This is a genomic window from Catalinimonas alkaloidigena (genome assembly GCF_900100765.1).
In the GTDB taxonomy this organism is placed as follows: Bacteria; Bacteroidota; Bacteroidia; order Cytophagales; family Flexibacteraceae; genus Mooreia; species Mooreia alkaloidigena.
Map to the genome: position 1 here is coordinate 346030 of NZ_FNFO01000001.1, position 115343 is coordinate 461372.

The window sequence follows — 115343 nt, forward strand, 5'->3', positions numbered from 1 at the left end:
CCTTACGCCGCATCTGCGTAACTTCTTGCGTCAGCATAGGTATATACACAGCGTGTGCTTGGCTGCGTTATATTGCAGCTACATTCACCTTGTACTAATCGTTCATCCTCTGATTTTTTTGCCGTTCCGGCAGAGGAAATGCCTCCTTCCGGAATAACCTTGGCGGAATTCTCATCACCATGCGCATTCTCTACATTTTTCCTCATCCCGACGACGAGTCGTTTGGCCCGGCGGCTTCCATGTATCTACAACTAAAAGCCGGACACGAAGTTTTTCTCTACACTCTGACGAAAGGCGGCGCGACCAAAGTGCGTCACGAATTGGGACTGAGCATCGAAGCGATGGGGGAGGTGCGTTATCAGGAAATGGTGGCAGTGGAGAACGTGCTGGGCCTGACGGGCATGCGGGTCGACGATTTTCCCGATGGTCAGCTGGCCTACATGGACCCGCGGGTGCTGGAACAAGCCATTCAGGCGCACATCGAGGCCTTGCAGCCGCAGGTGGTGGTGACCTATCCGGTGTACGGCATCAGCGGATTTCACGACCATCTGGTGGCCCATGCGGTTATCAAGCGCGTGTACCTGGAACTGCGCGACCGGCAGGTGCCGTACCTCAAGCGGTTGGCGTTCCTGGCCCTGCCCGACAACGGCGAAAGTCCTTTCATGGGCAATAATTTCCGCATCAAGCAATCGCCTCCGGGTCACATCGACTGTTCGATGCCGCTTTCCGACGAAGCCAGAAACGCGATGCGCGAAGCCCTCAACTGTTACAAGACGTATCAGAAAACCATCGCCGAGTCGCAGGTAGTCGAAAAGGTAGGCGACACCAACCACTTCGAATTTTTCGGAGAATCGTTTGATCCGCCCGTGACGTGCATGACGCACGGCCTGACGGACCCTGCCTGATGCAACCCGCGCAACTTCGTGCTGTGCTCGGCGACATCGAACCGTTCTGGCTTCAAGTGCTTTTGCAGGAACAGGTCCGTCCGGGCTTGCGTGTGCTGGACGCCGGGTGTGGCATGGGGCGCAACCTGTGGTACCCGCTGCGCATCGGCGTGCTCATGTACGGCATCGATACGTCGGCCGAAGACATTGCCTTTGTCCAGCGGCAGGCAGGTGCTTTGGGTACGCCGACGGACCATTTTAGTGTCGCGTCTGTTGCCGCACTGCCCTTTCCCGATCGGTTTTTCGACGCGGTGCTGTGTTGTGATGTGCTCCATTTTGCTGAGGACGAAGCTCATTTTTGTCGTATGGTGGGCGAACTCCACCGCGTGTTGAGGCCGGAGGGGATCGCCTACACCCGTTTGTTCACACATGTAGGATTGGCCACTTCCGCTCCGCAACACGCTCCTTTTCAGGCCGATGAGGCACTTCTCCACGAGCTGACTCAGCAACAGCGACTCACGTTGCTGGCCCCGGTGCATACCTTACTGTCGCCGGGTGTACGCAGCCAGACGTACTGGCACTGGCGGAAATAGTCCCGGCCCTGAATCGAAATTCGCCCAAAAATCACAGATGCGTAAGAATGCCCGGCGATCAGGCATTTGCAGACACGATTTTATCCACCTGGGCCTCACGCTAATCCGTACCATCCGGCTTATTTCGATAAAATGGCGATTTGTTTATAGGAAGAAGGCGTCCTATGAAGAAATGTATTTGGAAGCCAGCGGTGCCTTCGCTCGGTGACTTCTGTGCAGGAAGGGTGTACTCCCCTCACTTTGATTTCCCCGCCCCGGAAACCTTACTTTCTTAAAAATCACTGCGTTACGCGAACTCCCTTTAATTGATTTATTTCAAGGTAAATCATGAGAAAATCGCCCATGCCCCCAAACGCAAGCGCTGCTGGCAGGTGCATGGAACATTGACTACACAAGCGCGATGCGAAAAGCGACGTTCGGGCTAAGCGTATGGCTATTGCTAGGATGCGGCGGGTGGTTGCAGGCGCAACATCTGTCGGAGCGGAAGCGTATGCGCGAAGCCGAAAAAAGCTGGCAACTGGAACGGTACGCCGACGCTGATGTGCAGTACACGCTTCTGAAGGGCATGCACCCCGACGATGTGGCGTTGCGCTTCCGGGTGGCCGAGTGCAAGCGTCGTCAGGGGCTGTATGCCGAAGCCGAACGGGCGTATCAGGAAGTGCTGACGCTCGACAGTCTGCCCGAAGCGCATTTCTACCTCGGGTTGATGTACAAAATCAACGGACGGCTGGAGCTGGCCTGGCAGACGTTTAACGAGGTCTGGCACCGGCAGGACTTGCCTCAGACCCTGGCCTGGCGGCTGGAACGCGAAATGGCGGGTTGCCGGCTGGTTATGTGGCAGGATTTGGTGCCTCAGCCGCATTTTGACTTCCGGCGGTTGCCTGCCCCGTTGAGCGGTCCCCGGCATCAGTATGCCCCGGCAGTGAAAGCCGATACGCTTGTGGCACCCTGGGTAGACCTGGCGCACAGCACCCTGGCCGATACTTCACGGCGGGGCCTTTCGCGCTTTACGCTCCTGACGCCCGCTGCGTTTCTGGGAATCAAACGCCAGCACGTACCTGCCTCCCACGGAAATTGGCGTGAGGGCGGCGGCGTTTTTCATCCTACACGTCCCGAATACTACTTTACCCGGTGTGAGGCCAACGCCCCTGCCTGCCGGATCTACGTCACGACCTGGAAAAAGGGACGGTGGAGCCGGCCGCGACCGTTGCCGGGGGTAATCAACCGGACGGGCTATCGCACGCGCCATCCGGCCTTTTCGCCCGGGGGCGATACGTTGTTCTTTGCTTCTGACCGGCCGGGCGGTCGGGGAGGCGACGACCTGTGGTTCAGCCTTCATAAAGGCGCACACGGATGGGCCGCTCCCCAGAATATGGGCGACTTCATTAACACGCCCCTCGACGAACTGGCTCCTTTCATCGACCCGAGCGATGGTCGCCTGATTTTCGCTTCGGAGGGGCACGCCGGTATGGGTGGGTTCGACCTGTTTTCGGCGCACAAGTGGTTCCGAAAACAACCCCGGGTCATCAACCTGGGCGCGCCTTTCAACTCGTCGGCCGACGACGTGTTTTACACCGTACAGGCCGACCGAGGCTGGCTGTCGTCAAACCGGGCGGGTACCTTCGACGTCTACACTTTCTATTCGCACAGCGATACGGCCGTCATGTCGACGTTGGCTACCCTCACGTCGGGGTTTCACTTCGAAAAGCTTTCGGTGGAAGAGAAGCGGCATCTGTCTCGCTTGCAAACGCGCCTGCAGGTAGGGCGAGCGTTGCACAACGATGTGCCCCTGCGGAGCGACGAATGGAACGTGCTGCAAAAGCTGGCTACTGTCGAAAAAAGCTCGCTTCGCAAATACCTGAGCGAAGGTTTGGAACCCCAGGCACTGGCAACCCAGGCCGACGAATCCCTGCGGCTGGAAGCCTTGCCATTGGAAGAACAGGAGCGTATTGAGCGCATCGCGCACGCGTACCGGCGGGCCTTGGACGAAGGAGCGCCCCTGGCCCTGAGCCAGGAAGACGAGCAGTACTACCGTCAGCTTCCTGAAGAGGACTGGCTGCGGCTGGAGCGCATCATCGTGCAGCGTACCGCCGAACTGGCGGTTCACGAAATGCCCGAAGACGGAGAGTTGGACTACGCCAAACTGCCGATGGAAGAGCGGGCGCTGGCCGATGTACTTCCGGGCGCGCGTCGGATCGTAAGTCGGAAAATTCCGCTGGAGCCCGATTCGTCCGGTGGCTTTACTTATGCACAGTTGCCGCTGCGGTCAGCTGAGTACCTAGTCGACATGGCCACCGGCCAGACGCGGCATTTGGCCGAGACGGAAATGCGCTCGGAAACCTTCTCCTACGAATTTTTGCCCGAGTTGCACCAGCTCCGTTTGACGCGCCACCGCGCGGACCGGACCGCCCGCCGCATCCACGTAACGGGACGCTTGATGGACGCCGGAACGGGCGAAGCGGCCGCGGGCGTGACCATCGCGCTGGCCGACGAGCGCGGCGAAGTGGTGGGCATGACCCTGACGGGACCGCAGGGCGAGTTTCAATACGAGAGTCCTGAAGAAAACCAACCCCAAAAACTTCTGGTGAACGTGCCGGAACGGCGACCGGCCGAAGGCAAACCCTACTACCTCGATCACCTGACCGTCCACGAGGTGACCGGTACCTTATTGGCTGGAGAGGCTTCAGAACGGGTGGCTACGTTTGAGACCATCTTCTTCGATTACAACAGCGCTGACCTGCGTCAGGAAGCCCTTGGCGTGCTGGACGAGCTGGCCGCTTTCTGCCGTCGTTACCCGGAAGCCCGGATCGATTTGCACGCGCATACCGACGACGTGGGCTCAAAAGAATTTAACCGGCGGTTGAGCTGGCAACGGGGGGAAACCGTACGCGATTACCTCATTACGGAAGGTGTAGCTCCCGAAGCGCTGGTCATCTGGGCGCACGGTCGGCCGCAATCGCTCGCGGGCGAAACGAACGAAATCAGCCGGCAATCGAACCGGCGGGTGGAATTCGAAGTGCGCAACAGTCCGGTGATGTTTGAGTCCCAGACCTTTACCGGAATCCTTCTAAAAGAAACTTCGGTGGAAACGCTGGCGCAGCATTATGGCATGGACCCGGAGGAGTTCCGGCGGCTCAACGGCATCACCGGCGAAAACCTGGAGCGGGGCCAGCCGGTCCGCTTGCGCAAACTCAACGAGACGCTTTCGAACGAATACGTGCTGCCGCGTTAGGCACCACGCGATCGTGCGAAGCAGGAACTGACTGACACGTGAAACACAAGGTACGAAACTGGTTCTGGCTTTTGATGTGGCTTCCGCTGGCGGTGGCTGGTCAGGAGCACCGTCTCAGTTTCCGGCACCTGACCACTACTCAGGGCATTCCGCACGACTACGTTACCAGTGTGTTGCAGGACCGGAAAGGCTACATCTGGATCGGTACGAAAGACGGTCTCTGCCGGTACGACGGCTCCACGGTCGAAGTGTTCCGGCATGACCCGGACGATTCGACCAGCCTCAGCAGCAACTACATCCAGTCACTGTTGGAAGACCGCGACGGAAATCTGTGGATCGGCACCTACGATAGCGGGCTGAATCGGTTCGATCCCCGCACCGGCACAGCCCGCCACTACCGGCACGATCCGGCGCAGCCGGGCAGCCTGGGCGGCAACAACGTCGTCTCGCTTTTCGAAGACCGGGAGGGAACCCTCTGGATCGGTACCTACGGGGGCGGCCTGAGCCAGTTTGTTCCGGAACAGCAGCGCTTCGTTAGCTATGCCAACGGACAGGGCGGGCTGGAAACCAACACGGTCTTTTCTATCTGCCAGGACCGGGAGGGCAGTCTCTGGCTCGGGACGTTCGGCAGCGGGCTCTACCACTTTAACCCGCACGTATCGCCGGCTACTTTCCGACCGTTCCGGCGAGATTCCATGCTGGCGACCAGCGATGTCTTTGTGGTGCACGAAGACCAGGCGGGCAACCTGTGGGCCGGCACCTACGGACAAGGTTTGTTTCGCATCAGCGCCCGCCGCAACACCGTTACCCGTTTTCAGCATCAGTCCCAACAGCCCGGCAGCTTGTCGAACGATTATGTGTTGTCGGTAACGGAAGATCTGTACGGAAATCTATGGCTGGCGACGCGGGGCGGGGGGCTCAACCACCTGAACCGGGAAACCGGTTTGTTCCATGCCTACCAGCACGACCCGACTGACCCGACCAGTCTGCGTGACAACAAGCTTAACCAATTGTACCTCGATCCGTCCGGACTGCTGTGGGTGGCTACAGAAAGCGGGGGCGTCAGCCGTTTTGAAACGCAGAGCACCATCTTTACGGTATTCCCCACGCAGCAACAGGGCTTTCAGGCAGGCTCGGTGGTATCCTGTTACGAAGACGAGCGCGACCAGCTGTGGATTGGCACGTTTGGCGATGGCCTCTACCGCTACCAGCGCAAAACACAACAGTTTCAGTCGTTTCGCTACGACCCGAATCAGACACGCAGCCTGAACGAAGATTACGTGACGGCCCTGGCCGAAGACCGCAACGGCAACCTCTGGGTCGGAACCGCCGACGAAGGACTGGCGCAGCTTCAGGCCGACGGCACGTTTCAGCGCGTTTACCACCAACCGGACGATTCTACCAGTCTGGCGAGCAACGCCATCGAAACGTTGTACCGGGACCGGAGAGGACAATTGTGGGTGGGAACCTACGGTGGGGGGCTGAGCCGCCTGCGGGGGCAGGAGCGGGGACGCTATCGTTTTCAGAACTACCAACACCATCCCGACGACGCCGGGAGCCTGCCCGGAAATACGGTCAAGGTGCTCTACGAAGATCGCATGGGTAGGCTCTGGGTGGGTACCCGCGAAGCCGGACTGGCTCGCTATGATGCAGGTCGCGATGCGTTTGTGACCTACAAACATCAACCCGGCGATGTCCACAGCCTGCCGGGCAATACCGTGACCGCCGTCGCCGAAGACGTACGCGGGCGCATCTGGGTCGGCACGCTCGACGGTGGGCTGTGCATGTTTGAAGCCAACCGCAACCGCTTCCGGCGGGTGAACGATGCGCAGTTGCCGGACGAAATTCGCAGCATGGTGGCCGATCAGGCCGGGAATCTATGGCTGACTACGGCAGCGGGCCTCTCGCGCTTCGATCCCGCGACGTCGCAGTTCCGGCATTTTACCACCATCGACGGACTCTACAACCACGAGTTTGTGCAGTGGGCCGCGTCTGCCGGGCAAAATGGGCGTCTTTATTTCGGCGGGAACGACCACCTGCTGATGGCCGAGCCACAAAAGCTGTTTCCGAAAGAGTGGGTGCCCCCGCTCTACCTGCGCAGTTTTTCGCTGCTGGGCGAAAAGCAGCAACTGGCCCAACCGCTGGACGAAACCGCACAGATTGAACTGCGGCACGACGACAACTTCTTCACGCTCGAATTTGCGTTTCTCAACTACCTCGATCCGGAAAACAACCGGTATCAGTACTGGATGGAAGGATTCGACAAAAAATGGGTCGACTCTGAAAATCGTCGGCAGGCACCGTATACCAACCTGGATGCGGGGCAGTACGTCTTTCACGTGCGGGCCACCGACCGGAACGGCGTCTGGAACGAACAGAAAACTTCCATTCGGATTCTGATTCATCCGGCGTGGTGGGAGCGACTCTGGTTCCGCATTGCGCTGGGCCTCGTGCTGGTGGGGAGTGTGCTGCTCTACTACCGGCAGCGCATCCGGGGCATGCAGCGGCAGAAGCTGGCCCTCGAAGCGCTGGTCGAAGAACGAACGGCACAACTGCGGCAGCGCACCGAAGAGATCGAGCGGCAGAAACACAAAATCGAAGAAAAAAACATTCACCTGCTGCAGGCCAAATCGATCATCGAAGATCAAAACATGCGCCTGTTGTCGGTCAACGACGAACTGGAAAGCCGCGTGGCCGAACGTACCCGCGACCTCCAGCGCGTGAACGAAGAACTGCGGCGCAGCGGCCAGCAGTTCGACACGTTTGTGTACCGTGCCTCGCACGACATCCGCGGACCGGTGGCGCGCATTCTGGGGCTCTGCAAAGTAGCCGCCCTGGACGTGGAAGATGCCAAAGCCCTCGACTACATTCGGATGCTGGACGACGCCTGCGAGCTGGCGAACGTAACCCTGAATCGGGTACTGTTCATCTACCAGATGCGCAACCTGCAGGTGGTGCCGGAGACCATCGAACTGCGCCAGACGCTGGAAAGCATCCGCTACTCGCTGGCGTCGGTGCCGGGCTACACGGAGGTGGAATTTGAGTGGTCGGGACTGTCCACCATTCCGGTGTACACCGACGAGAAAATGCTGGAAACGTTGTTTGCCAACTTATTCGAAAATGCCTTGCGCTACCGCCGCCCCGAAGCCCCGGTGTGTCAGGTCAAAATAACGATTACGCTGCAGGAAGGACAGGTCCGGGTCCGGGTGGCCGACAACGGCATGGGCATCAGCGAAGAACAGCGCCCCCGCTTGTTCACGATGTTCTATCGGGGCTCAACGGCCAGCCAGGGAACGGGGCTGGGCCTGTTTTTGGCACGGATGGCCGTCGAAAAGATTGGAGGAACGGTGGAGTTTCTTCCCATCGAAAACTGGACAATGTTCGAAGTCCAGTTTCCGCAGCACCTGGACGTAGAATCTGCCACGGACGATGAAACCGCTTCGGTCCCTTCTTCAAAAGATATCAAGACCTACTGAGCGCGTCCCAAAAGAAATCAGGGGATGTACGACACTTCGACGAGAAACCGCCGGTTGCCCGCCTGCAGTCGCTCAAACGCTTTTTTCGAGATGCGTACGATCACCTTATCATTGTTGCCGGTATCGGGCAGACGACCGATGACGCGCACAAACACGCTGTTGCCGTTCATCTCGTTTTTAATCTGCAGGATGGTGCCGTTCGGCGCCGTCCGGTGCAGGGCCAAGTACTTGGAGGTTTCCGGTACGTTGTCGATCACTTCGGCCAGGCCGGTTTCAACCACTTTGTCATACCCGGTAATGTTCACAGTGCGCGACGTCGGTTCGCCCGTATAGGTAGGGTCCGGCGTTGTTTTCGGCAGAGGACCGGAGACTGTCGCAGTCCCCTCTTCGGTGGTGACGGGCGTCGCGGGCGCTTCGTCCGGTGTCACGATTTCCGGCGTTTCCGCAGTAGCTTCGGTCCCGTTCGAGACGATGAGGCGTTGGCCGACCGATAGTTCGTTGCCCGTCAACTGGTTCCAGGCCTTCAGGTCCTGTACCGATATGCCGTACGCACGCGCGATGGAATACAGCGTCTCCGAGGGTTTTACTTCGTGCTGTCCGGCGGGTAAAGGCTCGTCCGGCAGTTCTTCCGGCTGCGGCATGGAAGAGGGCGGCGGTGTAAGGGCGGCCGTTTCCGGGGGCTCGACGATCAGTTGCTGACCGACCGACAACTCGTTGGACGTCAGGTTATTCCATTTCTTGATCTCTTCTACCGTCACGTTGTACATCCGCGAAATGGCAAACAACGTTTGCGAGGCTTCGACCGTATGCGTTTTGATGTTGGCGGGCAGGGCCTGGCGGTTGACCGGCTCCGGAATGGGCACCCGCAGCACCTGTCCCGGGCTAAGCACCTCGGTCTGGCCGGGGTTGGCATCACGGATGTCGGCAACGTTGGCGTTGTACCGCCGGGCAATGGCGTAGAGCGTTTCTTTAGGTTCGACCCGGTGCAGCACCAGCAGCTTCCCGCCCTTGCGCTCCGTACCGATGGAGTCCTTCGGCGCCACCGAAGCCTGTGCGGGAGGCAGGTAGGCGCAGAGGGCAATCAACAATACAAAAAGGGAGTGACGATAACGGAAAAAGCGCATATTCACGAGCTCGCGTGTTCGGATAAAAGAAGTTTGACGTGTAATCAACTTATGCGACCGATCAACCCGGCAGAGTTGGGCTCGGTCTAATAAGGTTACAAAGTGAGTGGTTTGCGTTGTATAATGCAACGGAAGAAGGGGATTTTTATTTCGTCCGCTTTGCGTATCGGATGGCCTAAAACCAGTAACTTCCTTACGCGAAGGGCCGATTTGTCTCTTCTGCACCACCACCTTTGTTTGCAAACGCTATGAAAAAGATACTGAGTTTTTGCTTGCTTCTCTGCGCCTTGGTTGTTCACGGCGCGGGGGCCGTCAACGTGTTTGTGCTGGAGATCCGAAGCGACATTGACCCGCGCATGAGCCGCTACGTAGAGCTGGCCCTGGCGCAGGCAACCGAGCAAAATGCGGACTACGTCATCATCGACATGGATACCTACGGCGGCGCGCTGAACGACGCCGACGACATCCGTACGCGCATTCTGGAATATCCGAAACCCGTCTGGGTGTTCATCAACAAAGATGCGGCCTCGGCAGGGGCGCTGATTTCCATCGCCTGCGACAGCATTTACATGGCACCCGGCGCCAGCATCGGTGCCGCGACGGTGGTAACGGGCGATGGCGCGGCCGCTCCCGACAAGTACCAGTCGTACATGCGGTCGATGATGCGCACCACCGCCGAGTCGAACGGGCGCGATCCGCGCGTGGCCGAAGCGATGGTCGACGAGCGGATGCACGTCGAAGGCGTGATCGACACGGGACAGGTGCTGACCCTGACGGCCGACGAAGCGCTCAAACTGGGGTACTGTGAAGCCAAGGTCAGCAGCATCGACGAAATTCTGGCCCGCAACGGACTGGCCGACGCCCACGTGGATCGGTACGAACTCAGCGTGGTGGAGCGCATCATTGCCATCTTCCTGAATCCGTTCATCAGCGGCATCCTGATTCTGGTCATCATCGGCGGCATTTACTTCGAGTTGCAATCGCCGGGCATTGGGTTTCCGCTGCTGGCCGCCATTGTCGCCGCCGTACTCTACTTCGTGCCGTATTACCTGAACGGACTGGCCGCCAACTGGGAACTGCTGGCGTTTGTGATCGGCCTGGGGCTGATCGCCGTGGAAGTCTTCGTCATTCCCGGATTCGGGGTGGCGGGCATCGCAGGCATCGTGCTGACGTTCGGGAGTCTGCTGCTCATGATGATCGGCAACGACTACTTCGATTTCGGTCTGGTGCCGGTCGCGGCGCTACAGCGGGCGGGGCTGGCGGTCGTCATCGGCCTGTTCGGTTCGCTTGGGCTTCTGGTGCTGGGGGGCTTTCGGCTGGCGCACAGTCGTGCAATCCAGCGCATCGCGTTGCAGGATACGTTCAAGCGGGCCGAAGGCTATACGTCTAGTTTCTATGACCGTTCGCTGGTCGGAAAAGTCGGCGAGGCGCATACCGTCCTGCGGCCCAGCGGCAAAATCCGGATCGACGGCAACCTGTACGACGCTTACACGCGCGGCGAGTACATCGACCGCGATCAACCCATTGTGGTCATTTCCGACGAAGGCACCAGCCTGCGTGTGCGTATGGCTGCGGCTCCTCCCGCGGAGGCGTAGGGGGGAGGGCATTTTGTGTGGTAAGTTGACAAGGCGTGAAATCGTCCGTAGTTTGGAGCAAACAACTTACCACACCTCCGCATGACCCCATCGTACGTGTTGGCCCTCGATCAGGGCACCACCAGTTCCCGCGCCGTGCTGTTCGATCATCAGGGCCGTCTCTGCCGCATTGCGCAGCAGGAATTCACCCAACATTACCCAAAACCCGGTTGGGTCGAACACGACGCCAACGAAATCTGGACAACCCAGAAGCAGGTGACCGAACAGGTGTTGCGCGACCACGGGGTATCGGCCCGCCAGGTCGTCGCCATCGGCATTACGAACCAGCGCGAAACAACCGTCATCTGGGACCGTACAACGGGCGAGCCCATCGCCAATGCCCTGGTCTGGCAGGATAAACGGACGGCCCCTCTCTGTGAAGAATTGCGCGAACGGGGACTCGAAGATCAGGTGCGGGAAAAAACCGGCCTCGTGATCGATTCATACTTCTCGGCCACCAAAATCAGGTGGATGCTCGACCATATCGACCGGGCGCGCGAACGTGCCGAGCGGGGCGAGCTGCTGTTCGGCACCATGGATACGTGGCTGATGTGGAAGGCGACGGGCGGCCAGCGACACGTTACGGACTACACCAACGCGGGACGCACCATGTTGTTCGATATCCGTGAACTGGCGTGGGACGAAGAACTGCTGCGCGAACTAGACATTCCGGCCGCCATGTTGCCCGACGTGCTGCCGTGTAGCGCCGATTTCGGGACTTGGACCATCGACGGCGTAGACATTCCCATTGCGGGGGTCGCGGGCGATCAGCACGCGGCGCTGTTCGGGCAGGCGTGTTTCGAGCCGGGCACGGCCAAAAATACCTACGGAACGGGCTGTTTCATGCTGATGAACACCGGCGAAGAACTGTGTTACTCGAAAAACGGTCTGATTTCTACGTTGGCTTGGGGACCGGACGGAAAAGTGAACTACGCCCTGGAAGGCAGTATTTTCATTGCCGGGGCGGCGGTGCAATGGCTGCGCGACGGGCTGAAACTGATCCAGTCGGCGAGCGAAACCGAGGCGCTGGCCCGGCAGGCGGGCGAGGCGCAAGAGGTGTATGTCGTGCCGGCGTTCGTAGGGTTGGGCGCACCCTATTGGGACATGTACGCTCGCGGGGCCATTTTTGGCCTGACCCGCGATACAGGAGCCCCTGAGTTGGTGCGCGCCACATTGCAGTCGCTGGCGTACCAGACGCGCGACGTGCTGGAAGCCATGCAGGAAGATTCAGGTCTGACGCTTCAGACCCTGAAAGTGGATGGAGGAGCCGTGGCCAACAATTACCTGATGCAGTTTCAGGCCGATATTCTGGGGGTGGAAGTCGAACGCCCCGAGGTGATTGAGTCGACGGCGTGGGGCGCCGCCTGTCTGGCAGGAATGCACGTGGGCATCTGGTCGCTTGAGACCATCGCCGAAGTACGTCGGGTGGAAAAGCGGTTTGCTCCGCACATGGACGACACGGCGCGGGCCAGTTTGTACGCCGGGTGGCAAAAAGCCGTGAAACGTACGCTCGGCTGGCTCCACGAGTAGCCTTTCTAGCGCAGGTCCACCACAATGCGGCCGCGCGTTTTGCCCTGTAACATCAGGTCGATGTACCCGTTCAGGTGATCGAGCGAGCACAGGTGTGCAATCTGCGAAAGATGGTCGATGCGCCAGGTGGTCGCCAGTTTCTGCCAGATTTGCAGCCGGAGCGGCATGGGGCACTCGGCCGACTCGACGCCCAGCAGGTTGACACCCCGGATGATGAACGGAAAGACCGTTACGGACAGATTCGGAGACCCCACCAGGCCGCAGGTCGCTACGTTTCCGTTGGGGGCACACGCCCGAATGGCCGTACCCAGCGTCGACCCTCCCACACTGTCGATGGCTCCGGCCCACCGGCTGCTCAGCATCGGCTTGCGGAGCGGCTCGTCGACCGCTTCCCGCGAAATAATTTCGGTGGCTCCTAAAGCCTCCAGGTAGGCGTGAAGGTCCTGTTTCCCGGTCGAAGCAATCGGCTGATACCCCGCTTTGGCCAGCAGCGCCACCGCCGAACTGCCCACGCCTCCGGTCGCTCCCGTAACCAGCACGGGCCCCTGGTCCGGATGCTGGCCATTCTGTTCCATCTTGTGCAGGGCCAGTGCCGCGGTGAAACCTGCCGTCCCCAGAATCATACTCTCGTAGAGACTCAGGCCTTGCGGGCGCGGCACCACCCAGTCGGCCGGCACGCGGATGTATTGCCCGAAACCGCCCGGTGTGTTCATGCCCAGGTCGTACGAAGTCACAATCACCTCATCGCCACGTTGGTAGCGTGCGTCGCTGCTCTCTTCCACCACACCGGCCGCGTCGATGCCCGGTGTGTGCGGATAATGACGCGTCACCCCCCGGTTTCCGGTTGCCGAAAGCGCGTCCTTGTAGTTGAGCGACGAATAGTGCACACGCACCAGCACTTCGCCCGGGGGCAGGTCGTCGAGCGTACATGAGGTGATGGAGCGCTCCACCTGATTTTCGGAGATTTCGTGAACGCGCAGGGCTTTGTAGGTAAACGAGGGCATAACGAACAGCTAAAGGTTACGGAAGCGCGCAGTGCAGTGCGGCCGCAGGAAAGCTAGGAAAAATGGAGCAATCGCAGCCAGGAAAGCGCGAAAGTCTTACACCGATGGGTAGAAAATCCCGCTGGGTTGTATGACAAAAAGCCGTTTTAAATAGCGTAGGAATGGAAAAATGCTACCTTTGGATTTACAGTGCCAACCGGGCGTCAGACCTACTTTTTGCGAGCGCGGGCCTTATTGTCAGTACCTGGGGCGTATCCCCTACGAAATTATGCTTTCATGAATATTATTTCCATGACATCGGGTGAAATCAGCCACCCGGTTCCCGAAGCGGTGTTGCAGGCAGGCCTCGAGGCCATCAACCAAAATCTGGCCTACTACCCGATCGGGGAAGGAATTTATTCACTCCGAGAGCAAATCGCACGACACTACCAGGCGACGCAGGCCGACATCATGCCCGAAAACGTACTGATTACGGCCGGTGCACGCCATGCCATGTACAGCGTGCTGATGAAACTGCTGTGCCAGACCACCGGCAAAAACGAGGTAATCGTTCCGGCACCGTACTGGTTTTCGCTGCCCGATCTGATCCGCCAGGCCGGGGGAAAGCTGGTGCCGTTGCCCACCGATCCGGAAGACGATTACCGCATCGATCCCAAGCGGCTGGAGGCGTTGATTACGCCGCAGACACGGCTGTTTGTGCTGGTAAATCCCTGCAACCCGTCCGGGAAAATTTATTCGGTCGACGAGATTGAAGCGATTGTGGGCGTGCTCGAAAAGCATCCGCACGTGCACATTCTGGCCGACGAGATTTACGAATTTATCTGTTTCGAAGGGCACGAGTTTCATGCGCATCAGACGGGGGAAACGGCCTCGTGCGTGGCCCACATCGGCAGTTGGCAGTCGGTGGCCGATCGGGTCACGACCGTCAGCGGGTTCTCTAAAAGCTTTTCGATGGCGGGCTGGCGTGTGGGCTACATAGTGGCGTCGGAAAGCTTGATTCAGCGCTACCGCGAGTACCAGGACCTGACCCACGCCGGGGTGCCGATCTATACCCAGAAAGCGGCCGAGGTAGCCTGGCAGGAACGGTACCGCTACCTGCCCGACGTGCTGTCGCAACTCGATGAAAAACGACGACAGGGCTTGGCCATTTTCAAAGCCATCGAAGGCATAAAATGTGTTCGCCCGCAGGGGACGTACTATTTCTTTCCGGATGTGTCGGCGTTCTACGGCAGTCTGGATCATCAGGGAAATCCCATCACCAATTCCGTCGACATGGCGCGGTACCTCTTTACCGACGCCCGGGTGCGCGTGCTGCCCGGCGAAATGTTCGGCAACACCAACCACCTGCGCATTTCGTTCGGAATGCCGCGTCCCCAGATGATCGAGGGGTTGCAACGGGTAACGGTAAGCTTGCGTAAACTGTCCAAGACGGACCGTCCGTCGCAAGTAACCGTTCCTACCCACAATGCAAACTCTCATGAAGAATAAGATATGCCTGGTAACAGGCGCGAACTCGGGCATCGGGAAAGTCACCACGCGTGAATTGTACCGGCAAGGTGCTCAGGTGATTATGGTGTGCCGAAACCAGGAAAAAGCCCTGCAAGTCAAGATGGACCTGGAGGCACAGTACCCCAAAACCGGCGGCAAGCTCGACATCGTGTTGGGTGATTTGTCGCGGCAGGACGAGGTGGTGAAAATTGCCCGTGACGTGCGGCAGCGTTACCGTCACCTGGATGTGCTGATCAACAACGCCGGGCTGGTGGTACAGGAAAAGCAAATGACCGAAGACGGCATCGAGTACACATTTGCCGTAAATCACCTGGCACCGTTTCTGTTGACGTCTTTGTTGCTGGATTTGCTGCGCCAAAGTGACGAGCCGCGCATCATCAACCTCTCGTCCGAAGCGCACCGCATGGCTCGCTTTCAGGTCAGCCAACTGGCCAATCCGAAGAAGTACAACGTTATGCGGGCTTACGGCAACTCCAAGTTGTGTAACATCCTGTTTACGCGCCAGTTGGCCCAACGCCTGCAACCGGAAGGCATCACCGTCAACAGCGTGCATCCCGGGTTTGTCAACTCAAATTTCGGAGCGGGGTTTTCGGGAATCTACAAAGTGATCATGACGCTGTCGGCTCCCTTCTCCATCTCTTCGGAAGCCGGCGCACAAACCAGTCTGTACCTGGCGACGTCGCCCAACGTCAAAGGCATTACCGGCAAGTACTTTGTGGAGAAGAAAGTGCGAAAACCTTCGGAGGCCGCGCTAAGCGACTACTACGCCGATCAGCTCTGGCAACTTTCTGAGCAACTCACGCAACCCGACGCCAAACTCCGCCACTTAAAGGAACGTGAGGCGCAACCGCTCGCGGAGTAGCAAACTTCCGAACGCGAGGACACGTATGTCCAAAAGAGGGGAGCGGTGGACGCGATGTCGTGGCTTCTCCCTCATTTTACTCACGCTAGACCCTGAACCGATGAGAATTCAGCGAAACCCTGTATATAAACCGACCCTGCCGCCTTTCATGATCCGCAAACCGATCTGGTACCTGGGAGAGAAGGAAAATGAAGCGAAAAACGAGTGGTACGAAGACAACCGCGACGAAAAAGGCGAAACGGTAAAGCCGGACGATACGGCCGAGGAAATTAACCGGAAAACGGGCAATAAGCCCAAAAACGACGTGTACCGGAAGTCGGACCGAGCCGAATCGAGCGATGCCGATGAGCCTTACGAGACCAACAAGGATCTTGAGCCCTACGAAACCGACGACTCCAGCAAAGCCGCGCGCAAAGACGAAACGGAGCCGGATAAAAAGCCTGCGGGGTTGAAATACCGGTCGAAAGATATGCACTGAGTGCGACCCGCTATGTCGCTGGTCCATTTTTAGAAGCTCCCTGCCCCACGAAGGGACGGGGAGCTTTCTTGTGAATTGCTCCCTCATCGCCTATGCTTCGTTTTTCCTCTTTTCTCCGCTGCCTTGCGTTCGCCACGACGGCCGTGTTTTGCACGAGCGGCTGGCTACACGCCCAGGACTACCGCACCAGAAGCCGTTCGAAAACGCCCCGGGAGGCCAAACAAGCCGCCGAAGCCGCTATGCCTGTGGGGCAGGACTATCTGAAAGGGCGTTACCTGACCGTAGGGTTGCAGTTGGGTGCGGTGCAGTACCGTGGCGATCTGGCTCCCCGCTTGTTTGCGTCCGCAAAAAAGCCCTTGTGGGGCAGCACGTCAGGCCTGCAGGTGACCAAACGGGTCCATCCCTATGTCACTCTTCGGGCCGATCTGAGTTGGGCACGTCTGCGTGGTGACGATTATTTCAAAGCCAATCCGTTCGATGCGGAGGAGCGGCGACGGTACCTGCGCAACGCCAATTTCAGAAATTCCCTGAAAGAACTTGCGGTAACCGCCGCGATCGACGTACTCCCGGTCGACGATTGGCTGATGCGCCCGCTGCTGATGCCTTATGCACTGATCGGGGTAGGCGTGTTTCACCACAACCCGCGGGTTTGGCTGGACGGCGAGTGGGTAAACGCTGCACCGCTCGGAACCGAAGGGCAACACGCCGACAATGCTGCGGAGAAGGGATACCCCACGCCCTACAAGCGGGTGCAGGTGTCCGTGCCGTTAGGCCTCGGCGTGCGCTATCGACTGACTCCGCAATTGGAACTGAGTGGCGAGGCTACCTATCGTTTTACCACGACGGATTATCTGGACGACGTAAGCGGCACGTTTGCCGATCCGCGGGATTTGTCGCCGGAAGCGCGGCGGCTGGTCAATCGGTCGGCGGCGCGTTCGGCGAGCGGTGCAAGCCGGGGACTGGCGACGCTGTTGGGCAACGACCAGCAGATCCAACAGATGACTCTCGACGGAGAAACGTACGACTACGTGCCCACTTTTTTTCAGCGCGGCAATGCGCGTGGCACCACTTCGGGCAACGATGGGTACGTCGCGTTTCTGATTCGGCTGAGTTACGTTCTCTTTTCTGACTGATGCTAGACCCAGGCCGCCTGGGCGGGCTGCGCGACGTGCGTTTCCAGAAACTGAAGTGCGCGTTGCTCGGACCAGTAGTTGCCCTGGAGGTGATCCAGGCAAAAGCCGCAGTGCCCCCCGGTATTGGGAATTTCTAAAAAGACGTACGGGTGATTTTTGGCTTCTTCGGTGGGGTAGCACTCCAACGAAAGGAACGGGTCGTTTTTGGCGTTGACGATGAGGGTCGGGATGCGAATGCCACCCAGATAATGCCGCGAGCTGCACTTTTGGTAATAGTCGCGGGCACTCCGGAAGCCGTGAAGCGGTGCCGTGTATTTGTCGTCGAACTCCTCCAGCGTACGGATGTCGCGCAGGTGCGTCGGACTGAGCTTGCCGGGCTGCTGCTGCGATTTGTTGTCGATCTTCTGGCGCAGGCTGGACAAAAAGCGCGACATGTACACGTAATTGTCGCGGCGCGCAATTTGCCGGGCGCTGGCCCCCAGATCACAGGGTACGGAAAAGACCATCGCGCGTTCTACGGCGGTCGGCAGATGGTCGCCGCGTTCGCCGACGTACTTCAACACCAGATTTCCCCCCAGACTGAACCCCACCAGCACGACACGTTCGTAAGCATTCTCCGTTAGAGCATGTTGCACCACGTGGTCCAGGTCGTGCGTGGCCCCGCTGTGGTAAAAACAGGGGAGGTGGTTCATCTCCTCACTGCAACTGCGGAAATTCCACGCCAGTGCGTCCCAACCCTGTTGGTTAAAAGCCCGCACCATGCCCAGCATGTAGGGCCGGGTCGAGTTGCCTTCCAGGCCGTGGCACAAAATGGCCAGCGATCGGGCGCGTTTGCCGGGCGTCGCCAGCGACCAGTCCAGGTCCAGAAAATCCTGGTCGGGCGTGGTGATGCGTTCGCGCTCGTACTGCACGTCCGCTACCCGCCGAAACAGGGCCGGCAGAATCGTCTGAAGGTGACCGTTAAAAAGAAAAGCTGGTGAACGATAGTCGGAGAGAGAAACAATCGGCATACATTACCCTTTTTTCGGGCGCTTGAGTTCAAGTCCGGTGAACATCAATGTTAGAAGCTATGTTACAATTTTGTCTTTAATCAACTAAAAAATCTTTACGAAATGAAATTCTTTATAGGATTTCGAAAAGAACGGCGCTGAGAAGGAGCGCATTACTGGCGCCGCCCGGCAGATTTCGGCTGCGGTGCCTTTCCCACATTTGCGTAATTTTGTACGTAGACCTTGTCTACAGAGACCCGAATCAGATCCTATTTCCGGAAATTGAAAGCGTATGTTTGATAGCCTTAGTACGAAACTGGATTATGCCATTAAATCGCTGAAGGGCGAAGGCAAAATCACCGAGATTAACGTTGCCACGACCGTAAAGGAAATCCGCCGCGCGCTGGTGGATGCGGACGTAAACTATAAGGTGGCCAAATCGGTCACCGACAAAATCAAAGACGAAGCCCTGGGGCAGGATGTGCTGATCGCGGTCAAGCCGGGACAGCTGATGGTCAAGATCGTAGCCGACGAACTCACCAACCTGATGGGCGGCACCAAAGTCGACATCAACCTGACAGGCGAGCCCGCCGTGGTGTTGGTGGCAGGGTTGCAGGGATCGGGGAAGACCACTTTCTCCGGCAAGCTGGGCTACCTGCTGAAAAAACAAAACCGCAACGTGCTGTTGGTGGCGTGCGACATTTACCGTCCGGCAGCCATCGATCAGCTCAAAGTTCTGGGCGAACAGGCGGGCGTTGAAGTGTATGCCGAACCGGAGAACCGGAACGCCGTTGAGATTGCGCGCAATGCCATCGCGTACGCCAAAGAACAGCGCAAGAAGGTAGTTATTGTCGATACGGCCGGGCGTCTGGCCATCGATGAGCAGATGATGCGCGAAATTGCCGAGGTGAAAAAAGCCATCCAGCCGACCGAGACGCTGTTTGTTGTCGACTCCATGACCGGGCAGGACGCCGTCAATACGGCGAAAGCCTTTAACGAGCGCCTGAACTTCGACGGCGTTGTGCTCACCAAACTCGACGGTGACTCGCGTGGTGGGGCGGCCCTTTCGATTCGGACGGTGGTGGAGAAACCGATCAAGTACATCGGGACGGGCGAAAAGCTCGACGCCATCGACGTGTTCCACCCCGACCGGATGGCGCAGCGGATTCTGGGCATGGGCGACGTTATCTCGCTGGTAGAACGCGCGCAACAAAACTTCGACGAAGAAGAGGCCCGTCGCCTGCAAAAGAAGATCCGGAAGAACCAGTTTGACTTCAACGATTTCTTGTCGCAACTGGAGCAGATCAAAAAAATGGGTTCGCTAAAAGACCTGGTCGGCATGATTCCCGGTGTAGGAAAAATGGTGAAAGACATGGACATCAGCGACGATGCCTTCAAGCCCATCGAAGCGATCATCCGGTCCATGACTCCCTACGAACGGGCCAATCCAGTCGTACTGAACGGCAGCCGGCGTCGACGGATCGCCGACGGGAGCGGCACGTCGATTCAGGAGGTAAACAACCTTCTGAAGCAGTTTGAAGAGATGCGTAAGATGATGAAGGCCATGAACAACATGGGCGGCAAAGGCGGAATGCCCGTGCCCAATGCCATGCGCCGGTAAGATCGAGTTTTTAGTGTTGCTAGAACAGAAAGGCCCCTTGCGGGCCTTTTTTTATGGCGTCGTGTAAAGGAGGCAGAAAAATTATTTATGTAATATTTTTAGAAAAATTTGATAATTGCCTCGCTCTTGTAGTATATTTGATGTTGAGATGCAACTACAAGAAACTTTCCCAACCCTGCTTCTTGAAATCGTGCCAAAAAAGTTATATTTTTTCGCACGATTTAGTAATATTTTATAACATTGTATATTAATAACAATTTATATAAGATTAGCCACCCTTTTTGCATAGAGTCACGTTACCATACGTTGTGATTCCGTTTAGGGCCTTCTGGCGCATTCTGATATTTAGTTTCGGTCGATTTCGGGCACTGATCAGCCTTCTGTCAAGGACTGTCTCATGCGTTCCATAAACTTCTGTGTCCTTCATGTCTAACCCATCAATCATCACAGCCGATGATCTACAAATTGAAATTGAAAAACTCCGATAAAAGCGTGTTGCTGTCGGCGGAGGCTTACGATTACATTGCCAATCATTTGTATCTGCGTGAGCTTAACTTCCTTCAAAACCTTCGCCTCCATTCCAACGGCTACGCTTTTTTCCAGAAGAACCATCCTACCAAAGACGGTGGCTATCGCAACGAGACCATCTACCTGCACCGCTTCATCGCCGAGAAGTTTGTCGAAAAGCCCGAATCTGACTCCCGCCTATTTGTGAAGATCAAGAACGGTAATCCACTCGATTGTCGGCTGTCAAATCTGGAGTGGGTGCCTTTCTCGCGCGTAATCCGCGGCACCAGCAAAACCCGCAGCAAAACGGGCTACCGGGGCGTGCACAAAGAGCACAACCGCTACCGGGCCGTCTTGTACGATCACGGCACTCGTTACGATCTGGGGTATTTCGACTCGGCCGAAGAAGCCGCCGAAGCCTACAATAAAAAGTCGGAGGAGCTGTTTGGGAAAACCCGCAGTCTGAACAAAATCAAGCGCGTTCCTAGCGAGAAATAAATTACTCCCTCGGTTTACAGACCTTTTTGAGCCTTTCCCCGGGTCATGTGTTTACACTCGGAGAAAGGCTTTGTACGTTTGTGCCGCTTCGGTGCAGCTGCCTCAAGGGCTAGGCACCGCGCCTTTTCTGCCTATATTTGCCCACTGCAATGCAAAAACGATTGATTCTCGATCAGCACCGGCTGCAAATCACCATCAGCCGTCTGTGTCAGCAGCTGGTAGAAGAACACGGTGATTTTTCCAATTCGGTGCTGCTGGGCATGCAACCCCGGGGCATTTTCCTGGCGGAGCGGCTGGCGCGTCGGTTGCGCGAAATGCTGCAACGCGAGGTGCTGCTGGGCCACCTGGATGCCACTTTTCATCGCGACGACTTCCGGCGGCGCGATTCGCCGTTGCGTCCCAACGCCACGCGTGTTCCCTTTGTCATCGAAAGCAAGAAGGTCGTTCTGGTCGACGACGTGCTGTTTACCGGCCGGACCGTACGCGCTGCCCTCGACGCGATGATGGCCTTTGGCCGTCCGCAGAAAGTAGAGCTGCTGGTGCTGATTGACCGGAAATACGGTCGTGACCTGCCCATCGAAGCAAATTATGTGGGCCTCTCGGTCAACTCTCTGCAAAGCCAGCGTGTGCAGGTGGAGTGGGGAACGCCCGGAGCGGAAGAAGACCACGTCTGGTTAGTCGATCAATAAACCTATCGCGCAACGTAACTTATGTCGCAACTCAGTGTCCCGCACCTGCTTGGCATCAAAAACATCACCCCGGAGGATATTCACCTGATTTTTGAGACGGCCGATAATTTCAAGGAAGTGCTGAACCGGCCGATCCGAAAAGTGCCTTCGCTTCGCGATATCACCATCGCCAACGTCTTCTTCGAAAATTCGACCCGCACGCGTCTTTCGTTCGAACTGGCCGAGAAGCGCCTTTCGGCCGATACCATCAACTTCGCCTCTTCATCCAGTTCGGTCAAAAAAGGCGAAACGCTGCTCGATACGGTCAACAACATTCTGGCCATGAAGGTCGACATGATTGTGATGCGGCACAGCAGCCCGGGAGCGCCTCATTTTTTGGCGCGTCACATCAAAGCCAACATCATCAACGCCGGCGACGGCACGCACGAGCACCCCACACAGGCCTTGCTCGATGCCTACTCGATTCGCGAGCGGCTGGGAGACGTGGCCGGGAAGAAAGTTGTGATTGTCGGCGACATTCTGCATTCGCGCGTGGCGCTGTCCAACATCTTTGCGTTGAAAAAGCTGGGAGCGGACGTGATGGTCTGCGGCCCGCCTACCCTGATGCCCCGCTTCATCGGCGAACTAGGCGTGCGGGTGGAGTCCGATCTGCTGACGGCCCTGCGCTGGTGCGATGTCGCCAACATTTTGCGAATCCAGCTGGAACGGCAGCAGATGCACTATTTCCCCTCACTGCGCGAATACGCCATGTACTACGGCGTCAACCGCCACGTGCTGCGGCAACTGGACAAGGAAATTACGATCATGCACCCGGGACCGATTAACCGGGGGGTAGAACTGAGTAGCGACGTGGCCGACTCGGAGCATGCCATCATTCTGGGGCAGGTCGAAAACGGCGTGGCCATCCGGATGGCCGTCCTCTATTTGTTGGCAGGCAATGCGTAAGCGCTCGCGTGCGACCGGTCGTGCCTGCAAGGGAAGAAAGCCGGAACGCGCCGCGGGGAACCGATAGCATAAATTCTGCATTCTGTTCGTTGGCACGATAGAAACTAGAGAAAGATCGGTGATAAGATTTTTGATAAAAACGGCGCTGCTGTGTGCGTTGGGATTGGCCCAGGTGGCGCACGCGCAGGTGTACGAGTGCGAAGAACTACTTTTTCCGCGGCAGGCCGGCAACCGTCTCTACGGCTACATCAACCTGCTGGGCGAGTGGCGGGTCGATCCCGTTTTTGTGAAGGCGGGCGCTTTTCAGGGACGCTATGCGGTGGTGATGCAGGGCAAGCGCTACGGCGTATTGAATTGCGACGGCATTTTGGTAGTGCCGGCCGACTTTGACGAAATCTTGAATTTTTCGGAAGGAGCGGGGTGGGTCCGGCGCGATAAGCTGTGGGGCCTGGTCGACGACCGGGGGCGCATGCTGGTGCCGTTGGCCTTCAGCGAGGTCAAACCGGTGGCGCCGCTGCATCCGTTGCACTGGGTCAAGCGTGACGACAAATGGGGGCTGTTCGACAAGGTACAGCGGAAATTTATCGTACAACCCAAGTACGCCGCCGTGCAGGTGCTCTCGGACGAATCGTCGTTGGTGCGACTCGAAAACGACTTTGGACTGCTGCACCACAACGGCAGTTTCATTCTGCCTTTCGGCATTCGGGAAGTGAGCCGGATCGAGCAAAACGTGTTTTCGTTTCGGGAGGGCGACCACTATGGTGCTTTCGATGTGCTGGGGAACGTTATTCTGTTACCCGACTACGATACCATCGCGATGCGCGACGTCAACATTCTTTTCAAGCAAAAGGGGCTGTACGGCATGACGACCTACCGCGGACAGAAAATTGTTCCGGCAGAATACCAGGCCATCGGCGACTACCACAATGGCCTCGCCCCCGTCCAAAAAGGAGGGAAGTGGGGATACCTGACCACGGCGGGCAAGTTGGTCGTACCGTTGCAGTACGAGGCCGTCCAGCCCTTCTGGAACGGCAACATGGTAGTAAAGGAAAAAGGCAAATGGGGCATCCTCCGTCCAAACGGCAAGTGGCAGGTCGAGCCTGTTTACGATACCATCGCCCGAAATTATCCGCAGCATAACTTTTACGCGGCCCGGCGGAGCGGTACCTGGCAACTACTTGATCTACAAGGCCGACTTCTCAGTGACGAGAAGTTCGTGGCGATCGAGCTTTCCGATCCGGCCAATTTTCTGCGTGTGCGGCAAGGGCAACAGTGGGCGTTCTTCAACAAAGAAACGCATCGTTACATCGGGTCCGAACGCTACGAACAGGTTCGTGCGCTGCAACACGGTGCTGCCTTCGCGCGCCAGCGGGGCAAGTGGGGCGCGGTCGATACGCTGGGCCGGTGGGCGGTGCCGCCGCAGTACGACAGCCTTCGGTACGTGGTGTTTCCGGCACGTACACTGTTCCAGGTCCAGAAGGGCAAGGAGTGGGGCGTGGTAGAGGCCGGGGGAAATGCCGTAGTGCCCGTGGCGTACGAGCGCATCGTGCCCGTAGAAGAAGACTTGCTGTTGAAAGTGAAACAAGCGGGCGCGTGGGGGGTGCTTCGGGCGCATGGCGAGCCGGTACTTCCTCCGGCGTACGCATTTATGAGCAACGGAGAAGATCAGCCGACGTGGCCCGCCTGGCCGGCCGTGGTCGCACGCAAAGAGAAGTGGGGATTGTTGAGCGAACAGGGTACGGAAGTAGTCAAGCCTAAATACGGACCCATTCAGGCGCTCGGGGAAGGGTGGTACGCCTGGGAAGAGAAAGGCAAGTTAGGCCTTCTGTCGGCCAAAGGCGAAGAAGCACTGCCGCCGACTTACCTGGAAATTCGCCATTTTGAACACAATTGGGCCGCCGCCAAACGTCCCGAAGGGTGGGGCTTTATCAACCAGCGGGGTAATCCGGCCACCGAATTCGTCTACGAGGAAGTGACAGATTTCAACGGCACCTCGGCGTACGTCAAACGCAATGGCAAGTGGGGGGCCATCAACCGGCAGGGAAAATACCTGCTGCCGCTGGAGTACAGCGGCTACCACATTTTGCCGGACGGCACCCGCCGGTTGTACAAGTAAGGCATTCCTCATCAGGCGACTGGGGCGCACCGAAAACTGCTGGCGCGTGTTCTGATCTTGAAACGCGCTCGTCTCCCTTGCGGCCTTTTTCTGTACTTTTGTTTTAACCAACCATTGCTTTCCAGCCATGTATTATAATTCCATCGTTGAGACCATCGGCAACACACCGCTGGTGAAACTCAACAAGTTAAACCGGGGCATTGCCGGAACCATCCTCGTAAAAGTAGAATACTTCAACCCCGGCAATTCGGTGAAAGACCGGATGGCGCTGAAAATGATTGAAGATGCCGAAAAAGCGGGCATCCTGAAACCGGGGGGCACCATCATCGAAGGCACGTCTGGTAATACGGGCATGGGCCTCGCCCTGACGGCCATTGCCAAAGGGTATCGCTGCATCTTCACGATGTCCGACAAACAATCGCAGGAGAAAATCAACATTCTGCGGGCCGTAGGGGCAGAAGTCGTGGTATGTCCAACGAATGTGGCCCCCGACGATCCGCGGTCCTATTATTCCGTGGCGCGGAAACTGAATCAGGACATTCCCAATTCGTTCTACCCCAATCAGTACGACAACATGTCGAACTCGGCGGCGCACTACGAAACCACTGGCCCGGAAATCTGGTCGCAGACCGAAGGGCGCATCACGCACTTCGCGGCGGGAGTGGGCACTGGCGGCACCATGTGTGGCGTGGCCAAATACCTGAAAGAGCAAAATCCTGAGGTATTTACCCTGGGCATCGATACCTACGGCTCGGTGTTCAAGAAATACAAGGAGACGAATGTGTTCGACGAGAACGAAGTGTACCCCTACATGACGGAGGGCATCGGGGAAGACATTCTGCCGAAAAACGTGGATTTCAGCCTGATCGACGAGTTTGTGAAGGTGACCGACAAAGACGGCGCGGTAATGACCCGTCGGCTGGCGCGCGAAGAGGGGCTGTTTGTGGGGTGGTCGTGTGGTTCGGCGGTGCACGGTGCGCTGGAGTGGGCGCAGGATCATCTGAAAGAGGGCGACACCATGGTCATTATTCTGCCTGACCACGGTACGCGTTACCTCAACAAGATCTACAACGACAACTGGATGAAGGACCACGGTTTTCTGGAAGCGCGTGAGTTTTCCACGGCCAAGGACATCATCCGTCACCGCAATGGCGACAGCCGCCTGATGACGGTACCGGCTTCCGGGAAGGTGCTGGAGGCCATTCGGTTGTTAAACAAAGAGGGCATTTCGCAGATTCCGGTCATGGACGAGCAGCAGCACATTGTGGGCAGCCTAACCGATAGCAAGGTGCTGCATCACCTTATCGAAAATCCGGAAATCAAAGACCGGGAAGTGCGCGAAATTATGGACCCGCCGTTCAAGTTTGTTGCCCTGGACAGCACGGTCGATGTGCTTTCGTCGTTGATCGACAAGGAAAACAAAGCCCTGTTGGTGCGCGACGAAGTCAACCGGATTCACATCATCACCCAGGCAGATCTGTTGCTGGCTGCCACGAACTGATAAGTAAGCAAAGCAAAAGCATAAAAAAGGCGCCGCTCTACAGCGGCGCCTTTTTTATGTCTTAATCGGAGCTCTTTACTTGCCGCTCTTCTCCGCAGCACGCTTCCGGCTCTTCTTTTGTTTGGTAGGGGTCGCGCTCTTTTCGATCTGGATGGGCTCGTTTGTCATCGACGACTCGATGCGATTTCCCTCCATGTCGAGTTCTACCACCTCGTAGCCGAGTTTTTCCAGGCCGGCTTTGACGTTCTGTTTGTCGCCTACCACCAGGATGTTCATCTTCTCAGGTTGTAGGTGTTTTTTCGCCAGGGCATCGATTTCGGCTTTGGTGATGCTTTGCAGGATTTTCGCCTGTTCTTTCACGTAATCCTTATCGAGGTTGTACTTGATGATCCGCCCCAGAAAACCAGCCTTTTGGTAAGGCGTTTCGTAATCCAGTGCGTCACGCTGTCCGATGGAACTTTTCATGAAGGCCAGTTCCTCGGGCGTAATGCCGTTGGTGTGGTAATCCTTGATCTCCTTCATAAATTCTACCACCGAGCTATCCGTCGCATCGGCGCGCACTCCGGCCGAAGCGGTGAAAGGCCCCTGCAATTCCGACCCGCTGAAGTACGAACGCGCTCCGTAGGTCCAGCCTTTGTCTTCGCGCAGGTTCAAGTTGATACGGCTGTTAAAAGCTCCTCCGAGTGGGTAGTTCATCAACGTAGCTTTGTAATACTCGCCGGTAGCGTCGTAGGGAAGGGCCAGGTAGCCCATCCGGATTTGCGACTGCGGTGCCTGTTCTTTGTCTACCAGATAGATGCGTGTTTTGTCGATGGCCGGCGTCTCGCTGAACGTGACGGCAGGCACCGGCTTGGCGGCCCAGGATTCCAGAAACGCCATGGCCGGTTTGGCTTCGCTTTCGGTCAGATCACCCACCACCACGGCATAGCTGTTGGCGGCTGAGAAGTACTGGTTGTAAAACGCTTTGACGTCGTCGAGTGTGATGTTTTCTACCGTTTCGGTAGTGCCGATGGCCGGAATGGACCGAATGCTACGCTCGCCGAACAGCAATCGGTCGTACACCTTGCTGGCAATCACTTCGGGTTGATTGTTCTGAAACGCAATGGCCTCGATCTGCTGCTTTTTCAGGCGGGCAAAATCGTCGGCATCGAAGCGAGGATGGAACATGCGCTCGGCTGCCAGCGCTAACGTGGGCTGCAGGTTTTTCTTGAGCGATTGGATGTAGACGGTCATGGCTTCGTCGCCGGCATTGACGCTGACGCTGCTGCCCAGTTTTTCCAGTTCGGAGGCAAACGCTTCGGCGGTGTATTTTTCCGACCCTTCGTTCATCATGTCAGCCGTCAGGGCGGCAATACCGGCTTTGCCGGGATCGGACGCCGACAGGTAGTGCCCACCCGGAATGGTGATGGCGATGGTTACGGTCGGAATCTCGTTGTTTTCCGTACCGATCACCTTGATATCATTCCGGAGCTTGGCATTCCAGATGTCCGGCACTTTGACCAGCGGATTCGGGCCGGGCTTAGGGCGCATGGCCCGATCGAACGAATCTTTGGCCTTGTTGTACGTCAGCCCATCGTATCCGTAATCGGGAGCCTGGTAACCCTTTTCCGATACCGTATAATTGTCAGCCTGCGCAATAGACGCCGTATCGCCTTTGGGCACCACACTCAGAATCACGGCATGTTTGCCCTTTACGTACTGGTTGTAGACGCGCATGACGTCGGCCGTGGTAACAGCCGTGTAGGCTTTCAACTCGTCGGCGATGTAGTTCGGATCATCCTGAAAAGTTTGATACGCCGCCAGTTGTGAGACTTTGCCTCGGACACTGGCCAGCCCGTTGATCAGGCGTGCTTCCGCCTGGGCTACAAAACGCTGGACGTCTTCTTCCGTAGGACCGCGTTGCTCAAACTCCTTCAGCGATTCGCGCACGATGGCTTCCGCGCTGGAAAGCGGTACGCCGGGGAAACTGATGACCGTCAGGTCCAGTTCGCCGCCGAGTTCCGAAGTGGGATGGCTGGCGTTGGCCTGCAGCGCTTTCTGAGGCTTTTCCAGGTTCTTATAGAAAAGCGAATTCTTGCCACCGCCCAGAATATCGGCGAGGCAGTCGAGGGCTGGTTCGTCGGGGTGATGACGCGGTACCGTGGGGAAGACTATTTGCAACAGCGGAAAACGCACGTTGTCTTCGTACGACACGTACCGGTCTTTTTCCAGAACAGGTGCGGGCAGGGTAACCGCTTCTACCTCAGGCCCAGCGGGAATCGAACCGAAATATTTCTCGGCCAGCGTCACGACTTGTTTTGGCTCTACATCGCCGCCGACGGTTAACGTGGCGTTGTTAGGGCCGTACCAACGCAGGAAGAAGTTTTTCAGGTCGTTTACGTCGCTGCGGTCCAGGTCTTCCAGGTAACCGATGGTCAGCCAGGAATAAGGGTGTCCGTAAGGATACAGGGCGCGTGCAACGTATTCGCGTACTAGCCCGTAGGGGCGGTTGTCGTAATTTTGGCCGCGTTCGTTTTTCACCGTAGCGCGCTGAATCTCAAACTTTTTCTGCGTGACAGCGTCCAGCAGAAAACCCATGCGGTCGGCTTCGAGCCAAAGCGCGGTTTCCAGTTGGTTAGTCGGGACCGTCTCGAAATAGTTGGTGCGGTCGCGGTTGGTGGACCCGTTCAGGGTGCCTCCCGATTCAGTCACGATTTTGAAATGTTCTTCGTCGGCCACGTGGTCGGAGCCCTGAAACATCATGTGCTCAAAAAAGTGGGCAAAGCCGGATTTGCCGATCTCTTCGCGCGCCGAACCTACGTGATACGTGACGTCCACATGAACAACAGGGTCGGAATGATCTTCGTGAACGATGAGCGTCAGTCCGTTGGATAGTTTGTACTTTTCAAACGGAATAACCAATTCATCGCCCTGCCTGGTTACCTTTTCAACCAACTTCGCCTGGCCGAAAGAGGATGCACTGGCCAAGAGGGCGAGGGCAAACACTGCGAGGGTTCGTTTAAGCATAGGAGTAGGAGATGGTGAAATAAATCAGATAAAAACAACAATAGCCTAACAACCCAAATTAGGACAAAAAAGATTGAGAGCGGATGATTTTTTTGACGAGCGGCCGGGGAGCAGGATTGGCCAGGTGCCATGCACTATAAAACAAAACCCCGCGATGCTCGGGCACCGCGGGGTAGAAATTGTTGCAGACTACGGGGTTGTTTAGAGGACGCTCAACAGGCGGATCTCTACTTTTCGATCCTTCTGTTTGTCCTGATCGTTCTTATAAAGTGCTTCCTGCGAAGTCTGTCCGTAGCCTTTGGCCACGATGCGTCGCCGCGGAATACCCCGGTCGTTGAAGTATTTCAGTACCGCACGGGCCCGCTCGTTAGAAAGGCGCAGGTTGTGCTCACGGTCTCCGGTCGCATCGGCATATCCCGAAATTTCGATCTTCAGGCTCGGGTTTTTCTTGAGTTGTGCCACCAGTGGATCGAGCTGCTTGGCAAATTCGGCTTGCAGGTCAGATTTGTTAACGGCAAAGTAAACCTTCGTGACGTCTACCTGCACCGGTTTCGGGTCGGAAGAAGCGGTTACCGGCTTCGGCGAAGACTTGGTCGCGTCGAGGGCTAGCGGCTTGCCGCTTTTAGCATCTTCGTAATAGAATTCGCCTGAAGCCACCTGAATCTCCGGCGCGTTTTCCATCGGTACCTCGCCGGTCGGGTTGGTCGCCAACATCAACTCCATCAGGTAATTGTACGCCTCGGCATCTTCCGACGCAATGATGTTGTCCATCAGTTCATACAAATCGAGGCTGTCTTTAACCAGGCTGACTTCTTTGGCGAAGCGCGAATCGACCGCTACCTTCTGCTGAGGACGTTCGGTATCGTAAAAGGCGTTTTTCACGGAGACCTCCTGGCCCACAATTTCGTCGAACTGCCGGATGGGCTTCAGGTGGATTTCCTGATAGAGTTCATAGAAATAGTCCTGGTGGGGAATTTTGATGGTGACCAACTGCGGTTGGTATCCTTCGGCTTCCACCACGAGGTCATACTCTTTGCCGGGAGGGAAAATGATCAGGTAATTGCCCGTTACCGCGTTGGACGAATACACATTCTGAATGGGTTCGCTGGTCTCCCGGTTGATCACTTTGATGGTCGTAGGGATCGGCGTGCGCTCTTCGCCCGAAACAACGCGGCCTTTCAACATGGTCAGGGGAATCATGTTCAGTTCCGCCGGAATGCCGAGGAAATAGATGTCCATGCTCCCGAAACCGCCCGGGCGGTTGGATGCAAAGTAGCCTTTTGTGCCGTCGGGGCTCATCACAAAGTAGCCGTCGTTGTGTACCGTATTGATCGGGTACCCGGCGTTGCGGGCATCGTGCCATTCGCCGCGAATGCGCATGGCTTTCATCACGTCGAGGCCGCCAATGCTACGTGGTCCGTCGGTATGGAAAAACAGCGTTTTGCCATCCGGATGAATAAAAGGGGCTTCTTCGTTGGCATCGGTGTTGATGGAAGGCCCCAGGTTGACGGCACGTCCCCATTGGCCTCGTTCGTCTTTTTCCATCATCCAGATGTCCATGCCGCCAAAGCCGCCGGGGCGGTTGCTGGCAAAATAGATGGCAGTACCGTCTGCTGACATGCTCGCACCGTTTTCCAGGTGGTTGCTGTTGACGGGCGCATCGACTGGGGAAGGCCCCTGCCAGTTTTTGCCATGAAGTTTGGCTTGGTACAGATTGCCGTTACCGTCGGCTGTACCCGTATAGAGGAGCATCTGCTGGCCGTCGGGCGAAAGTGCGACGGCGCCGGTGTTTTGGGCTTGGGTGCTGAGTTCGACGCGTGCCGGAGTGTTCCATTGGCCGTTCTGCCCTTTGGCCTGGTAGATGGATTCCATCGGGCGGCCTCCTTTTACTTTGTCGTCGGCACGTACGGCGGTATACACCAGCATCGTTTCGTCGGCATTGACCAGCGGCGAAAATTCCGAGAAGCTACTGTTGATAGTAGGCCCCACGTTCATCAGGACCACAGGCAGTTCGTTTGCCATGAGCCATTGGCCGTTGCGTGCCTGCGCTTTCACCATGCGTGCTTTGGCAATAAGCGGGTCGTTTTTAGGAGCGGTTTGCTCGAATTTGTCGACCTGCGCCATAGCGTCAGTGAAGCGCTGCGCCTGGTGGTAGGCCAATGCCAGGTGGTAATGGACATAATTGGGAACGGCTTCACCTTTGTTGTTAGCGGCAACCTCAAGAGGCTCAAGCGCTTTGGCCTGTACCGTAGGGTCTGGAGAAGCCAGATAAGACACACCCAATCCGTAGTTGACAGCCGGGTCGTTTGGGGCCGAACTTTTCAGTTTTTCGAAAAGCGGAAGCGCCTCCTCGTAGTTCTGAAGATTGAAAACGCGCATCGCTTTCTCAAGCGCGCGGTGGTCGGCTTGTTGTGACCAGGCAAGGCCCGGCCATAGTAGGTTGGGAAGTAAAAGAAGCCATCCCCATTGACTCCACCGGATCAACCGGCGTACATACTTCGTCGTCATGAAATATTTTCCTTAATGGACTAATAATTGCAGAAGCGTTCAAAAATAACTGCCTGAACTACAACATCCTTATGGGGCAATTCTGGGCTAGCGCTTTATGCGTACCATTTACGCAGACGAGGGGGAGGGGAGGGATGGTACTTTTCAACAAATACATAACAAATCCTACACAGCGTGAGAATTGTTTAATGGCCGAGTCAAATTGAAAATTCGCCGAGAAATTGGGGTATTCCGTAAAATAACGTAATTTAAAAGAGATAGTGTTGGGTGTATAATGTTATATTTGCATTGAATCTAATACGGAAACTTACCTGATACCGAAGGCCATGAAGATCGTAAACATAATCCTCCTCTTTGTTGTAAACCTGATGATGGTTATGCCTGCTCAGGCACAACTTTCGCGCAAGACTACCGAGCCTGAGTTCAAGGTAACTTACGAAGGCTATGAAATTGACACCCGGGAGGGGCTCTACATCCCGAAAGAGGGGTTCTTCCAGATCGATCTGGCCAATCAGCAAGAATTATACGCTTCGCTGCCCGACGACGCCTACATCAGCTTCATTTCTTCCGAAGCACGCTTGATCAGCCCGCAGGATGGCACGGTGGTCAGCATGACGCAGGATCACGAGTTTCTGGACAACGATCTGGACCTGATTCCAATTATGCGTCAGGCCGCGGCACACGACAAGCTGGAGCTGGAAGTGAAATACGTGTACGTGGCACGCAAAGGAAATGGTAAAACCAAGGTATTGAAAGAAGGCTCTAAAGTGCTGTCCGTACCGCTCAAGTAACACGAGCGGACTTTTTGCCCTCCTTTTCCGTAAAAAAGCCCTGCATCATTCCGATGCAGGGCTTTTTTTGTAGGGGCACAAGCGGATTAAACAACAATGTTGATGATCCGCTGAGGCACGATGATGACCTTTTTCGGTGGTTTGCCTTCTGTCCATTTCTGGACGGTTTCCGAAGCCAGCACTTCCCGTTCCATCTCAGCTTTCGGCATGTCGAGGGCAAAGGCCATGCGGGTGCGCATCTTGCCGTTGATCGAAACGGGATATTCAAAGCTATCTTCGCGCAGGTACTTCTCTTCCCACTGCGGCCAGGGCGCACGCGTGACGCTGTTGCGATGCTCGGCGGGCAGGGCCTGCGGCCAGTTCTCGCTGAGTTGCGCCCACAGTTCCTCGGCCAGGTGAGGCGCATACGGGGAGAGCATCACCAGCAACTCCTGCAAGATGGCCCGCTTGTGGCAGTTCAGCGAAGTCAGTTCGTTCACGCAGATCATCATCGTACTAACGGGCGTATTGAACGAGTCGCGTTCGATGTCCTGTTCCACCTTTTTCAGCGTTTGGTGCAGCACCTTAAGTTCGGCCGGGGTGGGTGCCTCGTCGGTGACCAGCAGCTTGCCCTCTTCGTCATAAAAGAGACGCCATACTTTCCGCAGAAATTTGAAGGCTCCGTCGATGCCGTTTGTGTTCCAGGGTTTCGACTGTTCCAGCGGGCCCAGAAACATCTCGTACAGCCGTAGGGTATCGGCACCGTAGCGCGCGACAATATCGTCCGGATTCACTACGTTGAACCACCGCTTCGACATTTTCTCTACGGCATAGCCGCACCGGTACTGACCCGCTTCCAGGATGAATTCGGCCTCGGCGTTTTCGGGTCGCCACTGGCGGAAGGCTTCTACGTTCAATACGTCGTTTTCGACCAGATTCACGTCCACGTGCTGCTCGATGACGTCGTACTGATCTTTGAGTCCCATCGAAACAAAAACCGGCTTACCCGACTTGCCCTCTGGCGATTTGACCAGGTATACCAAATTGGAGCGCCCCTGAATCATACCCTGGTTGATCAACTTCTGGAACGGTTCCTCGTGGAAAATGTAGCCACGGTCGTACAGAAACAAGTTCCAGAAACGGGAATAGAGTAGGTGACCGGTGGCGTGCTCGGTGCCCCCGATGTACAGGTCCACCTGATTCCAGTACTTCACAGCCTCTTCACTGACGAACTGCTGGTCGTTTTGCGGGTCCATGTAGCGCAGGAAGTACCAGCTCGAACCGGCCCAGCCGGGCATGGTGGTCAGTTCATAGTCGTATTTTCCATGGTATTGCCAGCCTTCGGCCCGCGCCAACGGCGGTTCGCCGGTCTCAGTCGGCTTATACTGGTCGATTTCCGGCAGAACCAGCGGCAGTTCGGCGTCGTCCACCAGTTGCGGCAGACCGTCTTTGAAATAGATCGGCACCGGCTCGCCCCAGTAACGCTGCCGGCTGAAAATAGCGTCGCGCATCCGGAAGTTCACCTTAGCTTTGCCCAGACCCAATTCCTCGGCTTTAGCAATGGCCGCGTCGATGGCTTCGCGGCAGGTCATGCCGTTCAGAAAACCGGAATTGATCATGACGCCCTCTTTGGTGGGATTGGCCCCCGCCTCCGGATCGGTACCTTCGATGACCGGACGGATCTCCAGACCGAAATGCTTTGCGAAGCGATAGTCGCGTTCGTCGGAAGCCGGTACGGCCATCACCACGCCCGTGCCGTAGCCGGCCAGCACGTAGTCGGCAATCCACAGCGGAATCTCTTCGTCGCTCAGCGGATTCTTGACATAACTGCCTGTGAATACGCCCGAAACGGTTTTGACGTCGCTCATGCGGTCCAGTTCCGAACGGCTCTTGGTTTCGTCCAGATAGGCTTCGACGGCCGCTTTCTGTTCGGGAGTAGTCAGGTCGGGGACCAGTTCGTGTTCGGGCGCGACCACCACGTACGTGACGCCGAAAATGGTGTCGGCGCGTGTGGTAAACGCGGTCAGCGTGATGTCTTTGCCCACCACGGGGAAGTTCAGTTCCGCGCCGTTCGATTTGCCGATCCAGTTGCGTTGCATGTCGACCATGGCGTCCGACCACGCCAGCGTATCCAGGTTGCGCAGCAGGCGGTCTGCATAGGCGGTGATGCGGAGCATCCACTGTTGCATTTTCCGACGTTCGACTGGATAGCCCCCCCGTTCCGACACGCCGTCTTTCACTTCGTCGTTGGCCAACACAGTTCCCAGCGCCGGGCACCAGTTCACGGTGGCTTCTGTCAGGTAGGCCAGCCGGTACTTGAGCAGCAGCGTTTGCTGTTCCTGCTCCGACATTTTCTGCCACGTCTCGGCCGAGAAGCGAGGCGTATCCTCATCGCTCACGGCCTGCACGTCCAAGTTGCCGTTGTGCGCGAAAGCATCGATCAGCGTAGCGATGGGCTCGGCCCGGTCGGTAGTCTGGTTGTACCAGGAATCGAACAACTGGCTGAAGATCCATTGCGTCCAGCGGTAAAACGAAGGATCAGACGTCTGCACCTCGCGATCCCAGTCGTACGAAAACCCGATGTTTTGTAGCTGTTCTTTGTAGCGACGGATGTTGTTTTCGGTCGTTATGGCCGGATGTTGCCCCGTTTCGATGGCGTATTGCTCAGCCGGCAGCCCAAACGCATCGAAACCCATCGGATGGAGTACGTTAAATCCTTTGTGGCGTTTGTAGCGCGCCACCACATCGGAGGCAATGTAACCCAGCGGGTGGCCGACGTGTAGCCCCGCGCCAGAAGGGTAGGGGAACATGTCGAGCACGTAAAACTTCGGTCGCGTAGGGTCGATCTCTGTCCGGTACGTGTGCTCGTTTCGCCAGTGTTGCTGCCATTTTTGTTCGATCGCTCGAAAATCGTATTCCATGAGTCGGGAGGAAAATTGGATAGAAAGGCTGCAAAAGTAGCGGAATTCGCCCGGAGGTCAAGAAGGCCCGGTGGGTTGGCAGGCATCCGGCCACAAAAGCGTGTTCAGACGCGACCTCCGGTCCACTCCTGTTTCAGGAGGCTGTAGACTTCCAGGTCGTGGAAGTGGTCGTGCAGCCACTCGCCAGCACGCTCGACGCCCTCCAGCCGAAAGCCCAGCCGACGGGGAAGGGCGGCACTGCGGTGGTTGCCCACGCCGCAGCGAATGCGGATGCTGTTGAGCTCGGTTTGGGTAAACAGGTGGTGGATGAGGGCGGTGCAGGCGCGCCGAATCAGGCCCTGGCCTTCGTGCGACTGGGCGATCCAGTATCCGATTTCGGTTTTCTGATTTGTGCGGTCGGTGTCGCGGGTGCCGATCAAGCCAACGTATGTGCGCTGGTAGAAAATCAGCATGACACATTCGCGTTGCTGGGGTGGCGTCAGCAGAACGGCCTGGATGAACCGTGCCGCGTCTTCTGCCCGTTGCATGTGCTCGACGAACGGCAACCACGGGTGCAGATGCGCGCGATTCTGATCGATCAGATGAAACAGCACCGAGGCGTGTCCCGGCCGTAGCGGATCAAGGCGAAGTTCATGGTCAATGGCGATGGAATGCACAACAGAACGAGCAGCGGGAAACGAACCCGGTGGATGGAAGAACAAGGCACTAAGCTAAGCACGAGCACGGGAATCCGCTAACAGAGGCCGTGTATTCACGAGGATTTGTGGGTGCGGTCGTAGATGATATAACCCGCCAGCACGACCAGACTGGCCACCGAAACCCACAACAGCCCGGTGGTCAGCCGGTTGAAGTCGGCACCCAGCCAAGCAATCAGAACCGTCAGGGGCGTGATGCCCGCCAATGTAGCACCGGTAAACTTCCAGAAGCCCATGCCCATCAGACCAGCCACGAAGCTAATGGCGTCGTTGGAAAGAAACGGCGAGATGCGCGCAACAATGACGGCCCAGAAACCATACTCGCCCACGTACTTCTCTACTTTCTTTTCGGTTTTGCCTCCAATCAGCCGCTCGACTGTGTGGGCACCCAGCGCCCGCCCGAGCCAGTAGCCGAACGTTGCCGCCGTCGCCACCGCGGCGATGCACAGCAGCCCGCCCCACCACGGACCGTACGCCAGTACGGAGACGATCATGAGCAGGGGCGATGGGATTACGAGGAGAAACATCTGCGCGACCATCGCGGCCACGATCGCAAACGGGCCCCAGAAACCCAGCTGGCTTACCCAGCTCGAAATGCGTTGTCGGTCATCGCTGGTCAGCACGTCCCACGCTTCCTGCAAAAATTCCCGCACGGACGGGACCAAAAAGTAACAGCCCACGAGCCCCACCACTAGCAGCCCCGAGATGAGCAGCGGCAATTTGCTTTGGGAGGAGGCTTCGACTTGCGGAGCCGTAGCGGGTTGTGAACGGGATGTTTTGGTTTTTTCCTGGAGATCAGCCATGCGTAAAAAAGATACTTCTACCTTTTTACGTACGGTGATCTACCCGTAAGGATTAGCGGTTACGCCTGAATGCCGTAGATCTCCTGGTTAACGCGCCGGATGATGGCATCCCAGGCAAACTCTTGTTCGACCATTTGTTTGGCGGCCGTTTGCATTTGTTTGTAACGCGGCGTTTCCAGGAGGGCATCAAACTCCAGCATGCCTTTGGCGATGGCCTCCGGTGTGTTTTCCGGCAGCATCAGGCCGCATGCGTACTGGTCGATGTAGGGCTCCATGCCCGTTTCGCGGCTCACCAGCAACGGGACTTCCACGCTGGCGGCTTCCAGAATGGCGCGCGACAGACCTTCCCAGCGGGAGGTGTGCATAAACACATCCATGGCCTGGATCTGCGTCATCTTGGCGTCGCCGTACATGGCCCCCAAAAAATGGACGCGGTCGCCGATGCCCAGCCGCTGGGCTTCTTTTTCTACCTCCGGGCGGTCGCCCCCATCCCCAATAAAGTACAGGTCGCCTTTCCCGCCCTGTTTGCAATATTGCGCCACGCCTTCCATCATCAGGTCCAGCCCCTTCTGGTAGATCGACACACGGCCACAGAACCCGAAAATGGGCTTGCTCTTCATCGGGAAGGTCACCTTGTCTTGCAACGTGAAATTGAAATCCTGCCCGTTGGGAATAAAGAGCACCCGCTGTTTCGGGAACAGCGCCGCCAGGTCTTCTTCCTCCAGTGGACCCACCGCGTGCAACAACTCGGCGTCTTCGACCAGACGCGATTCGAAAAAGCGGATGTATACTTTTTTGAAGCGTGGGTTCTTTTTCAGGCTGACCGGATTGTAGCCGCTCCGGGGTGTCAGCGCATAAGGAATGTGCTTTTCTTTCAGAATCAGGCTGATCGCGTAGTACTCCGGGATAAAAACCGAATGAAAGTGAAAAAACGCGTTTTCCGGCAACGCGTAGAGGGCGTTGATCAGTTCTTTCGAAAGTTTGAACCGCAATTTCGTCGTGTCGAACAACCGCAGCGGGAACGTCGGGTTGCTCGTGTTCTGCTTTTCGGCCAGGGGCACAGCGCCCCACACTTCCACGTCCAGACCGCGCGCGTACTGGTACGTGGCCAGGTTAAAGACAGATTTGTTGACGCCGTTCATCGTGTTGGGATCGGCGTTTCCCAGGACGAAATGGATGATCTTCATCGGTGATTAAACGGCCTTTGACTGATACAGGTGATTTTTCTGGTGATACCAGTCGATAAATTTCTGTAAGCCTTCGCGTAGCGACGTGCTGGGTTCGTAGCCCAGTAGCTCCTTCGCTTTTTCGGTCGACGCGCAGGTAATCGAAACGTCGCCGGGCTGCATGGGCAACTGTTGGATGTTCGGCTCGCGGCCCAGCAGTTCGTACAGCGTATGAATCAGTTCAGACAGTTGGGTCGGCTTGTGGTTCCCCAGGTTGAACGTCTCGAACACCTTGGGCTGAGCTTGCACGTACTCGATGGCGCGGCAAATGCCATCCACCGTATCTTCCACAAACGTGTAGTCGCGGGCGGTGCTGCCGTCGCCGAACATGGTCAGGGGCTGGCCGTTCAGAATCTGCCGAACAAATTTATTGATGGCGAGATCGGGGCGTTGCCGTGGCCCAAATACGGTGAAGAACCGCAGGTTTACGGTATTGATGCCGTAGAGGTGATGGTACGTATGGTTCAGCAGCTCGCAGGCTTTCTTCGAAAACGCGTAGGGCGAAATGGGGTAATCCACGTTATCGGTCTCCCGAAACGGAATTTCTTTCCGGTTGCCGTAGACGGACGACGACGATGCGAAAACAAAGTTGCGCACCTGCTTTTCTTTCATCCACTCCAGCAGATAGTTCGTGGCCGACACGTTGTAGTCGAGGTACGAAAGCGGATTTTCGATGGAGGGACGTACGCCGGCTTTGGCCGCCAAGTGCATCACGACGTCGATCGGTTCGGTTACCTGCGCCAGCCCATTGGGTTGCGTCAGGTCCAGTTCCCGGAACGTGAAGTGGGGATGATCGCGTAAAGCGCTAAGGTTGTCTTCTTTGACCGCACGTGGGTAAAAAGGATCAAAATTATCGACGCCCGTGACGGCATAGCCGTCGCGGAGAAGGCGTTCGGCGAGGTGAGATCCAATAAATCCGGCGGAACCGGTTAACAGAATACGTTTCATCCGATAAACATTTTGGGGCAAGTTAGTAATTCTGTGACGATTCGTGTCAGGACCACCAGGCCAGTAACGTAAGATCAGCCACAAAACCCAGTCGTTTCCAGGCGTTAACACGAAATGCACTTGAGTGCATGAACTTCGTAAAAACCGGTTCTGTCGCCATCGCGGAACGAACGAAGCAGCATGTGGTGCACATTTCTTACGAAGGGAATGAGCGGTCGTAGTTCCTGGCACCGCCACCTATGCGTCATACAAACCTTTGTCTTGGAACCCCTCCCGTTCGGGGCGGGAAGCCCCGTCCAGGCCGTTTTCGGTGCCTGTTTCCTATCAATAAGCAAGTGCTTCTTCACTTCGCAAATCCGTAACAACGAAGCAGATGATGACGAAGGTAGTTTTAAAACATCAAATAAACTTTATCGCACGGGGATCTTTTCTACTTTCGTCCGGTAACTTTCTGGTACGCTATGCGCGCTTTGTTGATCGACTGCACCCTGGCTCAGCCAGCCTCGTCCGAAACGGAACACTTAATGGCACATGCCAAAGAAGCGTTCCGGCATCGGGGGTTGGCGATGCGGTCCGTACGACTGGCCGACTACACGGCGCTTCCTGGCAAGAGTCAGGCGTTTTTGCAATACTTGCGGCAGAGCGAGATTTTGCTGTTGGGCGTTTCGCCGCAGCACGATTCCTACCTGCATGATCTGCAGCGCGCGTTGGACCGCCTGCAACAACATAGCCAGCGGCAGCAGCGCAATCCTTTTGCGGGTAAAGTGGCGGGCGGCATGTTGATGAACGCCACCCCGCTGGGGCCTGAAATTATTCAGGAGGTGATGGCGCGCCTGACGTTGCTGGGCTGTACCGCGACTTCAGTCAACGATCTGCTGCTGGCCGACGGATTTCCGGCCGAAGCGCTTTCGCCGCGTCCGCATCCGGATCGGTATCCGGAAATTGACTACCTGGTGAGTAACCTGATTTATTTCGCCGGCCTGATGCGCCCCGAACCGGTACTGGTCAGGAGGGGATAGCCGCAGGAACCTTCTGCCAGACGGCGCTGTGCAGCAGACCGCGTTGCACCGAAGCCCGGCATTGCAGCGGCAGCGCTTCGAAGGCTGCGCGATAGGGCGGCAGTTGTCGGGCACAGACCTCACTCACCACGCCGAAAAAGCGATACATCCCCCAGATCAATCCCTGTTCCCACCAGAACGCCGGGCGACGTTCCGGCCAATCGAAGTCCGTGAAGAGCCAGTGTCCGCCGGGTCGGAGCGCCTGGTAGAGGCGCAACATGGCTGTTGGAAGGGCCTGGTTAGTGAACAAATCCAGCACAAAAAAAGTCAGTACAACGTCGAACGTCTCTTGTGGATGCAGGTCCGTTTCGGTACCCTGCCGGAACTCCACGCGTTGGTGCGCCAGCGGTTGGGTGCGCTGACGCGCGGCTTCCAGCATGGCGTGCGAGGCTTCCAGGTACACCACCGAAACCGCGGGATGCAGGCGCAGGACTTGCTCCAGCAACCAGCCCGAACCGCCCCCCAGCACCAGCACGCGACTGTGCGGAGGAATGTAGTGAAGAAACTGGGCCTGCGCACGGCGAAGGCGATTGCCAAACACAAGCGCGGCGAGGCCATCGTACCAGGGCGCAATCCGATCGAAGTTTCCGGTCATAGGTCGGGGGCTAAATTCGGCAGGAAGGTTGAATATTGCCGACGGTTTGCCTTACTTTTGATGATCGTTATTCCCATCTCCTTGCTATGCAGCCCTACTTACAACTACTTCAACGCCTGATCGACGAAGGAACGGTGAAAGAAGACCGGACCGGTACCGGCACGCTGAGCCTGTTCGGCTACCAGATGCGCTTCGATTTGTCAGAAGGCTTTCCGTTGGTGACCACCAAAAAAATTCACCTCAAGTCGGTGATTCACGAATTGTTGTGGTTCCTGAAAGGCGATACCAACATCGCCTACCTGAAAGAGCATGGCGTTCGGATCTGGGACGAATGGGCCGACGAACACGGCAACCTGGGACCGGTGTACGGCAAACAGTGGCGGAGTTGGGAAGCCCCCGACGGGCGTGTGATCGATCAGATCGGTCAGGTGGTGGAGAGCATTCGCCGGAATCCTGACTCGCGTCGCCTCATCGTTTCTGCGTGGAATCCTGCCGACATCGAGCAGATGAAGTTGCCGCCGTGCCACGCGCTTTTCCAGTTCTACGTCGCCAACGGCAAACTGTCGTGTCAGTTGTACCAGCGCTCGGCCGACGTGTTTCTCGGGGTGCCGTTCAACATCGCGTCGTATGCGCTGCTGACGATGATGATTGCGCAGGTGACTGACCTGGGCCTGGGCGAATTTATCTGGACGGGGGGCGACACGCATTTGTACCGCAACCACCTGGAGCAAGCTCAGCTGCAACTGAGTCGGGAGCCGCGTCCGCTGCCCCACATGCACCTGAACCCGGAGGTCAAAGACCTGTTTGGGTTCCGCTACGAAGATTTCCGGCTGGAGAATTACGATCCGCATCCGACCATCAAAGCGCCGGTAGCCGTCTAACTTATTTCTACTTATGAGAATCGTCAGAATCGTTCTGTTCAGCCTGTTGGCGATCGGTTTGCTGGTGGGCGCCTACGCGCTGTTCGGGAATTACAGTTCCGGAAGCCGGGCGGGCACGGTGGCCAAATTCAGTAGCCGGGGCGTCGTATTCAAAACCCTGGAAGGCCAGTTGAATGTCGGCGCGTTTTCGAATCAGGAGGGCACCTACGCACCCGAAATCTGGAATTTCTCCGTACACCGGGGGCAGGACGAAGTCATCGCGCAGCTGGAGGACGCACTGCTGGAAGGCTACCGCGTCAAGCTCTATTACCACGAAAAATTCTTTCGCTTCTTCTGGCAAGGCGACAGCAAATACTACGTCTACAAAGTAGAACAAGTCAAGAAACCCACTGCCGCTCCGGTCGCGGAATAACCGCTACGCCATTAGGCCTGAAACCAAAAAATCCCTCTCGGAAGCTTCAACACCGAGAGGGATTTTCGTAAGGACTCGCGCCGGACTATACGTGATCGACCGCCACGTGGTAGGTCGGATCTTCAATGATGTTCACTTCCACCAGTTTCTCGGCATCTTTCAGCAGCTTCCGGCAATCGGGGCTCAAGTGCTTCAGGTGAAGCGTTTTTCCGGCCTTCTGGTATCGTTCGGTGATGCGGTTCAACGCCTCCAGGCCCGACATGTCCACCACCCGGCTTTCACTGAAATCGATGACGACTTCGGACGGATCGCCCGGCACGTCGAACTTCTCCGTAAAAGCCGCTACGGAACCAAAAAACAGCGGTCCGTACATTTCATAATGTTTCACGCCCTGCGCATCGACGTACTTGCGCGCCCGGATGCGCTTGGCGTTTTCCCAGGCAAATACCAGGGCCGAGATGATCACGCCGATCAGCACCGCCAGCGCCAGGTTGTGCAGGAAGACGGTCACGGCTGCGACCACCACCATCACCAGCACGTCGTGCAGCGGCATCCGCCCGAAGGTTTTGAGGCTGGCCCATTCGAAGGTGCCGATGGCGACCATGATCATGACGCCGGTCAGGGCCGCCATGGGCAATTGCTCGATCAGGGGTGCCCCAAACATGATAAACAGCAGCAGCATAACCGCCGCAAAGACACCCGATAGCCGCGCCCGCGCGCCCGACGAGATGTTGATCAGACTCTGGCCGATCATGGCACACCCCCCCATACCCGAGAAGAGACCTGAGGTGAGGTTGGCGAGGCCTTGCGCCACGCACTCTTTGTTGCCGCGCCCCCGCGTCTCGGTAATCTCGTCGATCAGGTTGAGCGTCAGCAGACTTTCGATCAAGCCCACGCCCGCCACAATGGCCGCGTACGGCAGCACGATCCAGAGCGACTCCAGGGTGAACGGAATGGCCGGCAGGTGAAACGGCGGAAATCCACCCTGAATGGAGGCTATGTCGCCCACCGTGCGGGTGTTGATGCCCAACCCAATGGCAATTGCCGATACGACCAGAATGGCCGCCAGCGACGCCGGAAAGGCTTTGGTCAGGCGGGGTAACCCCCAGATAATCAGCATGGTCAGGCCGACCAGCCCGAGCATGATCCAGAGGTCCGGACCGCTCATCCAACGGAGTTCGCCGCTAGCATCTACGGTCTTGAACTGAACCAGCTGCGCCAGGAAAATCACGATGGCGAGTCCGTTGACGAACCCGAACATGACCGAGTGCGGTACCAGCCGGATGAACTTGCCCAGCCGCAGCAAACCCGCTGCGATCTGCAGCAGACCCGCCAGAATCACCGTGGCGAAGACGTACTCCACACCGTGGTCTTTCACCAGACTGATCAGCACGACGGCAACGGCCCCGGTGGCTCCGGAAATCATGCCGGGGCGTCCGCCCAGCACAGACGTGACCAGTCCCATGACAAAGGCCGCATACAGTCCCACCAGCGGCGATACGCCCGCAATCAAGGCGAATGCCACCGCTTCGGGCACCAGGGCCAGGGCGACGGTAAGTCCCGAGAGAATTTCGGTCTTGTAGTTGACAGGCTGACGGAGGTCAAACAAGCGAAGGTATTGCTTCATAACGTAAAACAGACAAAGGACGGCCCTGACTGCAGAACAGCCCCAAGCAGCGGGATTGGTTTAGGATAAAAAGCGATCACCCGGGTGGGTGGAAAACGTAGGTGTATCGCCGTTAAAATTTTGCCGCAAAAGTAACCCAATCTTGCCGGAAATGGTGCTCTGATGTAGGAATATGCCCAACCCCTAGGAACAACATCGCCCGAAAACTTACACGGACCGAATCCTCTCCGAAAGAACAGAGAACCTCATGCTCAGAAGGTTAGAATGACTTCGACGCGAAAAACGTTCAATCGGGCAGGAGGGAAGCCGGCAGTGCGGCAGAATACGAGGCGCCCGCAAACGCCAGCAGTGGTACGACACCCGAGGCATTGGTGCTGAACACGTGCGTTGCTTTCTGCAACTCATCGGGACGGAACCGCCCTTCGCGAATGGTCCACCCCTGAGCACGCGCCCGTTGCAGTACCTGACGGCGCATCACGCCCGCAATGCAGCCAGTGTCGAGCGAGGGAGTGTAGAGTTGCTCTTCGATGATCCAGAACAGGTTGGCCATCGTGCATTCGGACAGGTACCCGCCGTGGTCAAGCAGCAGCAACTCGTCCAGCCCCCGGCGTGCGCGTTCCAGACCCACCATGACGTAGGGCAGGGCGTTGCCGGTTTTAAAACGCGACCACGGCGAAGCCATCAACTGCACCGTTTCGCTGAGGGCTACGTGCTGTTTCGGAAGCGGCGGTGTCGTAGGGGCGGCGGCCGTTTCGACCCAAAAATCGATATCCCGGTGGGTGGGCGTATACAAACCGCCGGGCTTGCGCACGACGCGCAGACGGATGCGCGCCCGTTTGGACGCGAGTTGGTTGTGCTGTAGTAAGGTCTGAATGAACGTATGGACACGCGTGGCGGTAAAGCCCGCCGGGGCTTCCATGTAAAGCGCCTCTATGCCCTGTGTCAGCCGTTCCCAGTGATCGTCCCAGAAGCGGACCTCGCCCTTCCGAAAAATCATGGTTTCGAACAACGAGTCGCCGTAGGCAAACGCACGGTTGTCGGGGCCTAACCGGAGTTGATCCGGGGTCAGTACGTCGAAATTGTAACCCACCGCGTTCATCGCAGGTAGTTCTTGAGCAGCGTGACTTCCAGGTTTGGCGACACCCGGTCGTACAGAATGCGGTAGACCGCCTGCGTGATGGGCATCACCAGCCGGTGGCGTTTGATCAACTCGTGGATGCTTTTGACGGCGTAGTAGCCTTCCGCCACCATGTCCATTTCGAACTGCGCCGATTTCACGCTGTAGCCGCGACCGATCATGTTCCCGAACGTGCGGTTCCGGCTGAATTGCGAATAGGCCGTCACCAGTAGGTCGCCGACGTAGGCCGATTCGTTCAGATTGCGATGCGTCGGGCAGACGGCGTCCAGAAACGTCCCGATTTCGCGCAACGCGTTGGCGACCAGAATGGCCTGAAAATTATCGCCGTAGCCCAGGCCGTGGCAAATCCCGCAGGCAATGGCGTACACATTTTTCAGCACCGCGGCGTATTCGATGCCCCGCAGGTCGGGCGAGGTGGCCGTCGAAACGTAGCGGCACCGCATCAGGTCGGCCATCCGGTGCGCCTGCGCTTCGTCAGGTCCCGCCAGGGTCAGGTACGATTGCCGCTCCAGCGCTACCTCTTCCGCGTGGCACGGCCCCGCAATGATGCACAGGTCGCGTTCCGCCACACCATAGCGGTCTTCCAGCAAATCGGTCACGAGGCAGTGGCTTTCGGGAATCATCCCCTTGATGGCCGATACCACCAGTTTCCCTCGGAAATCGGCCGGACCAAGCCCCGCCAGGGCATCTTCCACAAAAGCTGCCGGGACGGCCAGTACCACGATGTCGGCATCCGACAGCGCCTCCTTCAGATCGGTCGTCGGGGTAATCTTCGTGCGATCCAGGCTAACGTCGCTCAGGTAGCGCGGATTGTGCGCATACTGCTGGACGTGGGCTACGGTTTTCGGATCGCGCAACCACCACCGGATGCGCACCGACTGTTCCGAAAGAATTTTCAGGATGGCAGTGGCCCAGCTTCCACCACCGATCATGGCCATTGAAACGGGTGAATCAGGCAAAACTCAGGTTACATTGATGAGGCCGCATAGTACCCAAAAACCAGCAGGAGGGCAAAGCCCACGGCCGGTGGCGCAGTGATTTCCACCGTCTTAAAAGACTAGCGAGCGGTTCTCTAACTCACTGCTTTGGCGGGTTGCGGCTTTTTTTCGTCCGGAAGCGGTGCCCCTTTCACGGGATGGCGTCGCCAGTAGTTCGCCAGGATGGAACCGGAGATGTTCATCCAGGGACTGAACACCGCCGCGGCCAGGCCGACGGTGCCGAGTTTGCCCATCGCCCCGGCCAAGCCGGAGGCCATGCCACCGTTTTGCAATCCCACTTCCAGCGCCATTGAGCGGGCTGAGTTTCGGTCCAGCCCCAGGGCGCGGCTCAGCCAGTACCCCAGCACGTACCCGGCGGCGTTGTGCAAGACCGCCGCCAGAAAGAGGATGAAGCCCACCTGCAAGAGGTTTTCGCGACCGGCGGCCGTAGTAACCGTCGTGAAATAGACAATGCCGAACATCGAGAGATAAGGCATCCACCGATCGAGCTGCGGCAGACGTTGGGTCAGGTAATGGTAACCGCCCCCCACCGCCACTGCACCGGCAAAGAAGCCCAGAATTTCGACTGATTGCAAAACCGCCGCGGGCAGATGCGCCTGCAGCCATGCCCAAGTGCCCATGGGAAGCAGGATGAGCCAGACCAGACAGGCCGCCGTGATAATCAGCACCCGGCGTTCTCCTTGTCGGGAAGCGGTTTTGAGGTAATCGTGCAACAGGGCCGCCCCGATGGGAACGAGCACGATTTTGACGATCTGCATCATCATGTCCAGCAAACGCACCTCGACGAGCGTGCCCGCCAGCAGTTTCATCATCAGCGGCGTCATCAGCGGAGCCGCCAGCGTTGCCATTGCCGTGACGGTCACCGACAACACCAGATTGGCTCGTGCCAGGTAAACCATCACGTTGGACGCCAGTCCGCTGGAGCACGCCCCGATCAGCACCACCCCGGCGGCAATTTCCGGCTCGAACTGAAACACCTTCGTCAGCAGGAAACCGACCACCGGCATGATCGAAAACTGACAGAGCAGTCCTACCAGCACGCCGCGCCCGGTCGTCGCCAGCCCGGCAAAATCGCGGAGGCTCATCTGGATGCCCATTCCGAACATGACCAGTTGGACGACCAGCAAAATCAGCCACGGGTTGCGCAGGTCGAAGTCGCCCCAGTGCAAAAAAGCCGCCGGGTAGAGCATGCCCGCCACCACGGCCGTGATGATCCAGGCGGTGTACTGATAGCCCTGCAACGCCGGAATCGCTCCGAGCCCGACCGACAGGCCGACAGACAACGCCACCGCCGCCGGTTGCCACAGCGCAGGCTGAGCCATGAACAACCCCACTACCAACAGCAGCAATGCCGCAGCGGCAAGACCCAGGCAGATTTTCCGGAACAGGATCATGAGAGCACCGTCGCCAGGTGTTTGATCGCCTGCGGCGGACTGGCCAGAATCGGTACGCGCTTGTCGGCTTCGGCAAGCGTGTCGACGACCCGTGCCATGGACGCCTGCGCCAGCAGAATGACGTCCACTTCCTGCGCCAGTTCCCGCAGGGCATCGCCTACCATTTGGTCGTGTTTCGCCGCGTCGCCGCTCATCAGCGCCTCGAAGGCCCCTTCACAAAGGCGGGAAGTGAGTTCAATCGCTTTACCGGCCACGGCAGCCCGCCGCCGCACCAGATCGCTGGTCGGCTCCAGGGTGGTCGGCAGGGTTGCGATGACGCCGATTTTGCTACCGGTCTGTACCGCCAGATCGACCATGGGCTGGTCGACGCGCAGCACCGGAACGCCGGAAAGACCCGCCGCCGTTTCGACTGCCGCCCCGATGGACGAGCAGGTGACCAGAATCTGATCGGCTCCGGCCGCTTCGGCCGAACCGACGTAGTCGACCACGCGCCGGGCGGTCGCCGCCGTAAGCGTGCCCTTCGCGATTACATCTTTGATCAGGCTGTCGTCTACGATGTTGAAGACCTTGACGTCGGGCAACCATTCCTGGCAGAGCTGTTGAAATACCGGAACCAGCGTCGCGGATGTATGAATCAAACCTAGGGTTTTGGACATGATGGAATAACGAGTTAGTAAGAAGGTTAAAGATGAATGGGTGGGTCTCAATCAGGTAGCTTGAGTCCAAAGTCGAAGCGCTCGTGGACGATGCGTTTCAGCAGCCCAAGCTGTCCGCAGTGCCACATGGTGTGGCTGATATTCCAGTTGAGGGCTTCGAACTTGGTTTTTGCAATGGGATGGGGCACCTGCGTAGGTTCCAGGGGGCGTTGCAGGTCGTCGGGCGTTAGCCCGTTGATGACGCGAAGCGACGTTTGCTCGACGAGTTGAAGCTGCGTCTGCAACGTTTCCGGCTTGGTTTTGCCTAGGGACTGTTGCGGCGGGGCGCTGGTAAAAAGAGCAGCGTAGTCGCGCAACGGAACCTGCTGGTGCACGCCCGCAGGGTGTCCCGTGATGGTGATGATCGAATGGAAGAAAATGCTCATGATCAGATGCCCCGCCTGCCAGGTCACGCTGGTGTCCACCACGGACGGAATCTGGTCCCAGGTTTCGTACGGAATGCTGTGGAGCAGCGTGTTGGTCCAGGCATAAGCCTCTTCCGTTTGCTTGGCAAGTACTTCGACTTCGTTCATGGCACTTCTGGAATACGATCTATCAGAATAATGACTTATGAATGTGTAGGGTGCAGCGCCGGTTGTTTGCCCTCCAGCACCGTTCCGAAGTAGTCTTCCCGGCCGACCTGACCGCCTTTGAAGTTGACTTCCCGTCCGTCGACCGGCGAGTTGGGCGCGTACGCACGACACAGCGGAGCGCCGGGCGAAAGCGGCGCGATCATTTCGACGGCTTCGATGCCTAGCGCGCGGGCCGCAAAGCTGGACGTATCGCCCCCGGCCACCACCAGGCGTTGCACTCCGGTTCGGGCAACCACGTTCCGCAGGATGGTGCCGAGCGCGGTCCCGTATAACTGGGCGGTGCGTTCGCGAAGGGCACTGGCGTCGAGGCCCTGTTGGGCAAAGATTTCGTTGGTCGCGGAGGCGTTTTCGCCGCCGTTCGTATGCAGAATCACATGGCGTCCGTCGTTGACCTGTTCAGTGATAGTCGATGCATAACCGTCCAGAAGGGCTGCATCGTCGGGACGGGCGGCCAGCGCAGCAGTGTCCAGCACCACTTCCCGAAACCCCTGCGACAAGGCCCAGGCGATCTGCCCGGACGTGACCGGCGAGCAGCTTCCCGACGCGACCAGCAACGGCTCTGCCCGGCCGGGATCGGCCCATGCGGTCTGCGGTTGAAGTTGTTCGGCCTGTTGCCAGTGGGCACCCAACGCCATTTCGATGCCGGAAGAGCCAACCGAAAACAGCGGTGCTTGCGGTGAAGCGTAGCGGTCAATCAGACGACCGATGCCCGCCAGTTGAGACGCGTACATGGCATCGAACAAGACCACCTCAGCCCCTTGTTGCATCAGCTGGTCGAGTGCTGATCGGGCTTCTGGTTCGGGTAGCGCGATGTGTAACAGGTCAAAAAGGCCAATGCATTTGTCGGTCTGTCGGCCCAGGTGCAGCCGCAGGTCACTTTCGTCGGCGGGTGTAACCGGATGCTTACGCATCGACGGATGGCGGTCGAGCCGGTGAATGGTACCCGTACTGCCGATGCCCATGCGGGCAAACAGGTTGCCAAACGCACAATACCGACCCAGCGGCGGTGCGGCTACCAGCAGCGGAACAAACGGAGCCTGAAAGACGTCCGCGCCCACGTCGATGGCTCGCCCGATACTGCCGATGGTCGGCGAGGAGTCAAACGTGGAGCATACTTTATAATGCACGTGCGGAGCCCCCAACTGCCGCAACTGCCTGAACGCCGGACGCAACGTCGCTTCCATTTGGGCAGGGGCCAGTGAGCGAGTCATGCCCGCCACCCCGATGGCCCGCAGGCCGTCGTAGCGCGCCAGTTGCTCGGGCGTGGGCGGCTCAATGAAGAGCGCGGTTTTCGCTCCGGCCCGGCTCAGAAACTCCAATGCGTCGGTCGAACCGGTGAAGTCGTCGCCGTAAAAGGCCAGCAGTAAATTGTGGGGCCGTTCGCTCATTTCTTCTTTCCGAATTTGGCGACAGATTTGGCGAAAACGGGCGAGCGTTTCGCCGCTTCTTCAACCGAAAGCCCCTCTACGGCGGCTTCCCACGCATCGCGCAGCGCCGCTACGCCTCCGGCGGGTCCATCGGGATGGGCCATGATGCCGCCACCCGCCATGTATAAGAGATCAGTAGTTTGCGTACGGCGGTAGGTTTCCGGAGCCTGCCCGCCCCATTGACCCGACGAAACCACGGGCAGAATGGAGTAGCCGCCGAGGAATGGTTGCAGACCCGCCTGGATGGAGCGCACGACCGAGTCGTCCGATTCCCAGAATTTATTCTGGATGCCGTTCACGTGAATTTGATCGACCCCGGCCAGTCGCCAGAGCTTCTGGTAGGCCGGAAACTCGATGCCCAGCAGCGGATGCCGGTTCAGCATGCCCCAGCCGTTCCGGTGGCCGTGGATGGCCAGTTGTCCCTGGTCGCAGATTTTCTTGACGCCCGCAAGCCCCACGCTGTTCAGGCTGATCATGGCGCAGGTGCCGCCCGATGCCACAATCTTTTCGTAGCGCCGCAACATCGAATCGATTTCGTCGCTGAGGTTGAAAGCGTACATCACCTTCTTTCCCGTGCGGTCGGCGTGGTCGTTAATCACACGCATGATGGTGTCGACCCGCGCTTCGAACGGCGAGTTGGCCGACGCCGACAGCAGTTCGTCGTCTTTAATAAAGTCGATGCCCGCTTCGGCCAGCGTTTTCACGAGGTCGGCGGTTTGAGCAGGCGTCATGCCGATGCTGGGTTTGATGATCGTCCCGATCAGCGGCCGGTTCTGCACGTCGGTCAGCCGACGACACCCCTCGATGCCGAACTGCGGTCCCCGAAAATGATCGGCGAACGAGCGTGGCACCTCCAGGTCCATCAGCTTCAGGCCGGTAAATTGCGTGATTTCGTACAAATTGCCCTGTAACGTGGACACCATCGTCGGCAGGTTGTAGCCGAAGTTCTCGATCGACCAGGAAACCTCGACGTAGGCCTGATGGTAGGTACCGGTTTCGGAGGTCGCGCCGGGAATGGCCGGGGTGGTCACGGTCGCGACGGGCGTAATCGCTTCGACGCGGGCGGCAAAGCGTTCTTTCAGTTCCTCGGTTTCGCCGGGCACGGCCACGAACGTACCGGACGATTGCTCGCCGGCCAGTACCTGGGCGGCCTTCTCGACGGCGTACGGCGTTTCAATAAAATAACGGGCGGTAATTCTTTCCATAAAAGCGAATGATCAGCGCCGACAGCGGGCGAATGGCGCTACCGGGGTTGAAGCTGTTGTCGCCAGGAAAGAGGCCGAACGGCGGGGGATATACCCTGCGTGCGATCAGAGATGCTTGCGGGCGCGTTACCGATGGCGGCGCGCGATGCGCTCGTAGTTGCGGTACGCAAACAGGCGTTTGCCCGTAGCCTGTTCTATCTGGTGCAACAGCCGGTCTTTCAGCGACATGGTAGAGCGACTGGGGTCGTACGTGAAATCCCAGTTTTTCTGACGGATGGTGTCTGCCATCACCGCCGGATGCGATCCTTCAAAACGCTCCAGTAGGTCGACGTCGTTGTAATCGAAATCCTGTTCAGACGCGGCGTGTTGTTTGAGCCACTGGTCCGCGTGCCAGAAGCGGTGGAAGAAATTCCCTTTTTTGCGCATCAATTGCGGGTCGCGCACATACGAGTAGTGGTAAATCGGCACGTCGATCTCGACGACTTTAAGCTTGGTGCCTTTCTCTCCGGCATCGTAGGCGGCTACCGACGGGTACTTCCGAAACCCCTGCGAGTCCCGGTACGAGCGGATGCCCAGCCCGGTTTTGAAGGCCCGGATTTCGAAAGGATGGGTGCGGCGGGTGCGGCGGATGTAGTGGTAATCGCCCCAGAAATGGTAAAACGGAAACAGTAGTCCCTCTACGTCCGGGCGGTCGGCAAAGTAGGTCAGGTGGTCGCGAAGGGCGGGAAGGTCGTTTTCGTGCAACACCTCATCGGCCTGTAGGTGGAAGGCCCAGCCTTCGGTGATCTGATCCAGGCCCAGGTTCGACTGCTGGGCGAAAATTTTGCCCCCTTCCCGCAGTTGCATGTCCCACTGCGTGTCGATGATGCGAACCTTGGGCGAATCCAGGGCTACGATGGCCTCGCGCGTACCGTCCTGCGAATCGCCCACCACCACAATGTGCTCGTCGACCACAGGCAGGATCGACTTGATCGAAGCCAAAAAAGGGTAGCCGTAAGTCAATCCGTTGCGGACGTAGGTGAAGCCGGTTACTTTCATCAGAAAGGGGTTTGGAGCAGAAAAGAAAAGCCGGGCATGTTGCGATGCCCGGCCTCAAAAATGGAGAAAAATTAGGTTACTGGCGTGCGGCCACCTGGTCTGGCGAAGCGTCCGATCCTTCTTTTTTCTCTTCGATGCGCACGTCATCGCCGTCTTTCAGCTTCTGAGAAACGGTGCGGAACGGACCCGACACCACCACTTCGCCTTCCTGCAAACCCGACAGAATCTCGATGTTGTCGAAGTCGCTGATGCCAGTTTTCACGGGGCGGCGCTCGGCTTTGCCGTCTTTCACCACGAACACTACTTCGATGGGCTCGGCTCCGGGGCGAGTCTCCTGGGTGTTAGACGAGGCGTTCGGTCCCTCGTTGTTCTCACCCGGTTTTTTGTCGTCGTTCGGGCTGCGGGTCGTAACGGCCGCCAGCGGAACCGACAGCACATCCTGCCGGCGATCGGTGATGATTTCGACGGAGGCGGTCATGCCGGGACGGAACGGCGACACGGTTTTGATGCCTTCGGCCAGGTCTTCGTACGATTCGTTCAGGATGCGCACCTTCACTTCAAATTCGGTAACGGCGTCGGTAGTCAGGGCCTCGTTCGCGGTGTTGGCGATGGACGTCACAATGCCTTTGAATTCCTTGTCCAGGTACGAGTACGAGTCGACGTCGATGCGGGCCGTGTCGCCCACCTGCACCCGGATGATGTCGTTTTCGTTCACGTCGACCGCCACTTCCATATTATTGAGGTTGGCAATGCGCAGCATTTCCGTCCCGGCCATTTGCGACGTACCGACCACGCGTTCGCCCAGTTCGACGTCGAGCTTGGAGACCGTGCCGCTCATGGGCGCCAGAATGGACGTGCGGCGCAGGTTCTCCTGGGCTTCGTCGACGCCGGCCTGTGCGCTCGATACGTTGTAGCGGGCGGCCTGCGCATTTTGCCGGGCCGATTCTACCTCTTTCTGCGCCACTTCGTAGTCGGTCTTGATCTGTTCCCAGTCGGCTGCCGAAATCACTTTCTGTTCGAAGAGCGACTTGTTCCGCTCGTAGTTGGCCTTTGCCTGGGCAAAGCGTGCTTCGGACTGCGCCACGGCGGCAGTAGCCTGCGAAAGGTTGGCGCGGTTGGTATTCAGGTTGGCCACGGCCCGGTCGACCAGTGACACGTAGTTGTCGGGGCGGATCTTCAGCAGCAGCTGTCCTTCTTTTACCGAGTCGCCTTCTTTGATGAGTAGTTCCACGATTTCGCCCGAAACGTCCGGCGAGATTTTGACTTCTACCTCGGGTTGTACTTTGCCGGAAGCGCTCACCATTTCGGTGATGTTGACCCGCTTGACGGGCGCGGTAGAGACCTGTTCGCCATTGGGTTCGCCCACCCAGCCCTGGCGCTTGGCCACCACTACGAAGAGGACCAGGACGACCAGCACGACGCCTAAAATGATAAATATCCGGTTGCTAGATTTTTTAGCCATGAGTTGCAAGTGAGTAGAGAGGTGAAGGATCGGGGACGCGGGTTGATCGGCACCCGATTAAAGTTTAATGGGCTTTCCTTCGTAGAAATCAAGCACTTTCTTTTTAAAGATGTAATCGTATTTCGCCTCCAGCAGGTTCGACTCTGCGTTGTTCAGGTTGTTGCGCGACAGCGAATAGTCGAGGGCGTTGAGCGCACCGACGTTGAACCGTTGCTCGGCCACCCGGGCGTTTTCGCGCAGGGCGGTGATCTGGCGCTGCGAGGCGGCGTACCGCTTGGCGGCGGCCCGGGCGTCGTTGTACGCCTGTTCGATGGTCTGGCGCAACTGGTTGCGGGTTTCCTGGGCGGTGATTTGGGCGCGGCGGGCGTTGATGTTGGCGTTGGCCACGTTGGTGCGCGCCTGCCAGTTGTTCAGAATCGGGATGGTCAGGCTCAGGCCCACCGATTGGTTGAAGTTGCTGTTGATCTGCTCCCAGAACGGCACCTGTTCTACCCCCCCCGAACCGCTCGACCCGGATTCGAACAGCGAGGCCGGTACCGGCAAGTAGCCTTCGTCGCGGGTCTGGATGTAAATCAGGTTGGGGCTCGAGGGTTCCGACGAACTGGTCAGCGTGCGTACACGTGCACTGGAAAAGCCCGAAAACAGGCTGCCGTTGAGCGATAGACGCGGATAGTACTGGCCTTTGGCAACCTTCAGGTTCCAGAGCGCCCCTTCGACCCGTAGGTCGGCCGCTTTGATCTGAGGTTGGGTGTTGACCGCTTCCAGGTACACGGCGGTGGGCAGGCTGAGTTCGATCTGATCGGTAGCCAGCAGGTCGTCCAGCTCCGGCGTCACGACGTTGAAATTATCGCTGACCGGGAGTTGCAACAGTTGCTGCAATTGCAATTCGGCCAAATCGAGTTGGTTCTGCGCGTTGATCACCGACAGTTCATCGGTAGCAAGTTGCGATTCCAGCTCCAACAGGTTGGCTTCCGGCGCGGCTCCGGCGTCCACCAGGCGGCGGGTGCGTTCCGTCTGCTCCTGCGAGTTGGCCACCTGATACTGCGCCCGCTGCAACAGCTCCTTGGCCAGCAGAATGTTCAAGTAATTGGCCGCCACACTCAGGCGGGTGTCGTTGCGGGCCGTTTCGATGTCGGCCTTCGAGGCGTCGAGTTCGCTTTTCTGAGCCTTGATCGACGTCCGGTTGGCAAACCCGTTGAAGAGCGGCACGCTGGCCTGCACGCCGAAGTTGTTGGTGCGGATCTGCTGGTTGATGAACGTGTTGGTGGTGGGGTCGGCGTTTCGTCCGAACTGGTAGTTGTGGCTGGCCTGTGCGTTGAGGGTCGGGGCCAGGTTGATTTGCGACTGCAACAGCGCCGCATCCGACTGCTCGGCGTTGAGCGCGGCACGTTGGATGGTCAGGTTGTTCTCGACGGCATAGTTGACGGCTTCTTCCAGCGTCCAGACCCCTTTGGAGGAGGTCTCCTGTGCTTGCGTGGCAAAAAAAGGACTGCCCAGCAGAAGCATTAGGCAAAGCGTACGGATGTTCATGGTGATCGGAGGATAAGGTCAGGCGTCAGATGAAACGATAGAACAGCGCGGAAACGAAACGTTGTGTACCCTACAAAGTCCGTTTCTCTCGCTAGCAATATTACCCATCGTTCTACAAACCCAAAGAGCCAGTAGTACCAATGGTAGCAGAATCGTGTGAGCGGAAAGAATGGCGTGGTCCCCCGGAGGAGGGGAAGCGTGTGGGCATCGGGGCGTGCCGGTCGGCCTGCAAAGTGCGCCGCAGGCGAAGTGCCGGAAAAATTCCCGCATCGATCGATTAAACCGCGCAGACCAGGCCGATCGGGTTGGTGCAGTGCGGGTTCCTGCTAGTTTTGTGTATCTTGCCTTTCTGCAATTGTTTTACTGTCCGACCTCCTTTTGATTTCCTACGGAACGCTATGAAAAATTTTGTTCGCCTGTACATGGTCCTGTGTCTGTGCGGTCCGATTTTCCAGACAAGCGCTCAAGCTCCCGATGCGGCATCGATCCGGCAACAGCTGGAACGGCTCAATACCTGTGCCACGGTGCTGTACATGGCGGCGCACCCCGACGATGAAAATACGGCGATGATTGCCTGGCTGGTGGGCGAACGCCACGCCCGCACCGGCTACCTGGCGCTGACGCGGGGCGACGGCGGGCAGAACCTGATCGGCCTGGAATTGCGCGAGCAGTTGGGCCTGATCCGCACGCAGGAACTGCTGGCGGCTCGGCGACTCGACGGTGGCGAGCAGTTCTTCACCCGGGCGAACGATTTCGGCTTCTCGAAGTCGCCGGAAGAGGCGTTCGAAATCTGGGGAAAAGATCAGGTGTTTTCCGATGCCGTGTGGGTTATTCGCAACTTTCGACCCGACATCATCATCGCCCGCTTCCCGACCAACGGCGACGGCGGACACGGCCACCACACGGCCTCGGCCATTCTGGCGGAAGAGGCCTACAAAGCCGCGGCCGATCCCAAGCAATTCCCGGAACAACTGAAATACGTCAAGCCCTGGCAGGTCAAACACGTGTACCAGAATGCCTGGCAACCGAAAGACTCCAGTTCCGTCATCCACGTCGATCTGGGAACCTACAATCCTGTGCTGGGCAAATCGTACGGCGAAATTGCCGCCGAAAGCCGGAGCATGCACAAAAGCCAGGGCTTCGGCGCGGCAAAGCTGCGCGGCAAACGCATCGATTTTCTGAACGTGATGGCCGGGCCGCCGCTCAAAGGCGACGTGACCAAAGCCGATCCGTTTCAGGGCGTGGACCTGACCTGGGGACGCATCAAAGGGGGCAAAGCGGCCGGGGAACTGGTGGCGCAGGCGCTCCGCGCGTACGAGCCGGCGCATCCTGAGAAACTGTTGCCAACGCTGGCCGCCGCCTATCGGGAGGTGCAGAAGCTGCAAGATCCTTACTGGAAAAGCCTAAAGTCAGCGCAACTGCAAAAGCTGATGACCGACTGTGCCGGTTTGTGGCTAGAGGCGCGTACGCCCAGCATTTACGTCTCACCCGGCGACAGCCTGGTGGTGACAGCTACGGCCATCAACCGCCTGGGAGCCCCCGTTACGTGGCAGAAAATTGCCTTTCCGAGCAACGTGGATACGTCCATGGCGCTGGCCTTGCCGACCAACGAGGTAACGTCGTTTACGCGGGCGTTGGTGGTGCCGTCGGAAACGCCGGTCTCGCAGCCGTACTGGCTGGAAAAAACGCCGACCCTGGGCCTCTATCAGGTAGACGACCCGCAGAAGATCGGGCAACCCGAAAGTTCGGCTCCTTTTTCCGTAGGCATGGACCTGGAAATCGTAGGCGTACCGCTGCACTACGACGTGCCGTTGCGCTACGTGTGGGTCGACCCGGTGCAGGGCGAGTTGCAACGCAACCTGGCCGTGCGCCCCCCGGTAATGGTCAACTTGGCCGAAGACGTGATTACGTTCGTAAACGGCGAAACCAAACCGGTCACGATCCGACTGAAGGCCGGACGCGATAGCCTGTCCGGCGAAGCCCGATTGCAGGTCCCGGCCGGATGGACAGTGAGCCCGGCACAGCAGGCATACGCCATTGCCCAAAAAGAAGGCGAGGTTCGCCTCACCTTTCAGGTTTCGCCGGGCCGTAGCGCCGGAAACAGCACCGAAACGCTCCGCGCTGTGGCCACGACCGGCGATGGTCGCACTTACGACCGGGGCCTTCTGACGGTAGATTATCCACACATTCCGGTACAGACGCTCTTTCCGCCCGCAGAAGCCCGGCTGGTGAAGCTGGACATGCAGGTTGCCGGGCGCAACATCGGCTACATTCCCGGTGCGGGCGATAAAATTCCGGACGGATTACGGCAGGTGGGCTATCAGGTAACGGAACTGAGTGATGCGTACCTGGCCGAAGGCGATCTGTCGCGTTTCGATGCGATTGTGGTCGGCATCCGGGCCTACAACGTGAACGACCGGATGGCCTATTACCAGCCCCGGTTGTTGTCATACGTAGAAAAGGGCGGCGTGCTGGTAGAACAATACAACACGAGCTATGGTCTGAAGCTGCCGCAAATCGGCCCGTACGAGTTCACCATCGGGCGGCGCGAGCGCGTCACGAAAGAAGAAGCGCCCATTACGTACCTGAACGCCAAGCATCCGCTGTTGCACTATCCCAACGAACTGACCAAAGCCGATTTCGACGGCTGGGTGCAGGAGCGAGGCCTTTATTTTGCTAACAAATGGGACACGCGGTACGACACACTTCTGGTGGCGAACGATCCGGGCGAGGAGCCGATGGCGGGGGGATTGCTGTATACCAAGTATGGCAAAGGGGCGTTCGTGTACACCGGCTATTCCTTCTTTCGGCAGTTGCCGGCCGGAGTGCCCGGGGCGTTTCGTCTGTTCTCCAACCTGCTGGCCGGGGGGCTGACCGAACCACGAAAAGCCGACGAGGGAACCGCAGAAACCGGGAAATAATCCCTTTTCGAGAACGATTTTTGCTCCGACCTCTTCAACATTCTGTATACAACCCACTTTGATTTTGAGTCACGAACTTCCACCCGACGAAAAACCGCCCTTCTTCCGAACTTGGCCGCACTTGTATACCGCCGTGCTGATCCACCTGGTCGCGCTGGTGCTTTTCTTTTACTGGTTCACCCACCATTATAACTAGACAACCACCGCATGCGCACGCTCGATTGGATTGTGCTGGTCAGTACCCTGGTTTTTATTGTAGTCTACGGCATCTGGAAAACGCGCGGCAACCGCGACATGCAGGGCTATTTGCTCGCTAACAAATCCATGCCGTGGTACGTCGTCGGGCTGTCGATCATGGCGACACAGGCCAGCGCCATCACGTTTCTGTCGGCTCCGGGGTTGGGGTATTCAGGAAATATGCGGTTTGTGCAGTTCTACTTGGGACTGCCGTTGGCCATGGTGGTGCTGTGTATTTTCTTCGTGCCGCTCTACCACCGCCTCAACGTCTACACCGCCTACGAATACCTGGAAAGCCGTTTCGATCTAAAGACCCGCGGATTGGCGGCGGCGCTTTTCCTCTTGTCACGCGGCTTGGCAGCTGGGCTGACGATTTATGCGCCTTCGCTGATTCTGTCGACCATCCTCGACTGGAACGTCACGTGGACGAACCTGGTGATCGGCGGCCTGGTGATTGTCTACACCGTTTCGGGAGGGACGGCGGCTGTCAGCCAGACGCAAAAGCAACAGATGGCCGTCATTCTGGTGGGGTTGGTGGTCGCCTTTGGCGTGATGGTGTCCATGCTGCCCGAAGAACTTTCGTTCGGTGAAGCCATGCACGTGGCGGGAAAAATGGGGCGCTTGCAGGCGTTCGATCCCAGTTTTGACCTGAACGACCGCTACACCCTCTGGTCCGGGCTGATCGGTGGTTTCTTCCTGTTCATGTCCTATTTCGGTACGGATCAGTCGCAGGTCGGGCGCTACTTGTCGGGTCGTTCGGTGGGGCAGAGCCGACTGGGGCTGTTGTTCAACGGAATTCTGAAAATTCCTATGCAGTTCTGCATTCTGTTCATCGGCTCCATCCTGTTTGTGTTTTACCTGTACGAACGCCCACCGGTGTTTTTCAACGAAGTGGAGACGCAACGGCTGGCCGAAAGCCCACTGGCCGACCAGTACCAGGTGCTGGAGCAGGAACACAACCGCCTCTTTACCGAGCGACAGCAGCACGTGGACGCGCTGGTGCAGGCACTCCGCAGCGAGGACGAAGCGCGCATTGACGCCGCCACCGAAGCCGCGCAAGCCAGCGTGGCTGACATGGATGCGGTGCGCGACCGGGTAATCGAACTGATGACCCAAAACGATAGCCAGGCGGATACTAACGACACCAATTACATTTTCCTCGCGTTCGTGACGCGCTACCTGCCCGCGGGTCTGGTAGGGCTGCTGATTGCCGTGATTTTTTCCGCCTCCATGTCGTCTACTTCCTCGGAACTAAACGCGCTGGCGTCCACCACCATTGTCGACCTCTACCGCCGCATCTGGCGACCCGGGCGCAGCGATGACCATTACCTGCAAGCCTCGAAAGTCATTACGGTGCTGTGGGGGGGGTATGCCATTCTGGTCGCGATGTACGCCAGCCAGTTGGGGAACCTCCTGGAAGCGGTCAACGAGCTCGGGTCGCTGTTCTACGGGGCTGTACTAGGCATTTTCGCCGTGGCCTTTTTTCTGCGTTCTGTGCAGGGCGGGCAGGTTTTCTACGCGGCCTTGCTGGCCGAAGGCGTAGTGCTGCTTTGTTATAAATTCACCGAGATCGGCTTCCTATGGTACAATGTGATTGGCTGCCTTCTGGTGGTTGTACTGACATTGGTCTTAGATATGTTCAATAAATCAGCGATAAAATCACGATCGAAATAGGATTTAATTTATACGGCATTGACCGTAAATATTACTTCCTAAGCTTTACGACCGCTCTGGTTTTTTTATAACGCCTGAAAGGGTGAGATTTGTTATTATGAAAAAGACGATCTCTACCCTGGCTTTTACGTTTCTTCTCACGGCCTGTTTAAGTGCTCTGCCTGCAGAAGCATTCGCTACAGCGGCAGGAACAACCCATACCGAAATGGGGCCTGGTAAGAAAGAAGAAGCGAAGAAGAAAACGGAGGTGAAGAAAGCCAGCAAAGCACCGAATCGTATTGAGCAGTTTGCCAAGCAGCAGAAAAAAAAGAAAAAAATCTCGAAGCGGCAGTTGCACATGGCCAAAAGCGGATAGTCCGAAAAATCAACCGGCCATGAGCCGCCTATCATAAAAGCGCCCGTCCTGGAAACTTCCAGGGCGGGCGCTTGCTTTTCGGCGCTATGGTTCCGGGAAGGGAGCATGCCTTCGAGGTGGACCCAACCAACCTGCACCGGAGAACTTCGTGGGGCGATGGCCTGGGTTACTTAATGGGCCAGAATCATTTTTTTCGTATCGACCGTTCGACCGTCGACAATGAGCTGATAAAGGTAGGTGCCCGACGGCAGCTGGCCGACTTCAACACTGATTTCGCCTTCGCCTCGGTCGAGCGTTACCTGTTGAAAGACTTCCTGGCCTAGTATGGACACAACCCGCAGTTGCGCCGACTGCGCGCTGGCCGGCACCTGGTAACGGATGAGCGTAGTACCGTTGGCGGGATTAGGTTGATTTTGCCATAGGCGGGCTTTCACCGCAGCAGACGTTGTGGGCGAAAGACCTAACGTCTGGCGCAGGGCGGTCAGTTCGTCTTGCAGCGCTTCGTTCTGTGATTTCAGCTCTTTTACCGCATTGATCAGCAGGTAGGTCATGGCGTTGGCGTCGTAGTCGAGATACGTTTCTTCCGCGCCGGTGGTGTCTTGGTAAGTCCACTCGCCGACCATGTACGGAGCCACCTCCTGCACCTCCTGGGCGATGATCCCGACAAACTCTTCGTCGGTAGAAAGCCCCGCCTTCCCGTTGTACCGGTAGCGGACGGGACGGATCTGGTCGATCACTGCCAGACCTTCTTCGAACGGACGAATGTCTTTTTTCAGGCGCTTGTCGGACGCCACCGTCCAGGCACTGGAACCTGGTTTGGCCGCCGAGTTGGCGTTGACGTGCAGGCGGTACGACGGAGCGGTGGTGCCGATGCCCACGTTGGTGTTAGCCGTGGCCCCGTTAGTGCCGGAGACGGAACCGAGCACCAGCGCGTTGCTGGCGGTGACGTAAGCACGGTAGCCGATGGCCGAGGCGTTGCTCAAGTTGGGATTGGTACGGCTATACGAACCTATAAAAGTATTACCTGAACCCGTGGTACTGCCTTGCCCAGAAAAATAGCCGAAATAGGCATTGTATCTTCCCGTTGTGTTATCTGGCCCAGCCACGGTGCCGAAGAACGAGTTGGCGATTCCGGTCGTGTTGCTTTCTCCAGCTCTGTAGCCGACCGAGGTACCGTATATGCCTCCGGTATTGTTCCCGCTGGCCCCTTGCCCAATGAATGTATTGTACCCACCGGTAGTAGTTCGGTAACCCGCCCCATCACCCAAGAACGTATTGCTGCTGGCTGTTGTGTTGTTGTAGCCGGCTACGTTCCCGATAAAGGTGTTGCGGTCTCCGGTTGTGGTGGACCAACCGGTAGAGTTGCCCAGAAAGGTGTTCAAACTACCGATCGTGACGCGCCCCGAGTAATTACCAAGAAAAATATTGTTGCTGCCGCTGCTTCCGACACCGGCTCCATTTCCCATAAGGATGTTGTATTGTCCACTGCTGTGATAACCAGCCTCGACGCCTATGGTAATGTTATAATCTGTAGAAGCTTCCGCACCTGCGTTGTTCCCAATTAGAATGTTGAAATCCCCATAAATACCTGAAGCATCCTGGTTGCCTCGTGCCGCACCGGCGCCAAGAATAACATTATTACTGCCTTGCAGGAAAAGGCCTGCTTTCGCGCCGACAAACGTATTATAGCTTCCCGAATATGTATTTGTACCACTTATAGCTTCCCGAATATGTATTTGTACCACTTTTTGCCCCGATATAGGTATTATCTGTACCTGTTTCGTTGGTCACTCCAGCCTGGAACCCAAAAGAGGCATTGTAGGAGCCGGTTTGGTTATCGCTCCCCGCGCCTTCGCCTACGTGTGTATTCTGGCTACCCGTCGTATTATTATAACCAGCATAGAGACCGGCAAAGTAATTACCTGATTGAGCGTGTACGGTATGATTGCCTAAAAGGACACTCCCTGCGAAAAGGAGGAGGAGGTAAAAAGAAATGGTTTTCATGTGTGAAAAGAATGAGTGTGTTGTGAATGAGTAAAGTGAAAACAGAGGAATCTCGGGACGGAACGTGAAGTCCATCCGGGTAAGCGTGAAGCAAGAGGGTCAGAAGCGGTTGGAACGAGGGCACTGCGTACGGTGATCTACCGTATGCAGCCGTCAGAAAGCGCGCGCCAGAGTCAGGAGAAGCGCTACCGGCGGGGCGGAAGCAGGAGAAAGGGATGTAGATGGCTCATGAGGTAGGAAGGTTTCATGAGTAGAATCGGAAAGCCGGAACGAATTGGCTCACGGTTTCGTGAAAATAGTTGAGAAATATTCAGAGGGCATCGGCGCTGGTCTGTAACGAGTCGGGGAGCGTAGTGCGGAGCGAATCGGCCTGTACGGTTCGGCCTTGGGCCCGGTACACCGCCGCAAGTTGCTGACGGGTAGCGGCCTGCAGCGGATAGTCGGGCGGCAGGGATGCTTCCCGGATGCGCAGGGCTGTTTGCGTGTGCTTTTCGGCTTGCGGGAGGTCTCCGGCGCGGAGTGCGGTTTCGCCCAGACTGGCGTAGGTAACGGCTACCGCCGGGTGGTTTTCTGGATAGACGGCGGCATTGACGTCCAGCGCCTGTTGCAGGTACGCTTGTGCCTGCGCGTATTCCCCACGTTGCGCGTGCAGCGTTCCCAGGTCGTTGTAGCGCATGGCCACCAGCGGATGCACCTCTCCAAAAAGCGATTTGGCCACGGCCAGCGACTGCTGGTACCGTGTTTCGGCCGAATCGAGTTGGTGGAGGTAGTAAAACGTTTTGCCGTACATGCCCGTCACAATGGCCACGGCCATGTGGGTATCGCCGAACAGTTCCAGCACCATGGGCAAGGCCTGCTGATAGACTTCATTGGCTTCCCGGTATTTCCCCTGTTCCACCAAATTGCCACCCAGGCTGTTCAGGTTACTGGCGACGGCCGGGTGAGGACCTCGTACCAGCGCCCGACTCAGCGCCACCAGGCGCCGGAATAGCGCCTCGGCTTCTTGCAATTGGCCTTGCTTTTGGAGGATGGACGCCAGCGTCTGCAAACTCTCAACGTGTTCGGTCGTGGAGTCGGCCCGGCGCTCTTCTTCAATGCCAATCACCTGCCGGATGGTCGTTTCGGCCTCTTCGTAGTTTCCCTGCGCACTCAGAACCGCCGCCAGATTGCGTAACGCGCTGAGGTACAATGTATCTTGTTGATTTGTCAGGTTCGGGATACGTGCTTCGTACAACGCTTTCGCCTGACGCATGTACGTCTCGGCTTTGGGATACTGCCCGGCGTAGGTATACAGTTGCCCGAGTTCATGCGCGTGGAAGGCCCGCAGCACCGGATTGGCCTCGGGGAGGCTGTCCAGCACCACCATCGCTTCTTCCAGGAGGGCCTGAGCACTGTCGAGTTGACTCAGGTTGGTGTACACCGCGCTGATGGTAGTCAGCAGTTGCACCTGCAGTTCCGGTTGCGTTCGAAAATGGCGGGCGCGTTGTGCCCCGCGCGCCAGCAGATCGTAGGCCGTGAGCGTATCGCCCTGCGCTTCTTCCGGCGACCCCGCAATAAACAAACTCGTCAGAAAGTCGGTGGTCTGTTCCGCTTTGGCGGCTTCCAGACGAGCCCGTGCCGCTTCCTGTTCGGCGCGGGTGCGGGCTTTGGTGATGTTGTACGTGTAAAAAACGGTGAAGCCGATCAGCGCGACAACGGCCGCTGCGCCTGCCACTACGGCCCCGGTATGGCGTTGCACCAATTTCCGCGTGCGGTACGCCAGCGATTGTGGGCGAGCCAGGATGGGTTGCTGGTTTAGGTAGCGCTCCAGGTCGTCGGCCAGGTCGGCCGCGGAAGCGTACCGGCGGTTCGGCTCTTTTTCCAGTGCCTTCAGCACGATGGTATCCAGGTCGCCGCGCAACTGCCGGGCCGTGATGCCGTGCGGTGCGTCGACCGGGTGGCGCTCCACCGGGTGGCGTTCCACCGGGTGGCGTTCCACCGGGTGGCGTTCCACCATGCGGCTGGGCGCGAGCGGTTCGCGGTTCACAACGGCTTGCTCCAGTTCCGACAAGCTCAACTGCTTCAGTTCGTAGGCCGGGTGGCCCGTCAGCAGCCGGTAGAGAATCAGGCCCAGTTGGTACAGGTCCGTGGCGGTGGTGATGGGCGCACCCGTGATCTGTTCGGGCGCAGCATGGTCGGGCGTCATCAGAAAGTGGCCTTCTTGCGTCAGCGCCAGACTTTGATCCCGGTCTTCGCGCAACAACTTGGCAATGCCAAAGTCGAGCAGTTTGACTTCGCCTTCGTGGGTGACCAGGAGGTTCATCGGCTTCAGGTCGCGGTGCACCACCAAGTTCTGGTGCGCGTAATGCAGCGCCCGGCAGACGGTGATCAGCAGTTCGAGCCGTGCACGCAGCGGCAGGTTGCGTTCGCGGCAGTAGGCTTCCAGCGGTTGCCCTTCTACGTACTCCATCACAAAATACGGCCGACCGTCGTCGGTTACGCCGCCGTCGTACAGGCGGGCGATGTGCGGATGCTGCAACGAAGCCAGAATCTGCCGCTCGTAATGAAAGCGCCGCAACACGTTGTTGGTGTCGATGCCGCGCTTCAGGATCTTCAACGCGACGCGCTGGGCAAATTGCCCGTCGGCCCGCTCGGCGAGGTAGACCATTGCCATGCCGCCTTCGCCCAGGGGTTGCACAATGCGGTACGCGCCTACCTGATCGGCTTCGTTCAGCGTGCCCTTGTCCGACAGCACGTCGGCCAGCGACAGGTGCAGCTGATCGAAGAAGTCGAACGCCTCGTCGCTTTCGGCCAGCAGTTGGCTGAGGGCGGCCGCCTCGGCGGGACGGGTCGCCTGCAGGTCGTGCAGAAAACGGGTGCGCTCCTGTCCCGACATCGCCAGAACCGTATCGTAGAGCGCTTGCAGGGCTTGCCACTGTTCGGCGTTCATCATGAGGATTTCATTTGCTGGTAAAGCCAGGCGCGGGTCAGGTTCCAGTTGCGTTTGACCGTGGCCGGCGAGAGGCCCATGCCCGAAGCGGTTTCTTCGATGGTCATGCCCCCGAAGAAGCGGCACTCCACAATGCGGGCGCTGCGGGCGTCGATCTGTTCCAGTTTTTCGAGTGCGTCGTGCAAATCGGTCAGGTACGTGGCCGTTTGGTCGGGGATGTCGAGTTCCCATTCGTGCAGGGAGATGGGGCCTTGCTTACCGCCTCGCTTCGCAGCTTGTTTGTGCCGCAGGTAGTCGATCAGCACGAAACGCATGGCGCGGGCGGCCATGCCGAAAAACTGGTTGCGGCATTCCCACGAAACAGATTCCTGATCGATCAGCCGAAGGTACACTTCGTGGACCAGCGCCGTGGTTTGCAGGGTCTGATCCGTCCCGACGCCGACCTGCCGCCGGATGCGGCGCGCTACCTGCCGCAGTTCCTGGTAGACGAACGTGTAGAGTTGATTGTACGCGGAGGTGTCGCCGTCGCTGCCCCGCTGGAGCAGCTGCGTAATCTGAGCGGGAGCCATACGTTAAACCAATGCTTGGAGTGGAAAGGGCTCGCCACCAGTTGCACACCACGCAGCGTACCCTTAAGGCGGACAATATAGTACTCTCATCGAATAATAAGTTAACGCGACTTAAAAAAACAGGGAGTTGGTGCGGGACGAAGGGCGAAAAATACCTGCCCCGGGAAATCCCTGGTGGGGCAGGCCTCTCGCTGGTGTTGCTTCTATCCGCCGTAGCAGTAGGTGCCGCCGACCGATTCTGTCGTGATGGAATCGTAACCCAGGTTTGGATTTTGGGTTTGGGAACCGGGGTTGTAATTGGGCTTGGGCGCATCGTAGAACACACACGTGCCGATGTGCCGGAACGTGGTGTTGGTGACCGACAGGGCCGGGTTCGACCACATGTAAATTGCACCCGGCCACTTGGCGGAGCCGGCGTACTCGATCACGGCGTTCTGAATCCGGTTTTGTGGCGATTTCGTGAACCGAAATTCAAGGCCGCCCCACGAGCCCGCTACCTTGTTCACCCCGGTGAAGGTGATAGGGGCGATGACGGAACCCACAGCTACCAGGCTGCTGGCGTCGCTTTCGCCGATCTGTATGCCTGTTCCGTTTTCGAACTCAATGGTCACGCCGGGTTCCAGCGTCAGCGTAGCGGCCCCCAGCTGCAGGTCGTCGCCCTCGGCACTGACCCGGTACGGTGCGCTGAGCGCCTTCCAGGTCTGGTCTTCCACCAGCCGATGTCCGCCTTTGCTGCCCAACACCCGGATGGCATCCGTTGCGTTGCCCGTAAAATTCCCGCCCGAAATATGCCCGGCGATGGGGGCGCTGATGTACATCGGCATCTCGCACTGGGTGATGGTTGTGTTGTCGATGGTCACGTCATAATTCGAGTACGTGGCGTCGATGCCGTAGGCCGCACTCCCGGTAATGGTGCAGTCGCTCATGCGGAGTTTCGTGCCTGACCAGAGAATGAGGGCGGCTTCGTTGCCGTTGCTGTTGAAGGCCCCGCCACCGGCGTATTCGATGGTGCAGTGGCGCAGTTCGTTTTTGACGTCGGCGCTGTAGGAGATCACGCCCTTCCACGCGCCGGGCAGTTGGTCTTCGCCAGTGAGGACGATGGGTTTTTCTTCGGTGCCGGCCGCCTGGATGGAGCCGTCTTCGTAGATGCGCAGACCGGCATCGGAGGCAAACTGGATGACCACGCCCGGCGCCAGCGTCAGGTCGCCGCGCACGTTGACGACGCAGGAGGCAATGTAGTCTACGCCCGCGCCCCGGTCTTCGAGCGTGAGGGATTCGCCTTTGGCCACCAGGTCACACTCGAGCGTAAGGGGCTCGGCCACCGGCTCCACGTTTTCTTTTTTACACGCCGCCAGCAACGACAGCAGCACCATTCCATAACACCAGATTGAGTAATTCACGATTGCGTTCATTTGGTAGAAAACTGACAATACAAAGTCGGGAAGGCTCGGTCGGCGCCTGCGGAAAGCGCGTGGTAACGGCCGACCGGCGATCCGTTGTCAGTAGAGTCGGAAAAGGGCAGGCAAGTGGCTCACGCGGCGCGAAAAAAGTGGTAAAAAAAAGTCGGGCGCCCGCTCGCTATCGTGCCTGAGCACGTTCTGAAAAAACACTTGTCTCCGCGCGAAACGCCAGAGAAAGCGCTGACCACACGACCGAATGCGGACCGGCCGATCGCCTTGCGGCTAATGAGAATTTGCTAATTTAAGGGCCTACCTCACCCATACCCGTACCCGCATGACCCACCTCAGAAAAGAAGACCTCAAGCAGGAAGTATTTGATCTGTACGACGATTACGCCCACAACCGGATCGACCGGCGTAGCTTCATGGAAAAGCTGTCTGTTTATGCCGTAGGCGGGCTTACCGTGACGTCGCTCATGAGTTTCCTGATGCCCGACTACAAAGGCGCGATCCAGGTCCGGTCCGACGACACCCGGCTGCAGTCGTCGTTCATCACCTACCCCTCGCCCAAGGGGGGCGGTTCCATCAAAGCGTTGCTGTCCAAACCGGCGGCGGCCACCGGCAAACTCGGCGGTGTGGTGGTGGTGCACGAAAACCGGGGCCTGAATCCACACATTGAAGACGTGGCCCGACGGGCGGCGCTGGCAGGGTTCCTTTCGCTGGCACCGGATGCGCTCACGCCCCTGGGAGGCTACCCGGGCAGCGACGACGAAGGGCGCGCCCTGCAAAGCAAACGCGATCGTGACGAGATGCTGGAAGATTTTATAGCCGCCTACACAACCCTGAAAAACCATCCGGACTGCAACGGCAAGGTGGGCGTTGTGGGGTTCTGCTTCGGTGGATGGATCGCCAACATGATGGCCGTGCGCCTGCCCGAACTGGCGGCCGCGGTTCCGTTTTACGGTACACAACCGTCGCGCGAAGAGGTCGCGCGCATCCAGGCGCCTCTGCTTTTGCACTACGCCGCCCTCGACACCCGGGTAAACGAAGGCTGGCCCGCTTACGAGGCCGCCTTGAAGGAGGAAGGCAAGGCCTACACGGCCTACGTCTATCCGGACACCAACCACGGCTTTCATAACGATACCACCCCGCGCTACGACAAAGCAGCGGCCGAACTGGCCTGGCAGCGCACCGTAGACTTCTTCCGCCAGCAACTGACGTAGCCCCGGCAGGCATTTGACTTTTGATAAGTTGAGAACCGCCCGTTACTGCCGGTGCACCGGGTTGTCGCAATTGGCCTTGTGGAGCATGTCCGAGCCTTCGCCGTTGTACCACAGCACGTATTCGCACCCTTCGTGGCGTACCGTTTTCAGGTAATTGACCCGGTAACCATCTTCCGTATAATCGCCGGTCGGTGGGGGCGGGGGCGTCGAATGACACGCGGTTGCCAGCAAACCGGCAAGGCCAAACCACAGCACGGCGACCGTGCGCCCTCTCAAAGCAACGTGTCTCATGAGGCTGAAGGGGAAAACGGATTGCGGAAAATCAGGTCGAATTGCAACAGCCACGACTCGCGGAAGTGCCCCGTCTGGCTGTCTTTCCAGGTCTGGTCCATCAGTCCCACGTCCAGAAACGCATCCGGATGGGTCAAATGGTGGCGGAAGAAGAGCGACGAACGGTTTTCGGTAAACGCGTAGGGCGAAAAGTGCGCCCCCCCTTCGGGCCGAATGGTCTCGTCTGTTGCGAAGAAAAACTCAGTGATGCCGATCAGGAAATTCTGTTGCGCACCGTCGAGCGGCAGCGTTCCCTTCAGCTGGTAGCGGTTCCGAAACGAAAAGGGTTTCTGCCAGGCCGTAAAGCCCGGTGCAGAAAAGAAACGAACGTCGCACCGGAGGTACTGGGCCATGTGGATCCGGCCCAGCCGGAATGCGTGGATAACGCGCGGATACAGACGCACTTCGTTGAGGTAGCGCGGGTGCGTTGCATCGTCGTAGGCGCGTTGCGCATAAAAAAGACCCTGCGCGAGCGTGACGTGCGGCGAAAGACGGTAGGCCAGTTCTTCCCGCACGGTGAACACGCCACGTTGCCGTACCGGATTCCAGTCATTAAGCGTGCTGTGGCGGCTAAACGCAATCGCATTTTTGTTCACCCAGCGGCGGCCTAGCTGCTGTTCGGCACCCAGGGCCGTCCAGAGCACCAGGTGCCCACCTTGTCCCTGCGCGGTAATCTGAGCTTTTGCGGGGAGGGAGCTTAGGCCCAGGAGGATGATCCAGCAATACTTCCACAGAAAATTCATAAGCATCGAAAAGTTTAAAAAAGGCGCTCGCACAAGAGGTGAACGGTTATCTAAAAGTTAACCCAAGGTTACTCAAAAGTTAAGAGTCCTCTCGGCGAGGAGGACCTGGGTAGGGCCGAGCGAAGCGCTCACTCGGTTTCGGGTTGGTCTTTCAGTAGCTTCCCGGCTTCGTTCAGCACCACGTGTCGCTCGCTCTCTGTCCCCTCCAGTTCAAGAAGGTAAGTAACGGCCTGCGGCACGGTGATCCGCTCTGCGTCTTCTACGCGGTACGTCCCAAAATCCCGGCGCACCGTCTGTTGGATTGCTTCCGGCAGTTGTTCGTACGTCAGTTCTTCTGTGTGCTTTACCAGTTGGCCGTGTGCGTCGAGCCAGAGTTCGTGCTCGGCGGCAGTCAGGTCAAATTCTACTTCATAGAGGCGATCGTGCCGCTCCCAGCTGACGTCGGTGGCCTGCGGAAATTGCGCTTGAAACGCATTGCGCACGACCGACGGAATTTCGCCGGGCGGTACGTCCTGCACGCACGAACTGAGCGGGAACGAGAAGAGGGGGAGTGTGCTCAAAAGGAGCGAAAAAAGGGGCTTTTGCATGGCTTCTTTGGGTTTGTGATGAAGCAAAGCTCAACCCCGAATCCGGAAAGACTTGGGAATCGGCAGGTCCGAATGCCGTTTTGCAAAAAAAGGCCAGCGGGTTTGCCGCCGCTAAAAGCCCACTTCGAAGGTATGGCCGGTGGCGTCGGAAAAGCGGTAGGAGAGGTGGTAACCGTACACGTCGGCGATGGCTTTCACAATGGCTAACCCTAGACCGGTGGTGTGGGCCTGGCGCTCGTTGTGGTAAAAGCGCTCAAAAATCTTGGCCTTGTCGAGCGGGGTGGGAGTCCCCGTATTGGTAACACGCAGCGCCGCCGCCGTCAGTTGCACGTCGACCCGCCCGCCCGGATGGTTGTGGGTGATGGCGTTCTTCAGCAGATTGACCACCAGCGTTTCGGCCAGTTCGCGGTTCAGGGTTCGTGTGAGTGTAGCCTCGTGGGTGTAGTGCAATGCGACCTTCCGGAAGGCCGCCAGGTCGTGCAACTCGTCGAGCAGCGAAGGCACCAGCGTGTGGAACGCGATGGGCGATTCGGCCAGAAACTGCCGGTTTTCGATGCGCGACAGCAGCAACAGCGATTTGTTGAGGCGCGTCAGGCGTTCGAGCGTTTGCATCACCTTCCCCACGGTTTCGAGGTGTGCGGCGGTCAGGTCGGGCGCTTCGGCCAGCAGTTCCAGTTTGTTGAGGCTGATCGCCAGCGGCGTTTGCAGTTCGTGCGCTATGTTTTCTAAGAATTGCTTCTGACTCTGGTAGGTTGCTTGGTTGCGTTGCAGCAGCCGCACCACCGTCTCGTTGAGGGTCTGAAATTCTTCCACCCGTGTGGGGGCGGGCTGTACGGTCCCCTGGCCCAGTCGGAACGTCTTCAGTTGCGCCAGCAGGTGGTAAAACGGGTGCCAGATGCGGCGCAGCAGCAGGTTGTTCACCAGCACGATGCTGACCAGCAGCGCCAGGTACAGCCACAGCAGCGAGTAGAGCAGGTCTTCGATCAGGTCGTCCTCTTCCACCATCGACGAAACAACTTTCAATTCGTAATACCGGTGGTCGGGCGTTGCAAAAACGGTCGTGAGCATCCGCACCGGCTCCAGGTCATCTTCGTTCTGCATGTACATCAGGGTATCGGCGTAGCGATCTTGCCGGCTCAGGGCCTGCGGCGGCGAAATTTCCCGCAGGGCGTAGTTGGTTTCCAGCAGGTCGGCCGGTTGCGGATGTAAAAACGCGGAGTCGGTCAGGGCCCGCTGAATCAGCAGCTCCTTGTGGTTGTCGAGCCCGTCGTCGAGGCTGTCGTATACTTCGTCCAGCAATTGGAAGTAGAGAATCGTGGCCCACACCCCGAGGATGCCCAGCAGACTCACCGACAGGTACCGGAGCGTATGGTTGAGCAGTTTCACGCGACCACCAGTTTGTAGCCCATGCCATAGACCGCCTGAATCTGGACCGAAGCGCCGCACGCTTTCAGCTTTTTGCGCAGGTTTTTGATCTGCGAATAGACAAACTCGAAGTCGTCGGCCGCGTCGGCGTGGTCACCCCAGACGTGCTCGGCCAGCGAAGTTTTGCGGATCAGTCGGTTGGGGTTGAGCAGGAAATAAGCCAGTACGTCGAACTCTTTGCGGTTGAGGGGCAGCGGTTGGTCCAGTACCCAGACGGACCGCTCGTCGGCCTGAAGTCTCAGGTTCCCGACGGACGTAAACGGTTGGCCTCCAAAGGATTTGCGCCGCAACACGGACTTGACGCGGGCGTTCAGTTCGGCCATGTGGAACGGCTTGGCCAGGTAATCGTCGGCCCCCAGGTCCAGCCCGCGCACTTTGTCGTCGAGGGAATCTTTCGCCGAGATGATGATCACACTCTCCGATTTACCCAGGTCTTTCAGGCGTTGCAACAGGTCCAGGCCGTTGCCGCCCGGCAGCATGATGTCGAGCAGAATGCAGTCGTAGTCGTACGCGCCGATTTTTCGCAGGGCTGCGGCGTAATCGCCGGCCGTCTCGACCCGAAAGCCTTCTTTTTCCAACGACGCGACCATCACGTCTTGCAGGTCGGTTTCGTCTTCGATCACCAGGAGCTTCATGCGCAAACGTACCGGACAAATCGGGAAAGAAATGGGAAAACCAGGAAACGACGGCCGGGTGGCTAGATCTCGTTTTCGATGATGGCCTTCAGGTCGCGGGCCGACTGGCTGACGTACATCTTGACGGTGTTGACGGATAGATCGACACGTTGCGCGATTTCCGGGTAAGAGAGGCCCTGAAAAAAATGCATCTCTACAATCTTTCTTCGTTTTTCTGGCAACGCGGCCAAATGCGCCGACAGGCGTTGCATGCCCTCGTGGGTTCCGAACGAAAGCTCGGTGTCGTGAGACGCCAGCAACTGTTGCTCGACCACCTGCCCATTGCGCAGCAGTGCATTGTGCTGTGCCTTGATCAGGTTGAGAATCCGGTTTTTCAGGCAGGTATATAAAAAGCTTTTGAGCGAGAGGGACGGATCGAGCGAAGCGCGTTTGCTCCAAAGGGTCAGAAAAACATCGTGCACCGCATCGCGGGCTAACTCCTCGTTTTTTAACTCAAAACGGGCGAAGGCTTCAAACTGCGGGTAGTAATGCAGGTAAATGGTTTCAAACGCAGCTTTATCACCCGCTTGCAACCTGCTGATCAACAACGACTCGATTTGGTGGGTTCCGCTCACCTTCATAAGGCGTATTGGGTGGTGGAATAACTCCCTAAGTTAGGGAAAGTAGCGAAGTGCAAACAAGGTTCCTGCAATTTCTTTCATTTCCGGCGGCGTGTGTCAGCCGGTCGGGCCGATGGCTGAAAAAAAAATTGACCAGCGGTATATACGATGGCGGCGGCAGGTTGTATAGGTAAGAAAGAGGGGAGATGTTGAACCACTCCGTTGTACGCCGAACAGCCGTACGTTGACTAACCTACGCATGGAAAAGCCTGCTCAATCGTTGCTCGACCGATACTTTGCCGGAACGTGTTCGTCCGCAGAAACAGCCTATGTGGTAGCCTGGCTGTCTACTGACGAAGGACAGGCCTACCATAGCCGGTTGATGGACCAGCATTTCTCGCATTTTGACGAGGAAGTAGACCTGAGCCGTCGGCGAATGGCAACAGAATCCGAGAAAAAAGCGCTGCAAGCTATTTACGAGGCTGCCGCGCCTGCCCCGGCCCTGGTGCCGCTGGCGAAGCGCCCTCGGAAACCGGTTTTCTGGTTGGGCATGGCCGCCAGTTGGCTGCTGTTGCTCGGCGTGGGAGCCCTGGCATGGTACTGGGTTCAGAACCGGCAGATCGAGTACACAACGGCCTTTGGCGAAGTGCGGACCTTTACCCTGGCCGATAGCTCTGTCGTAACGTTAAACGCCAATTCGACGCTGCGGCACCGGAAAGATGCGCCGCGAAGCGTTTACCTGGAAGGAGAAGCCTTCTTTGACGTGCACCATACTGCCGACGACGCCCCCTTTACGGTACATGCCGGGCAGATCGATGTACACGTATTAGGAACCGAATTTAACGTGAACAACCGCCATCAGGAAACCGAGGTGGTGCTCTTGTCCGGAAAAGTGAAGCTGGACATTGATGCGCAGCAACCTCAGGAAATTCTGATGGAGCCGAATGACCGGGTCGCCTACCACGATGCCGAAGACCGCGTGGTCCGGCAGGTGATTACGCCGGATCTGTACACGGCCTGGCGCGACCGCATGCTGGTTTTCGACCACACCCCCCTGCGCGAGATTGCTCAATTGCTGCAGGATACCTATGACCTGACGTTAGAAACCAACGACCCCAGCCTGTACGCCCTGGAGTTTACCGCCCAGGTGCCGGCAGACAATACCGATCTGCTGCTGGAGCTGCTGGAAAAGTCGTTTGATATTTCGATTACCCGTACTCAAAACACCCTGTTTATGCGCAAAAATATACGCCCTTAGGTTCGTTCTTCCCTCTTTTTACACAACTCAATTTATTCTCTCCACAGTATTCCTCGCGAGAAAAAGCATTTTCTCGCCCGGGACCCTTATGCTTCATGCTGTATGAAAACAATCCTACTGACTACCCGCCGTCTTGTGGGCCGATGCGTTCGGCGAAAGCCCGCGCTGCTCTTCGTGAGCCTGCACATTTTATACTTAAGCGGCATTTCTGCCCTGCAGGCACAACCCCTTTCGCTGGCCACCGCCTACGAAACCGCCCCTGTCCGGCGCGCCCAGCCTCAGGTAGAACAACGGCTGGGACCCTTTTTAGAACGACTGGGCGAGGTCTATAACATTAAGTTTGCTTACGGCAGCCAACTGGTTGACGACAAGCAGGTGAAGATTTCGCCGGAGTGGCTCAAGCCGGGCGGCGACAAGGCGCAGCTGGCCGAAATTCTCAAGGAAATTCTTACCCCCCTGCAGTTAGCTTTTCAGGAAGTCAACGCGCATCACATCGTTATTTTCGGGGCGCGCTCGTCCGAACAACCCGTTGAGAAAATCAACCGGGCTTCGCCGGGAAGGCTGGCGGCACCACTTTCCGCGCCCCGATTGGCGGGCGCACGGTCGCAGCTTGTACAGCGGCTTCAGGCCTACCAGCAGACCATTTCAGGACAGGTAACCGACGCCGAAACGCAAGAGGCGATTCCCGGCGTGAACGTAGTGGCCAAGGGTACCACGCAGGGCACCATTACCGATATGGAGGGGCATTACAGCCTCACCTTGCCCGACTCGGTGACGGTACTGGTCTTTTCGTCGTTGGGCTACGTTGCCCAGGAAGTTGCCATCAACGGGCGGGCGGTACTCAACCTTTCGCTGCGTACCGACGTGCAGGCGCTGGACGAAGTGATTATAGTAGGCGCTTCGCTGAAAGAGGAAGACCTGACCGGCGCGGTGGCCCGCGTTACGGAAAAGACCCTCGAAGAGCGGCCCGTCACCAGCCTGAACGATGCCTTGCAGGGACGTGTGGCAGGCGTCAACATCCAGACCAACCCGGAACCCGGCGGCAACGCCGGCATCAAAATCCGCGGTACCAACTCCATGCAGTTTGGGGGCAGCCCGATTTACGTGGTCGACGGGGTCATCATGGAGCGGGACTTTAACATGATCAACCTGAACGACATTGCTTCGGTCAACGTCCTGAAAGATGCATCTTCGACGGCCCTGTACGGCTCGCGCGGTGCCAACGGCGTGGTGGTGATCACCACCAAAAAAGGCCGAAAAGGCGAGGGCAAAATCACCTACGACGGATGGTTTGGCGGCCAGTCGTTTGCGAACGCTTCGCTGACGCTCGGGGCGAGCGATATGTACGAGTTGCGCGTCGATGCGCTCGAAAACGCTACCAGCATCGGCGGCGCCTATTACGCAGCACATCCCGGCGCTACGCGGCAGGACTTCATCAACGATGAGTTGTTGGGCGAGGGCAAGCGGTGGTTTGCCGACTACGAGCTGGATTCGTACCGCAACGGACAAAGCTACAACTGGCTGGATGCCGTGACGCGTACCGCCTACCAGCAGAACCACACGCTGGGCTTTTCGGGCGGAAGCGAAAACAGTGCTTACTACCTGAGCCTGGGCTACACTGACCAGCAGGGGCTCGTCAAAAACTCGGGCTACAAGCGCTATACGGGGCGCATCAACGCCGACCAGAGCATCAAGCCGTGGCTGAAGATCGGGACCAATACCTCGTTCGCCCGTTCGGAAGAGGACCTGGTGGACGGATCGGTCTTTCGCGTCGCCAGTGGTGCCAATCCGCTTCTGCCCATTCAGTCGGACTCGCTTTACCTGGCGTGGGGCAACAACTGGGACATCAACATGGAAAACCCGCTCCGTTCGTTGCGGATCGCCCGGGATCGGACCAAGAACCGCATCTTCTCCAACAACTACCTGAACATCAACCCGATTGACGGGCTGAATTTCCGGACGTCGCTCTCGACCGACTACATAGAGCAGGAGTATTACGAGTACGTACCCAGCGACCTCCAGCAGGCGCTCCGCGATTCGTACCGGGGGCGGGGAATCCACAACCTGGACCACGTCTTCAACTTCCAGTGGGACAACTCGCTTACGTACGAGAAGTACTTCGAGCGGCACACCCTTTCGGCCCTGGTGGCCACCAGCATGAGCCGCAACAAGTTTACCTACACGAACGTGACGGCGCGTGACTTTCCGACCGACGACTTCGGCTACTACAACCTGGGGGCCGCCTTCGACAAGGAGAACTTCGCGCTCGGTTCCGGCTACAGCGCCTCTACGTTGATGTCTTACCTGGTGCGGGCCAACTACGATTACGACAGCCGGTATTACCTGACCATGACGGCGCGTTACGACGGCTCCTCCAAGTTTGCGCCCGGATACAAATGGGGGCTTTTCCCGTCGCTGTCGCTGGCCTGGAACCTGACCAACGAAGCCTTTTTGCAAGGGCAGCAACGACTCGACCTGCTCAAGCTGCGTTTCGGTTACGGGAGCGTGGGGAACCAGAACATTCCCGACTATACGTTCTACAGCCTCTACAACCCCTCTTACTCGGACGGAAACGTTTCTTACAACTCGACGGGGATGCGAGGAACGCCGAACCTCACCTGGGAAAAACAAGTGCAGGCCAACGTGGGCATCGACCTGGGGTTCCTCAACAACCGCGTGCAACTGACGGCCGACTACTTCAACATCGTGAACTCCAATCTGTTGATGCGGCGCTCGCTGTCGACCCTGACCGGCTACCGCGAGGCCATCGTCAACATCGGGGAAATGACGAACCGCGGCGTCGAAGTCTCGCTCACGGGGCTGATCCTGAACCAGACGGACGTCAAGTGGAGCGTATCGGCCAACCTGTCGGCCGACAAGAACAAAATTACCAAGCTCTATGGCGACGTGGACGCGGTGTACAGCTTCGGTGGTTTTACCGGCACCGACATCCAGCGCGAGGGCAACTTCTTCCTGGGGCAATCGCTCAATACCATCTACATGTGGGAGTTTGATCGCATCATACAGGCGTCGGACATGGATTACGTCAACAGCCTGGTGCTGCCGGGCAAGACGTTGCACCCGGGGGACATTCTGCCCAAAGACCAGCAGGCCGAAGGCGAAGAGGGGCACGGCATTATCGACCAGGACGACCGGGTGATCATCGGAAAGAAGGACCCTAAGTTTTACGGCGGCTTTTCTACGGAGTTTTCCTGGAAGGGCCTGGCACTGAATGCCATCTTCACTTACTCGTATGGCGCCAAAGCCGTCAGCGGGTATTACGAAGGCCTGATGAGCGGCACGGGATACGGCGCGGCGCATCGCGACATGCTGGACCGTTGGACGCCTACCCACACCGACACCCGGATTCCGCGTGCCACGTACGACAACGCCTCGCGTTTCTCGTCCGGCGAAACGTCGTGGGGAATTCAGGACGCGTCGTATCTGCGGTTGTCCACGCTAACGCTGTCGTATACCCTGCCTAACGCCCTGGCGGGACGGGCGAGCTTCAGCAACGTGCGTTTCTACGTCACCGGCACCAACACGCTGCTGTGGACTTCCTACAAAGGCTACGATCCGGCCAACGGCGATTGGTATCCGACGGCCAAACAACTCGTTCTGGGACTCAATTTCAGCCTCTAGCACTCATTCCTTAACACCCTACTACATGAAATCACTATTTCCCAATAAAGTAATCTTGGCGCTGGGGCTGTTGGCCCTGACGGCCTGCGAAGATTTTCTGGTAGAAGAACCCAAAACCCAACTGACCGAAGCGCAGGTCTACGGCAGCGAAGAAAACATCCGCCTGCTGGTGTCGGGGCTCTACACGCAGTGGCGCAACACCAAGCAAGACCGGGGCGGATTTATGTTCACCTTGGGTACCGACGAAGCCAAGCAGGGCGGACAGCAGGTACGCGAAAACAACGTGCAGGCGGCGCTGGACAAGTACAACGGTGCGCTGAACGCCTCCAATACCTCGCTGGCCGAGCAGTGGAACAAGCGGTGGCCCGTGGTGGCGGCGGCGGCCAAAGCCGTCTACTACGCCAACACTGACGACATCAAGGCGCAGGCCTCTTTCATCCGGGCCACCCTCAATTTCGAGCTGGCCATGCTCTGGGGGCCTATTCCCATCATTGACCTGGAAGACATGCACGAGGCCCGGCAGCCGCTGCCCGCCGTCTTTGCATCCATCGTCCGCGATCTGGAGTTTGCTGTCGAGCACCTGCCCGACACCCAAACCGATAAGAAGATCCCAACCAAAAGTGCCGCCGAAGCGCTGTTGGGGAAGGTGTACCTCTATGCACCAGAAGAGTCCGGCCTGCGCGATTACAGCAAAGCCCTGTCGTATTTCGATCGGGTGATTCCGAAGCATGCGCTGCTGCCCGTCTACGCGGACTTGTTCAATACCACGCTGGATCAGAACTCCAGTGAGTCGATCTACGCGTTCCAGTTCGAAAACATCTGGCCGGACAACAACATGGCACAGCACCATGCCGGCTCGCGGGCAGTCGCCGACCTGGACAACAACACGTACTTCGGGGGATATGACCTGATTCTGCCGACGGCCTACTGCTATCAGAACCGCGAAGACGGCGGCATCTGGGAGCCCGGCGACACCCGCCGTGACGTAAGCATCCGCTACGACTTTACGTTACCCGATGGCCGCGAACCGACCATCACCTGGACGGGCATGCAGGATGAACTGGAACCCCACATCAAGAAGTACGAGGACGAACGGACGCAGGGCGTCCAGAATTTCTGGTACTCCGGCGGCAACATCTACTACCTCCGTCTGTCGGACATTCTGCTTTGCAAGGCCGAATGCCTGAACGAGTTGGGGCAAACTGCCGCCGCGGTCGATCTGGTCAACAGCACGGTCCGGACGCGCGCATTCGGCGGCATGTTGCCTGCCGAGTACACCTGGCCGGCGTCTATGTCGACCGAGGAGTTCAGAGCACAGGTACTGGACGAGCGCATGCGCGAGCTGTGCTTCGAAGGCTGGCGGCGCATGGACCTGATCCGTACAGGCAAGTTGGTACAACTGGTGGGCGAACGCAATCCGTGGGCGCAGGCCGAAGGAGCACTGGCGGCGTATCATATGCGCTATCCCATTCCGGAATCAGAAATCAAACAGAACGACCAAATCAACGAAGAGGATCAAAATCCGGGTTATTAAGAATTGAGTTGACAGGTGGTGTACTGGAGAGCGGAAGGCGTATGTGCCTTCCGCTCCTCCTGAAGCTTCTGCGGTTCCGGCGGGCACGCTGCTTTGGAAACGGACCGTAGCGGGCACGGGTGTGCGTGTCCCGGCCACTGGCTCATCGTTAGTGCTTTTTTCAACGCTCGTACAATCAAGAATTACATTATGCATTTTCTTTTTCGGCCAGGCCTGCGCCTGTGCTGTAGCCTAGTCGTACTGGGGATGTTCGGCCGCATGTGTGCCGTGTCTGCCCAGCCGTTGGTCATCCCCGTCGAAACGTCCGGCAACGCGCTCGTGCTTCAAGTCGACGCGCAGCGAAATCTGGGAATCGGGTACGTGGGCAAGCGGCTGCACCACGCCGACGAATACGCGCACATAGCGAAGGGCGCTCCGGCCGGCGACTACACCGAAGTGCTGAACGCTGCCTACACGCCGTCGGGCTCACGAAACCTGGCCGAACCCGCCATCAGCGTCACCCACGCGGACGGCAACACGTCCTTGAGCTTGCGTTATGTGCGGCATCAGGAACAGGAAATCGCCGAAGGAGTCCGCCTGCTCAGCATCACGCTGGAAGATGCCGTCTACCCTTTTCAAGTAGAGTTGTTCTACAAAGCGTACTGGCAGGAAGACGTCATCGAACAATGGAGCGTGCTGAGCCACCGCGAGAAGCGGGACGTGACCCTTCACAAATTTGCGTCGGCCAACCTCTACCTGCGGGCGGATTCGTACTGGCTTACGCAATACCACGGCGACTGGGCCAAAGAGATGCAGCCGGAAGTTTCCCGACTGACGCACGGCATCAAAACCCTGGACTCGAAACTGGGCACTCGGGCCAACCTGTTTCAGCCGTCGGTATTCATGGTCTCCCTCCAGCAACCCGCCCAGGAGAACGAGGGCACCGTGCTCTACGGAGCCTTGGAATGGAGCGGGAATTTTCGGATCGACCTGGAGCTGGATCCGCAGGATCATCTGCGCATCATTGCGGGCATGAACAACTTCGCCTCGGCGTACGCATTGCGCCCGCGCGAAACGTTTCAGACGCCGGCATTCGTCTACCTGCTTTCGCACGAGGGCAAGGGCGTCGCCAGCCGCAAGCTCCACACCTGGGCCCGGAAGCATAAGCTCCTGGCCGGCAACGAAGAGCGACTCACATTGCTGAACAACTGGGAGGCGACGTATTTCGATTTTAACGAAGCGAAGCTGAAGGCCCTCCTGCAGGATACCAAAAAGCTGGGCGTGGACTTGTTTCTGCTAGACGACGGCTGGTTCGGCAATAAATACCCTCGCAACGGCGACCATGCCGGGCTGGGCGACTGGCAGGTGAATCGCCAGAAATTGCCCAACGGCATCGCCACCCTGGTCAGCGAGGCGGCGGCCAATCGCGTAAAGTTCGGCATCTGGATCGAGCCTGAAATGGTCAATCCGCAAAGTGAACTGTACCAGCGCCATCCCGAGTGGGTCATCCGGCAGCCCAAGCGACCGGAAAAGTACTTTCGGAACCAACTGGTGCTGGACCTGAGCAACCCCGCCGTGCAAGACTTTGTGTTTCAGGTGGTAGACGATCTGTTTCAGCAAAATCCCGAACTGGCCTACCTGAAGTGGGACTGCAACGCCGTCATGTACAACGCGTATTCGGCGCACCTGAAGCATCAGTCGCATCTGTACATCGACTACGTGCGGGGGCTCTACAACGTCCTGTCCCGCATTCGGGCCAAATACCCGAGCGTCCCCATGATGCTCTGTTCCGGCGGCGGGGGGCGGGTCGACTACGCGGCCCTGCGCTACTTTACCGAGTTCTGGCCGAGCGACAATACCGATCCGCTGGAGCGCATTTTTATGCAATGGGAGTACTCGTACTTCTACCCGGCGCTTAGCGTCGCCAACCACGTGACCAACTGGGGAAAACAGCCGCTCAAATACAAGGTGGATGTCGCCATGATGGGCAAACCGGGGTTCGACATTGTGGTGAGCGAGCTTCCGCCTGCCGACCTGGCGTTCTGCCAGACTGCGCTCCGTGAGTTTGAGGCGTTCAAGCCGGTGATCTGGCAAGGGGACCTCTACCGGTTGGTCGATCCGCAAACCCACCCGATAGCGTCGCTGATGTACGTAAACGAGGAACAAACCTCGGCGGTGTGGTTCAGCTATCTGGTGAGCAACCGGTACGATGCGGGCCGCAACACGCCGGTTCGACTCGAAGGGCTGGACCCCGAGCGCGAGTACCTGCTGCGCGAAATCAACCTCTATCCGGGCACGGCCTCGGCGCTGGGAAGCGAGCAACGCTACTCTGGCGATTTTCTGATGAAAGTCGGCTTCAATCCGCAGGTAAACGCCACCCGGCAAAGTGTGGTGGTGCGCATCGAAGCAGCGCCCTGATGCGGCCACGCGCCCCCCTGACCAACGTAGCTCTCTAAACAACACGTCATGATGCAACGCCTTAAATCCCCGCACGCCGGGGGCATTTTTCTTCTGGTTTTTCTGATGCTGTGGTCGTGTGCGCCACGCACCACCGCACCCAGCCTGTGGCAGCTGACCTCGCCCGACGGCCGCTTGCGGGTACAGGTCGACCTGAGTCCTGTGGGACAGTTGTCGTACCGGCTCTGGAAACAGAGACAGGACAGCGAAGTCGAAATTCTGGGTCGTTCGCCGTTGGGCATTCTGCGGGCCGATCAGGCCTTCGATTCGTTACACTTTGTCTCAGGAGGCGACGTAACGGCCCACGACGCGTCGTATCAACTCCGGCACGGCAAACGACTCCAGAACCGCAACCATTACCAGGAACATACGCTGCGGTTTGAAAATACGCAGGGCGCGCAGCTCGAGGTGGTGTTTCGGGCCTACGACGACGGCATTGCTTTCCGGTACCGCTTTCCGGAAGAAGACACGGCCCTCTACACCGTGCAACGGGAGCTGACCGGCTTCAAGCTACCGGATGGAAATGCCTGGATGCAACCGTACGACTCGTCAACGGCCTACGCGCCGGCTTACGAGCGTAACTACGAAGGTCCGTTTGCGGTGGGAACCCCCGCGCCGCTTGACGATGGGTGGTGCTTCCCCGCGCTGTTTGAAGTGAACCAGCATTGGGTGCTGTTGAGTGAGGCTAACCTGAAACAGAACTTTTTCGCTTCGCATCTGGCGCAGCAAGCCGACAGCGGCCTTTATACCGTCGTCCCGCCGGAATCCGACGAAGCCTTTGGGTATGCCAACGCCCAGGCGCAATGGCAACTGCCCTGGGAAATGCCCTGGCGGGTGGTGATGGTGGGCGAAAGGTTAGGCGACGTGGTCGAGTCGAACCTGATCAGCCACGTCAGCGATCCTTCGGTTGTGGCCGACCCGTCGTGGGTAGAGCCGGGCCGGGCTTCCTGGGCGTGGTGGTCGGGGTATCTGGACCATACCAACGACACACCGGAAAAGCTGAAACGCTTCATCGATTTTGCCCAGACCATGGGGTGGGAGTACTCCCTCATCGATGCGGGCTGGGACCACCGCCCGGGGTTTGACCTGGCCGACATGGCTGCCTATGCGGCCGCGCACCACGTAAATCTGTTGCTGTGGTACAATTCCGGGGGACCGACCAACCGGGTGCAGGCAGGACCTCGTGATCTGATGTACTATCCTGAAATGCGGGAAAAAGAGTTTCAGCGAATTGCCGCCCTGGGCGTAAAAGGCGTTAAGATCGATTTCTTTGGCAGCGACAAGCAGGCGTTCGTGCAGCTCTATCTGGATATTCTACGCGATGCTGCCCGGCATCACCTCCTGGTCAATTTTCATGGCAGCACCCTGCCCCGAGGGTGGTCGCGGACGTATCCGCACCTGATCTCTATGGAAAGTGTGAAAGGCTCGGAAGGCTACATTTACCACGCCGATTTTGAGCAGAAGTCGCCGGAGCACAACACCATTCTGCCCTTTACCCGCAACGTCGTCGGTCCTATGGACTACACCCCGGTAGCCCTTTCTACACAGCAGGTGCCGCACCGCACCTCGTACGGATTTGAGCTGGCACTGTCCGTCGTGTTCGAATCAGGCATCACCCACTTTGCCGACCGGCCGGACGTGTACCTCGCGCAGCCCGACGCCGTGGTGGCGTTTCTGAAACGCGTCCCCGCCGCCTGGGACGACACCCGCTTGGTGGCGGGCTATCCGGGCGCAGAGGCCATCATGGCCCGCCGGAAAAACGACGTCTGGTACGTCGGGGGGATCAATGGGGAGTCTACCGCCAAAACGCTTTCGGTCGACCTGGGTTTCCTGGACGCAGGGGAGTATGCGTTGCAACTTATCGCCGATGGCGCAACCCACCAACAGTTTACGGTGACCAAACGACGCGTTACCCGGCAGTCGGTCGAAGAAGTCGCCACCCTTCCCGTCGGTGGCTTCGTGATGACGATCACGCCCGTCGCACAGTAGTCTATTCCATAAACCAAACCCTCATGCACATGCATTCGAATTGTTGGACCATTGCCAACGGGTCTGTTGATGGCCCGCCTCAAAGAGACGTCAGAAGCTCGCTTCGCCCAATCCCTTGCGGGCATCTCAGGCTTTGGGGATTGTTTTTGAGTTGCCTTTTGCTGCCCGTAACGCTTTTCGCCCAGTTGCAGGCGTACGAGATGGAAGCGGGCACACTGCTGAACGGCGCTACGGTGCAGGACTGTGGTGCCTGTTCGGGCGGGAAGCTGGTCGGCTACCTGGGCGGAAGCGAAAACGGGGGCGTCCGACACGAGCTAGAAGCCGAAAAAGCCGGTGAGTATACCCTCATCTTGTACTATGCCAGCGGCGACCCTCGTGCCATTGCACTGACCATAAACGACGAAGAACCAGCCGAACTGGCCTGCCCCTCGACCGGCGGGTGGGGGACGTTGGGGGCGCTTCGCGTGCCGATCCAGTTGCAGGAAGGGACCAATGTCCTGACGTTCGACAACCCTGCCGGCTGGGCGCCCAACCTGGATGGATTTTCTCTGAGTCCGGTCTACCCGGCACCGGTGTACGAGGCCGAAGCTGGAGTGCGCGCCGGTGGGGCGGCCGTACAGGCGTGTAGCGCTTGCTCGGGGGGAAGTCAGGTCGGCAACCTCGGCGGGGCGTCGAAAGGTAGCGTAACCCATCAGGTGCAGGTGGCAGAAGCCGGCGACTATTACCTTGTATTGTATTACACCAGCGGCGATCCCCGCTCCATTTGGATAACCGTAAACGAACAAGCGCCCGTGGAAGTGCCTTGTGCGGCATCGGGGGGATGGTCGATGGTCGGGGCCACTCGCCTGACGGTTGCTTTGCAGGCCGGCACCAACACCCTGGTGTTCGACAACGCCACGGGGTGGGGGCCCAACCTGGATGCCTTCGTGGTGCAGGCCGTGCCGCGTTATACCTTATCCGGGTACTTGAATCAGGGGGGCGCTCCTGTGGCAGGCGCTACCCTGACGTTGCAGGGCGGGGTGGAAGCCACGACCGTGACCGATGAAAACGGATTCTATGCGTTTGACGAACTTCCGGCCGAAAGAAGCTTCACCCTGGCGCCCTCGGCACCCGGTAAGGTTTTCCAACCGCTGTACCGGACCTATAACGCACTGGACGGCGATCAGGCCGAACAGAACTTCACGGCAGAGGCGCGTTGCGAAGACTGCCAGCACACGTTTGCCTTCGGGCAAGGCCAGCGCCTGGTGTACGATACCCAAACCGGGACGTACTCGCTGTTTGTGGAGGAGCGGGCCGTTCTCAAAGATGCACAGGCCATAGTGCACCAGGGCGACGCAGCGCACAGCAGCCTGGACTATACGGAGCGCCAGCTGACCACCGAAAGCATCAGCGATGCCGTGGGAAACGGGCAGAAGATCACCGTCAGCATGACGTCGGAGGGCCTGCCGGCGCTGCAACAGCTCTTCTACGTCTATCAGAATAACCCGGCGTTTTTCACAGAGCTGGTGCTCGCGGGCCCGCAGGTCAGCAGCAACTACATGGCACCGTTGGTGACCCACCAGGTCGACCTTGGCGTTGAAGGCGATACTCGCATGCTGTTTGTGCCCTTCGACAACGACGCCTGGGTGCGCTACGACGCCAAACCGGCCGTGGGCAATGCGACGAACGTCAGCGCCGAAGTAAGCGCGTTTTACGAAAACAACAGCCGCCACGGCTTAGTGGTGGGCTCGGTCGAGCACGAAGTGTGGAAAACCGGCATTCGTACCAAAGGGTCCGCTCGTCTGTTGTCGGAACTCACCGTATGGGGGGGATACACCGACCCGCGTGTTACCCGAGATGTGCTGCCACACAACACCCTGAGCGGTACGCAGGTCAAATCGCCCAAAATCATGGTAGGCTTCTTCGACGATTGGCGCGCGGGCATGGAAGCGTACGCACGTGCGAATGCCGCGGCCGAGCCCCGGTATCTTACGGACTGGAAGCGGCCCACGCCCTTTAGCTGGAACAGCTGGGGCTCGTTGCAAACGCGTCTGAATCTGGAGAGTGCCAAAGCCGTTGCGAGCTTCTTTGCGTCCAGCCTACCCGCCTTTCGCAGCGATAGCACCGTCTACATCGATCTGGACTCTTACTGGGACAACATGGTCAGCGGGGGCCTGGAAGGCGATTTTACCCAACTGATCGCTTTTGTCAAGCACTGCAAGGCCTTGGGCCTGAAGCCCGGCATCTACTGGGCGCCTTTTGTGGACTGGGGCAACAGCGACCGCCGCGTCGAGGGTAGCACCTATACCTACGCGGAGGCCTGGACTAAAATCAACGGCACCTACCACACGCTGGACGGCGCCCGTGCCATGGACCCGACCCATCCGGCAACGCAGCGCCGGATGGCCCTCCTGATCGACAAGTTCAAACGGTGCGGTTTCGAAATGCTCAAAGTCGATTTTATAACGCATGCCTCTCTGGAGGCAGACGACTATTACGATCCGAACGTGCAGACGGGCATGCAGGCCTTTCGGCAAGGCATGGAGTACTTGATCGACCAGATTGACGGAAAAATGTTGGTCTACGTGGCCATTTCGCCCAACCTGGCGACCGGACGCTACGCCCACGTGCGACGCATTGCCTGCGATGCGTACGCCGACATCAACGAAACCGAATACACCCTGAACAGCACCACGTACGGGTGGTGGCAAACCTACCTGTATGACTACATCGACGCCGATCACCTGGTGTTTGGCAACGAACCCCTCGGCGAAAATCGCGCCCGCCTCACGTCGGGACTCATTACGGGTACCCTCACCGTAGGAGACGATTACAGCACACGGGGACCTTGGGTGGAACGAGCCCAGCAATTGTTGCAAAAGCCGGAGCTTCTGGCCCTGGCGCAGGAAGGCAAGGCGTTTCGTCCCGTAGAGGGCAACAGCGGCGCGCAGGCGGCCCATCTCTTTGTCCGCACGAGCGGAACCGACACGTACGTCGCCCTTGTGAATTACCAGGAGGCCCGCTCGTACACACTTGCGCTGGCACGACTCGGCATTCCGCCCGGGAAATATGAAGTAAACGAATTGTTTACTGGCGAAATCAGCACTCTGGAAGGCGAGGCACTGCAGGTGGAGGCAGGCGCGCAGGATGCGTACCTCTTTCGGTTGACGCCGCAGTTCGTCAACAGCACGGCAGACGATTTGCCACCCGACACGGCAATGCTGTACCCAAATCCCGCCACGCATCGCGTAACGCTCAAGAACGAAAAAGGCATTTCGGCCTGTAAAGTCTACTCTCTTAAAGGAAAACTTCTGTTTGAAGCCGATCAACTCCACCGGGATCGGTTCGAACTGGACCTGTCGTCGTTTGCACGCGGCGTGTACTTCGTTGCGTGCACGGACGCCACGGGCGTCATCAGCCATTATAAGCTGGTCAAACAGTAAGACAGGCTTCTGCGGTTATACCACGCGAATTGATGTTCCACCGGGTGGCGGCGCGCAGCGTCGCTCCCCTCTACTGCACCTTGCGATGTTTTCTAGATTTTCTACTGCACTCCTGTTGCGGCGGCTGGCCTTCGTAGCCATGTGGGGCACTTTTGGGGTTCAGGCCCAGCCTGCATTAGGCCTGTGGTTCGACGAGCCAGCCCAACAGTGGGAAGAAACCCTGCCCCTCGGGAACGGTCGTTTGGGCATGATGCCCGATGGGGGAGTCCAACAGGAGAAAATCGTTCTGAACGACATTACGCTCTGGTCCGGCGCCCCGCAGGATGCCAATAACGACCAGGCCCACCAGCAATTGCCGGAGATCAGGCGACTGCTCATGGCGGGGCAAAACGAAAAAGCACAACAACTGGTCAATGAGGCGTTTGTGTGCACAGGACCGGGCAGTCAGGACGAGCCCTTCGGCTGTTTTCAGATGCTGGGGACGATGACCCTTCGCTACACGTATCCTGGGGCCGGTACCGAGGTGACGTTCACCAACTTTCGTCGGCAGTTGGACCTGGAGAATGCCGTGGCGACCACTTCGTTTCAGGTGGGGGAGGTGACCTACACACGCGAATACTTTACCAGTTTTGACGGCGACGTGGGGGTGATGCATTTGCGTGCCGACCAGCCGGGGAAGCTCAGCTTCGAGGTGGCGTTGGAGCGGCCGGAGCGGTCGCGCACCCAAGTCAACGGGGGCATCCTGCAGATGGCTGGACAGCTCGACAACGGCACCAATGGCAACGGCATGCGCTACCTGGCCTTGGTGCAAGTAAAGCGCCAGGGCGGAACGCAGGTGGCGGGAGACTCCACGCTGCGCATCGAAGGGGCCGACGAAGCCACGATCTATTTTTCGGCCGGGACGGACTTTCGCGATGCTGATTTCGAATCACTAACGCGGCGGCGGTTGGCCCTGGCCCTGCGCAAGCCGTATCGTCGGCAGAAAGAACGCCACGTGGCCCACTACCGCCGGTATTTCGACCGACTCCACCTCCGCCTAGCCGGGACCGACGGAAGTCGGCTCACCACCGACGAACGGCTGAACCGGCTGTTGCACGATCCGACCGCCGACAATGCCCTTGCCGTGCTTTTTTTTCAGTACGGGCGCTACCTGACCATCAGCAGCACCCGTGTGGGGCTGTTGCCGCCCAACTTGCAGGGCCTCTGGGCCAATCAGATCCAAACCCCCTGGAATGGCGATTACCACCTGGACGTGAATGTGCAGATGAATCACTGGCCCGTGGAAGTGACCAACCTGTCAGAGTTCAATCTGCCTTTGACCGAACTGGTCGGCAGTTTGGTAGCGCCTGGCCAACGGACCGCCCGGGCTTATTACGACGCTGACGGGTGGGTGGCGCATGTCATCACCAACGTGTGGGGGTTTACCGAACCCGGCGAGAGCGCTTCGTGGGGGCTGGCGAACGCCGGCTCCGGGTGGTTGTGCAACAACTTGTGGCAACACTATGCCTTTACGAACGACGAAGCGTACCTCCGGCGCATTTACCCCATCTTGAAAGGATCGGCCGAATTTTACAACAGCGTGCTGATGCGCGATCCTGAAACGAACTGGCTGGTGACGGCACCGTCGGTAAGTCCCGAAAACTGGTTTGAGTTGCCCAACGGACAACACGCCAGCATCTGCATGGGGCCGACCATCGACAATCAGATTGTCCGGGAGCTGTTTACCCATGTGATCACCGCATCGGAGCACTTGCGCGTCGATGCCGACTTCCGGGAAACGTTACGTGCCAAGCTGCAACAGATTCCGCCGCCGGGACGGATCGGGCGCGACGGCACCCTGATGGAGTGGCTGAAGGATTATCCGGAAACCGACCCGCAGCACCGGCACATCTCGCACCTGTACGGGCTTTATCCTGCCAGTCTGATCTCGCCGGCGACCACACCGGCGCTGGCCGAGGCGGCGGGCAACGTGCTGACGGTGCGCGGGGACGACGGCCCCAGTTGGGCCATTGCTTATAAAATGATCTTTTGGACGCGGTTGCTGGATGGCGATCACGCCTACAAGCTGCTGTGCGACTTGTTGCGCCCCACCTTGAAGACCGACATCAATTACGGCGCCGGGGGCGGAGTTTACCCCAACCTCCTGACGGCCGGCCCGCCCTTTCAGATCGATGGGAACTTCGGGGGCGTTGCCGGCATGGCAGAAATGTTTATTCAGAGCCACGAGGCGTACGTCGAATTGCTTCCCGCCCTGCCGGCCGTCTGGAAGGAAGGGGGAACGCTGACGGGCGTACGGGCGCGAGGGAACCTTACCGTCGATTTTAGCTGGAAAGATGGCGTGGTAACGACCTGCACTGTGTATGCACCTACGGCCCGCAGCGTAACGATGAAGATCAACGGCCAGCTCAGGGAGATCATTACACAAACATCTTCCCGATGAAACCACGTTTCGGTCCAGGTGTTGCCCTCCGCGGTCGACTGCTTGCTGGGTTGCGTTACGCCTTCGCCGTCCTGGTCTGCCTGGGGCTTTGGCGTTGCACCGGCGTAGCGGCGCAGGCGCCCACCGGTTTGTCGAGCGAAGCGTATATACGGCGGTACAGCAATCTGGAAAATACGCACTACCGCCTGGCCACGGGGCAAGCGGTGTTCGTAACGTTTCTAGGTGGGTCCATTACCCACATGGACGGGTGGCGCACGCACGTAGAAGAGTACCTGAAGGCCACTTATCCGGAAACGACGTTTCATTTCCGAAACGCGGGCGTGCCTTCCCTGGGAAGTCTGCCTCACGCGTTTCGGTTAGAACAGGAGGTGTTGCAGGCGGGAAGAACGGACCTTCTGCTGATAGAGGCCGCCGTGAACGATCAGGTCAACGGTACCCCGGCGGTGGTCCAGCAACGGGCCCTGGAGGGCATCATCCGGCGCGTCCTGACCCAGCACCCGAGCACCGATCTGGTATTGATGGCGTTTGCTGACGAGGCAAAGCTGGCAGACTACCGGCACGGAAACGTACCTGTGGAGGTGCAGGTGCATCAGCAATTGGCGCAACACTACCGGCTTCCCTTTGTCAACCTGGCCCAGGAAGTAGCCGATCGGATTGCGGCCGGAGAATTTTCGTGGGAGCACGATTTCAAAGACCTGCATCCTTCCCCCTTCGGGCAGGAACTCTATTTTCGTACCCTTCGGCAACTGCTGACCGGAGCGTTCCACCAGCCCCTTCTGTCCCAGTTGCGGGCGGCGGCGTTACCCCCTCAGGTCGATCCCTACGCTTACACCGAGGCCACGTACGGAGCGGTAACGCAGGCAACGCAGTTGCGTGATTTTCGGCTTCAGGAGTCGTGGGTGCCGCACGATAGCCTGCCCACCCGCCCGGGTTTCGTTTCGGTGCCGATGCTGGTAGCGACACAACCGGATGCGTCGCTCGTACTGCCCTTTACCGGGCGGGCGCTGGGCATTGCGGTCGTTTCCGGCCCGGACGCCGGCCGCCTCCAGTACAGCATCGATGGCAAACCGTATCCGCCTGTGGAACTGCACACGCGCTGGAGCGATGCGTTACACGTGCCCTGGTTCCTCCTGCTGGCCGACGAGTTGTCGCCGGGGCCTCATCGTCTGATGCTCAAAACCTTGCCTGCATCCCCCACGACTTCGGCCGGAAGCGCCTGCCGCATCGTCCACTTTCTGATCAACCGCTGAGCGACCTGGCGCTCTGGAACGTAAAAGGCGGTGACCCGACAGGGGGAATTGCCTATACCCCGACGCAACCAAAGCTGAAGGAGGGCAGTACAACGAAGTATGTCCCTGCACGTTGCCATTTTGTCCACCAGCATTCGCCCGGGCCGCAACAGCCACCGGGTGGGGCTGTACTTTAAACACTACCTGGAAGAACAGACGCACCTCAGTTGTGACCTGATCGACCTGCAAGCGTACAATTTTCCCATTTTCGAAGAGCGGCTCCGCCACATGGAACATCCGCCGGAGCCGGTCCTGCACTTTGCCGAACGCGTGCGCCGGGCTGCGGGCATACTCGTCATCACGCCCGAATACAACGGGGGCTACCCCGCCAGCCTGAAAAACGTCATCGACCTGTTGTCGGACGAGTGGAAGGGCAAGCCGACGGGCCTGGTCACCGTGTCGACCGGGCCTTACGGCGGGGCGTTGCTGTTGCCTTCGCTGCTGTTTTCGCTCTGGAAAAAGGGCGTGTGGGTGGTAACGTCCCGCTACCACGTCTCGAAGGTGCACGAGGCGTTCGGACCCGACGGGACACCGGCCGATGCGGCCACGGCCGATCAGCGCACGCAAGCTCTGGTCGCCCAGTTGGTCTGGAGCATGGAGGCGCGCGAAAAAATGCGTGAGTGATTCCGCAAGGCCCCGTGCATCAGGGGCTGAACTTTTCGTAGCGGGGTGCGTACACACCAGCACAGTCCTACTTTTTTGCTTCCGTGCGAAGCTGCGGATTGACTTTTAAACAGGCTCCCGGAGCCTTGAATCCTTTTTTGAGTTTACTTTTTTCACACAACCACGTCATCACATACAAATGCTAGCCATGAATTACCGCGGCCCTCAGCGGGTCCGCATCGACCACAAACCCATGCCCGAGATCCTGCATCCCGAAGATGCGATCGTGCGCGTGACCCGCTCCTGCATCTGCGGATCGGACCTGCACCTCTACAACGGAAACGTCCCTGACACCCGGGTAGGCGAGACCTTCGGGCACGAGTTCATTGGAATTGTTGAAGAAGTGGGCGCAGGTGTACACGCCCTGAAAGTGGGCGATCAGGTCATTGTGCCCTTCAACATTGCGTGCGGCAAATGCACGTTCTGCCAACAGGAAATGTACGGCAACTGCCACGAGGCCAATCCGCAGGCCACCGCCGTCGGCGGGATTTTCGGTTACTCACACCTCGCCGGAGGGTATAACGGCGGACAGGCCGAGTACGTACGCGTGCCGTATGCCAACGTAGGCCCGATGGTGGTCCCGAAGGGCATGCACCCGGACGATGCGGTGCTGCTGACCGATGTAGTGCCGACGGGTTACCAGGCCGCCGAAATGGGTGGCATCCAGAAGGGCGACACCGTGGCCGTGTTCGGAGCCGGTCCGGTAGGCATCATGGCCGCCCGGTGTGCGTGGTTGTTTGGGGCCGGACGCGTCATCGTGTTCGATCAGGAAGAGTACCGACTCGATTTTGTCCGGAAGTATGCCCCCTGCGAAGCGTACAATTTTAAATCCGTGGGCGATCCGGTCGTCTTCATGAAAAAAACGACCGATTCGCTGGGCGCGGACGTGTGCATCGACGCGGTGGGAGCCGAAGCGGCAGGCAGTGCCCTGCAGACCTTCACCGGACGCAAAACGCTGATGCAGGCCGGATCGGCCACCGCGTTGCAGTGGGCCATCAACTCCGTCAAAAAAGGCGGCGTCGTCTCGGTCGTAGGCGTATACGGTCCTACGACCAACATGGTGCCGATCGGCAACGCCATCAACAAAGGCGTGACCATTCGCGGCAATCAGGCCTCGGTCAAACGGCTGCTGCCACGCCTGGTCGAGCACATTCAGAACGGCGTGCTGAATCCGAAAGAACTCATTACGCACCACATTCCGCTGGAAGACATCGCCGATGCTTACCGCATTTTCTCCGACAAGCTCGACAACTGCATCAAGCCGGTGCTGATTCCTCCTACTGCCCACGCTTAACGAAACAAATCATGGAAACGAAAGAACAACCCACCCCGAAAACCGAAACGCAACCCCGCACCGACATCAAGGGCTGGGGCATTGATGCCGATCCGCAAAACGATCCTACGTATCCCATGCGGAAACGGAGTCGCGACGACCACCAGGGGTACAGTTGGGAGCGCCCGCCGCAACAGCCGATCGACTCGGAAGTGTTGCACTCGATCGAGCGCCCGAATGTGACGTCTGTGTTTGGCAATTCGCGCCCCCCACGCGGGCTGAGCGGGCAAATCCGCCGCTGGGCTTTTCAATACGGTGAAGGCAGTTTTGCGCACTGGTTGCCGCTGGTCCTGGCCGACCGAGTCGACGTGGTCGAAGGGGTGATCGAAGACCTGAAAGCAGGCCATGTACCGAACTTCTTTGCCGAGCGGGGCCTGCGGGCTTCGTGGAAATACGACCGGAGTGGCGTGATGAAAGGCCTGCTGATCCGTGCCGGAGTGGCCGCGGCTGTGTTGGTACTGTTAGCGCCCAAGCGCAAAAGGTAAGGATCGTACGTGTACGCTTCGTGCTGGATCACGATGGCGTAACGCAGAGAAACGCAAACGGGAGGCGCCTGTCAAAAGGGCCTCCCGTTTTTGCGTTCAGGTTATGATACAAATCAAGCTTAGTGAGTCGCGGCTTCGGCCTGTGGGTTGATTTGCGTAGCCGCCTGGGTCAGTTTCTGATCGGTATTTTTTTCTTGGCGGAGAATTTCGTTGATCAGTTGCAGCACCTGCTTTTCGCCGAGTTGTTCGGCAAATGAGCGCACCGTGCCGTATCCGGCAATTTCGTAGTGCTCAACGCGCTGGGCTTCGGCAATCAGGCCGGCGTCCATCACTTCGTCCGGCGCTTTGGCGTCCATCAACTCTTCGGCTTCGGCAATGATGCCTGCCATCGCTTTGCACTTGTGGCCCGAAGCTTTTTCGCCCAGTAAATCGAACGCTTTTTCCAGCTTTTCGACCTGTCCCTGCGTTTCCTGGTAATGCTTGTCGAACGACTTCTTCAGGTTCGGGTCGGTGGCTTTATCACGCATTTTGGGCAACGCTTTCAGCAATTGATTTTCGGCACTGTAGAGATCGCGGAGCTGGTCCACAAAGAGGTCTCTCAAACTTTCGAGTTTCATGGTGTGATTGTGTTTAGGTAAAAAAATAAGAAGTAAAAAAGGAGAGGTTAGAAAAAGTGAAATTCTTGATAACGAAGAAGTTAGTGACGTATACGCGGAGCCAAGCGCGGAGTTGAAAGCAGCACGGAAAGATCGTGCTAATTCACCGGGAAATCCCACCGGAGGTGGTGGGGTCAGTCTGTGCCCGGTGCGGCACAGGGAGCGGGGACGCCGGACGAACGGGCGATGACTCCGAAGAGGCTACCGCGGCGTTGTGCCGGTAACCCATTCCCACGAACGTGCCGAACACCACATGGGCGGCCAGCAGTTGTGCATAGTACTTATGCCATTCGAGGGCGGGCGGGTTCGGGTGCAGCCGGAAGGTCAGATGCCAGACCCCGATGCCGACCACGCCGTTGGCCAGCCCCATCAGCGCACTGGTAGAGGGGCGCGGACGCAGGCGGGTCTGCCGCCAGAGCAGATGGTAACCCACCGTGAAGCCCAGCCCTGCGGCGTAATGAAGGCCCCAGCCGGCAATGCGCTGGCCTACGGTCGGCGATTGGCCCCGACCCTGCAGGAGCCTGCCCAGGACCACGGGCTCTTCGAACTGTTCCTGCGTGAGGGCTGCGGCGGCGTAGCTGAACAGGGTCATGGCACTGGTGCCGATCAGGCTGCTGCGTACCAGTTTGACAAGGGATGACTTCATAAGAGCATGCGGATTAAGCCTGAGAAGAGGGTACGTGGGGCGATTTCGGCGCGAGCGGGTGGTAGGCCGGACCTTCCAGGACCTGACCGTCTACCGCAAAGCGGCTGCCGTGGCAAGGACAGTCCCAGCTTTTTTCGACGGCGTTCCAGTGAACAATGCAGCCCATATGGGGGCAAACCGACGAAACCACGTAGAGCCGTCCGGCTTCGTCCCGGTAGGCGGCTACTTTTTCGCCGTCGAGCTTCAGCGTTTTGCCTTCGCCCGGACGGACTTCTTCCAACGCTTTGGCATCGCCGTAAAACAGGTAGTCGCTGACCAGATGCTGGGCGACAACCATGCCTTCCTTCAGGAGTCGGGGGGCCGACGCCACCGGCGTAAAGCGTTTTGGGTCGAAGTAGCGCGCGTAGGGATTTTCCCGTTGCAGAATGGCATCGCAGAGCAGGTGTCCGGCGGCAGTACCCCAGATCAGCCCGTCGGCCGAGAAGCCAGTGGCGATGTACACGTGCTTTTGCAGCGGACTGACGCCGATGTAAGGCAGCGTGTCGGCCGGTTGGTACTTCTGCGCCGCCCAGCGGTAGGCCACCTGATCGACGGCAAAGTGGGCGCGCAGATACGTTTCCAGCGTTTGAAAGCTCTCGTCATCGTCGTGGCCGGGTAAGTGTGGTTCGCCGATGGCAATCAGGTAATCGCCGGTAGCGTCGCGGTACGGGCGCACGGAATAGTGCTTTTGTTGCTGCAAGTGCCAGTAGATGCCGCCTGCCGGAAGGTCTCCTTTCAGGCGCACGGCCATCGCCGCCTCCCGGTAGCATTCCATGGCGGTGTGCACCCCGTAAATGCCCTTGGGCGTATGCGTGGCCATCACCACACTTTGTGCCTTGACCTGCCCTCCGGCCGTTTGTACTACGCACGGCCCTTTGTCTTCTACCTGGGTGACCTGCGTATTTTCGAAAATCAGGCAGTTTTCGTGGTCGGCAAGGGCGGCGGCCAGTCCTTGTACGTACTGAAGCGGGTTGAACTGCGCCTGATCGGCCAGTTGCGCCATCGCACCCACTTCGTATGGGAACTGGTCCGGAACCGACCCGCTGGCCGACAGCCCGGCCCGGTTTGCCGCCTGGCGCTCGTCTACGGCCTGAGACGTCTGCTGGCTGTGCGGATCGGCAAATAAAAACCAGGGCACGCGCTCGAAGGCGCAAGCGATGTGAAACTCTTCCATCCGGTGGGCGATAAAGTCGAGGGCGGCCTTGCGGCAGGTCGCCACCGCACGCAGGGTAGCCTCGTCGTGCTTCGACGCCACGGTAGAGAGGTGCTCGTCGACGGGCACATACAGGTTCCCGGTCGAGGAGCCGGTGGTGCCCATGCCGATCCGGAAGGCTTCCAGCACTGCGACCCGCAGGCCGGCGTGCACCAGATGGTAGGCGGTTGTGAGTCCGGTAATGCCTCCGCCGACAATGGCCACGTCTACGTGCAGGTCGTGCGTCAGCGTCGGATACGATTGAAGCGAAGTCGTAGCGCTCCAGAGCGCGGACAACGGAGAAGGGGGTTGCGGCATACGTAATAAAAAAGTTAGCGGTTGTTCGGGGATGCAAATTCCCCTGACTATAACGAGGGCGGTTGCCCGGGCGTTGCTGTTTTGGCTCAAGTGCGGCCCTCAGCCGGGCGACAGCGCTTCCTGATCGGCGAATGCGAAAAGTGCCGGGCGAGGGCAATGGGCGAGCGCCCCGGCCCCAAACAAAAAAGGAGACTTCCGTAACGAAAATCTCCTCGGGGGAAAAAAGGGGGGCGTTTAGACCAGAACGGGTTCGAGCGTTGGTGCAGGGGGCGTTTCCCGCTCCAGCTCCTGAAGTTGCTCGGACGTTACGGCAAACAGGTGTTCCAGCAACGGAACAAATTCGGTCTGCCAGCGCTGCCAGTCCCGGCCGGTGGGTTGCGGCGTGCCCGCTACATCCCAATACAAACGGTGCAGGGCCGGATGCGACGCGGGCAGCGGATAGCGCTGCAGCGTGTGAAGTTCCTGCAACAGCACGTCCCGACGGCGGTGCACAAAGATCGGCACAGCCCGACGGCGGATGGTTCGGATCTGTTCTTTCAGGTGCCGGATTTTCTGTTGAAACGTGACCTGAAAGGAGACATCCTGGTGCGGCATGCCGGGTTCAGAGGATAAGGATATGGATAAGGTTGGTTTCATGTAGTACTGCGAATGGGTAACAGGTTGATGGTGTTGCGAAATCAGCTACGTAGCCTATTGAAAGAGAACACGTTTCTCGCGAAATATCTCTCTGCTTTTCTATTCAAACCGATGATTTGCTAAGTATGATCGATAGAACTGCGCTGTGAGTCGTTCAGTGGAAAAGCGCCCGCCGTTCTTACCCATGCCTTCATGCAAACGCAGAGGTTGAAAAGTAACACATACAGGTTAATAAAAATGCGGCGCCTCCCCACAGAGAAGGGAGCCGCGTGCAGGTCTGTACGGAATAGGGGCGATAATGTTAGGAACTTGGTTGTATCACCCAAATCCCGGGAGAAGAGGGGCGGGGACTACAGTTGTACGAAACCAGGGACTTCGTACGCAAATGCCGTTTCGCGTAGGGCGAAGTAGGACCGCAGGCGGCGGGACGTGTGGCTCATTGTAAGAAAAAATACGGAACCCGGTCAGGCGCTTTTGAAACGCCACGCGAGCGCCGGAAGCGCCGCCGTCGGGGGAATATTGTACAGCGCAGGGTACGAGGTGTAGGGCAGGCTGCATCCGAAGCGAAGGAGTAGGCAGACGCCTTTGTTTTGACAAACGTACTGTGCTTTCCGCCCAAGTAAGGTTTGGTGAGGAACGATCCCTGTACTTTCTGAAGAGGAGTTGTGCTTTTTTGAGGGGGTGCTGATCGGGAAGCGGGTGCTGGCGGGCGGATAACGCCTTCGTTTCGGGTCCAAAATGTTAAAGGGTTGTAAGGTTTCCCCGGGCGCTTGCGAGTTCGGAAGTACTGTCGCCGTATCTGTCGCGTAAGGGCGGCACGTGTGGCGCAAGCATCCGATCAAAACTGACGGCCTGTTTGATAAACCTGTCATGTCGAGTCTATGTTGTTGTACTTTTCCTTGCTACAGTGCTCTATTTTTCAGAAAAAAAAGTACCGTCCATGAAGAATAGATTACTCCTCTGTCTGCTCACAGTCGTGTTGATCGCCAGTAGTGCCATTGCGCAAAACACCAATACCCCCGTGGTGAACGCCAGCAAAGGGTTTAATTTCCAGGGATACGCACGCGATGCCGACGGCGCCGCACTGGGGAGCCGCAGCGTGCAGGTCCAGTTTACGGTGTATCCCGACGGCGACGAAAGTTCGAAGGATTACCAGGAAACCCACACCCTCACCACCGATCCTTACGGGGTATTTTCGGTCGTAGTCGGCAGCAAGTCGCCCACCGCGTTCGGAAAGCTCAACTTTGGCTGGAAGAACTACTACCTGAAGGTGGAAGTGAAAAGTGGCGCCAGCGACTGGGTAACGATCAACAACATGGAGTTGCTTTCGGTGCCTTACGCCAAATCGGCCGACAACGGTGTGCCGGTGGGTACCATTCTGCCGTTCGGCGGACCTAAGTCGGCCATCCCGGCGGGCTACCTGGCGTGCGATGGTGCGGCGGTTTCGCAAACACAATACCCTTACCTCTACGAGGTGCTGGGCAATGCCTGGGGAGGCAGCGGCAGCAACTTTAACGTGCCCGACCTGCGCGGTTACTTTTTGCGGGGCGTGTCCGACGGACAAGGCACCGACCCCGACCGGGCCACGCGGTACGCCAAAAATACCGGCGGCAACGACAAAGACAACGTAGGGAGCTACCAGGACGAACAGACCAAATCGCATACGCATACCGCTTCGGGTACGACCAACACCGATGGTTCGCACCAACACAAGGGACACGTAACCGCACGAGCCGATAACGACGATAACGATACGCCGCACAACTTCCTGACGTACGATGGGGCGAACTATTACTACAATACCATCGACATTAAGGCGAACGGTAGCGAACACGCTCACAACTTCAGCCTTACGACCAATGCGACCGGCGGCAACGAGACGCGTCCGAAGAACGCCTACGTCTTGTTCATCATCAAGTACTAACCTCACCGGAAAGGCCCGAAGTGCCGCGCGGCGTCGCCTGCCCCTACGGGTAGGAACGTCCGGTCAGTGGGGGTGATAACATCCGGCACGTGCAGTGCGGATGTACGGAAAAAGGCCTTCCCTTCAACGCATGTTCTTCATGAAAAAATACATCTATCTAATCCTGGCGCTGCTGGGGGGATGGCAGGTTTTTGCCCAGGATGGACCCTACCAGATTGGCCCCGTGGGGACCAGCAACCGGGAGGCGTCACTGGACAACGGCCAGCCACCGGCCCGGATTTACATCGGCAGCCCGCTGATCAGTTCTCCGCAGCACTACCCCGTGGTGGTGAGCGACGGCGATACCAATCGGGTAATGGCCGGCATGCCCTACAGCATCGCTTTCTTCCCGAAAGTATTCGACCGCAGCCTGTTTAGTTCCAAAGGCTATTATGCCGAACACGTGCTGCTGCGGTGGTTCATCGTAAGCATGGAAGATCGGATCAAAAAGATTCTGATTTACCGCAAGGCCCTGGGCAGCACCGAAGACTCGACGCTGGTGGCCTCGCTGGCCGGCGACGCTTCCGAATGGGAAGATAAACTGGCCGAAAAAGGTGTTTTGTACAAATACACCGTGTTTGCCAAGGGCATCGCCGACGACCTGCGGGTGCCCTTTATCAACGTACTGGAAGGCAACGGTATGGCCATGCCGGTCGCCACCGCCTCGGGACGCGTCACGTTCGAGGGGGGCACGGCCGTAGAGGGCGTCACCGTGCGGGCCGAAGCCGAAGGCGATCTGGCGGGGAAAAGTCTTTACCTGAACGGGGAGGATGCGTACCTGCGCGCGCTGTACCAGAGCACGAAACAGGAACTGAACCAGGGATTTACCTGGCAGGCGTGGGTGCGCCCCACCGGCACGGGCCTGGGTACGCTGTTCAGTCGGGGCAGCGGCTATGAGCTGACCTATGCGCCCGATCTGGTGAAGTTTCGGGTAGGGGACAAAACGCTGCAACTGCCCATCACTGCGCCGACCGACACCTTTTTCCACGTTTCGGCCAGCTACTCGGTCGACTCGCTGTACCTGTCGGTGCGCGTAAGCGACGAGGTGGTCTGGCGCACGGCAACACCGGCCGGAACACAGCCCGCCGCTTCCGAAGACGATTACCTGATGGGCCGTGGCGCCGTGCAGGGACAAAACCATTTTGAAGGGTACCTGGACGAAGTGCGCCTGTGGAACCGGGCCCTGACCGACGCTGAAATCACCCGCGACTACAGCCGCTACATCACCGGCAAGGAAAAAAACCTGCTGGCTTACTGGCGTTTCAACGAGGGCATCGGCGTGGAATTCTACGACCTGGCCCGCACAGGCGTAAACTACCACGAATACCACGGGTTCATCCACAAAGCGCTTTGGCGCGATACCGTGCCGCTGACGGGCCAACTGGCCTTCCGGGGCGTGACCGATGCCGAAGGGAACTACACCATTGCCGGCTTTCCATACGAAACCGGCGGGTCGCTCTACAAATTCACGCCGATGCTGGACCAGCACAAGTTCGATCCCAATCAGCAATTGCGGTTTGTGAGCGACGACGCGGCCATCATCAACGGGCTGGATTTCAAAGACATCTCTTCCTTTACCGTCAGTGGCACCATCCGGTACCGCAATTCGAAGTTTCCGGTGGAAGGCGTCTCGATCCTGATCGACGGCAAGGCGGCGGTTAACCAGGACGGTCAACTGATTTTGTCGGATAACCAGGGGCGCTTCAGTGTCGACGTGCCCATCGGTCCGCACAGCCTGCGGGTCAACAAAAACCTGCACGAATTTGCCCACGCGGGGCGTTTCCCGCATCCTACTGCGCAGCAGGACGTGCCTACGTTCAACTTCCAGGAGCCGCTGGCCGGGCTGGAGTTTATCGACCATACGCTGGTAAAAGTGGCCGGTCGGGTTACGGGCGGGCCGGTACAGGCGGCCAAGCCGCTGGGTTTCGGGCAGTCGACCAACAACCTCGGCTCTACGGAAATTCACCTGACGTCGCAGAAAGGGTTTGACCTGACCCTGGCCGACAGTGCCGTCACGTACACCGATCGCCACCTGAGCAACACGGCCGAGTTCAAGACCCGCTACGTGAAGGTGATGCCCGATGCTGCTACCGGCGAATTTGTGGCGTACCTGCCTCCGGAAAAATACACCGTGACCAGCGTTACCGGCGGCAACTACACCCTGATCGGCAACGACAATGCACTCAGTCTGGACATTACGTCCTTCCTGCCGCAGGACGAAACGGTGGAAGATACCGTGCAACTGAAAGTCAAAGGCGTGGTCTCACCCGACTATCCGCCGTTCGATTCCACCCACTATCTGGCGCTGTACGAGTACGTGCGGGGCGATAGCACCTGGACCGTGGGCGTCGATAGTTTTTACTTCGACAAGCGACAGGATTTTATTCACCGCGTGCGGCCTTCCATCACTGTGACCAACCAGGATGGTACGTCGCTGTTCGGCGATAAAGAATACGCCTATAAAGACGTAAACCTGGGCAGCGAGGCGACCATTCCGCTCATTCAGGGCGGGGCGTATACGTTTGGCTATCCGGTCTTCACCCAGCGAACGCCGTACACCCTGCTGGCCGAACTGTACGAAGAGTACGTGCACAGCGGCACCGGTGCGGTCGATCGTGTTCCGGTTACTGACGGCAAACTGGAAATCGTCAACAACCTGGCGATCACTACCGAGAAAGAAGTCGTTACGCTGGATGGCCGCGGCCGCGCGAAGTATACGTTCAAAGGAGGGCTGCCCGACATCAGCACCAATGCCCTGAATCCGGCGCTGAACTACACCAAGACGCTGAACATCACGGCCGTATCCGGACAGAACGGCGCTCTGAAAACCATCTGGCGGGAAGGCGATCCGTTCCGGGCCTACGTTTTCGGGGGGATGCCGACCGGCAACAACTTCGTCACGACCGGCCCGACCGAAATCGTCACGATTCTGCGCGACCCGCCCGGCTCGGGCAGCAACGCCTCGCTGGCAAAAGGCACGTCGATCAGCACGGCCAAGAGTTGGAGCGTGAACAACGCGTTTGCCCAAGACGGTGCGCTGACGTTTAACCTGGGGCAGGAGGTAAAGACCTTCGCCGGGATAGGTGCCGGGGTCATCACGGAGTTCGACTACAGCAACGACGTCACCATCGGGCTGAGTGCGGAAGAAGCCTGGACCAGCGATCGCGAAAGCGTTACGACCATCACCACGACACAGACCTGGAGCACCAGCGACGACGCCGACTACGTAGGCCACGCGGGCGATGTGTTCGTGGGCTATGCCACCAACATCATCTACGGGCTGTCGCGCAACTTGCAACCCATCCCGACGTCGCAATGCCAGACCTGCGACGGGCCGGAATACAACAACTACAAATTGGGCCTGAAAAATGCCCTGCGGGTGAGTCCGGAGTTTGGAACGTCGTTCCTCTACACCCAGGGCTTTATCGAGGAGCAGCTGCTGCCCAACCTGAAAGAGGTGCGGAACAGCTTCCTGATCTACTCGTCAAAACCCGATACCCTCCAGGCGCAGGATAAGCCTCTCTACATCTCGAAGGTGCCGCTCGACGACCCCCGGTTCGGCAGCGACAACCACGACGAATCCGTGTGGAAAGAACAGGCCATCAGCAGCCAGAAACAGTGGGGCAACGGGCCCAGCTACCAGATCAAGCTGCCGGCGGCCTGGGTAAGCGAAGGCCGTAGCGTGAACGACACGGTGCATTACTACAACCGCGCCCTCGACGAGTGGACCTACTGGCTGGCGAAGAACGAAGAGGAAAAAGTGAAAGCGACCCTGGAAGAGAACCTGTCGTTCGACGGGGGGGCTTCTTACTCGAAAACGCTGGCGACCGAGCGCTCGGAGACCTCGTCCCGCACGTTCGAGTGGTTCGTCAGCCCTTCGGTGGGCGTCAACTTCGGGCAGGATTTCAACGGATTCGGAATGGCCGAGTCGCTCACGCTCACCTACAGCCGTGGCGGTTCGGACAGCGAAACCGAAACAGAAGTCGAGACGACCGAATACAACTACACGCTGGCCGACGGCGAAAGCGTTGCTACCGACTATTACTCAGTGGATGTGATGAAACCGAAAGATGGCTTCGGGCCGGTGTTCAAAGTACGGGGCGGTGCCAGTTCCTGTCCTTTCCAGGGCAACTACCTGACCAAGTACTACCGTCCGGGCAAGTTCGCCCTCGACGAAGCTACGTTGCAGATCGAAATGCCGGAGCTGCAGGTCGAACAGGCGCTGGTGGCCGATGTGCCGGAAAACCGTCCGGCGGTGTTCAACCTGCTGTTGAAAAACAACTCGGAAAGCCGCGACGACGTGATTTACATCCTGTCGGTCGACGAAGAATCGAATCCTTACGGGGCGATTCTGGAAGTAGACGGGGCCAACCTGGCGGCCGGGCGGGGCATTCTGGTGCCCGCGGGAGTAACGTTGGTCAAAACGCTGAAACTGTGGAAGGGACGCGACGACGTGATGGACTACGAGGACATCAAACTGCGGTTTGCTTCCCGTTGCGACGACGACATCAGCAGCGAAATCACCGTATCGGCCTACTTCCTGCCCGGCTGTTCCGACATCGCCATCAGCCAGCCGCGCGACCAGTGGGTGGTCAACACCAACACGTTGCCCGCGCAGACGCTCACGGTTACGCTGGACAACTACGACCGCAATTATTCCGCGTTCCACCACGTGCTGTTCCAGTACAAGCCGGCGTCCAGCTCGCAGTGGATCACGCAGATGACCTTCTACAACCCGAACGTGGTAACCCCGGCCGAGTACGCGGGCATCACCAGCGCCAAGCAGTGGATCAACGACGTCAAGATCGTCCACGCCTGGGACATGAGCAGTCTGCCGGACCGCGCCTACGACATCCGGGCCGTTTCGGTCTGCGATCTGGGATCGGGGGCCACGGCCGAGACCGCTACCGACGTGTTGCACGGCATCAAAGACGTGAAGCGCCCGAAACTGTTCGGTACGCCGCAGCCTGCCGACGGCATTCTGCTGGTAGGCGACGAAATTTCCATTCAGTTTGACGAGCCCATCGAAGCCGGTCTGCTCACGCCGTTCAACTTCTCGCTGAAGGGCGTACTGAACGGCACGCCGCTCGACCACCTGGTGAGTGTGAAGCTGGATGGCGCCAACGACTACGTGCGCATTGCCAACGGCGTGGATCTGCACAACCGCTCGTTCACGGTGGAATTCTGGCTGAAGCGTGACGAGCTGAACCGCGAAAGCGTGGTCTTCTCGAAAGGCAGTGCCGAGTCCGATGCCTTCGAAGTAGGGTTTACGGCCGACAACCGGTTGTTTATGCGCTTCAACGGGGAAGAGAAACGCACGACGGCCTTGTTCAACGACCAGGAGTGGCACCACTATGCCGTAACGTACGATGTTCTGAAGAAAACCACGCAGGCTTATTGCGACGACAGGGCCGTACTGGAGAATGTGCCGGTAGCTGCCGACTACCGCGGTGCCGGGGGCATCACGGTCGGAAAATCGGTCTGGCAGGCGCCAACCGCTCTCCGCGGCAACGTGCACGACCTGCGGATCTGGACCAAAGCGCTGCCGCTGGGCGATGTCTACGCCCGCATGTTCTCGCTGCTGAACGGCTCGGAGGTAGGGCTGGCTGGGTACTGGCCGCTCGACGAAGCCTTCGGCACGCTGGGCAACGACAAGGCCCGCTATCGCCACGCGCATTTGTTTGCGGGTTGGGAAGTGCTGCCGCGCGGCCGTGCACTGGCCCTGGATGGCACCGGTGCGCTGGAAATCAACACAGGCAGCACGGTCATCCTCTCGAACGAGATGGACTACAGCCTGGAGTTCTGGTTCAAGGCGCGTCCGGGACAAACCGCGACAACGCTCTTCTCCAGCGGAAAAGGCGACGGCACCGACCAGCTGCACGATCCGGCCTACAGCGTCAGCGTGGGCTTTAACGAGGCCGGAAAGCTCCGCGTCCTCAACAACGGATTTGCCTTTGCGCAGCAAAACGGCGTCGACTACCGCGACGACAACTGGCACCATTTCACCTTGTCGCTCAGCCGCAGTGCCAACGCCACCATGCTGGTCGACGCGCAACAGGTAGCCACCACCGCTAGCGTCAACTTCGGTGGACTGACCGGCACCACCATGTGGGTCGGAGCCCGGGGGTACCGCAACGATCAGGGTACCAAGGTTCAAGACCAGTATTTCGAAGGCGTGATCGACGAAGTACGCCTCTGGAAACTGGCCCGCCGGCAGGCACAAGTGGCGCTGGACTGGACGTCGAAACTGTCCGGTACCGAGAAAGGGCTGGTGGCCTACTATCCGTTCGAATACTACAAAACCGAGGCGGGCATTCGCATCCTCGAGGGGACGCTGGCAGACCAGTGGCAGAACCCGTACGGGCCAAACGGCGGCCAAGCCGTGGTCAGCGGTGGGGCCAGTGTTGGTACCGAAGCGGCCAACCTGCGTGACGTGCGTCCGCTGCAGGCCGTGGACTTCGACTGGGCCGTCAACGAAGACAAGATCATCATCACCCCGGCGGCCCGCATGGCCAAAGCCATCGACAAGACCATTCTGGAAATCATTGTCGAAGGGGTCGAAGATAAATTCGAAAACCGACTGGCTTCGCCGGTGGCCTGGACGGCTTACGTGGACCGCAACCTGTTGAAGTGGAGCGACGATCAACTGACGTTCGAAAAGCCGCTTTACGCACCGATGCAGTTCACCGTAGAAATCACCAACCATGGGGGCACCCAGCAGCGCTTCAGCCTGGAAAACCTGCCGCCCTGGCTAACGGCCCAGCCGTCTGCCGGAGAAATTGCGCCGCTCTCCTCGCAGGCGGTTCGGTTCACGGTCAACGAAGGACTCAACACGGGCTATTTCGGGGAAGACATCTACCTGCGGTCCGATTTCGGGGCCGACGAGAAATTGCACATCGACCTGCGCGTCTTTGCGGAAGAACCCGCCTGGGCGGTCGATCCGGCCGACTACCAGTACTCGATGAACATGGTCGCGCAGCTGGAAATTGATGGCATCCTTTCGTCGGATGTGTACGACCGGGTCGGCGTATTTGTGGGGGACGAATGCCGTGGCGTGGCGGACCTGCAGTACATCGAGGCCTACGACCTCTACGAAGTGTTCCTCGACATCTACAGCAACCAGGAAAGCGGAGAGACGGTCGAGTTCCGGGTGTGGAACGCCGACGAAGCCACCGAGCATCGCGACGTACAACCAATCCTGACGTTTACCTCCAATCAGGTGCTGGGCACGCCGCGCCAGCCGGAGAAAATCCGGGCCGGGGCTACGTACGTGCAGAGCATGCACTTCAATCCGGGCTGGAACTGGGTTTCATTCAACCTCGACGCCCCGCTGCTGAGCAGCGTTCAACAGACCTTGACTACAGTTGCAGCGCAGGTGGGCGACCAGGCCAAAGGCCAGACAACGGTCGACATCTTTACGCCGGGCATCGGCTGGTCGGGTACGCTGAGTGGACAGGGCGGTTTCCGCAACGGACAGATGTACATGGTCAAGCTCCAGCAGGGTGGCGACATCCAACTGGTAGGGCGCGGCATCAATCCCGACCTGTCGATTCCGATTCGGACGGGCTGGAACTGGATCGGCGTCAACCCCCGGTTCAACCTGACTGTCAACGAAGCCTTCGCGAATTTCAACCCGCAGTCGGGCGACATGGTGAAAAGCCAGTTTGCCTTCGCGGTTTATGACGACAACCTGGGCTGGACCGGCAGCCTGCGCTACCTGAAACCGGGCTTAGGCTACATGTTCCGCTCGGCCCAGCCGGGTGCGTTGGTCTACCCGGCCCAGTCGGCCCTGACGCAGACGGGCGATCGGTTGGTCGCGCTGGAGCAGACCGACGTGCCTACCTTCTGGCAGTATCCGTACACCCAGTCGGTCATTGCCTGGACGGCCGAAGCGGTAGAAGGGCACACGTACCGCCTGGAGGCCTGGGCCGGAGCGACGCTGCGCGGCGTTACCACCCGCCAGCAGGTAGCCGGAAGCCCGCTTTACTTCCTGACGGTGCACGGCGAACAGAACGGAGAAACCATTCGTTTCCGCCTGATCGACGAGACCGATGACCTCGCATTTGCCGTACAGGAAACCCTTCCGTTTGCTTCGGACGAACTGCGCGGCACGCTCGAAGAACCCTTCGCTCTGACCGTGCAGGATCTCGTTACGCACTTGCCCGAGCAGCGCCTGGACGCTCGTCTGTACCCGAATCCGTTCCGGCAGAATGTGCAGATCGAGGTTCCCAAAACTGGGCTTTATCCGCCGCAGATTCACGTCACCGACCTGTTGGGTCGGGTGCTCACCACCCTGAACGTTCAGGAAGGCACCAGCGGTTGGGAAGCCGTTTGGGAAGCCCAGCCTCAACCCGCCGGGATGTACCTGATCGTGGTAGAGCACGAGGGGCAGCAGCAGGTGTACAAAGTCACAAAACAATGATAAAACTCTTGGGAAGAACGGGCGAGGTTTCGGTCGTGACCAACGCCGGAAGCGGCCTGTTCTTCCCTTTGCTTACGAATCTATGTTAAACAAGATCCTGACTTTCGCGACCCTGTTGACGGCGCTGTTGCGGGTAGCGGCAGCACATGCCCAGGGGTGGTCGGTCGATCCCGCCCGATACAATCATTCGATGGTCGTGGTAGGGGTACTCAACCTGGACCGCGTGGAGTCGCGTGCCACGACGGATACCGTGTATGCCTTCGTGAACGGCGAATGCCGCGGCGTGGCGACCCCGCAATACCAACAGAAAGTGGACCGCTACCTGGCGTACCTGATTGTGTACAGCAACGAGTCGGGCGGAGAAATTTCGTACCGGATCGTCAGCAACGGCGATACGCTTTCGGTCGTGCAAACGCAACGCTTTGAAGTGAACGGCTTGGTGGGCCATGCAACGCGCCCGTACGTTTGGTCCAACGTCGCCTTGAACGACAAGGCAATCCTGGAATCGTTGACGGCTCCGACCCAGCAGGGAAGCACGCAATTCCATGAAGGGACAGTGACGCTGAAAGTAGACTACAGTACCGACCGCAGCCAACTCGCTCCGCAGTTCACGCTGGCCTCTGGTGCCACGGCCTGGGTCGGGGGCGTGCGGCAGGTAAGTGGCGTTACGCAAAACGATTACACGCAGCCGGTGCGTTACACCATTCGCTCGGAAGACGAACAGCATTTTGCCGAGTACGAAGTGGTGATAAATCAGGGCAATGCGTTCCCGACGGCCATTCAGCTTTCCCACCAGGCGGTGGAGGAAAATCGACCCGGCGGCACGTGGGTCGCGGACCTGACGGCCGCCGACCTGAACCACACGACGCACCAGTTTTCGCTCGTCGCGGGGCTGGGCGACCAGGACAATGCCGCCTTCACGATCCACGAAAATCAGTTGCTGACCGCCGACGTGTTTGATTTCGAGCAGCAGGCGGCTTACGCCATCCGGTTGCAGGCGCAGGACCCGGAAGGCGATACCGTAACGCAGGCGTTTGTGATTCAGGTGCAGGATCGTAACGAAACACCGTACCTGGCCGACACGACGTTGGGCGTATACGAAAACGCCGCTCCGGGCACAATCGTCGGACAACTGGTACCGACCGACCCCGATGCCAATACCACCTTCACGTTCCGAATTCTGGGTGCGAACACCGCGTTCAGCGTGGACACGGCCGGGCACTTGCGGGTGGCACAACCCGTCGATTTCGAGACGCAGCCGCAGTATCGCTTTGCGCTGGAGGTGCGCGACAACGGTACGCCGTCGCTGGCCGACACCGCCTGGGTCAACGTGCAGGTATACGAGCTGAACGAGAAGCCGCATCTGGCGGACACGACGCTGGTCACCAACGAAAATGTCCCGGACGGAACCCTGGTAGGACAGTTGATCGCCACTGATCCTGATGCCGGAACGCAGTTCAGGTTTGCGTTGCTGGACGAAGCTGTGCCGTTCCAGGTCGATACGACGGGACAACTCTGGGTCGCCGGACCTCTGGATTTCGAACAACAGGCGACGTACCGGTTTCGGGTCGAAGTGAAAGACGACAACCTCCCGCCGTTGTCCGACACGGCCTGGGTCGAAGTACGCGTACAGAACCTGAACGACAAGCCTGTGATGGCCGATACGACTTTGGTGATCAGCGAGAACCTCGCCCCCGCGGCAGAAATCGCGACCTTGATCGCCACCGATCAGGACAGTGGCACCGTACTGCGGTTTCGCCTGATCCGCCAGGAGGTGCCGTTCCAGGTCGACAGCACCGGACGTCTGGTCGTCGCGGCGAAGCTCGACTACGAAACCCAGTCGTCGTATCGTTTTGAGGTAGAAGTACGCGACAACGGAGCGCCGCAACGCGCCGACACCGCCTGGGTAGATATTCAGCTTCAGGACCAGAACGAGGCACCCTTTTTGGCCGATACGCTGCTGTTGGTGAACGAAGCGACCGCACCGGGTACGTTGGTGGGCCAACTGCTGGCCACCGACCCCGACCGGCCTACGCAACTGCGCTTCGCCTTGCTGGACCCAACGCTGCCCTTTTTGGTAGAAGAAACCGGGCAACTGCGGGTTGCGGAGAGCCTTGATTACGAAACCCGGTCGTCGTACCGCTTCCTGGTCGAAGTGCAGGACGACGGCACCCCGATGCTGGCCGATACGGCCTGGGTCGACGTGCAGGTTGTCGATCAGAACGACGTCCCGCACCTGGCCGATACCACGCTGGTCGTTGCCGAAAATGCGCTGCAGGGCACCCGTGTCGGGCAACTGGTGGCGACGGACCCCGACAGTGGGTCGGTGTTCCGGTTTACGTTACTGACCTCACAATTGCCCTTCCGTGTCGATACGTCGGGCCTTGTGGTCGTGGCGCAGTCGTACGCCCTGGATTTCGAGACGCGGGCGTCGTACCGGATGCAGGTGGAAGTGCGCGACAACCGCATTCCGCAGCTGGCCGATACGGCTTGGGTCGACGTGCAGCTTCAGGATCTGAACGAGGCCCCTGTGTTGGAGGAAGCCGCCTTCACGGTCGACGAGAACGCGGCACAAGGCGTGGTGGTCGGACAACTGATCGCGACCGATGCCGATGCCGGAACGCAGTTCAGTTTCAGCATTCTGACGGAGGAGATGCCCTTTGTGGTGGATGCGTCGGGGCAAGTGCAGGTTGGCGAAGGGGATGCCCTCAACTATGAGGTAAAATCCTTCTACCGGTTCGAAGTGGAAGTGCGCGACAACGGGGCGCTGCCGCTGGCCGATACCGCTTGGGTCGAAGTGACCGTGCAGGACCAGCAGGAAGCCGACTTGCCGGTCAACAACTACGTGACGCCCAACCAAGACCATTACAACGACGTGTGGGAAATCCAGAATCTGGACCTCTACGAAGGATACACACTGCGCATTTTCGACCGATACGGAACCCTGGTTTACGAAACCAGTCAATACCAGAACCAGTGGGTCGGGCAGAACCAACACGGCAAAGCCCTGGCGCCGGGCGTGTACCTGTACCGCTTTCTGGCACCTGCCGGTACGGGCATTTCTTACCAGGGGACCATTCATCTAGTTCGTTAATTCTTCCAGGAAATATGAAAAAATTAGGCTTTTGGGTGGCATGCCTGTTGAGTCATAGCCTGTGGGCACAAATCAACATCGGGAATAACCTATACACCGAAAACGAGTTCAGTCTCAACCCTGCCTACGCCGGGGTGAGCTATCAGGTCCGGGCCGATTTGCAGGCGACCCGCTTTCGTCTGGCGCAAGCACAGGAGTACACCGGCGGCGCGTTTTACCTGCAAGGCGGGCTGACGGACCGTTTGGGGTTGGGCATGCGCGTGCAAACCAGCACGCAGTCCGTGTTTGCCCATACGAGTGCGGAGGCAGTGGCCGCGTGCCATGTCCCGTTAAGCTGGAGCCAGCGCCTGAGTTTCGGGCTTTCATTTGGCTTCAACTGGGACAGAGTGACGCAGGATTACAGCGGGCAGAATGCGTACGTAGACCCCAACGACCCCGTACTGAACAACACGAACAACGGACACGTACAGCCGCTGGCCGGTGTGGGGATGGTCTACACCTGGAGCCGTCTTTCGGTGGCGGCAACGGTGCAGGACATGCTAACGGACGAAAGCCGGGGCGCGGGTCAATATTTGGGTCAAGTGACGTATCTCTTTGGCGACAACAGCGAACGGCTGATGGTACAACCTTCGGTGCTTTTGTGTCGGCAGGGAGACCGCAGCGCCTGGGCCGACCTGAATGCGAAAGTTATCTGGCAGGAGCAGTGGTGGGCACAGCTCGGCTACCGAACCACCGGAAACCTGATGATGGGGGCCGGTGCTTCGTTCCGGGAAGTGCACGTGGGGTACGCATTCGGATACCCTATTGGCAAATACCAGCATCTGGCTACGTCGGTACACGAACTGACGGTTTCCTTCCGCTTCCGGGAGCGCCAGTTCAACGGCCAGCCGGCGTTGATCGTAGAGCCGGCCATTGAAGGGAAATAAGCAAAAGGAGAGGCGCGTTAAATTCCGCGGGGTAACATGCGCCAGGGGAGGGGCAATCCGCGTTACGCTTCTGGCAACGCAAAGCGGATGACGACCTGCGTTCCCCCGGTCGCCGGGCTGTGCAGGGCGACTGTTCCTGCATAGCGTTCTGCGATTTTCTTCACGACGTACAGCCCCAGCCCTTCGCCCTTGGACGTAACGTCGCCTTTGTAGTAAAGCTCAAAGACCTTCTCCTGAATGGCAGGGCTGATGCCCGGTCCGTTGTCATGGACGCTCAATTCCAGCTCGCCCTGGTGGGCGCGGATTTGTACCCCGATGCGCCGGACCGGTGAAGGGTGCTGCCCTAAAAAGAAGATCGCGTTTTCCAGGAGATTTTGCAGCAGCGCGTGCACCACGAAGGCATAAAAGTGGACTTCCTGCGTGACTTCGATCACCACGTCCAGGGCAATCTGTTTGTCCTGCAGCGCCGGCTGGTAGTGCAACCGTAGCATCTCGACGATGCTGTAGAAGTTGAGCGGCATACGCAGTTGCTCTACCGCCTCTACTTCACTGAGCGTACTGAGCTTGCGCAGCATCGCATCCATCCCCGACAACACTTCGTTGCATTTCCCCAGCATGTCGTGCACCTGCGGCTCCGGCGTTATCGTACGGATCAGCCCGAACAACCCCATGAGCGACGTGAGGGGGCGGCGGAAGTTATGCGACAGGCGGTAGAACAGGGTGTTGAGTTCCTGGTTGGCCTGCCGTAGCTCTTGTGTCCGTACGCTTACAATCTGTTCCAGGTGTTGTAAGACCAGCAGGCTGGTGATGCGGTTCAGCATCAGTTGGCCAATGAGTCGGAAAAAACGAAAATCGGTTTCGTTATAAGCCTCCGGCACTTTGCAGCCCACAATCAGCAGCAACTGCTGGCCCGGCTGCATCACCACCGGAAAAAAACACAGGTGCGCCAGGGGTTTGCCGTACAACGGCAGGACGCCCCCCTGGTCGTCCGTTTGCACTATGGGGACGCCGGTCGCGAGCACCCGCTGTTCGAAGGGCGTGAACGCAACGCCTTCGGCGCGGACCTGCCACTGCGCCCGGGCCGTTTCGATCGAAACCACCTGGTTTTCGTAGGCTACCAGCAGGCGGCAGGCCGATGCATCGACAATGTATTTCAGGTTGCTAGCCAACGACTGCGCCACACGCGTCAGATCTGCCGCGGCATTGACTTCGGCCGACATCTTGGCAAAAGTCTCGTAGCGCAGCCGTTGAGTAGCTTCGTAAAGCAGTTGATTGTTGACCAAAACGGGCTTATTTAATTTCCATCAGCTCGTTATCGATGCGAATGCCCGAAATATCGGCGATGGTGTTGAGCATGTTGGTCAGGTCGGCCAGACTCATCAGTTCCAGCACTTCTTCTTCGGCAAATCCTTCTTCGCGCAGCGTCTCGAAATCTTCATCGGTAGTGCTGGCCGACGACAGGGCGCACTTGGTTACGGTACGGATGGCCGTTTGGTAGGCCGACGGAACGGCGTCCTGGTAAACATTGTCGGTCAGCTTGACAGCCGGGTCACCTGTGAGGGTCGCGCTGAGGCTATCGGCCATCACGCCGTGCGCATGGGCGCAATAGTGGCAGCCTTTCTTTTTCGAAATGTTATAGATGATGAGCTGTTTCAAAATGAACGGTACCTGCCCGCGCAACATGGTCGCTTTGAGCTTTTCCCAGTTGCCGCGCAGGAGGGTAGGGTTGGTGCCCTGGCATTTGAACCAGTTCAGCACGAACGGAATGCCCATTTCGCGCATGGTTTCCTGGTAAATCTCGGCCACTTCGGGCGAGGCTTCTTCTAATTCAATAACACGGAAGCGCGTCGTTGTAGTTGCTAACATAGAGTCTAAATGAATACTGAAAAATACGAGTGGTTAAGCGCCAGAGACGGCGGTACTGGGCTACTGTAAAGCCCTTAAAAAAAGCATAGAGGTGTACGAGGTTGTATAACTTAAAGCCAAAGGAAGTTAAAAATAGTGATAACCAAAAGCGGGGGTAGTGTGGAAGAGGGTACGCTATGTACCGTCTTTCTCGTAAGTGCAGGGCGTTTTTGCCGGTAACAGGTGTGACTTCACCCTCTCCTGAAAGCAGACCCTGGAGAGGAGAGTGCACCTTCTTAGTGTTTTGAGCCGCACTCCTCAAGAAGGTGTAGTGTCGGCAGCGCCTGCAAGAAAGCTCAGGAGTTAGGGTAAGTTTTGTTGTAAAATCGATTTTCCGGGCCGGAGGTGATGGTTTTCTACAAGAGCGACAGCCGCACCTTGGAGGAGAGAAATAAGTGGAACACTACCGGCAGACGTTCCTCAAAAGGAACAGAACATCAGGTTCGATCAGAAAAACAAATATTCATATGTTGATGCGTGAGATTTACTCCGTTTTCTTACGCTATCCTGTTCGTAATTAGTGCTTTACTTGCTTCGTTCTGGTGCGCCATCCGCCTGCCTGATCAGCTTCAAAAACCTCAATGGCGTTCGGCTACCAACTTTTAGTACATGCTCATAAAGCAAGCGCATCTGCTCAAAAACACTTACCCGGACGCTTCTAGATTTGCGCCGATTTTTTAGCTGGGCTTGCTTTTTGTTTGTAATAACCTTTCGTTTATCCTTATGAAACGCTTTCCTTTCTTAAGGGCAGCTACTTTTAGCGTATTGTCGAAGATGGTTCTGTCGACTCCCGCAGTCGCACAGGAAAGTTCACTCAAAACAGTTCCCTTCGTCAGTCCTGAAATAGTAGGCCAACTGGCGCTCGCCGTGATGTCGGACGTCACGTCAGGAGTTACCGGATTCAAAATATGTGCCTCAGGGGCAACCATCGCGGTGGAGTGGGCGACACAACCCGGCTTTCGTGTTGCGCAGTTCGAACTGGAACGTTCGCGCGACTGCCTGCAGTTTGAGTCGGTCGCTTCACTGGCCTGCGTACACAACCGCTACGCCGTTACGAAATACAACACCACAGACCCTACGCCCTGGGCGGGCTATACTTACTACCGACTCAAGCTGGTGGAAGACGCGGGCACCGTAGCGTACGTCGGGCCGGTGGCTTCGTTTCTGCCGATCAAGAACCTGACGCTCGCGCCCAATCCCTGGGACGGACGCCAGCAACTTTCGGTCAGTGCTTCTCTGGCAGAAGATGCGTATTACATCGCATTTCTCGACCTGCACGGGCGGCACGTGTACGAGATGCCTTTGCGCGACAGCTATTTCTCGCTTCCCGAAGACCGCTTCGCCCCAGGACTCTACTATTATAAAATCTATTCGGCCCTGCAACTGGTCGGGCACGGCAAGTGGAAGGTAGAGAAATGAAACACAAGACGCTACGGAACTTCGGGTGACCCGCTGACTTCGCTGCGCAGACGTTTGAGGTATTCTTTGGGCGAGACGCCGTACTGTTTGTTGAAGCAGCGGATGTAGTACGAAGGGCTGTTGAAGCCCACTTCGTAGGCGATCTGGCTGACGCTCAGTCGGTCTTCCACCAGCAGCCGGACGCTCTTTTTCAGGCGGATGGACTTGATGAATTCGTGAACGCCCTGTCCCGTCAGGGTTTTGCATTTGGCGTAGAGCACCGACCGGCTGAGGGCCGTCACGTCACAAAGGGCGTCGGCGTTGAGCTCCGGCTCCTGCAAATGCGCCTCGATGTAACGCACCATCGTCTCCATGAAGTCGGCGTCGAGTTTGTTTTCGAGCAATTCGTCCGGATGGATCTCGTCGGACAGCAGGAACTTCTGCCTGACTTTCTCCTGCGTCTGGATGCAGTTGTAGATCAGTTGCACGAGCATTTCCTGATGCAGCGGCTTGGTCAGGTACGCGTCGGCGCCCGCCTCGTAACCGGACAACTGGCTTTCTTCTTCGCGCTGGCTGGTCAGCAGGATGACCGGAATGTGGCAAGTCGCTGGATTTTGTTTGATCGCCCGACAGAACTGCAACCCGTCCAAGACTGGCATCAGCATGTCGGACACGATGGCGGCAGGCTGGTGCTCTTGGGCTCGTTCGATGGCCTGGCGGCCATTTTCCGCCTCGAAAATTTCGAAGATGCCCGACAAGAGGGCACGGAGGT

General features: G+C 58.2%; 81 protein-coding genes (1 of these 81 running past the window's edge). 41 read left to right on the forward strand and 40 right to left on the reverse strand.

From position 1 onward, the window contains the following. Positions 1–179: 179 nt before the first annotated feature. The 4 genes from BLR44_RS01405 (at position 180) to BLR44_RS01420 (ending at position 8185) form a co-directional block, all read left to right on the forward strand. Complete coding sequence (locus BLR44_RS01405) at positions 180–905, forward strand: PIG-L deacetylase family protein (RefSeq protein ID WP_089678164.1); 726 nt, start codon at positions 180–182, stop codon at positions 903–905. Beyond that, the gene (locus BLR44_RS01410; protein WP_089678166.1) at positions 905–1477 is read left to right on the forward strand and encodes a class I SAM-dependent methyltransferase; all 573 of its coding nucleotides are present in this window, start codon (positions 905–907) and stop codon (positions 1475–1477) included. The genes BLR44_RS01405 and BLR44_RS01410 overlap by 1 nt, the downstream gene beginning before the upstream one ends. 400 nt (positions 1478–1877) lie before the next feature. Next, on the forward strand, positions 1878–4709 hold the full coding sequence (locus tag BLR44_RS01415) for an OmpA family protein (protein WP_089678168.1): 2832 nt from the start codon (positions 1878–1880) through the stop codon (positions 4707–4709). 38 nt (positions 4710–4747) lie between these two features. Continuing rightward, positions 4748–8185 carry a two-component regulator propeller domain-containing protein gene (locus BLR44_RS01420; protein ID WP_143017052.1) on the forward strand — a complete coding sequence of 1146 codons (3438 nt, stop codon included), beginning with the start codon at positions 4748–4750 and terminating at the stop codon, positions 8183–8185. Between the two features lie 17 nt (positions 8186–8202). Here BLR44_RS01420 and BLR44_RS01425 read toward each other — a convergent pair whose 3' ends face one another. Then, positions 8203–9309: a LysM peptidoglycan-binding domain-containing protein gene (locus BLR44_RS01425; RefSeq protein WP_089678172.1), complete on the reverse strand. Its 1107-nt coding sequence runs from the start codon at positions 9307–9309 to the stop codon at positions 8203–8205. 248 nt (positions 9310–9557) lie between these two features. Here BLR44_RS01425 and BLR44_RS01430 point away from each other — a divergent pair, with 248 nt between their 5' ends. Together BLR44_RS01430 and glpK are read left to right on the forward strand one after the other, a co-directional pair. After that, positions 9558–10904: an NfeD family protein gene (locus BLR44_RS01430; RefSeq protein ID WP_089678174.1), complete on the forward strand. Its 1347-nt coding sequence runs from the start codon at positions 9558–9560 to the stop codon at positions 10902–10904. An 81-nt stretch (positions 10905–10985) separates the two neighbouring features. Beyond that, positions 10986–12473, forward strand: a complete 1488-nt coding sequence (glpK, locus tag BLR44_RS01435) for a glycerol kinase GlpK (RefSeq protein WP_089678176.1) — start codon at positions 10986–10988, stop codon at positions 12471–12473. 5 nt (positions 12474–12478) lie between these two features. Here the strand turns inward: glpK and BLR44_RS01440 are convergent, their stop codons facing one another. Beyond that, positions 12479–13477: a YhdH/YhfP family quinone oxidoreductase gene (locus tag BLR44_RS01440; protein ID WP_089678178.1), complete on the reverse strand. Its 999-nt coding sequence runs from the start codon at positions 13475–13477 to the stop codon at positions 12479–12481. A 276-nt stretch (positions 13478–13753) separates the two neighbouring features. On the opposite strand from BLR44_RS01440, the gene BLR44_RS01445 reads away from it, so the two are divergent. The 4 genes from BLR44_RS01445 (at position 13754) to BLR44_RS01460 (ending at position 17459) form a co-directional block, all read left to right on the forward strand. Then, positions 13754–14965 (forward strand): pyridoxal phosphate-dependent aminotransferase, encoded by a 1212-nt coding sequence (locus tag BLR44_RS01445; RefSeq protein WP_089678180.1) that lies wholly within the window; start codon positions 13754–13756, stop codon positions 14963–14965. Beyond that, the gene (locus tag BLR44_RS01450; RefSeq protein ID WP_218126990.1) at positions 14955–15848 is read left to right on the forward strand and encodes an SDR family oxidoreductase; all 894 of its coding nucleotides are present in this window, start codon (positions 14955–14957) and stop codon (positions 15846–15848) included. The genes BLR44_RS01445 and BLR44_RS01450 overlap by 11 nt, the downstream gene beginning before the upstream one ends. Positions 15849–15996: 148 nt before the next feature. After that, positions 15997–16326: a hypothetical protein gene (locus tag BLR44_RS01455; protein WP_089678184.1), complete on the forward strand. Its 330-nt coding sequence runs from the start codon at positions 15997–15999 to the stop codon at positions 16324–16326. Positions 16327–16418: 92 nt separating this feature from the next. After that, the gene (locus tag BLR44_RS01460) at positions 16419–17459 is read left to right on the forward strand and encodes an outer membrane beta-barrel protein (protein WP_089678186.1); all 1041 of its coding nucleotides are present in this window, start codon (positions 16419–16421) and stop codon (positions 17457–17459) included. A gap of 2 nt (positions 17460–17461) precedes the next feature. Here BLR44_RS01460 and BLR44_RS01465 read toward each other — a convergent pair whose 3' ends face one another. Next, positions 17462–18469 carry a YheT family hydrolase gene (locus tag BLR44_RS01465; RefSeq protein WP_089678187.1) on the reverse strand — a complete coding sequence of 336 codons (1008 nt, stop codon included), beginning with the start codon at positions 18467–18469 and terminating at the stop codon, positions 17462–17464. A gap of 271 nt (positions 18470–18740) precedes the next feature. Here BLR44_RS01465 and ffh point away from each other — a divergent pair, with 271 nt between their 5' ends. From ffh to BLR44_RS01495, 6 genes are all read left to right on the forward strand, one after another. Beyond that, positions 18741–20069 (forward strand): signal recognition particle protein, encoded by a 1329-nt coding sequence (gene ffh / locus BLR44_RS01470; protein ID WP_089678189.1) that lies wholly within the window; start codon positions 18741–18743, stop codon positions 20067–20069. Positions 20070–20522: 453 nt separating this feature from the next. Continuing rightward, on the forward strand, positions 20523–21074 hold the full coding sequence (locus tag BLR44_RS01475; protein ID WP_089678191.1) for an HNH endonuclease: 552 nt from the start codon (positions 20523–20525) through the stop codon (positions 21072–21074). A gap of 149 nt (positions 21075–21223) precedes the next feature. Beyond that, complete coding sequence (pyrR, locus tag BLR44_RS01480) at positions 21224–21763, forward strand: bifunctional pyr operon transcriptional regulator/uracil phosphoribosyltransferase PyrR (protein WP_089678193.1); 540 nt, start codon at positions 21224–21226, stop codon at positions 21761–21763. A gap of 21 nt (positions 21764–21784) precedes the next feature. Then, entirely contained in the window at positions 21785–22708 is a 924-nt protein-coding gene (locus BLR44_RS01485) for an aspartate carbamoyltransferase catalytic subunit (protein ID WP_089678195.1), read from the forward strand. A 130-nt stretch (positions 22709–22838) separates the two neighbouring features. Further along, positions 22839–24824 carry a WG repeat-containing protein gene (locus BLR44_RS01490; RefSeq protein ID WP_089678196.1) on the forward strand — a complete coding sequence of 662 codons (1986 nt, stop codon included), beginning with the start codon at positions 22839–22841 and terminating at the stop codon, positions 24822–24824. A gap of 127 nt (positions 24825–24951) precedes the next feature. Next, positions 24952–26325, forward strand: coding sequence for a cystathionine beta-synthase (locus BLR44_RS01495; protein ID WP_089678199.1), 1374 nt, complete (start codon positions 24952–24954; stop codon positions 26323–26325). A gap of 75 nt (positions 26326–26400) precedes the next feature. On the opposite strand, the gene BLR44_RS01500 is transcribed toward BLR44_RS01495, so the two are convergent. Further along, on the reverse strand, positions 26401–29331 hold the full coding sequence (locus BLR44_RS01500) for a M16 family metallopeptidase (RefSeq protein ID WP_089678201.1): 2931 nt from the start codon (positions 29329–29331) through the stop codon (positions 26401–26403). 201 nt (positions 29332–29532) lie between these two features. Beyond that, positions 29533–31839 (reverse strand): OmpA family protein, encoded by a 2307-nt coding sequence (locus BLR44_RS01505; RefSeq protein WP_089678203.1) that lies wholly within the window; start codon positions 31837–31839, stop codon positions 29533–29535. 377 nt (positions 31840–32216) lie between these two features. Here BLR44_RS01505 and BLR44_RS01510 point away from each other — a divergent pair, with 377 nt between their 5' ends. Continuing rightward, entirely contained in the window at positions 32217–32630 is a 414-nt protein-coding gene (locus BLR44_RS01510) for a hypothetical protein (RefSeq protein WP_143017054.1), read from the forward strand. 86 nt (positions 32631–32716) lie between these two features. Here BLR44_RS01510 and leuS read toward each other — a convergent pair whose 3' ends face one another. From leuS to BLR44_RS01535, 5 genes are all read right to left on the reverse strand, one after another. After that, positions 32717–35530 (reverse strand): leucine--tRNA ligase, encoded by a 2814-nt coding sequence (leuS, locus tag BLR44_RS01515; RefSeq protein ID WP_089678208.1) that lies wholly within the window; start codon positions 35528–35530, stop codon positions 32717–32719. A 104-nt stretch (positions 35531–35634) separates the two neighbouring features. Then, on the reverse strand, positions 35635–36186 hold the full coding sequence (locus BLR44_RS01520; RefSeq protein WP_176955859.1) for a GNAT family N-acetyltransferase: 552 nt from the start codon (positions 36184–36186) through the stop codon (positions 35635–35637). A 95-nt stretch (positions 36187–36281) separates the two neighbouring features. Next, a complete protein-coding gene (locus BLR44_RS01525; RefSeq protein ID WP_089678212.1) occupies positions 36282–37028 on the reverse strand; it encodes a TVP38/TMEM64 family protein in 747 nt (248 codons plus the stop codon). 59 nt (positions 37029–37087) lie between these two features. After that, complete coding sequence (locus BLR44_RS01530; RefSeq protein WP_089678213.1) at positions 37088–38215, reverse strand: glycosyltransferase family 4 protein; 1128 nt, start codon at positions 38213–38215, stop codon at positions 37088–37090. Between the two features lie 6 nt (positions 38216–38221). Then, positions 38222–39202, reverse strand: a complete 981-nt coding sequence (locus tag BLR44_RS01535) for an NAD-dependent epimerase/dehydratase family protein (RefSeq protein ID WP_089678215.1) — start codon at positions 39200–39202, stop codon at positions 38222–38224. A gap of 461 nt (positions 39203–39663) precedes the next feature. On the opposite strand from BLR44_RS01535, the gene BLR44_RS01540 reads away from it, so the two are divergent. After that, on the forward strand, positions 39664–40221 hold the full coding sequence (locus BLR44_RS01540) for a hypothetical protein (RefSeq protein ID WP_089678217.1): 558 nt from the start codon (positions 39664–39666) through the stop codon (positions 40219–40221). Here BLR44_RS01540 and BLR44_RS01545 read toward each other — a convergent pair. After that, the gene (locus BLR44_RS01545; protein ID WP_089678219.1) at positions 40208–40855 is read right to left on the reverse strand and encodes a class I SAM-dependent methyltransferase; all 648 of its coding nucleotides are present in this window, start codon (positions 40853–40855) and stop codon (positions 40208–40210) included. The two genes, BLR44_RS01540 and BLR44_RS01545, sit on opposite strands and share 14 nt — an antisense overlap. An 86-nt stretch (positions 40856–40941) precedes the next feature. Between BLR44_RS01545 and BLR44_RS01550 the strand changes: the two genes are divergently transcribed. Then, the gene (locus BLR44_RS01550) at positions 40942–41736 is read left to right on the forward strand and encodes a thymidylate synthase (RefSeq protein WP_089678222.1); all 795 of its coding nucleotides are present in this window, start codon (positions 40942–40944) and stop codon (positions 41734–41736) included. A gap of 13 nt (positions 41737–41749) precedes the next feature. Continuing rightward, on the forward strand, positions 41750–42148 hold the full coding sequence (locus tag BLR44_RS01555; RefSeq protein WP_089678224.1) for a hypothetical protein: 399 nt from the start codon (positions 41750–41752) through the stop codon (positions 42146–42148). A gap of 85 nt (positions 42149–42233) precedes the next feature. Here BLR44_RS01555 and BLR44_RS01560 read toward each other — a convergent pair whose 3' ends face one another. The 11 genes from BLR44_RS01560 to BLR44_RS01610 form a co-directional block, all read right to left on the reverse strand. Further along, on the reverse strand, positions 42234–43775 hold the full coding sequence (locus BLR44_RS01560; protein ID WP_089678226.1) for a SulP family inorganic anion transporter: 1542 nt from the start codon (positions 43773–43775) through the stop codon (positions 42234–42236). Positions 43776–44061: 286 nt separating this feature from the next. Next, positions 44062–44874: an aminotransferase class IV gene (locus BLR44_RS01565; RefSeq protein ID WP_089678228.1), complete on the reverse strand. Its 813-nt coding sequence runs from the start codon at positions 44872–44874 to the stop codon at positions 44062–44064. Next, positions 44871–45872, reverse strand: coding sequence for an NAD(P)H-dependent glycerol-3-phosphate dehydrogenase (locus BLR44_RS01570; RefSeq protein WP_317042759.1), 1002 nt, complete (start codon positions 45870–45872; stop codon positions 44871–44873). Before BLR44_RS01570 ends, BLR44_RS01565 begins: the two co-directional genes overlap by 4 nt. A 113-nt stretch (positions 45873–45985) precedes the next feature. Beyond that, positions 45986–47305 carry a bile acid:sodium symporter family protein gene (locus tag BLR44_RS01575; protein ID WP_089678232.1) on the reverse strand — a complete coding sequence of 440 codons (1320 nt, stop codon included), beginning with the start codon at positions 47303–47305 and terminating at the stop codon, positions 45986–45988. Then, positions 47302–47961 carry an aspartate/glutamate racemase family protein gene (locus BLR44_RS01580; protein WP_218126991.1) on the reverse strand — a complete coding sequence of 220 codons (660 nt, stop codon included), beginning with the start codon at positions 47959–47961 and terminating at the stop codon, positions 47302–47304. The genes BLR44_RS01575 and BLR44_RS01580 overlap by 4 nt, the downstream gene beginning before the upstream one ends. Before the next feature lie 47 nt (positions 47962–48008). Next, positions 48009–48533, reverse strand: a complete 525-nt coding sequence (locus tag BLR44_RS01585) for a DinB family protein (protein WP_089678234.1) — start codon at positions 48531–48533, stop codon at positions 48009–48011. 35 nt (positions 48534–48568) lie between these two features. After that, on the reverse strand, positions 48569–49981 hold the full coding sequence (locus BLR44_RS01590; RefSeq protein WP_089678236.1) for a four-carbon acid sugar kinase family protein: 1413 nt from the start codon (positions 49979–49981) through the stop codon (positions 48569–48571). Continuing rightward, complete coding sequence (locus tag BLR44_RS01595) at positions 49978–51225, reverse strand: ribulose-bisphosphate carboxylase large subunit family protein (protein ID WP_089678238.1); 1248 nt, start codon at positions 51223–51225, stop codon at positions 49978–49980. Before BLR44_RS01595 ends, BLR44_RS01590 begins: the two co-directional genes overlap by 4 nt. A 126-nt stretch (positions 51226–51351) precedes the next feature. Further along, positions 51352–52263 carry a glycosyltransferase family protein gene (locus tag BLR44_RS01600; RefSeq protein WP_089678241.1) on the reverse strand — a complete coding sequence of 304 codons (912 nt, stop codon included), beginning with the start codon at positions 52261–52263 and terminating at the stop codon, positions 51352–51354. 76 nt (positions 52264–52339) lie between these two features. After that, positions 52340–53725: an efflux RND transporter periplasmic adaptor subunit gene (locus BLR44_RS01605; protein WP_089678243.1), complete on the reverse strand. Its 1386-nt coding sequence runs from the start codon at positions 53723–53725 to the stop codon at positions 52340–52342. Between the two features lie 57 nt (positions 53726–53782). Then, the gene (locus BLR44_RS01610; RefSeq protein WP_089678246.1) at positions 53783–55255 is read right to left on the reverse strand and encodes a TolC family protein; all 1473 of its coding nucleotides are present in this window, start codon (positions 55253–55255) and stop codon (positions 53783–53785) included. A 398-nt stretch (positions 55256–55653) separates the two neighbouring features. Here BLR44_RS01610 and BLR44_RS01615 point away from each other — a divergent pair, with 398 nt between their 5' ends. From BLR44_RS01615 to BLR44_RS28470, 4 genes are all read left to right on the forward strand, one after another. Then, entirely contained in the window at positions 55654–58176 is a 2523-nt protein-coding gene (locus tag BLR44_RS01615; RefSeq protein WP_089678248.1) for a PIG-L family deacetylase, read from the forward strand. 64 nt (positions 58177–58240) lie between these two features. Next, positions 58241–58372, forward strand: a complete 132-nt coding sequence (locus tag BLR44_RS29255; protein ID WP_262482267.1) for a hypothetical protein — start codon at positions 58241–58243, stop codon at positions 58370–58372. 11 nt (positions 58373–58383) lie between these two features. Then, positions 58384–60087, forward strand: coding sequence for a sodium:solute symporter family protein (locus tag BLR44_RS01620; RefSeq protein WP_089678250.1), 1704 nt, complete (start codon positions 58384–58386; stop codon positions 60085–60087). A gap of 97 nt (positions 60088–60184) precedes the next feature. Then, complete coding sequence (locus BLR44_RS28470) at positions 60185–60442, forward strand: hypothetical protein (protein ID WP_143017055.1); 258 nt, start codon at positions 60185–60187, stop codon at positions 60440–60442. A gap of 170 nt (positions 60443–60612) precedes the next feature. Here BLR44_RS28470 and BLR44_RS01625 read toward each other — a convergent pair whose 3' ends face one another. From BLR44_RS01625 to BLR44_RS01640, 5 genes are all read right to left on the reverse strand, one after another. Continuing rightward, positions 60613–61908, reverse strand: a complete 1296-nt coding sequence (locus tag BLR44_RS01625) for a tail fiber domain-containing protein (RefSeq protein WP_089678252.1) — start codon at positions 61906–61908, stop codon at positions 60613–60615. Between the two features lie 217 nt (positions 61909–62125). Further along, positions 62126–62446, reverse strand: a complete 321-nt coding sequence (locus BLR44_RS28475) for a hypothetical protein (protein WP_143017056.1) — start codon at positions 62444–62446, stop codon at positions 62126–62128. Between the two features lie 310 nt (positions 62447–62756). After that, complete coding sequence (locus BLR44_RS01630; protein ID WP_089678254.1) at positions 62757–65378, reverse strand: serine/threonine-protein kinase; 2622 nt, start codon at positions 65376–65378, stop codon at positions 62757–62759. After that, entirely contained in the window at positions 65375–65944 is a 570-nt protein-coding gene (locus BLR44_RS01635) for a sigma-70 family RNA polymerase sigma factor (RefSeq protein WP_089678256.1), read from the reverse strand. The genes BLR44_RS01630 and BLR44_RS01635 overlap by 4 nt, the downstream gene beginning before the upstream one ends. A 203-nt stretch (positions 65945–66147) precedes the next feature. Continuing rightward, entirely contained in the window at positions 66148–67344 is a 1197-nt protein-coding gene (locus BLR44_RS01640; protein WP_176955860.1) for a right-handed parallel beta-helix repeat-containing protein, read from the reverse strand. A gap of 334 nt (positions 67345–67678) precedes the next feature. On the opposite strand from BLR44_RS01640, the gene BLR44_RS01645 reads away from it, so the two are divergent. Then, on the forward strand, positions 67679–68566 hold the full coding sequence (locus BLR44_RS01645; RefSeq protein WP_089678260.1) for a dienelactone hydrolase family protein: 888 nt from the start codon (positions 67679–67681) through the stop codon (positions 68564–68566). Positions 68567–68608: 42 nt separating this feature from the next. Here the strand turns inward: BLR44_RS01645 and BLR44_RS01650 are convergent, their stop codons facing one another. The 6 genes from BLR44_RS01650 to BLR44_RS01675 all read right to left on the reverse strand — a co-directional run bounded on the left by BLR44_RS01650 (position 68609) and on the right by BLR44_RS01675 (position 72906). Beyond that, positions 68609–68857 (reverse strand): hypothetical protein, encoded by a 249-nt coding sequence (locus tag BLR44_RS01650; protein ID WP_143017057.1) that lies wholly within the window; start codon positions 68855–68857, stop codon positions 68609–68611. Beyond that, positions 68854–69639, reverse strand: a complete 786-nt coding sequence (locus tag BLR44_RS01655; RefSeq protein ID WP_176955861.1) for a DUF2490 domain-containing protein — start codon at positions 69637–69639, stop codon at positions 68854–68856. The genes BLR44_RS01650 and BLR44_RS01655 overlap by 4 nt, the downstream gene beginning before the upstream one ends. A gap of 128 nt (positions 69640–69767) precedes the next feature. Further along, the gene (locus BLR44_RS01660; protein WP_089678266.1) at positions 69768–70226 is read right to left on the reverse strand and encodes a PepSY-like domain-containing protein; all 459 of its coding nucleotides are present in this window, start codon (positions 70224–70226) and stop codon (positions 69768–69770) included. 111 nt (positions 70227–70337) lie between these two features. Next, entirely contained in the window at positions 70338–71612 is a 1275-nt protein-coding gene (locus BLR44_RS01665; protein WP_089678268.1) for a sensor histidine kinase, read from the reverse strand. Continuing rightward, positions 71609–72286, reverse strand: a complete 678-nt coding sequence (locus BLR44_RS01670; RefSeq protein ID WP_089678270.1) for a response regulator transcription factor — start codon at positions 72284–72286, stop codon at positions 71609–71611. The genes BLR44_RS01665 and BLR44_RS01670 overlap by 4 nt, the downstream gene beginning before the upstream one ends. Positions 72287–72348: 62 nt before the next feature. Next, positions 72349–72906: an RNA polymerase sigma factor gene (locus BLR44_RS01675; RefSeq protein ID WP_089678272.1), complete on the reverse strand. Its 558-nt coding sequence runs from the start codon at positions 72904–72906 to the stop codon at positions 72349–72351. Positions 72907–73144: 238 nt separating this feature from the next. Between BLR44_RS01675 and BLR44_RS01680 the strand changes: the two genes are divergently transcribed. The 11 genes from BLR44_RS01680 (at position 73145) to BLR44_RS01730 (ending at position 93376) form a co-directional block, all read left to right on the forward strand. Then, positions 73145–74143 carry a FecR family protein gene (locus tag BLR44_RS01680; RefSeq protein WP_089678274.1) on the forward strand — a complete coding sequence of 333 codons (999 nt, stop codon included), beginning with the start codon at positions 73145–73147 and terminating at the stop codon, positions 74141–74143. A gap of 102 nt (positions 74144–74245) precedes the next feature. Further along, a complete protein-coding gene (locus BLR44_RS01685) occupies positions 74246–77785 on the forward strand; it encodes a SusC/RagA family TonB-linked outer membrane protein (protein ID WP_089678276.1) in 3540 nt (1179 codons plus the stop codon). Between the two features lie 25 nt (positions 77786–77810). Then, entirely contained in the window at positions 77811–79319 is a 1509-nt protein-coding gene (locus BLR44_RS01690; RefSeq protein WP_089678278.1) for a RagB/SusD family nutrient uptake outer membrane protein, read from the forward strand. Positions 79320–79508: 189 nt separating this feature from the next. Continuing rightward, entirely contained in the window at positions 79509–81716 is a 2208-nt protein-coding gene (locus BLR44_RS01695; protein ID WP_245705944.1) for an alpha-galactosidase, read from the forward strand. Between the two features lie 48 nt (positions 81717–81764). Beyond that, positions 81765–83744: a glycoside hydrolase family 97 protein gene (locus BLR44_RS01700; RefSeq protein ID WP_089678283.1), complete on the forward strand. Its 1980-nt coding sequence runs from the start codon at positions 81765–81767 to the stop codon at positions 83742–83744. A 146-nt stretch (positions 83745–83890) separates the two neighbouring features. Further along, on the forward strand, positions 83891–87166 hold the full coding sequence (locus BLR44_RS01705) for a CBM35 domain-containing protein (protein WP_218126992.1): 3276 nt from the start codon (positions 83891–83893) through the stop codon (positions 87164–87166). Between the two features lie 85 nt (positions 87167–87251). Further along, the gene (locus BLR44_RS01710) at positions 87252–89606 is read left to right on the forward strand and encodes a glycoside hydrolase family 95 protein (RefSeq protein ID WP_089678288.1); all 2355 of its coding nucleotides are present in this window, start codon (positions 87252–87254) and stop codon (positions 89604–89606) included. Further along, a complete protein-coding gene (locus BLR44_RS01715; protein ID WP_089678289.1) occupies positions 89603–90856 on the forward strand; it encodes an SGNH/GDSL hydrolase family protein in 1254 nt (417 codons plus the stop codon). The genes BLR44_RS01710 and BLR44_RS01715 overlap by 4 nt, the downstream gene beginning before the upstream one ends. A gap of 99 nt (positions 90857–90955) precedes the next feature. Next, complete coding sequence (locus BLR44_RS01720) at positions 90956–91519, forward strand: NADPH-dependent FMN reductase (RefSeq protein ID WP_089678291.1); 564 nt, start codon at positions 90956–90958, stop codon at positions 91517–91519. A 178-nt stretch (positions 91520–91697) separates the two neighbouring features. Then, complete coding sequence (locus BLR44_RS01725; RefSeq protein ID WP_089678293.1) at positions 91698–92852, forward strand: zinc-dependent alcohol dehydrogenase; 1155 nt, start codon at positions 91698–91700, stop codon at positions 92850–92852. 11 nt (positions 92853–92863) lie between these two features. After that, on the forward strand, positions 92864–93376 hold the full coding sequence (locus tag BLR44_RS01730) for a hypothetical protein (RefSeq protein ID WP_089678295.1): 513 nt from the start codon (positions 92864–92866) through the stop codon (positions 93374–93376). Between the two features lie 119 nt (positions 93377–93495). Here the strand turns inward: BLR44_RS01730 and BLR44_RS01735 are convergent, their stop codons facing one another. From BLR44_RS01735 to BLR44_RS01750, 4 genes are all read right to left on the reverse strand, one after another. Then, entirely contained in the window at positions 93496–93993 is a 498-nt protein-coding gene (locus BLR44_RS01735) for a YciE/YciF ferroxidase family protein (protein WP_089678297.1), read from the reverse strand. A 142-nt stretch (positions 93994–94135) separates the two neighbouring features. Then, on the reverse strand, positions 94136–94678 hold the full coding sequence (locus BLR44_RS01740; protein WP_089678299.1) for a hypothetical protein: 543 nt from the start codon (positions 94676–94678) through the stop codon (positions 94136–94138). A 13-nt stretch (positions 94679–94691) separates the two neighbouring features. Continuing rightward, complete coding sequence (locus BLR44_RS01745; protein WP_089678301.1) at positions 94692–96227, reverse strand: FAD-dependent oxidoreductase; 1536 nt, start codon at positions 96225–96227, stop codon at positions 94692–94694. Positions 96228–96461: 234 nt separating this feature from the next. Then, complete coding sequence (locus BLR44_RS01750; protein ID WP_143017058.1) at positions 96462–96863, reverse strand: hypothetical protein; 402 nt, start codon at positions 96861–96863, stop codon at positions 96462–96464. Between the two features lie 940 nt (positions 96864–97803). On the opposite strand from BLR44_RS01750, the gene BLR44_RS01755 reads away from it, so the two are divergent. The 4 genes from BLR44_RS01755 (at position 97804) to BLR44_RS01770 (ending at position 111268) form a co-directional block, all read left to right on the forward strand. Continuing rightward, a complete protein-coding gene (locus BLR44_RS01755) occupies positions 97804–98787 on the forward strand; it encodes a tail fiber protein (RefSeq protein ID WP_089678304.1) in 984 nt (327 codons plus the stop codon). 139 nt (positions 98788–98926) lie between these two features. Beyond that, the gene (locus BLR44_RS01760) at positions 98927–107248 is read left to right on the forward strand and encodes a LamG-like jellyroll fold domain-containing protein (RefSeq protein ID WP_176955863.1); all 8322 of its coding nucleotides are present in this window, start codon (positions 98927–98929) and stop codon (positions 107246–107248) included. Between the two features lie 82 nt (positions 107249–107330). Further along, positions 107331–110342 (forward strand): cadherin domain-containing protein, encoded by a 3012-nt coding sequence (locus tag BLR44_RS01765; protein WP_089678309.1) that lies wholly within the window; start codon positions 107331–107333, stop codon positions 110340–110342. 14 nt (positions 110343–110356) lie between these two features. After that, positions 110357–111268, forward strand: a complete 912-nt coding sequence (locus BLR44_RS01770; protein WP_089678311.1) for a PorP/SprF family type IX secretion system membrane protein — start codon at positions 110357–110359, stop codon at positions 111266–111268. A 62-nt stretch (positions 111269–111330) separates the two neighbouring features. Here the strand turns inward: BLR44_RS01770 and BLR44_RS01775 are convergent, their stop codons facing one another. Next, complete coding sequence (locus tag BLR44_RS01775; RefSeq protein WP_089678313.1) at positions 111331–112551, reverse strand: sensor histidine kinase; 1221 nt, start codon at positions 112549–112551, stop codon at positions 111331–111333. A gap of 7 nt (positions 112552–112558) precedes the next feature. Next, the gene (locus tag BLR44_RS01780) at positions 112559–113134 is read right to left on the reverse strand and encodes a carboxymuconolactone decarboxylase family protein (RefSeq protein WP_089678314.1); all 576 of its coding nucleotides are present in this window, start codon (positions 113132–113134) and stop codon (positions 112559–112561) included. A 762-nt stretch (positions 113135–113896) separates the two neighbouring features. Here BLR44_RS01780 and BLR44_RS01790 point away from each other — a divergent pair. Beyond that, positions 113897–114592: a hypothetical protein gene (locus tag BLR44_RS01790; protein WP_143017059.1), complete on the forward strand. Its 696-nt coding sequence runs from the start codon at positions 113897–113899 to the stop codon at positions 114590–114592. 11 nt (positions 114593–114603) lie between these two features. Here BLR44_RS01790 and BLR44_RS01795 read toward each other — a convergent pair whose 3' ends face one another. Next, positions 114604–115343: the 3' portion of a two-component regulator propeller domain-containing protein gene (locus tag BLR44_RS01795; protein ID WP_143017060.1), read on the reverse strand. 3577 nt of this gene lie beyond the right edge of the window; 740 of the gene's 4317 nt are visible here — the last part of the coding sequence; the start codon falls outside the window, past its right edge — the gene reads right to left on this strand; its stop codon occupies positions 114604–114606.

Excerpts from the sequence above, each read along its gene's own strand:
- BLR44_RS01735 (WP_089678297.1), bottom strand. The coding sequence starts at position 93,993 with ATGAAACTCGAAAGTTTGAGAGACCTCTTTGTGGACCAGCTCCGCGAT.
- BLR44_RS01545 (WP_089678219.1), bottom strand. The coding sequence starts at position 40,855 with ATGACCGGAAACTTCGATCGGATTGCGCCCTGGTACGATGGCCTCGCC.
- BLR44_RS01700 (WP_089678283.1), top strand. The coding sequence starts at position 81,765 with ATGATGCAACGCCTTAAATCCCCGCACGCCGGGGGCATTTTTCTTCTG.
- BLR44_RS01440 (WP_089678178.1), bottom strand. The coding sequence starts at position 13,477 with ATGCCCTCGTTTACCTACAAAGCCCTGCGCGTTCACGAAATCTCCGAA.
- BLR44_RS01600 (WP_089678241.1), bottom strand. The coding sequence starts at position 52,263 with ATGAAAGTAACCGGCTTCACCTACGTCCGCAACGGATTGACTTACGGC.
- BLR44_RS01650 (WP_143017057.1), bottom strand. The coding sequence starts at position 68,857 with ATGAGACACGTTGCTTTGAGAGGGCGCACGGTCGCCGTGCTGTGGTTT.
- BLR44_RS01720 (WP_089678291.1), top strand. The coding sequence starts at position 90,956 with ATGTCCCTGCACGTTGCCATTTTGTCCACCAGCATTCGCCCGGGCCGC.
- BLR44_RS01710 (WP_089678288.1), top strand. The coding sequence starts at position 87,252 with ATGTTTTCTAGATTTTCTACTGCACTCCTGTTGCGGCGGCTGGCCTTC.
- BLR44_RS01790 (WP_143017059.1), top strand. The coding sequence starts at position 113,897 with ATGAAACGCTTTCCTTTCTTAAGGGCAGCTACTTTTAGCGTATTGTCG.
- BLR44_RS01410 (WP_089678166.1), top strand. The coding sequence starts at position 905 with ATGCAACCCGCGCAACTTCGTGCTGTGCTCGGCGACATCGAACCGTTC.
- BLR44_RS01510 (WP_143017054.1), top strand. The coding sequence starts at position 32,217 with ATGCCTGCTCAGGCACAACTTTCGCGCAAGACTACCGAGCCTGAGTTC.
- BLR44_RS01770 (WP_089678311.1), top strand. The coding sequence starts at position 110,357 with ATGAAAAAATTAGGCTTTTGGGTGGCATGCCTGTTGAGTCATAGCCTG.
- BLR44_RS01530 (WP_089678213.1), bottom strand. The coding sequence starts at position 38,215 with ATGAAGATCATCCATTTCGTCCTGGGAAACGCCGATCCCAACACGATG.
- BLR44_RS01500 (WP_089678201.1), bottom strand. The coding sequence starts at position 29,331 with ATGCTTAAACGAACCCTCGCAGTGTTTGCCCTCGCCCTCTTGGCCAGT.
- BLR44_RS01635 (WP_089678256.1), bottom strand. The coding sequence starts at position 65,944 with ATGGCTCCCGCTCAGATTACGCAGCTGCTCCAGCGGGGCAGCGACGGC.
- BLR44_RS01430 (WP_089678174.1), top strand. The coding sequence starts at position 9,558 with ATGAAAAAGATACTGAGTTTTTGCTTGCTTCTCTGCGCCTTGGTTGTT.
- BLR44_RS01565 (WP_089678228.1), bottom strand. The coding sequence starts at position 44,874 with ATGAACGCGGTGGGTTACAATTTCGACGTACTGACCCCGGATCAACTC.
- BLR44_RS01620 (WP_089678250.1), top strand. The coding sequence starts at position 58,384 with ATGCGCACGCTCGATTGGATTGTGCTGGTCAGTACCCTGGTTTTTATT.
- BLR44_RS01505 (WP_089678203.1), bottom strand. The coding sequence starts at position 31,839 with ATGACGACGAAGTATGTACGCCGGTTGATCCGGTGGAGTCAATGGGGA.
- BLR44_RS01415 (WP_089678168.1), top strand. The coding sequence starts at position 1,878 with ATGCGAAAAGCGACGTTCGGGCTAAGCGTATGGCTATTGCTAGGATGC.
- BLR44_RS01625 (WP_089678252.1), bottom strand. The coding sequence starts at position 61,908 with ATGGGAAATGGAGCCGGTGTCGGAAGCAGCGGCAGCAACAATATTTTT.
- BLR44_RS01540 (WP_089678217.1), top strand. The coding sequence starts at position 39,664 with ATGCGCGCTTTGTTGATCGACTGCACCCTGGCTCAGCCAGCCTCGTCC.
- glpK (WP_089678176.1), top strand. The coding sequence starts at position 10,986 with ATGACCCCATCGTACGTGTTGGCCCTCGATCAGGGCACCACCAGTTCC.
- BLR44_RS01730 (WP_089678295.1), top strand. The coding sequence starts at position 92,864 with ATGGAAACGAAAGAACAACCCACCCCGAAAACCGAAACGCAACCCCGC.
- BLR44_RS01695 (WP_245705944.1), top strand. The coding sequence starts at position 79,509 with ATGCATTTTCTTTTTCGGCCAGGCCTGCGCCTGTGCTGTAGCCTAGTC.
- ffh (WP_089678189.1), top strand. The coding sequence starts at position 18,741 with ATGTTTGATAGCCTTAGTACGAAACTGGATTATGCCATTAAATCGCTG.
- BLR44_RS01660 (WP_089678266.1), bottom strand. The coding sequence starts at position 70,226 with ATGCAAAAGCCCCTTTTTTCGCTCCTTTTGAGCACACTCCCCCTCTTC.
- BLR44_RS01685 (WP_089678276.1), top strand. The coding sequence starts at position 74,246 with ATGAAAACAATCCTACTGACTACCCGCCGTCTTGTGGGCCGATGCGTT.
- BLR44_RS01630 (WP_089678254.1), bottom strand. The coding sequence starts at position 65,378 with ATGATGAACGCCGAACAGTGGCAAGCCCTGCAAGCGCTCTACGATACG.
- BLR44_RS01605 (WP_089678243.1), bottom strand. The coding sequence starts at position 53,725 with ATGGCTAAAAAATCTAGCAACCGGATATTTATCATTTTAGGCGTCGTG.
- BLR44_RS01740 (WP_089678299.1), bottom strand. The coding sequence starts at position 94,678 with ATGAAGTCATCCCTTGTCAAACTGGTACGCAGCAGCCTGATCGGCACC.
- BLR44_RS01615 (WP_089678248.1), top strand. The coding sequence starts at position 55,654 with ATGAAAAATTTTGTTCGCCTGTACATGGTCCTGTGTCTGTGCGGTCCG.
- BLR44_RS01690 (WP_089678278.1), top strand. The coding sequence starts at position 77,811 with ATGAAATCACTATTTCCCAATAAAGTAATCTTGGCGCTGGGGCTGTTG.
- BLR44_RS01460 (WP_089678186.1), top strand. The coding sequence starts at position 16,419 with ATGCTTCGTTTTTCCTCTTTTCTCCGCTGCCTTGCGTTCGCCACGACG.
- BLR44_RS01680 (WP_089678274.1), top strand. The coding sequence starts at position 73,145 with ATGGAAAAGCCTGCTCAATCGTTGCTCGACCGATACTTTGCCGGAACG.
- BLR44_RS01745 (WP_089678301.1), bottom strand. The coding sequence starts at position 96,227 with ATGCCGCAACCCCCTTCTCCGTTGTCCGCGCTCTGGAGCGCTACGACT.
- BLR44_RS01670 (WP_089678270.1), bottom strand. The coding sequence starts at position 72,286 with ATGAAGCTCCTGGTGATCGAAGACGAAACCGACCTGCAAGACGTGATG.
- BLR44_RS01675 (WP_089678272.1), bottom strand. The coding sequence starts at position 72,906 with ATGAAGGTGAGCGGAACCCACCAAATCGAGTCGTTGTTGATCAGCAGG.
- BLR44_RS01655 (WP_176955861.1), bottom strand. The coding sequence starts at position 69,639 with ATGAATTTTCTGTGGAAGTATTGCTGGATCATCCTCCTGGGCCTAAGC.
- BLR44_RS01445 (WP_089678180.1), top strand. The coding sequence starts at position 13,754 with ATGAATATTATTTCCATGACATCGGGTGAAATCAGCCACCCGGTTCCC.
- BLR44_RS28470 (WP_143017055.1), top strand. The coding sequence starts at position 60,185 with ATGAAAAAGACGATCTCTACCCTGGCTTTTACGTTTCTTCTCACGGCC.
- BLR44_RS01550 (WP_089678222.1), top strand. The coding sequence starts at position 40,942 with ATGCAGCCCTACTTACAACTACTTCAACGCCTGATCGACGAAGGAACG.
- BLR44_RS01525 (WP_089678212.1), bottom strand. The coding sequence starts at position 37,028 with ATGGCTGATCTCCAGGAAAAAACCAAAACATCCCGTTCACAACCCGCT.
- BLR44_RS01555 (WP_089678224.1), top strand. The coding sequence starts at position 41,750 with ATGAGAATCGTCAGAATCGTTCTGTTCAGCCTGTTGGCGATCGGTTTG.
- BLR44_RS01590 (WP_089678236.1), bottom strand. The coding sequence starts at position 49,981 with ATGAGCGAACGGCCCCACAATTTACTGCTGGCCTTTTACGGCGACGAC.
- leuS (WP_089678208.1), bottom strand. The coding sequence starts at position 35,530 with ATGGAATACGATTTTCGAGCGATCGAACAAAAATGGCAGCAACACTGG.
- BLR44_RS01725 (WP_089678293.1), top strand. The coding sequence starts at position 91,698 with ATGCTAGCCATGAATTACCGCGGCCCTCAGCGGGTCCGCATCGACCAC.
- BLR44_RS01465 (WP_089678187.1), bottom strand. The coding sequence starts at position 18,469 with ATGCCGATTGTTTCTCTCTCCGACTATCGTTCACCAGCTTTTCTTTTT.
- BLR44_RS01475 (WP_089678191.1), top strand. The coding sequence starts at position 20,523 with ATGATCTACAAATTGAAATTGAAAAACTCCGATAAAAGCGTGTTGCTG.
- BLR44_RS01425 (WP_089678172.1), bottom strand. The coding sequence starts at position 9,309 with ATGCGCTTTTTCCGTTATCGTCACTCCCTTTTTGTATTGTTGATTGCC.
- BLR44_RS01645 (WP_089678260.1), top strand. The coding sequence starts at position 67,679 with ATGACCCACCTCAGAAAAGAAGACCTCAAGCAGGAAGTATTTGATCTG.
- BLR44_RS01455 (WP_089678184.1), top strand. The coding sequence starts at position 15,997 with ATGATCCGCAAACCGATCTGGTACCTGGGAGAGAAGGAAAATGAAGCG.
- BLR44_RS01715 (WP_089678289.1), top strand. The coding sequence starts at position 89,603 with ATGAAACCACGTTTCGGTCCAGGTGTTGCCCTCCGCGGTCGACTGCTT.
- BLR44_RS01535 (WP_089678215.1), bottom strand. The coding sequence starts at position 39,202 with ATGAAACGTATTCTGTTAACCGGTTCCGCCGGATTTATTGGATCTCAC.
- BLR44_RS01595 (WP_089678238.1), bottom strand. The coding sequence starts at position 51,225 with ATGGAAAGAATTACCGCCCGTTATTTTATTGAAACGCCGTACGCCGTC.
- BLR44_RS01750 (WP_143017058.1), bottom strand. The coding sequence starts at position 96,863 with ATGAAACCAACCTTATCCATATCCTTATCCTCTGAACCCGGCATGCCG.
- BLR44_RS01760 (WP_176955863.1), top strand. The coding sequence starts at position 98,927 with ATGAAAAAATACATCTATCTAATCCTGGCGCTGCTGGGGGGATGGCAG.
- BLR44_RS01575 (WP_089678232.1), bottom strand. The coding sequence starts at position 47,305 with ATGATCCTGTTCCGGAAAATCTGCCTGGGTCTTGCCGCTGCGGCATTG.
- pyrR (WP_089678193.1), top strand. The coding sequence starts at position 21,224 with ATGCAAAAACGATTGATTCTCGATCAGCACCGGCTGCAAATCACCATC.
- BLR44_RS01755 (WP_089678304.1), top strand. The coding sequence starts at position 97,804 with ATGAAGAATAGATTACTCCTCTGTCTGCTCACAGTCGTGTTGATCGCC.
- BLR44_RS01405 (WP_089678164.1), top strand. The coding sequence starts at position 180 with ATGCGCATTCTCTACATTTTTCCTCATCCCGACGACGAGTCGTTTGGC.
- BLR44_RS01580 (WP_218126991.1), bottom strand. The coding sequence starts at position 47,961 with ATGTCCAAAACCCTAGGTTTGATTCATACATCCGCGACGCTGGTTCCG.
- BLR44_RS28475 (WP_143017056.1), bottom strand. The coding sequence starts at position 62,446 with ATGAAAACCATTTCTTTTTACCTCCTCCTCCTTTTCGCAGGGAGTGTC.
- BLR44_RS01585 (WP_089678234.1), bottom strand. The coding sequence starts at position 48,533 with ATGAACGAAGTCGAAGTACTTGCCAAGCAAACGGAAGAGGCTTATGCC.
- BLR44_RS01485 (WP_089678195.1), top strand. The coding sequence starts at position 21,785 with ATGTCGCAACTCAGTGTCCCGCACCTGCTTGGCATCAAAAACATCACC.
- BLR44_RS01450 (WP_218126990.1), top strand. The coding sequence starts at position 14,955 with ATGAAGAATAAGATATGCCTGGTAACAGGCGCGAACTCGGGCATCGGG.
- BLR44_RS01495 (WP_089678199.1), top strand. The coding sequence starts at position 24,952 with ATGTATTATAATTCCATCGTTGAGACCATCGGCAACACACCGCTGGTG.
- BLR44_RS01780 (WP_089678314.1), bottom strand. The coding sequence starts at position 113,134 with ATGTTAGCAACTACAACGACGCGCTTCCGTGTTATTGAATTAGAAGAA.
- BLR44_RS01765 (WP_089678309.1), top strand. The coding sequence starts at position 107,331 with ATGTTAAACAAGATCCTGACTTTCGCGACCCTGTTGACGGCGCTGTTG.
- BLR44_RS01560 (WP_089678226.1), bottom strand. The coding sequence starts at position 43,775 with ATGAAGCAATACCTTCGCTTGTTTGACCTCCGTCAGCCTGTCAACTAC.
- BLR44_RS01610 (WP_089678246.1), bottom strand. The coding sequence starts at position 55,255 with ATGAACATCCGTACGCTTTGCCTAATGCTTCTGCTGGGCAGTCCTTTT.